Source organism: Nocardia sp. NPDC020380 (genome assembly GCF_044386975.1).
Classification (GTDB): Bacteria; Actinomycetota; Actinomycetes; order Mycobacteriales; family Mycobacteriaceae; genus Nocardia.
Map to the genome: position 1 here is coordinate 288,357 of NZ_JBIRVQ010000006.1, position 115,343 is coordinate 403,699.

Genomic DNA, 115,343 nt, shown 5'->3' on the forward strand with positions numbered 1-115,343 from the left:
AGGTCTGCGTAACCCGCCCGGTCCGCTGATTTTTGACCAAGTCCTGAATGACCTCGGCGGTCGCGTATCGGACCGTGCGAAGTCCGTTCCGGGAGAAGAAGATCAGTCCGTGCTCGAACAGCTCGAGCCGCACGCCTTCATTGCGATTACCGTAGTAGACCCCCTGAATCGTCGACATGACGATCGCCAGCCCGAGGATGATCGCGGGATACATGGCAGCCTCGATCAACTCGACATGAACAGCAAAGCCGACCACCGTAATCACCACCAGCACAACGAAAGCAAGCGACATCCGCTGAATCGCCCGCCAGTTCGCCGGAGTCGGCAGATAAACCGCAACGCGTTCCCCGAGCCCCGCTCGAGCGGATGCGTCAGCGATCGGCCGGTTTTCGGCGTCCTGCACAGATGACTGGCCCACGACTCCCCCTGAGGTCGAGTGATCAAAGCCCATCCACCGTAGCCGCACCGATGCCCTGCCGCCGCATGTGCGATGATCGCGATACGCCGGTGATAGGGGCCCGGCGAACGTTGTAGACGGAAGGCTGGGGGCTTGGCGCACAAACAATCTGGTGGAAAAGGCATCCTCAGCGTCCTGGGCGTCATCGTTTTCGGCGCTGTGATGCTCGCCATAGGTTTCGGCTCCGCCAACCAAGGGCCAGTATGCGCCGGCAGCGCAATGAAGTCCGGCGACGTATGCGTCCACTCAGGCGGCAAACAAAACAGCGCCAACGACGAAGAAGCCTCCGCCAAACGAACCGGCTACATCTGCGGCGGAGTAGGCGCCCTCTGCCTCCTGGGCGGCCTAGCAACCCTGATCGCCACCATCAGCACACGCTCAACCGAGTCCGCCAAACCCCAACCAGACCCAACCCTCCCACCCTGGCTCACCCAAGACAGCTGACCCTCACGAATGTCGATAGTCGCCTGGCAGTGGCCCCTGATCCTGGCCCTGATCCTCATCCGCCTGCTGGCCCCCGGCTGGCTGATCCTCATCACCCTAGGCACCCTCGGCCTCCCCATCGCCATAGTCTGCGGCCCACTCCTTCTAGCCGCGTCGCTCTCGACTCCCGAACAACATCCGCTGATCGAACTGGCCGACATCCTCCTCATAATTGCGGTCTTCACCCTCCCGGATGGCGGCGACGGCTCCGACCGCCACGTCCCCCTACTCACCCTGATCAAGTTCAGCCCTCGCATCGACGAGGACAACCCGATCTACAAGGCCCTGAAGGCCATTGGCCTGACGAGCATGCTGGCCTACGGGGGAGTGCTCCTACTCCTTTGGGCCGGAGTCTCAGAGGCTCACAACTGGTGATGTCCACTGAACTCGGGAGAGACACGCCATCACCGACGAGTCCGGCTGTCTTCGGCGCGATCGAGAGGCAAGAGTCATGTGTAATGCTGAGGGTCGGTTCGATCGAGGAGGTGACCGGGTATGCGGCGTGGCTATCCCACCAGGGAACAGTTGCAGAGCAGCTTCGAACGCGTTTTGTCGCAGGTTTTGGCCGGGGATGGACTTTCCAGCGAAACTGGGCTCGACGATGAAACCCAGGATGCGCTGCTAGCGATCGCTCGCGCCTACCCCAATGCTTCCGAGGAACTCGTCGAAGCTGCTCGTCACGCATTCGCTGGGCAGTTGGACGGCAGCAATACCAAGCGTTGGCGAGCGGAGTGGGAACGTGACATCAAAGAGCGTGAAGAGCGATCGAAGCGCACACAGTAGGCGTGCACGAACGAGTGGCTGAAGACGAGACACATCGGTATCGAAACGCACTACTGGCCGAACCTCTGACGCCACTGTCAGCTAGGAAAATCCGAGATCCCGCCGAAGTTCCACCACGCGGGGCAGGAATTCTACCAACTCATTCAGCCAGCCTGTGAAGGTTACCTTACTTCGCTGTGGTGGTTTGTCGCCCTCGTAGATCCAGAAATTCGGATCATCTGCCTCGAGATCTTCGGCAGCGAAATATTGGAATATGTAACCTTGGTGGGTCTGGAAAACAAAGGAATCCGAGAACTGTTCGAAGGTTCCCTCATAATCCTCGACAACAATCTCGCGAGCAGTTTCCTTGGCCTCGAGTAGCCAGTTGAAATCCCATTCGCCATTGCGGCTGAGCCAGTACGGGTCTTTTCCGCCATAAGTTAAGAACTCGCGGTATGAACCAGGCAGGGTGGTAACACCCTGAGCTCTCATCAGCTCCTCGATCTCGGCGTCGGTGCAGCCTCGCACGGCCTGCGGTGTCACCAAGCCGGATTGAATCACAGGCTGGAAGAGCTCGTTCATCGACGCCATCTCGCAATCCTCTCCTGGTTGTTCGTTGTTGCCCTTATACCGGTCTCAGCGTAGGTCGGTCCTTGACGACGGGCGGATACGGAGTCACGTATACGACTTCGAGACCGATCCCGGGGTACATGCGGTGGAACTTGTCGATCACGGCGGCACATGAGTCACACGGCGATTGTTCGGAGAACAGGAGGATTTTCCCGCTCGCTGTGCTGACACCCTCCGAGTTGAGGGGATGGTCTCGCAGAACTGTGTCGATGAGGTGTTCGAGCATGTTGTTCTCTGCGTCGTTCGATCGGAAGCTGCTCGAGGGCAAGCCGTCTGGAGTGAGTCGGTTCTCCTGGACCGGTGGGGCAATCGGCGGCACTTGGCTACCGCGGGGTGCGTTCGCAGCCACGTTCTTCTGGCCGCTGAACCCTGCAAATGCTCCGGATTCGCCGCCGATGTGGAATTCGAGAGCTCCGCCCATAGTTTTCCACCCCACCCCTGTGAGCTGGCGCGCGGCGCTATGCAGCTCGATCAGGTGCTGAATGTCCTGATCGCTCACATCGACTTGGCGGACGATCACTTCCGGATTGTGGGGATGTTCATCCTCATGCCGGGACCGGTAGTAGTGCTCGGTATCGGGGCGAACCTCGGTCTCGTGAGTACGTGGCAGGAGGGTGTCGTGGTTCTGCCCCAGATAGTTCGCAAGCTCCGGATCGTGCGATTTCAGCAACTCCCAGGCGGCGTGGGTGGTTCTGGGGTCACGTAAGCCGGCCTGATCCAGCACATTTGCGTAACGGGTGCGGAGGTCCGGAAGCTCCGGCGCTCTGACCGGATCCGAAAGCGCGTGCGCAATTCTTGTGACGGCTTCGCGCAACATTGGCGCGTAGTGGGCTGGGGGGAGGGCGGCAACCTGTTCGTTTCGTGGGTCGGGTGCCGCAACAGCGTGGTCCTGCTCGTTCGCTCGGGTTGCGACCGGTACTGGGGGAACGTCATCGTGGGGCGCCGGCAGTAGATGACGGGCGCTGTCGTTGAGGTACTCGGCTAGGGCTGGGTCGTGTTCGTGGAGCAGTTGCCAAGTCGGGGTTGCAGTTTCGGGGTTGCGGAGGCCGAGATCATCGAATTTGTCGGCGTACTGCTGGCGCAGATCAGCCAGTTCGTCGGTTCTGGCTGGATCGCTATAGGCGTGAAAAATCTCGGTCGCTCGTGTGCGAAGGTCCTCGAATCCATCTCGCAGCTCCCGAGGCCGAGTCGTGGAGTGGGGCACGGTATCCGGATGCTCTGGCCCCGAGGTCCCAGTGTCCGGCTCTGGGCCCGAGCGGACCGAGCCCTCCTCGGTCGTTGGAAGGTGTGTGGAGTCAGCAGATTTCGTGATGGAGTGTTCCGATATGTCAGGGCCGCTGGGCCGCGCGATCATGTCGTCGGGCAGGCGGGTGAAGCCGTTCGGCCTGACGCTGTGTGCTTCGGCATTGTCGAGGAGGTGCCAATACAGCACTTTGGCGGGCTCGGTCGCGCCTTCACCGTTCAACTCGACGTCGGTGAAAGCCTCGGCCAAGGCCTCAGCAGGATTGAATCGGCCGTCTTCGCGGAAGCTGTATCCGCTGAGCTGGCGGACCCACTTCTCGAACGCATCCATGTCTACTTCGCTGCGGGTGGACGTGTAGTAGTCCAGCAAGGCTCGGCCGGCAGTTTTTCCTGCGTGTTGTTGGCCTTCGAAGTAGATGGAGTGGCCGAACTCGTGCACTAGCGTCGAATGGATCGGGCGTTCGTCAGAACCTGCTACCAGGTGCCCGCCGGCCACGTCCTCCGCCGAATCGCGGGCCATCCCCTCGGGGTCCAGGGCATGGAGTTCGTTCAAAACGAGCATCCTGGTGGATATCTGGCCATCCGGGCTGATATTCCGGACCGCTTCGGCGTAGTACTCATCCGACATCGGTTCGATGACGACGCGCGGCAGATCCACATCCGGATACCGGGTCAGCAGGTCATCGACGGCACGAGCGAACTCGCGCACGACTTCTGGGTGGAACCCAGGGTTGTCGAAACCGACTGTCTCGACCCCCCAACGGCGCAAGAGCTCCTCCGAGACCTCTCGCGCGTCCATCCGTGACCAGTCGTCGTCGGGACGCGGAGACCACTTGCTGTAGTCCGGCGAGGCATCATCGGTAGTCGGGCTCTCGAGCCGATGACCTTCGCTGTGCAACTCCGGGTGCTCGACGTCCGTCGCCGTACGATTTGCGAGATCCGGTTTGTTGGCCTCTTCGTTGTGAGGCGTGACCGGAAGGTTCTCCTGCTCATAGGTGCTCGTGCGGACAGGAGCCGATTCGTCTGCCGGCCAGACCGCCTTCTCGGTTGCGTTTTCCGAATCAGATCGTTCTAATACTCGCTCGTCAGGTGTTCCGGCCAGATTCCGTTCTGCCGGCCGATCTTCACCGCGCGTATCGCCTGGGTGGCCTGTTCCGGGAGTCCGGTCAGGCTCGTGCGGGCGCGCAGGGTTTCCTTGGCCATGGTCAGTTGGAATTCCGTGGTCGGTTCCGGTGGGTCGGTCAGGGAGGTCGGGGTTACGAGGTACTCGACCTCTGTTGGGCTCTGGCTGGTCTGCTGGATGTTCAGCTTCCACCGATGCGGGTAGATCTGTGGGCCGGGGATCGGCTTGCCGGTCCGAATCGCCGCGTCGTACATCTCGCCCCAGGTCAGAGGGTGCATCGCGCTGCCGTGGCTCGTGACCACTCCGGTCGTGGAGTTCACTATCAGGCAGCCTCCCGTCCCCGGTGTCGTGGCTGCTCGGGCCGACTCGTCCGGTGTCAGGATCGTCCAGCAGACCCAGGCGTGTTCGGTCTGCTTCAGGCCGATCTCTCGATTCTGCGGAATGATCCGGGCCTGCCGTAGGTACTGTTCCACCTGTTCCCTGGTGTGCAACTCCTGCACCGTTGATGCCTCCGTTCGGGTCGACTTCTATGAAAGACAGCGAAGCCGACTCATCGACCATCCACGCCGGTGGCGTGTCCGACATCAGCTTCGCCTGCGGATCCCACCACACCGGACCTGACGCGCCGCGCGGATAGACGACTACCGTCGCGTGTGACCCGTTGATGACCGGATTTCCGTAGGCGTCGAACTGTTGTGTTCCGTCTGCGTTGAGAGCTTTCCATGTGTTGTGGACAAGCGCGGCAGAGAGCTCGCCCTGTTGGCTGAGATGGTTGTGTAGCCAGGCAAACTGGTCGGATACGGTCACTCCGCTGTTTGGGTGCCAGCTCAGTTCTTGGCTTCCCAGCCAGGACTCCGCTCGTTGTATACCGCCTGCTTCGCCTTGATTATTGAATGATCCGTCGGGGAGCAAGTCCTCGAAGCGCGGGAGGCCAACTCGAGGATCGCCGTAGAAGGACGACAAAGCGGAGAGACTCAGGTCCAGACAGTTGAAACTGCGCACATCCGTATGTGCGCCACCGTCGTTGATGAGCTCGCCGTAGGGATTTGTCCGCGGATCAGCGCCGACCAGGAAGCGATCGCCGTCGCGCAATGCGTCCTCGACATCCCACTGGTATTGCTCCAGTTCCAGGTCGCCCAATCGATCAGGGCCGATTGTTCGTGTCCCGGGGAGACCGGTCAGGCGATTGTCTGTGTTGGCGAGGGCAATGTCATTGCTGATGTGACGGAGGTCGATGTCCGTCAGCGGGTGGTCGTCCTTTGGCAGACCCAAGTGTTCGCGCAGCTTCTCGGCGAGGGCATCCGATGGTGTGTCACGGTTCCAGACGTGCGGATCCGTCGCCTCGTGTGGCGCGCTCACGGACACCTTCAAATGCGCGGCTGCCGGATCGTCGACGAATTCGAGCTCGACCCTGAGGTGGTCTCCGCTCAGCAGCCGATCGCCGTTGTTGAAGATGCGATCCGTGGTGTTGTGGAGTCTGTCGGTGATCTCGTGCAGGTCGGCGGTCGGGGCGCTCCCGACCTCGTCGAGGTGCACCTTGACGGTGAGTGTGGTGAGCTTCTCGTCGGGCTCGTAGCTGAAGCGGCGGGCCTCGTAAAGTGTTGGTGCAGTGTTCGATCCATCGTCGCGCGGGGTGACGTCAGTGGGCTTGGCGCCTTCTGCGTTCTGATCCCGGTAGAAGTCTTCGAACTCGGCTTTCGACTTGGCGAGCGCGGGGTCGGACTCGACACCCGTTGCCCGGTCGATGCGGTGTCGAATCTCCAACGGATGTGCGGCTGCTGGGTCCAACGGTGTGGTGAAGACCGGCACCGGTCCGTCCGGAGTGGAATTGTCGTGCTCGGACGGCCGATTCGGACCGTCGGCATTCGGATCGGTTCCGTGCGAGTGATTTTCGTTGCCGAGGGGATGGGTGCCGGGATCCTGATCCGACTTCCTCATGGCGTCGGCCGGGCCCGCCCGATCAGGGACCGATGTGGTCTTGGGCAGGTCTGCCCGCGGCTTGGCGTCGTCCAGGTTCTGCCGAGTGGGGGTGCCGCCGTCCGGTATCGGCGCTGTGCGCGCGGGTGCATTGTCCGGCTGCGGAGTATCTGTCAGAGCTGGGTTGGCCTCCGCAAGGCGTGCCGCCGGCTGCAGCGTCGTCGGCTCGGCGCTGGTGGGTCGAACCTCAGGCCCCGTTGTAACAGTTGGTGTTTCGGGTGCTCGCACTGCGAGGTCGGGGACACGTTCTGTCAGATGTGGCGGCTCGGCGTTGACCGGCCGGACCTCCGGTGCGGTGCGGACCTCGGGCGCCCGCGCTGCTGGGCCGGGGGCGGGCTTGTCCTGGGTGCTTGCAACCAGATTCGCCCGCTGCTCACTGGGTGCGCCGGCAGCCGCACGCGACGGACTGTCGATTGTCGGGCGTGCCGGCCCGCCGTCCTTGAGAGCAGCCGGCGCGGCGGCGCGGTCGACCGGCGTCGCCGGTCTTGTCTGGGTGTCCGGGGCCCTGCCGGTTTCAGCGGGTTTCGCGGTGTCCGCTGCCGGTCGGGCTGCGTCGCCGACGCGGGTATCGGCGTTCGGCTGATGGGTCTGCGCAGCCGGCGCGGTTGTCGCGCCGTTATTCGAAAGGTGCGTCTCGGCAGGAGGATCCGAGTGCACATCGGTTTGGTGGACGGCATTCTGCAGCTGCGGAACGCCGGGCCTCTCCACCGTTGCAGGGCCGCTGTTGACCACTTCCTTGGGTGCCGAGTCGAGGGTTGCGGCCTGGGTCGCAGCGGGATGTTCGGTCAGTCCGTGGTCGGCACCGCCCATGGTGCCCATCGCGAGCCCGCCGATGAGCAACTGCGGGCTGAAGCTCTTGTTGACCTTGTTCCAGTCGCCCTTGTTGTCGTAGAGCTGGGTTCCGAGGCCGGCGCCGTACATACCGAGCGCACCCGTGATGCCGCCTGTTCCACCGGTCAGGGTGCCGCCCAACCACTTCGGGAGAGTGCTGTCCTTTAGCTTCGCGGCCATGAGGTCGTGCCCGGGTCCGCCGAGCCCGCCGCCGACGCCCCACTGAATGGCGGTTTGGAAGGTCTGCTTCAGGTCGAAGCCGTCATCGCGGTGGCCCTCCATGATCTGGGCTAGCTGAGTGCCGGCGTCGAGCCCGGCACCCATTGCTCCGCCTTTGAGGGCGGCGACTGTGTAGCGAACCAGTGGTCCGCGCTCGAGTATGGATTGGTTCAGCGCCCCCCATTTATCGCCGGCCGCAGTGAGCTTCTCACCGAGGGGAGCGAGCCTCTCGCCAAGAGGAGCGATTCGCTCGCCCAGTGGGACGATGATCTCGCGAATCAGCGGTGACGCCAGGGTTTTCAGCCCTGATTCTGCCACGATTGCGCTGATCCGCTCGAGGACCTCCGCCGCGAACTTGGCGAGCGCTGCCCGCGCCGTCGCGAGAACGGCGGGGACCGCGGCCGACCCCCACAGAGACGACATCAGCGAAACAACCGTCCACAGCGTCATGACTGCGAAGATCTCCGACTGGATCTTTGCGTACTCGATTTCCGTTGCGGTGGAACGGGCGTCGTGACCGAGACTTTGCAAGCTCTCGATGAGCTTCGGGATGGAATGAACGTCGTTGGCGTCGAAGAGCGTGGAGAACTCTTTGGACACGGCGACCCCGCCATCGCCGACGTAGTACTGGGGGACCTGGTTGGTGACACTCTTCAACGCCGGTTCGAGTTTCTCGAGTTCGGCTGCCGCATGTTTCCACGCGTCACCGAGCGCGAACAGGTCGTCCGCATTGCCCTTCGGGTATGCCGCCCCGAAGTTGAGTCCCTGCATCAGCCAGCCGGGTAAAGCGTCTCCGGCCGCGGTTGTCCACCCCATACGTGGTCCTGTGCGCCGCTAGCTCACCACTTCGGGGCAGCGATCGAGGATCGGCCGGGATCGTCGTGGTTCCATTCCTCGACGTTGGTGAAGCGCACTGCTCCCTCATGTTCTGGTGCTGTGCGCTCAGGGGAACCCGGCGGTGTAGTCGACACCGCCGGCGGTGTCGGCATCATGGCCTGAATATCCGGCATGACTGGAAAGAACTCCGACAGAGCTGGGATGCGCGACTGCTCTTCCTGAGCTGCGTCCAGGATCTTCTGCGCCTTCTGCTGGACCTGGGCCGCGGCATCCTGCGTTGCCGCGGTGACGGCCGCGGCGATCTCGGAGTACGTGAGATCGTTGATGTCATCGGAGAATTCGGTCTTGATCACAATGCAGTCGGCATTCACCGTAATAGTGACTCGTCGCCCAGCCGCCTGCGCGGTCGCGGTGAGCTGTGCCCGTTCCTGCTGCGCGCGGGCAATGGATGCGATGCCGCCCTGCACCAGCTCGACCAATTCGGCCAGCTGCCCTTTGGCTGCTTCGTTCGCCATGTGATTCTCCTCCCCAGCCCACGAGGCGACCGCGACGGGCACTGCGCGCGTGGGCCCTTAAGTCTGGTCAGTTGGTCTTGAACCCGTCAGCGTTGTCCTTCTCGGTCTGCTCGAGCTTGGTCGCGCCGTCGTTCAGACCCTTCGAATACGAGCGCAACCGCGCTGTCACCGAGGTGATCGTGTTCTCCAGGATGGGCTGACGCTTGTCGTAACCGTTGTCTCCACCGGAGAACCGGTCGCCATACTCGTCGTTGCCCCACGAGCCTTTTCCGGCTTCCACTGCCGCGTCGAGCGCGTTCTTGATGACGTCGAGCGCGGCTGCCTGGTCGTCGAGACCAGTTGCCACTGAACGCATTCCAGCGACCTCGACTTTTACGACTTCTGCCATGGTCAACCCCCCGGTAACGATGATCGGAGCAAATTCTCGATGATCATATACGGGGCGCGGCATCGATGACGATGACAGCCGGGCCAATAGCCTTGCACCTATTCGGGTGTGACAAGGCCTGCCAACATCAACTGGTAGTAGGCATCGTCGAAATCGGCCTCCGCGCCGCCGAGTATCGGCGCGGTGAACGACCGGGTCAGGGTGCCTGCTTCGGCTGAGGCAACCAAGGCTGTCGCCGCGTCCTCGCGAACCTGCACATTCAGTTGGGTGATCGCGTCGACGGCGCTTCTGCTGGTCCAGACGCCCGGCAGCGCGGGATGCAGTTCGGTGGCAGCGGGCGACTCCCCACAGCGCCATGACGCACCATCCCACCAATAGCAAAATGACAGCAAGCCGTTCGCCGCACGCGGATTCAGTACAGGATCGGCAACCCAGTCCGGTGCGCCCCGATACAGCTGCGGCAGGTCGACGTGGTCGTTGTAAGCGGCGTCGAGCCTCGGGTCGTTCCACAGGCCACCGGACAGGACGGCGCGCCCGTGCGAGAGCAGGTGAAGCGTGCATCCACTACGCGAGGATCCCTCGAACCAGCCGAGGGCGGTCGTGACGCGGGGGCCCAACGGTGATCGGGCGGCCACGAATCCGGCCGCGATTGCAGCCCAGCGGGCCCACATCAAAGGTAGTGGAGGAAGACCGGTCTCGACCCGTGACCCAAATGCGCCAATGCTCGCGCCGGAAGCGGCGGCAACCCTGGGCGTGCGTGTCTGCCGATTGGCATGGCCCATGTAGGCCGCCAACCAAACCGGCACCCGTTTGCGCGGGTACGCCTGGAGATCCGCCAGATACGCTTCCGCCGGAAACAAATGCTGTTCGGGGAACGGATCCGAGCCGTAGTCGTATTCGATCCGTGCCGGCTCGGACCGGGATACCGAGGCAAGAACTCGCCACCACGGACCGTCCTCGGATTCGGCCGCCGAATGCCGAAGTTCCCGAAGCAACTCGACCGCTCGGGCCGACAGCGGCATCGGAACGGCATGCTGCCCATCCGACACTATGACTCGAGCTGCCTCGTCGCTCACCGTCATGGCGATGGCCGCATCCAGCCGATTCCAGCCCACCGGCAACATAGCGACAAGCTCATCGGAGACCAGTTCGATCAATGAACTTGACTCAGTTGCGCTCTCGGGCGAGGGCTGCGCGGCCGGCTCGGCCATCGCGAAGGCCATGTCCGGCGATTCGGTGATCGAATTGTCCTGATTCACGTCGTCCTCGTATCCGAACTCATCGAGCTTCCGGCCCGCCCGAATCTAGCCGACTTTCGCACCCCCTGTGCTCCACGCCTTCTCGGGTGGACACTCTTACGAGTTCGACTCGCGGCCGGTCGGACGCCGGGCGGCGTCCGCGAGTAGTCAAGACCTGGCGATCTAGGTCGTCTCACCGCGTAGCAACTCGAGAGGTAGGAGGTTTACCGATGGCTGAAGACGCGATGCCTCCGCGTTATCACTCTTGGACGCGTCAACCGGTGATGTATCTGCAGGTCACCCTCGATGACGACCTTGTTGGTTACCTGTGGGGCTCGCGGGACGGAAACGCAGCTGGGTTCTTCCCGCATCTGGCAGTAGAGATCAATCGGGTGAAGTCGTCGATCTATTGGCACGACAGGCTCGAGGAGACGTATCGGATGGGGCTTTCCCCGGCGGAAGCGGTCGCGTATTGGGCGGGGAAACCCGGTGATTCTCGCTTCGGGGGGATTGCGAGCGATGCCGAGCAGGGGGAGGCGCGGACGATCCAGGAGTTGGCGTCGCGGCTGAACCCCGGCCAGCCGCTCGGCGAAGGTCCTTGGGTGCAGGACGGCACGTTCCCGAGTGGGACTCCCGATGATCGCTCCTGCGGATTCAGTGCGATTGCGCCGAGGCCGACGACCACTTATTCCGAGGAGACTGCGGCGGCAGTTGTCTTTTCGACGATTACGCTGAGCGGTACCGTCGTCGGGTACGTATGGGCATCCACCGGGACCGACAATGCTGCTGGCTATATTCCTCGAATTGCCGCTGGCGCAACCGGATTGGTGGCCGGAGGTTTGTGGCGGTCACGGTTTATCGATGCGCACATGGCAGGCAGGCCTGCGCTCGAAGCGCTGCGGAGCCTTCGATCGCTTCCCGCCAACGCCCCCGGCACATTCGGCTTGATCAGTGAGGGGCCGGAACGACAGGCGAGCAACCTTGCCGAGCTCCGACAGTTAGCCGCTCGGGACTGATCTGGCTCCGGCGGGGTCCGTGGAGCGACGGTGAATCCTCCTGGCGGAGCCGGGCTTGGATTTCCGCGACTGTCCGGCCTGTGGCATGACTTGGTTGTGGGTGCGTGAGCGCGATCGACCAGGTGAGCAGGATGCCCAACATAGTGCCGAGGGCGAGGAAGGCAAGATCAGTGGTCATGATCGGACTCCTCGGTATGGGGCGCCAGCAAAAGGGATTTCGGCTTGTCGGTCAGGCATGCCAGGGCTTGATCGCCTACTCGCAGTAGGTTCCGGAGGGCTGTGGCGCTGACGAAGAGCTCCAAAACCCTCGGTCTCTCCGAAGACGAGGGTGACGGCTCCGTCTTCTGCGTGGATGACGGGCCGGATGAGGCATTCGTCGCCGACACAGGCCCAGGTGCCGACCTTCAACTGCTCGAACATGGACGTCCCCCTTGCGATTTGGGCTGTCGTGCGTCGCATTTGAGTGAGATGTGACCTACGACACGTAGACTACGTCACTTAAGTTAAGTGTTCAATATGCTTGTTCGGTGGCGGTGAACTGTGTTGTACGGTGAATCGATGCCCAGGGCAACGACTTTCGTCGAGGGAGAGTCCGCGATGGCACGTACATCTCCAACCGTTGCTGGTTGGGAGCTCATGCTCCGAATCCGCGAGCAGAGCAAGGCTGTCGGCGTGAAGGCGACGGCCATTCAGAAGGCGCTCGACATCAGTGCGGCCTACTGGTCGCAGGTCGCCAACTACCGTGGTGTGTTCACCGACGACAAGCTTCGGATCCTGATGGATCTGCTCGAGTTCGAGCCGGATGAGCAGGCCGAACTGCTCGAACTCAGAGCTGTCGCGCGTCAACGAGGCTGGTGGACCGAATATTCGGCGCTGTTCGACACCGACCAGACACGCTTCTACGGTCTCGAGGACGGTGCGCAACGCATCAGAAGTGTCGAAGGAGGCGTAATTCCTGGGCTTTTGCAGACCGAGGATTACATCCGCGGCTTGATGTCATCGGTTGTCTATACCGCCAGGCCAACGGAGGTTCACCAGCGCGTCCGAGCCCGATTGCGCCGTCAGGCGAGGCTCAGTGGAGCTCACGCTCTGCAGCTGTCGGTCATCATCGGTCAGGCCGCGCTGATGCAGGAGGTTGGCGGTCCCGCGGTGCAGCAGAACCAACTTCGGCATCTGATTGAGTTGGCGGGCAAGCACGCGGACAACCTCGAGATACGTGTAGTGCCCTTCAATGCCCGAGGTTCGATTGCTGGTCTCAACGCTGCGACGTATCACCTGCTCGACTTCGACAGTGCCAGACTGCCGCCACTCGGCTGGATCGAGACCGCGATCTACGGCGAGGTCATCGACGACCCGAAGAAGGTCGAAGCGCTCGATTACCTGTTCAGCCAACTTCAGACCATCGCCCTCGGCCCCGAGGACTCCTTGAGCCTGATCGACGACATCGCAAGTCGGATAGGCTAATTCCCATGGTCACGGGCTGGTTCAAATCTAGTTTCAGCGGCGCGGAGAAGACTTGCGTCGAAGTCGCGTATCGGGGCGATGTGATACAGGTGCGTGACAGCAAGTACCTCGGCTCCGCCGTCGACCAGCCCATCATTTCAGTTCCGTTCGTGCTCTGGCCGATGGTTCTCGACCTCGTTCTGTCAAGTTCCAAAGGAGATGTCAGCGGTGAGCTGACGATCAGCCTGAACGCCGACGGTGGCGCAACGATCCGCGATCGCCAAGGAGTTGAGCTCCTGTTCACTGTCGAGGAGTGGCAAGCCTTCGCGAAAGGCATTGCGGCAGGCGAGTTCAGTGGTGATGGTGGACGATCACTATCGCTCGAGACTGCACTTTGAGACGCCGAGAATGCTCTATCACCACGCGATCTGTAAGGCGCCCTGAGCATCTGCCTCGCTGAAGTCGAGCTCACCGACATCCAGATCGCCAGTCTCGCCTCGTGCAACCATTCGCACAACGTGCAGCTGCGTCTTGGGCAGGTGGAAGCATGCGAGGTGCCCAATTGGCGTGGGTATCAGCTGACCCACAGCCCATTGGAGCGCCTCATCTATGCTGGTCCGGCATTGCAGTAATGAAGAGTTCGGGGGATTGTGGTTCAGCTGGGCGTAGGCCAGGTCTTTGCCGAGTACACGATCGAGGGCGTGCTCGGCCGGGGCGGAATGGGAAGTGTTTACCTTGCTCGGCATCCGAGGCTGCCCAGGCAGGTAGCGCTCAAACTGCTTGCGCCCGAGGTCTCCGGGGATGTGGAGTTGCGTCGGCGCTTCGAGCAGGAGGCCAATGCGATTGCCCGCCTGGACCATCCGAATATCGTGGGCATTCACGACCGTGGGGTGTATGACGGACGTCTGTGGATCGCAATGCAGTACATCGAGGGCACCGATGCCTCTCGACTGAACCCGCTGAGTCTGTCCGTGGCCCGTGCTGTTCGCATCATCAACGAGACTGCGGCGGCTTTGGACTATGCGCACAGTCGCGGAGTCCTGCATCGCGACGTCAAGCCCGCGAATATCCTGCTTGCAGCGCCGGCCGCTGCCCGCGAGGAGCGCGCGATTCTCACCGATTTCGGCATCGCCCGAGTTCTCGACGCCAACACGCAGCTCACGTCCACGGGAGCCTTCGCAGCAACCCTGGGATTCGCCTCGCCCGAACAATTGTCGGGCAGGCGCGTGGATCATCTTTCTGATCAGTACTCGCTCGGCTGCACACTTTTCGCCCTTCTGTCGGGTGAATCGCCCTTTGCGGCAACCAACCCAGGACAAGTTGTCGCCGGCCATCTGGCTCAGGCAACCCCAGCGCTCAGCAGCGAACGAATCGATGTGCCGCCCGCGCTCGATGCGGTGCTTGCGCGTGCAACTGCCAAGGCTGCTGCCGACCGATTCATGAGCTGTACAGAATTCGCGGCAGCGGCAGCGGCAGCGGTCGACCAGCCATCGATGTTGTCTCGTCGAACGGCGCCAACCGTGATTTCATCCGGGCCGAATCCTGCGGGCAACATGGTTGTCGGTAGTGGCTGGCCCACGCCGCAGATATCGACAGCGCAAGTGGTGCAAGGTCTTGTGCCCGTGAACGAGTCATCCGAGCGTGTCGCCGGGCAGCATGGCATCAGCAGGCGGAAACTTCTCATCGCTGGATCGGCGGCAGTGTCGACTGCGGTGGGCATCGGACTAGCGCTGTCCCTGACGCAGGGTAACGACTCGGTGAGATCGAGCGCGGCACCTACAGCGTCGAGCGGTAACGGAAACAAGACCTTGAACGCTGGCGACGAGGTCAAGAAGCTGGCCTTCAGCCAGGATGGTGCGCTACTTGCAGCGACCATCGGTGTCGGCGGAATTCAAGTGTGGGACAGACCTACTCTCGCGCCTATGAGTCGAATGAGCGGGCACGATGACGTGACCGGACTCGTCTTCGGACCCGAAGGGAAGTCGTTGGTGACGTGCTGCTGGAATCCGACCGTCCAATACTGGGATCCGCGGACTGGCCAGCCACTGGGTGATGCGTTTCGAGCAGGTACTCAGGCTCTTACAGCCGTGGCGGTTAGTCCGGACAACGCATCGTTGGTAACGGCCGGCGACGGGGGAATCGGATTCTGGGACCTGCAAAGTCGACAACCGCTGGGTGATGCGATCGACATGGGTGATGATCGTGTCTGGGGTATCGCTTTCACACCCGACAGTTCAACGGTCGCGATCTCCGGGCAACTCCGTGTACCTGGAGTTCTTCTGTACGACATGCACTCCCACGCGCAGACTGGGGAGCTGGCTGGGCCCGACAAGATGTATTACTTCTCTGTAGCCATCAGTCCGGACGGCCGAACGCTGGCTGCAGGCGACGGTCACGGAGTGATCAGAGTATGGGATACCTCGACGCAGCAGCTGCTCGGTGAGCTGAACTGCGAAGCGAAGGTGGATATTTCCACGTTGGCTTTCAGCCTCGATGGCCGCACGTTAGCGGCAGGCAGTGGCGGACTGGTTACGCGCGGTGATACCCGGATCTGGCTGTGGGATGTGGTAAGCCGTAACAAAATTCGGGACCCGCTGACGGGGCACGGCGATAAGGTGCGAGCTGTCGTCTTCGCTCCTGATGGTTCGACTCTCGTTTCCGGCAGCGCGGACAGCACTATTCGGTTCTGGGACTTGAATCACATGAAATGATCTCCGGTTATGGTGACGAATCGTCCTGGGCGATAGCAGATGTAGGCGTGATACGGTCGGTGAATGTCTACGCCGGGGGCCGAGCAGAACAACAGCGCGATGTTGTCGGGTGCGACTCAATCAGGATGGACGGGCGGTCACCCGCAGCCGAACCACCCGGCCCATTCCAACTGGTCCCCGCAGCACACCCAGGCCCTGCAAAATCCCGTCGGGGGCTTTCACCAGCCGCTACCGAGCGGGTCGGGTCGGCGGGTTGGGCGGCTGATCGGAGCGATCCTTGGTGGTCTGGTCGGGGCAGGGTTGATCGTGGGTGGGGGTATCAGCTTGTCGCGCAGCGCGCCGGCGATTTTCACGAACGATGAGATACGAAATCAACTGGCGGAGCGCCAGCTCAGCAGTGCTGTGTTCCCAGATCTTGTGTTGACTGTTCAGTCAAGCAGCGAAACCGTCGACTCACCGGCAGGCGCTGCTGCCGTGGCTCCGATCCTTGCCCAAATACGTGCGATGCCGAAGGTGACGTTGGTCGAATCCGATGGCAAGCTCATGGTCAGTGCGGACAAGCACACGCGCATGATTCTGGTGACGGTAGGGGGCGACGGTACGGACCATGCGTCGGCGAGGGCAACAGTCGCTGCCGCGGTGAACAACATGCCTGTGCCGAGTGGAATGACAGTTCAGGTGCTCGGACCCGCAACCAAGCCATCTTGGTACGGGCCGGTTGGTTGGGGAGCACTCGGTGGAGGCGTGGTGCTGGTTTTCGCAGCAGGCGCAATGGCTTTCGGGGGTTCGCGCCGCGTTCAGCAGGCACCGATCGGTAATGTGAACCCGACGCAAACAGTCTCGTACTGAGGCACTCGCCTCTACCGCGGGTCCTGTATCAGCGATGCAGGGTCCCGCGCTCGTCTTTGATTGCCTGAACGACGGCCGCCACATATATGTTGATGGCGGTGGTGAACCGACTCGAATCGGCCCCTGTTGCTGTGTACGGCTGCTGGTCGCGGATGATGTATCTGCCGTCGTCCTCGAGGTCCCGCCACTGCAATCGGTGTGCGATGATTCCGCGCGGGCCAAAAGTGGAGTGGCCCTGGATTACTTCCACGGTGCCCATACATGCAGGTTTCTCCGCAAGGAATTTCTTCGAGCGGTGACTCATCGAATCTTCGAAGGTATCCGCAATCACGGTTCGCTCGAACGCATGATCCAGGGCGCCGTCTCGGGTGCTGCCCAGTTGCATATCGGCCTGATGGCCGGCCTCGACTTCAGGTAGCGCGCCGACCACCCCATCGGCGAGTCGAAGTGGATCGCACTCTCGCACTTCGAATCCGCTGCTGTGCACGTATGTCTCGCCAGGAACCTGCCTGATCAAATACCCCAGGTCGCCGCGCCTGAATGCGATCATCCGGATGCGTCCCTGAGCTCGGCGGGGATCACGGCCATCGAAACCAGTCACGACGATACGAAGGTCGGGCTGGCCGACAACTCTGGCCAGCGAATCGAAAGTCCAATTCCAGTTGGACCTCAAATGCTCTGCTACCTCATGCTTCTCGCGCAGGTAGTCGTAGAGCAACGGTGTCCGACTCGTGAAGATGAATGGTCGGGGCAGCCCCTCGCCCGTGATCAGCTCCCACAGGACGAGGAACTCGAGGTCTCCGAAGTTCCGCTTCGAGCTCATTTCTCAGCCACCGGTGTCACAGCTTCCGGAGCACTCTGGAACACTTCGTCAAGATGAGTGCCGGCCTTCAGATACTCGGGCCGCTTGTGTTCCTTTCCGCTTCCCTGCTGTCCGCCCGCGGCGCCCATGGGAGATCCGCCCATAGGCGTGCTCGAAGTGCCGGAAGAGGTGCTGGTGGAGGCCAGGCCGGCGCGGCTTTCGATCGCGGTATCGCTGGTTCCCTGTGTGCTGTCCGGCGCGCTGGCGCGGGGGAACAGGCGAGTTTGCGGATTGTCGCGCACCGGCGTTATCGGTGTTCCGCTAGGTGTTCCGCCGGTCGGTAGTGTCGGCTGACCGCCGGGAGAATTCGGTATCTGCGATTGCAAATTCTGCAGGATGTCTTGCACTTGCTTCGTTTGGGTGTCGTCTGGCGTTGTTTGCTTCGTCTGCTGAACAGATTGCTCAATCGACTGTATGCCTTGCGTCAGCAACTGAGCCCCCTGCTGCGCCAAGGTCTGAACAACTGAAGCACCTTGCTGGGCCAGGCTTTGCGCCAAAGATGTCAGCTGTGAAGTCGGGTCGTTGGTAGTGGTCTTTGTCGGATCGGTCTTTGTCGGATCATCCTTGGTGGGATCATCCTTTGTCGGATTGTCCTTCGACGGGTCTTGATTAGACGGGTCTTGCGGGCTGTCGGGGATACCTGCAGTCATTTTCGGAGATCCGGGCGAGCTTGGCGAGGGGCCATCCTGAGACGGCACATCGCTAGGTGATTTCTTGCTAGGATCATCCGGTTGTTTCGGTGTCAGATCAAAATTGGCAAAGGGGAAGGGGTCGAAATTGACAAGAGACCCGTTGTAGTCTTCAATTCCATTGACATACAGTTGATCGAATGCGGTTCTGTAGTACCGAAGCATTTCTTCGAGGCATTCATCTTCGGTATTGCCCATCGCAAATCTGTCGCCGTCCTGGGAGTAGTAACCGGAACCGGGGACCGACTTTCCATCCTTGGTCGTATATCCTTGACCTGCCAGGATTGCCGGATGATCGGCGCTGGTCGGCATCGCATTTTCGGTTGCAGTCAGGTAGCCTGCAACGGTATAGAGTTTGTCGCCGACAGCACCCAGCTTCGTGGCAAATTTCCTGGCCTCGGTTACATAGTCTGAAGCCGCCTTCGCGGCGCTTCCGGCTGATACACCGGTCCAGCCGTTATTGAACAGGGAATTGTCGCAGACGTCTCTTTGGAAGTTGTCCAGCGACTGATTCATCTGATCCTGCATCCAATGCCAGTCCGTGCCGAGATCCTTGACATTGAGATCGATATTTTGCTTCAGATTCCAGAAATCTCCCCAGTGGAGGCTCATGGAGTTCTCTGGAGATACCGAACGATCATCGGTGGGCGCCTTGTAGCTGGTGCTGGCTGCCTGGTGATCGCCAGGTTCGAATCGGCGAATGGTGTCGTAGTCGAAGTTGGGCTTCTTTATTTTGTCGCCGATTTGCTGATCATTCAGTCTGGGTGCTAATCCATCAGTGCTCGCCTCGGTGGCGACCTTGATCTTCTGAAAAGCCGTAGTAGAATCGTCTTCCGCGTTTGCAAATGATTTTGCAGCCTCTTTGAAGAGATTCTCGAAATTCGTAAGTGTTTGGACGTTCTGATTGAGAATCGAATGAGCTTGGTTCAGGAGCTGGCGAAACCCGTCAGCCCATTTACGTCCGGACGCGAAGGGTTCGTGAGGTCCTGAGAAGTCTTTTGTGTTGCCAGCGGTTTGGTCCATCTGCTTGCCGACGGCCAGCAGCTTTCCGATCAAGTCATTGCACGCGTTCATGGCGTTCGCGGCGGCCTTTGGATCGAATTTGAGCTGTTCGCCCGAAGCCAGGCCGTACAGATCGCTCATCGTCGGATCGGCCACTGGTCACCCTCCCCGTTTTCGATGGCCGGGTGCTGAATCGTGTTGTCGATCCCCCGGTCTGGACACCGTCGGACGCTATCACGAGGAGAGGAGACGTACCTCGTGCGCATGGACGATGCAAGCCATTCTAAGTAGCGGGTGGTTGTCCACGTGTGATACTGCTACGTGTGGTCGTAATGGGAGGGAGTCGTTCATGACTGACACAGGGGCGGTGAATCCGGGTGGTGCTGAGGACGAATGGGCCTCGGTTGCTGAGGCGAACTTCACCGGGTCTATTCGGGTGCGGACGACCGCACAGGGGCTTCCGCTTGCTGTGAAGGTTGAAGCGGCTGAGTTGCATCGGGATCCGGCGCAGTTGGCTGGGGAGTTGCTGCGGCTTTGTCAGAAGGCTGCTAATCGGGCTGGGCTGGCGTTGCGGAAGCAGTTGGAGGAGGCGGGGCTTGATGCTGCCGGCCTTGCTCGGACTGGCCTCCCTACGGAAGCTGATGTTGCTCGGCAGGAGATTGTCGCCGAGCAGGACTACGATACTGAGCCGCAGAGTTGGCTCAGGACGGTTTGAGAGGGGGAGCTGTGGTCTCGTCCATGGATGAGCTGCAGGAGCGGGTTCGGCGGCAGCTGTACCGGTTTCAGGATCTGGCCGATCAGATGGCTGCCGTCAGGGGGCGGGAGACTTCCGAGGACGGGGCCGTGACGGCGGAGGTCGACGGGAACGGGGCGCTGAAGGACTTGCAGTTCAGCAGTGCTGTTTCGCGGATGACGCCGGCGGAGTTCGAGCGGGTCGTGGTGACGACCGCGGCGCAGGCGGCACGGCGGGCGTTCGAGCGGCGAGCCGAGGTTGTGAATCGGTTCAATGAGGAGATAGCCGGTTAGGCCGGATTGTTTACAGAACTTTGCGCCAGAGTTTGCACCTAACCAGCTGGCACAAGGTATTTCGGGCTTGTAGTCTGTGCAAGATCATAGGTAGTGGGAGGGACACTCATGGCTGATCATGTGGCGGCGGAATTCGCGCCCATCTTGGCGTACGGAACCCAGAAGGCGGGCATTGCCGCACAGGTCGCGGGGACGGCCGCGGTGGATGTGGGTACCGCGCTCGCGCAGGCTGTTCCGGTGTTCGGGCTGATCGGGCAGGAATTCCTGGCGGCATTCGCGGTCGCTCAGGGCAACTTCCTGATGTCCTCGACGGAAATCGCGGCGGTGCACGCGGATACCGCGACCACCGCGTACGCGGCCGTCGGCGCCTACGGCAGCAATGAAGTCACCTCTGCCGCAAGCTTCCTCTCGACGGTGCTGTGACGACTCCGTCGACTCCGACCGTTCTGGACGAACTTCGCAAGAGCGCGGTCGGCCCGTACCTCGATACGCCGGTTCCGGATGTATTGAGGAACTTGGGGTTGCCGCAATTGCCGCAGCTGCCGAACATGACGATGCCGGACCTGTCGGGGATACAGCTACCCGCGCTGCCGAGCATCGATCCGACGGCGCTGATCCAGCCGGTCGTCTCACTGCTGCAGTCGTTCGGCACCGGGAGCCTGGGCAACAGCAGTTTCAATCCGGCGAGCATTCTGACCTCGCTGGTCAGCGCGCTGACTTCCGCTGTGTCGCAAAGCCAGGCAGCCACCAGCACGGTCATGAACACCTGGACCGGCGACGCCGCGCACCACGCGGAGGACAAGAGCAAGACGGTCGAGGGCGACAGCCTCAAGGTGGCCGCGCAAGGTGCGCAGCAGCACGGAATCCTGCTCAGCGCCGAGGCCATCGTCGCCGAGGGTTACGCCGAAATCAGCGCTGTCATCGCGAAATTCGTCGCAGCGGTGTCCGCGGGTATCGCCATGCTGGCGACGCCCGCCGGCATCCCGTGGCTGATCGCCACCGCGACCGATGCCATCAGCGAAGGCACGGCCATCGCCGCCAAGACCAGCGTGCAGCTGGCCGGCAGCACCGCCGAGATCACCGCGGCCGGAACGAAGATCCTGATCGCGGGCGCGCCCATCGCCTCCAATATCGCGGACCTCGCGAACATGGTGGGCACCGCGCTGCAGCCCATCGCCAGTGTGGCGCCCACGGTGGCGACCAACCTGGTCGAGAAGGGTGCATCGGTGGTGTCCGGTGGGACGGACGCGGCCAGCCAGATCGGCCAGAACCTGGTCAGCACCCTGACCGGTGGCAACAACAACCCCACCACGAATACGAACACCAAGACCACCACACCGACGACCACGGTCAGTCCCACCACCAAGACCGACGACAAGACGACCGGAATTCCGGACACCACCAAGACCGATGGCGGCGGCACTCCGCCCGGCACCATCCTCGGCGGCGTCCCCACCACCCCCACGACTCCGGCCACCACCCTGGCCAGCGGTCGCGTCCCGACCGGAGAGATCAGTCCCTCCGGGGCGGGCACGCCCAAGACCGCCGTCGAGCCGGTCGGCCGCACCACCACCTCGCCGAACATGTCGCCGACCGGCGGCGCCGCGGGCCGGGCCGGGGCCGCCGACGAGGAATCCACCTCGGATCGCTCCAACCTGGTCACCGCCGCGCACGGTGACGAGGTCGTCGGCGTGATCGAGGGCGTCGTCCTCCCGGTCGTCGGGGCCATCGAAGCCATCGAAGAACCGCCGGACAAGGCGCTCACACTCTGACATCGCTCGGACTATGAAACTGCACAGCCAGGGGTAAACAGGAGGAATGGCATGAGCACCAACGCATTCGACGGTCTGCGTTTCGACGCGTCGACCGCCCGCGATGCCGCGAGCCAGCTGGACGCGCTCGCGGACCGGCTCGAGAGCGGCCTGCAGGTCGAACAGGTCAAGCTGGATCTGACGCCGGCCGGCGCCGACGAGGTGTCGGTGCGCGCCGCGCAGACCCTCACCGCGGTGGCCGCCTCGTTCGTCTCCTCCGGCGGCGACGGCGTCATCGAACTGCGCACTCTCGCAGCGACCCTGCGCAACCAGTTCGACACTCTCGGGCAGGTCGAGGACCAGAGCGTCCTCGGCTTCGCGGTCTGAGCGGATACCCTCCCCGATGCTGGAACCGACGAAACCCGGCTTCACCGACACGGTTTGGGAATCCAAACCGGCCGAACAGCTGGCGCGCGACCTGGTGTCGGGCGCCGGTGCGGTACCCGCCGCCGAGGCGGGCACCGCATGGGCGCGATTGAGCGCGGGTTTCGCGGCTGCGGCCATCGAATACGAGCGGATTCTCTCGGTGCTGGACAGCGCCTGGGAATCCCAGCACAGCGGTCCCTTCATCGAACGCATCAAGGCACTGCGGGACTGGATGGGCGAGTCCGCCGCCGCGGCCGCCGGCAATGCCGCACAGGCCGAATCCCACGCTGCCGCATATGAACTCGCCCGCCTGACCATGCCCGACGTGGACGAGGTGCAGCGGCTGAAGGACCTGCAACAGCTGATGCAGAACGTCGGCCTCGCCTTCGGCATGCCCTTGCTGGGCGGCCTGGCCACCACCGACACCGACGCCGATCAGGCGAAAGCCGCTGCGGCGCGGGTCATGCGGACCTACGAGGCCGCCACCGAGAACCTCGCCAAGCCCTGGGAGCACCAGGCGCCGCCGCAGGTCACCGCCGGAATCGAGCCCGCCGCACCGGCGGCCGCGCCCGCGGCGCCGGTGGAGACGCCGGTCGACATGCCGCTGTCGCTGCCGACGCTCTCCTTCGCGCCGGTGAACCTGCCGCCGATGCCGCTGACCCAGCTGCGCACCACGGCCGTCGAGGCCGACAAGACCACCACGACGCAACGTGTTGTGACGCAGCCGGTTACGGTCCAGCAGAGCGGCGTCACCGCTGCGCCCGCCGCCATGGGCGGCGCGGGCCAGTCCGGCGACGACGAACACATGCCGCGCGCCGGACTGGTGGGCGCGCCCGCCGGCGACGCCGAGCTCGGACTCACCTCCGGCCTGCAGGTCGCGCCCGCCGTCCTCGGCGGCCTCGACCCGAGCGCACAACGCGCCCCTGTCGACATCGCCTTCAACGCAGGCAGCACCGGCAGCGAAAGCGCCGCCGCCACAGTCGCTCCCGGCGTCGCCGAAGAGGCGGCCTCATGACGACCCTCACCAACGACGGCGTGATCGCGCTAGCCGGGCATCTCGGCGTCCAGACGCTCCCGCTGGTCCTGTCCATCGGATCGCGGCAGGAGACCTACCGGGAACTGGCGCAGGCACAGGAACGCGCCCGCGCCGACCTACGCGCCCAGCGCATCGTCGACGCCCATGGCGATGTCGACACCGACATCGCCACAGCGCTTTTCACGCTCGCCCAGCCCGACCGCGAACTGGCCATGCGCATCCAGACCGCCACCGGCACCGTGCGCGTCTGCGTCACCCGCCGCGCCGAGGACCACGCGGTGGCCATCCGCCGCGGCGACAGCCTCGAAATCCACACCCTGTGGTCCGACGGCTCCGGCGACTCCCTGGCCCGCCCCCTGCTCGGCGCACTGGGCCACTGCCCGCCCGCGGAACTCGCCGCCTTCAGCGCCGAATCCGCCGACCTGGCCGAACGCCTCGACGCCGCAACGACTTCCGGCGACTACGCGAACACCGTCTACAACCTGGGCGTCCCCGACACCGAGGCCACCATCTACGGCATGGCCCTCGCGTCCACCCACGCCTACGCCGAAATCGTGGCCTACGCCTACGCGGATGGCCTCACAGACCGATCACCCGGAGCCGTCGCGGTGTACGACACCGCACGGGGCCGCATCGTGGCCGCACCGGGGGTCGCATCGGACCAGCAGCTCTGGTCCACGCTGACACCGGGCAGTGATCACCGTATCGCGCAGTCGATCTCAGCTCTGATCGACTCGCTGCCTGGGGGGAGGTGGCTGGCGTGAGTCGAGCATGACCCATACAGCTGATCAACCCGATCCGGTGATGCACAGCGCATCGCCTCTCTATCCCGAAGAAAAGGCAAGGTACAGACGATGGTTGCAGTAGATAAGGACATCGCCGTAAAGGCGCAGACTCACATGGCTGATGTGGTCGCGTCTGTTAAGGGCATCCTCGGCAAGATCACCGACCGGGTGGACTCGTCCAAGGGCAGCTTCGCGGGTGAGGCGGCGGCCGCCTTCCAGCAGGCCGCACAGGCGTGGGATGACGAAGCTCAGCAGCTGAACAAGGCGCTGGACGAGTTCCAGGACAAGGTCGGTCAGGGCACGAACGTGTTCGAGCACACGGACATCGGCAGCAAGGACCTGTTCACCAAGGCCCTCACCAACCTCGGCTGATTGCTGTAAGCCCTCTCCAACTTTTCAACACTTTTCGAAGGAGTACACATGCTTTACGACAAGGGTGGGATGACCTCGCTTGTGGCCGACCTCCGGCAGTTCCACGCCGATCTGGTCGCTGTCGCCGGTGACGGTTCGTCCGCGAACGACACCTCCAGTGACCTCGGCCAGGCATACCAGAACCTGAAGACCGCGTGGACTGACCCGAACACCGGCCAGGAGAACGGTTCGCTGCAGGCCGCTGCCCAGGCGAAGTCCGCCTGGGACACCGCGTACCACGACAAGGCTCTGCAGACTCTGGACGCTGTCGCCACCGCGGTCGAGAATGCCCTGAACAACGCCCTCTCCGCGGACGCGAAGGTCGGCGGCGCCTTCGAGCACTAGAGATACATTGGTGCTCTATACGACGGCGCACTTCTCCAGAGAGGAGGGGTGCGCTGTCGTGCTGGCACCCAGTAATCTACGTGCCCGTAGTTCCCGGTTCGACGGAGGAATTGGTTAGTGCCAGCCCAATTGACCACCCGTGCCCAGGTCAATGGGTACCGCTTCCTGCTGCGCAGGCTGGACCATGCGTTGGTTCGTCGCGATGTGCGGATGCTGCACGATCCGATGCGGGCGCAGTTCCGATCTTTGATATCCGGTGCGATTATCGCGATGCTCGTCGTCGCGGGCGCGGCAATCATGGCGTTCATTCGCCCACAGGGCTCCATCGGCGACGCGAACATCATCATGGGCAAAGACAGTGGTGCCCTCTATGTTGTTGTGCGGGACAAGAACGACAAAAACAAGATGACGCTGTACCCGACTCTGAATCTCGCGTCGGCGCGGTTGATCTCGGGCACCAGTGAAGATCCGAAGTCGGTCAAGGACAGCAAACTCAACTCCATCCCGCGCGGCCCGATCCGCGGAATCCCAGGTGTACCGGCCGCTTTGCCCGGCTCTGGCCAAGGCGGACGATCCCAGTGGACACTGTGTGACAAGATTCCGCTCTCCGCATCCGGCGGTTCGGCTTCGTCGACGGGGGCGGAGACCACCATCATCGCGGGAAGTCTGCAGCTCAATGAGCACATCAAGCCCGCCGATGCCGGCACGGCTGTGCTCGCGAAGAAGCAGGACCACACGTATCTGCTCTACGACGGCAAGATTGCCGAGGTCAATCCGCAGCATGACGGCATAACGCAAGATGCCGTGGCGCGGGTGCTCGATCTGTCCAACAAGAGGCCGATTTCGGAGAATCTACTGGGCGCCGCGCGGCATGTGGCACCGCTGGTCGCTCCCACCATCCCGCACGCAGGCGAAAACGGCCCGGGACGACTGAACGGTGTGAAGATCGGCGGCATCATCAAGGTTGCGGCACTGGACGGTTCGGGTCGGTCCGATCTGTATGTCGTGTTGCAGAACGGCCGGCAGCTCATTTCCACCTTCACGGCCCAGATCATCAGCTCCGCGAACTCGCAGGGCATGGATGACTTCCAGACCGTCACGCCTGACCAGGTTGCGGGCGTCCCCGTCATACATGCGACCGACGACGGCGGGCTACCGGTCGATGACTTCCCGAGCGTTGCACCGAAGATCATTTCCGCATCCGACAACCCCGTTTCCTGCATCACCTGGGCGAAGAAGAACGGTCTCGGTAAGGATCAGGTGGATGCGACCGAGGGTCCCGCGGACTGGGCGAGCGTGCAGTTGCTCGTCGGTACCCGCTGGCCACTCAGCGATTCGCAGACTCCGGTTCCTTTGGCCACCGCCGACGGACCCGGCGGTGATCGGGTCGACAGCGTGTTCGTCCCGCCCTCCACCGGAGAATTCGTGCGTACCACCGGCATCGAACCTGGAAGCCCGGTGCGCGGCAATCTGTTCTACATCGCCGACAACGGTATTCGGTACGGCATCCCCGATCTCGATACGGCTCAGAAGCTCGGACTGGGTGTCCAACCCCATCTGGCGCCGACGGAGATCGTGAACAGGCTGGTGCCAGGACCCACTCTGTCCCAGCAAGATGCATTGAAGAGCTGGGATACGCTGCCGCCGCGCTGTGACACGCCGTGCGGTCAGGATCCGAAGAGCGGAACCTAGTTGACGCCCTTGCGCAGGATCGGCAGCAGCTTGTCGCGCAAGATCTGCTCGGAGTTGTCCGACCACTGACGTATCGCGGTGACCGCGGCCGGATCGTCGAGGACGATGACCGACGCCTTGGTCGCGGTGACGGATGAGGGCAGGTTCACCAAACCGCCGCCGCCGGCATCGGTGTCGCTCCGAACGGCAAGCAGATAGCCGGAGCTGACACTCTGCAGTGCGTTGAATTGGGTGTCCGCACCCGATGCGATGGGCCGAGGGTTCGGTTCATTTCCATTACGCAGGAAGTTGGGATTGTAGGTAAAGCCCAAGTCCTCGAGGAACTTCGATTGAGGTCCCGGTTTGAGCTGGATATCCATGTTCGCGGAATAGCCGCTGGTTCCCGAGATATCCATGATGACAATGTATTTGCCGCTGAAGGCGGGGTTCTGCGCGCGAGCGTCGGCTGTCGAGTTTCCCGTCGGGGAGGCCGTGGAGCCCTGCTGCGTCGCCCAGATACCCACACCCGCGGCCAAGGCGATAACCGTCGCGGCGACCCCGCCGATGAGCCAGGTGCGTTTGCGTGCACGGGATTTCGTGGGTGCGGCAGATGCCGGCGAGAGCGGCGAAGTGGTCGGAGCCTGCCTGTTGTGCGGCACGGTCTGCATGGACAGGCCGGATACCCCATATTCGAGAGCGGATTTCAGAGCCGTTGTGAACTCGTGGCAAGTATCGAACCGCTCCGCGGGGTTCTTCGCCAGAGCGACGGCGAGTACCTCGTCCACTGCGGTCGGCAGCGTGGAATCGATCGCGGTCGCGCGCGGGGGCGGCTCGTTGAGATGGCCCATCATCACGACCGCCGGTTGCGTTCCCGGATAAGGATTCTGACCGGTAAGCAATCGGAAGAACGAGCACGCGAGGCTGTAGATGTCGGCACGATGATCGAGCCGGTATCCGCTCAACTGCTCGGGCGAAGCGTAGGCGATCGTTGCTACGAAGCCACCGGCCTGGGTGAGCTCGCTGGCGTCCTCGGTGGACTTCGCCACGCCGAAGTCGGTCAGCAGCACCCGTTCCTCGCCGTTATCATCCATGGACAGCAGGAAATTCGCGGGTTTGATGTCCCGATGCAGTAGACCCCTGCGGTGTGCGTGGTCCAGACCCCGTCCGACCTCAGTGACGATATGGAGTGCGCGCCATGGCGTGATCGAGCGTGGATCCCGTTCGGCTGCAGCGGCCGCGTCGATGCCGTTGACGTACTGCATGGCAATCCACAGCTGACCGTTGTCCTCGCCGCGATTGTAGATCGAGACGATGTTCGGATGGTCCAGAGCCGAAGCGAGATTCGCCTCGCGCTCGAATCGCGCTCGATACTCAGCGTCCTGGCTGAACTGCGGGCTGAGCACCTTGAGTGCGTCCCAGCGCGGCAGTTCCGGATGCCTGGCCAGATACACCGTACCCATGCCGCCGGCTCCGAGTTCGCGCTCGATACGATAGCCGCGGATGATGGTGCCCGGTCCGATGTTCATCCCAAATCCTCACATGTACTGACTTTTCGCCAGCAGGGCATATTGGGCTGCGGCCCTCTGCTGCGCGTCGATTAGTTGCGGGCTGGCCACGCGGGCGACATAGCGGTCGTAGTGAAGGGTGCAGAGGTAGGCGGTGTCCGTTTCCGGGATGTCGTACTGAAAACGTAAGACTCCGACGTCATCTGTGGGCACGACAGCGCACGAGACGTCCGGGACATTGGCGGGTGCATCTACTGACTCGGTCGTGGTGCCGTTTATTCCGGACCACAACTGGGCTGCCGCTTTAGCGTCGCGCGCACGGAACAGCAGGCCGCCGTAGCTCGCCGTGGATGTGCGATCGACGCCGCTGTCATCCAGAAGGCGTTTCCAGGTCGTCTGATCATCCACGTAGTGGAGGTAGCCCCTCGACGTGCGGGTTCCTTCGCTTATCGTGTTGGGTATCGGTACGTCCCTTGGGTGCAGCGTCCGGCGCAGCATGTTGTCCGGGTCGTAGTCCAGCCGGAAGATCTCGTGCGGTGACAATGCGGGCGCTTGGTCGAGGAGGGGCAATTGTGCCGCGAAGACCTGCTCTTCGAGGCTGCGCAACCCATCAAGATCAGGTTTCGGTTGTGCCACATAGACATTCACTACGTATTGTCCGTGTGCCAGTGTGGCTGCCATCGACGGAACGCCGGGCCGCCAATGGGCCTTCGCGTTCGGTTGTTTATCGAGATTGACACGGACGTTCTGATCAGCAGCTACCGCGAAGTCGGCGGCCTCCATTTGATCGGCGGCGGATTGTGCTCGCGGCTGATCTGGAAATTGCAGCACGGTTACGTTGAAAGCAGTTGCTCCGGGGTCGGTTTCGGCACCGTCGAACGGGTTGAAGTTGCCGGATCTATCGCGGACGGTCGACTTGGGCAGCTCTCGGGTGCTCGAGGCGGAGGAAAAGCCGAACATCATGCCGTTGCTGTCCAACACTGGTCGAACTGCACCGGCCAGCACCTTGGAAAACTCTGCGTTCCTCGAGTCCAGCCAGCTCGCAAGAACATTGTGGCTGAACTTCGGATCGACATCAGCGCCGATGACTACATTGTCGGCGAGTCGTGTCAGCGCCAGGACCTTGCCGGTGGAACCGTCATGCTGGTAGGTCTCCCGGAGATCGAACGGATCCGTCGGGTAGTTGCCAACGGCGAGTTTTCGCAGATCGGCTTCACCCGCGGACGGGCCACCGGTTGGGCCTCCACATCCGGCAACAGGGGCCACGACCAGGAGAACGGTGAGTGAGCCGAGAACCGTTCTGCGTACTGAGCGGCGAGTATCGAACCTCATCACAAGCCCCCTATTTGTTGTTCGCGAGGATGGCGTATTGCGCGGAGATCCGTTGATACGCGTCCTGTAGTTGTTGAGACCACACCGTTGCGGCGTAGCGGCCGAATGCCACGTAGCAGTGGAAGGGCGCCGCGTGAGGGTCCGGGCCGTGAGACTTTTCGCAACGAGCGATCGGGAGTTCGGCGGGTGGATCGATCGGATGTTGGGTCCGAGTAACGGATACGTTGTCGAGAAAGGCCTGGGCCGAGGCGGAATCCCTGGCTCGAACCAGGAATCCTGCGCCATCACTGACGCGGTCCACACCTGTCTGGTCGAAAACGGTGCGGTAATAGGTCAGGTTCTCCACCATGTGTAACATGCCATGCTGGTTGAGAGTCCCCGGGAACCCTCCGGTGGTCTGGTCGCCCGTCGGTCGTTGCAGGGTCAGCCGGAGCATGCCGTCGGGATCGAGGGGAAGGCCGGTGAGCTTGTCCGGTGGCGTCGTCTGAAAGTCCTTCAAGCGGTCGGCGGTTACATCGATCGCCTTGTCGGCCAACGTCAGTGGCATCGGTTCGGGTGCGAGGCCGAATTCTTGTTCCACCGAGTAGTTCTCGGCCTGGTCGATCATGGTGAATAGTACGAATTTACCAATGGGCGTCCACGACGCGAGCCTCTGTTGTGAGGGTGCCCAAAGAATCTGGGAGGCTGGGTGTTTGGTCGACTGCACCGGGTCGACCTCTGTGCCGCTTTTCAATTTGAGCCCGCTGCGGGCGAGTGCGGTGGCTGCCGAGCCTGCATCGGCGTCGGTATCGAAAACCATCGCAGCGTTAGTGAGCGTATAGCCCAGGTCTGGATCCTGTGCGGGACGTGCACTGGTAGCGAAGCCCGCGATGAACCCCTTGGCGTCATCGGTGAAGTGATCGACATTGACATAGTCGTTGAACGAGTTCGCTTCAGTGAAGACGTTCGTGCCAGCAGTGTTGTAGATGAGCGCTGGGTCGATTTCGGAGCCGAGGGGAAAGATATTGGCGAGCCGCACAGCCTCGAGCTCGCGCCCGGTCGTCATCGGATCCGAGGTGGTCGCGTCCGTCGGTTTGGTCGCGTAGCTACCGGTGTCGAGCTTGCTCAGATCGATCGTTTGGTCCTTCGCCGCATGGGATTCGGACCCGCACCCCGCACTCGCGAGCACCGAAACCGCCAGCACTGCCGCGCCTGCCGCGCGCAGCCGGATGCGGGCCGACCGTAGTCGGCCATAGCTGTAACGCATGACGAACATCCCCCCGCCGATACCGAATTGCCTGCTATGCCTTGCTTCTGGTGTGCAGAGTGTACTGGGCGGTCGATGAAGCAGCCGCACCTGCCGATCGCCTGCGGTGCTTCTCACAGCGCCTGGCTGTTGGCGAGTACCGCATACTGTGCCGCCGCCTTCTGCTGTACGTCGATCAGCTGGTCGCTCGCGACGCGGGCGACGTAGCGGTCATAGTGCACGGTGCAGAGGTACCTGTTGTCCGTACTCCAGGAGTCGTAGTCCTCGGTATCGAAGTTCAGGTCGGACTTGGGATTCGGGTTCTGCACGCAGGCTGCGTCGGGAACACCGGCAGGCGGTTCGACCGATCCAGGGATGAGCTTGTTGATCGCAGTGGCCAGGGCGGTGGCGGCCTTGGCATCTCGGGCGCGCAAGAGCAATCCGCCGTGCTTGGCGGTGGACGTCATGTCGACGCCGTTGTCGTCCAGGAGACGCTTCACGGTCGGTTGATCCTCCACGTAGTGCAGGTAACCGCGTGGGGCATGGCTGATTTCGGAGTACGCGTCGAGGCTCAGGTACGGGTTGGGGTGCAGGGTGCGGCGCAACATGGTGTCGGGCTGGTACTGCATGCGGAAGATCTCGCGCGGTGACAGGGCCGGTGCCTGGTCGAGCAGTGGTAGCTGTGCCGCGAGGACCTGATCGGCGAGTTTCCGTAGTCCGTCGATGTCCGGGCTGGGCTGCGCGACATAGACATTCACCACGTAGGCGCCGTGCGCGAGCGTGGCCGCCATCGATGGAATGCCCGGTCGCCAGTGCGCCTTCGCATCGGGCTGCTTGTCGAGGGTGATGTGCACGTTCTGGTCGGCAGCGACCGCGAAGTCGGCCGCTTCCATCTGACCGGCGGCCGCCTGTGCCTTCTGCGGATCCGGAAATTGCAGCACAGTGACATTGAACGAGGTCGCGTTCGGGTCGCCCTGGGCGCCGGCGAAAGGGTTGAAGTTGTCGTTGTCAGGGAAACCGGCGCCCTTGACCAGCGCGTGGGTGCTCGCCGCGGCGGAATACCCGAACATCATTCCGTTGCCGTCCAATACGGGCTGCACCGCACCCGCCAATACCGCGGCGTACTTCGTCGAACCCGATGACTTCAGGTACAGCGAGAGGACATTGTGGGCGAACTTGGGATCGACGTCCGGCCCCGCGACGACATTGTCGGCCAGCCGCGCGAGGGCGCCCGCCTCGCCGTCGTCGGAACCGAAGGTGTTCTGCATCCGGACGTCGAGCGGATCGGTCGGGTAGTTACCGACGGGGAGTTTCCTGACGTCGATCTCACCAGCCGCCGGAGTTCCGGATACCGCACCACAGCCGGTGAGAGCGGCCGCGGCCAGTACGAGCGCAAGTGCGCCCAATACGGTTTTGCCGGCGGAACGCCGAGCGCCGAGACTCTTCACGATTCCCCCTACCTGCTGTTCGCGAGGATGGCGTACTGCGCGGAGATCCGCTGGTACACATCCTGTTGCTGCTGAGACCACACCGACGCGACGTACCGCCCGAAGGTCACATGACAATCGAAGGGGAACTTGTGGGTGTCGGGACCGTGATATTGGGTGCATTGAGCGCTCGGCAGCCCTGGCGGCGACGCAATCGGATGCCGGACCTGGTCGATGTAAGCCGTGTCCAGGTAGGTCCGCGCCGCCGCGGCATCGCGGGCCCGGAGCAGCTGTCCCGCACCGTAACTCACCCTGTCGATGCCTGACTTGTCGAACAGTGCGCGAGTGACGTTCGGATCGTCCTCATCATGTATCGCGCCGTGCGCGTCGAGCGTCCCGGTGAACGCATTGGCGGTCTGATCACCGTCGGGGCGAGGCAGAGTGCGCCGGAGCATGCCGTCGGGATCGATCGGCAGACCGGCGAGCTTGTCGGGTGGCGTCGCCTGGAAGGACTTCAGTCGGTCCGTAGTGACGTCGATGGCCTTGTCCGCCAATGCCAGAGGTGCAGGGTCGGCCGCGACATTCCAGTAGTTCTGCAGATAGAAACTCTCGGTCTGGTGGATCAGTGTGAAGACGATGAATCTTCCCGTGGGGTACCAGGAAGCGAGGACCTGTTCCTGTGGGGACCACACCATCTGCGCGTTCGGATGCTCACTTGACTGCAGCGGCATCGATACCGCCGGATTGGTTCCGGACTGCAGCGGGGTCAGATCGAGACCGCTGTGTGCGAGCGCGGTGGCCGCATTCGCCGCCGCGGTGTCGGTGTCGAAGATCATGACCGCATCGCCGAACGTGTAGAACCCGGAGGTCGGTGCCGTCTCCGCGGCCGTGGCGAAACCGGCGACGAAACCCGTTGCGTCGGTGTCGAAGTGATCGATATTGAGATAGCCGCCGTACGATTCGCCGGTCAGGAGCACGTGGGTGCCGTACGAATTGATTGTCAGCTTCGGGTCGATCTCCACGGGTAGCGGCATGATGTCGCCCAACCGCAGCGCCTCGGTCGTGCGCGCCATGACCGCCGCATCCTTGGGGACGAAGTCCTGCGGTTTGGTCTGGTAGTTGCCGGTATCCAGCTTGGTCAAGTCGACCGGCTGGTCACCGGCCGAATGGGAATCGGATCCGCAGCCGGTCGCGGCCAAGGCCGAGAACAGCAAAATGGCCGCGGCTGCTGCGCGCAGCCCGGAGCGGGCCGATGGTAATCGGCCTGTGTGGTGACGCATATGTGCGGATCCCCCCTTGTAAATCAATAAATCAGCGCCGGGCCGTGGCCCCGCTCAGGTAGTGCTGCTCGGCCGGTGTGGTGACCAGCTGGGCGGTGGTGGTGGTCGCGGGGGTGTGCACGGTGACGGTGTGCGGAGCGTTCGGATGCTGGACGATGGTGACGTCGGCATCGGGCTCGTAGTCGGGGGAGAGGGCCTCGTGCACCGTGACGACGGTGGCCGAACCGGGGGGAGCGCTGGCCGGGACGCCGTCGAAGACGATGACGGTGGCGGCCGGATGCGGGAGGCGGCCGGTCACCGTGGTGCCGCGGGAACTGTGCGTCACGGAGGAGGCCAGTGAAAGCGCGTGCGGGGCGGCGACATTCGTCACCATGCCTTGCCAGGCGCCGGGCCGGGCGGTATGCACGACCGCGCCCGCGCCGAGGGCGATGGCGCGCAGGATGACCTGTTGCACCAGTTCGAGATCGGCGATGATGTCGATGCGCCGCGAGCCGACACCGATGAGCGGCACCGCGATACCGCTGCCGGTGGCATCCGCGCCGATGAGCTGACCGCAACCCGCGGTGGGCATGGCGATATCGGTGAGCACGTCCACCGGGCCGCGATAGCCGCTGGGCCGAATCTCCTGCGCGCCGTACACCAGAATGTCCATGAGCGCCCACATCTGGCGGCGCGGCAGCTCCTTGAGACCCGCCACGGGCGGCTCGCCGAGCTCATACGGAGTGTCGTAGCGGACCCGGGCATCCACCTCGATGATGCCCGCGGGCTGCCCCGGCTTCGCACCCGGTTCCGCGACCGGCTGCAGCCGTACGGTCACCGTGGTGGCGAGACTGCGCACCGCCCAGATCTTCGCCAGGCCATCGGAATTGAACAGCTGTGGGTCGATCTGGTAGCTCGTCAGGTGAATCCCGTTGTGCTCCAGGTTGTCCGGGTGCTCGGTGAGCTCGCCCACCGGAATACCGCGGGTGAGCTCACGCAGCGCGGCCGTCATCTCCGACGTGGTGAGCACCGACGCCGTAATGCCGTGCCCCGCCAGCCGATTGGCGACGCGACGGGTGGCGACCAGCGCCGAGCGCAGCGCGCCCTCCGGACCGCCGCCGCGATTGTCGACCGCCTTCGCATTGTCGAGCGGGTTCAATCGCAGGATCAGCCACATGGTGCGATGCGCGATGGCCGGCAGCGGGCCGAGGATCTCGTTGTAGAGGCGGCCCAGCGGCGCGATGCTGGCGGCGTAGCCGGAGATCACGGCCTCGGTGCTGGCCGTGCGGGTGCCGCTGCTGATCACGTCCGCCGAATGCAGTTCGACATCGTATTGCCGCAGGCAGGCGGCGATCTCGTCGAGCGGCAGCAGCTGGTCGGTGCTCAGCGAGCCGCGGCGCAGTAGGGTCAGCGTGTCCGGCGGCGGGTCGATGCGCAGCATGGTGGTCAGCAGCGTGCCGTCCCAGCGCAATCCACAGCTGCCGCCGTCCGGCATCGGCACGTCGACCACGGCGTTCTCGTCGAAAGTCTTGCGCCGGGCCTGCTTCCAGCGATACGCCACCCAGCGGCCGATGCGCAGTCCCACCGGAACGCGGCCGATCGGGGCCAAGCCGATGAGCACCGGCACCAGCCCGGCCACCAGCGCCGCCCACCACTGCGTGTGCAGGCCGACCGCCACCAGCGAAGCCGCCACACCGACCAGCGCCACCGGAACCACCAGCCGCAGCGGCAGATTCCGGAGCAGCCAGAGATCATCCGCGCGTAGCTCGATGCCCGCAGCCGGCTCGGCAGGGGGCAAATCGGCGGTGTGCGCACCGGCGGCGCGATGCGCACCCGACTCCCGGCGGACGGCTTCCATCGGCTGTGCAAGCGATTCCGGCGGCGCGGGACGCGGCGGCGCGAGCGTCACACCACCCTGGTCGTCCGGGCGCGAGTGCTCAGCACCACGCGAGAAGTCGGGCTGCCCGCCTTGCGGGAAACCACGCGGCCCCTCGTGCGGGAAGCCCTGTGGCCCGTCCGGCCGATAACCGCGCTGCCCCTCGTCCGGGAAGCCGTGCTGCCCACCCTGCGGGTAACCGCGTTGCCCGTCCTCCGGAAAGCCGTGCTGCCCACCACCTTGCGCGTAACCACGCTGCCGGTCCTCCGGGAAGCCCTGTGGCCTGTCGCCCGGGACACCGTGCTGCCCACCACCTTGCGGGAAGCCGTGCCGCCCACCCTGCGGACGGCCCGGGCCCCCGGCATAGGGATCCGCACCATTTCCGCCCGGCCTGTTGTCGCCGGCTCCACCCCGCGGAAAGTCGTTCACAGTTCAGTAGCCTCTCAGCCGGCGGCCGACGACAGGCCCAGGGAAGTGAGCAGGCTGCTCAGCGCGGCCTTCATATCGGGGCCCTCGATCCGCATGAGTACCGACTCGTCCACTGCGCTCAGATCGATGGATTCATCATTGGCCAGCCGGAATTCCCGCTCTTCCTCGGCGGCCTCGATCAGGTTGCGGATGAAGCGGCCGTTGCCGGCCAGGTCGACGCCGCGGCGCGGCTGCCCGCTCTGGTCGGTGCTCTCCAGCTCGTACAGTCGCGAGCACGTCTCGACCAGCGCTGCCAGCGCGCCCTCGGACAGCTCCGAATCCCGCTTGGTGGCAACCACCTTGCCGATCTGACCGAGTTCTTCGGCGGTGTACGAAGGGAACTGCAGCCGCTTGGCGAAACGCGAGGACAGACCGTCATTGGCGGCCAGGAAGCGGTCGATCTCACCGTCGTAACCGGCGATGATCACGACCAGGCGATCGCGGTCGTTCTCCATGCGGGCCAGCAGGGTGTCCACGGCCTCGCGGCCGAAGGCATCGCCACCCGAAAGACCGGTCTGGATCAGCGTGTACGCCTCATCGATGAACAGCACACCATCCATGGCGGTATCGATCAGCGCCTCGGTCTTGATGGCCGTCGACCCCAGATGCTGGCCGACGAAATCCGAGCGCTTCGCCTCGACCACCTTGTCGGTCTTGAGAATGCCCAGACCGCAATAGATCTTGGCGACCACCCGCGCGATGGTGGTCTTACCGGTTCCGGGCGGACCCGTGAACGCCAGGTGCTGACCGCGCGCGGAACTGGAAAGTCCCTTCTCCGCCCGGATCTTCGCCAGCTGCGCACTCGACTGCAGCTTCGCCACCTGGGTCTTCACCGCCGTCAAGCCGATCTGCTTGTCCAGCTCGGCGCGCGCCTGCGCGAGCACCTCTTTGGCGCGGTCCTCGTGCTCGGCGGCCTGCTTCTCCTCCAGCGAGGGCGCGGACGCCGGATCCCACTTGTCGGTGCGGGCCTCGATCACCTCTTTGGAAGTGAGCGTGATCCGGTAGGTGCGGTCGCGCATGGCCGCGGTGTTGGCGTCGAAATTGGGCGCCTGCGAATACACGTTCTCGAAGAGCGCCTGCGCCTCCTCGGCCTGGCCGTTCTCGCGCAGGCACAGACCGCGGCAGAACATGGCCGCGGTGCGCGCCGCCGGAATCGGGCCCGCCTCGGCCGCTTCCATGCGGCGGATCGCCTCACCGAACAGACCCAGCTGCGCACAAGATGTGCCGACCATCACATGCGCACCTGCGGCGAGATAGGGGTCTTCCCACTCCGCGGAGCCCGCCAGCACGGTCATCACATCCGGCCAGCGCTGGGTGTTGTAGTGCAGGATGCCGCGCACGTACTTGATGATGCGGCCGTCGATTTCGAAATCCGGATCCGAAGCCCGCGCCCGGCGGTGCTTTTCGAGCTCGTCGAGGACGTGCTCGGCATCGTCGTAGTGCTTCTCGGCGATCAGATGCGCGGCCCACGCCAGGTGAATCTCGGTGAAACTCGCCAGCGGATAGTCGATGTACAGACCCGGCAGGAAACGTCCAGCAAGCATCCGCGAAGACAGCCCCAACCGGCGCTGTTCCCGCCCCAGCGAGACCGTGCTGCACTTGTAGAGGTTGGACAGAACATCCGTGGTGACCTCACCGGCGGCGGCCCGGCCGAGCCAGGCGTCGGCCATGGTCGGGTCCCACTCGGTGGCGCGCTGAAAGGCGAGTTTCGCGTAGTCGAGGTCCCGGTTCGATTCCTGGCCCTCGATGCTCAACCCCAGTGACAGCACTCCGGCATCGAAGGCGCGTTGTGCCTGGCGAGTGTCGATCATCCTAGTCGAACCCCGAATTCGTCGAACCTGGCTGGTCTTTCGTTCACAATCCCCACCCACACCGGTGTGATCGCACAGCTGCGGACAGTCGGATACATTATGGTTAACCGCCCTGGGCGGGCAACTGTTGAGAGCTACAGGGGAGCAGTTCAGCAAGTGACAGCACAGTCGATCAGCGGCTCGCGGGCCGCTGAGCCCGAGTTGTGCCGAGTGTCCGTCATCGGGGGGAATACCCAGCTCGACGTCGGGCTGCCGGCCAACGTGCCGATCGCCGCGTTCATCGGTGATCTGGTGCGTCTCATCGAATCCCGCAACCCGGATCCCATAGGCGGCGAGGAGGGCGGAACGCCACTCCAGTCGCAGCATTGGACACTGGCCAAATTGGGACGCGACATGATCGCGCCCAGCCAGACCCTCAATGACGCCGAGATCTACGACGGCGAATTGCTGGTGCTGCGATCGGTTTCCGCCAAGGAAGCCCCGGCCCTCTTCGACGACGTCATCGACGCCGTCTCCCGGCTCACCGCCGAAGAGTTCCGCAGCTGGTCGGCGAGCGCCGCCCGCTGGACCGGACTGGTGGCCGGCGTGGTCGCCGTCGTCTTCGCGGTACTGCTGGGCCTGCTCTCCCGGTCCGGCGGAGACAAATACGTGGCGCCGCCGCTACTGCTGGCCGGCGCGCTCGCCGCACTGGTCGCCGCCGCCATCGCCATGCGCAAATACGCGGACGAACTCACCGCGACCGTACTGACCCTGTGCATGCTGCTGCTCACCTTCGGCGGCGCGGCACTCGCCGTGCCCGGATCACTGGGCAGCCCGCACCTCATGCTCGGCGCCGCCGCGACCCTGCTGCTCGCGGTGGTCGGATATCGCATCATCGGCGCCGGCGCCGCGGTGATCTCCGCCATCGTCACCGTCGTACTGCTATCCGGCGTCGGCGCGGCCGTCCGCATGATCTGGGACGCCGGACTGCCGAAAGTGGCTGCCGGAGTAATGGTCGCCTCGATCATCGTGCTCTCCATGGTGCCGCGGCTCGCCGCCATGCTGGCCCGGCTGCCGGTGCCGCCGGTACCCACCGCCGGTGAGGCCATCGACCCGGCCGACCACGAACCCCGGCCCACCATCGAAGGCATCGGCGCCATCGGCGCGACCGTACTGCCGTCCGCGCACGGACTCGGGCAGCGCGCCCGCACGGCCAATCAATTCCAGGCCGGCATCGTGTTCGGCAGTGCCATCGGGGCCGCTGTCGGCGCGATCGGCGCGGCGGACCCGCTGCACTCGCATCGCTGGCAGGGCATCGCGCTCGCGGTCGTGATCTCCATCATCCTGTGCCTGCGCGGACGCTCGTTCGCCGATCTCACCCAGGCCGCCACGCTGATCGTCAGCGGCTGCGTCACTTTCGTCGCGCTCGCGGTACTGCTCGCACTCGGCGATGACGGCATGCTGCTGGTCTCGGCCGGCATGCTGCTCGCATTCGCGGTGGGCGCCATCGGATTCGGCGTGATCGGACCACACATCCAGGCCACCCCGGTGACCCGGCGCTTCAACGAGATCTTCGAATACGGCCTCATCGTGTCGATCATCCCGCTGGTGCTGTGGATCATGGACGTCTACTCGACGGCCCGGAACATATGAGCGCGCGTCCCGGAAACTGGGCGCGAACACTGTGTGCGGCAGCGGTACTCGGTGGGGCACTGCTGGGTCCGCAGGCCACCGCGGACGCCCGGCCGATGGCGACCGTCATCAAGCCCGACCCGGATTACAAGCATCTCGGGGACGCCCAGGCCATCGCCGGTAAACCCGCACCGCTGGGCCCCACCGACAAGAAGATCGAATGCGGCAGCACGTGGTTCCTGAAGAACAATGTGGTGCCGCGCGATCCGGCCATGGCACAGAAGGTCCTCGATCTGCCCGCGGTCTGGCAGGCCAACCCGCTGCCCAACAACAAGGGTGCGGGGCAGAAGATCGCGGTCATCGACACCGGCGTGGGCCTCAATCCCCGGCTCGACATCCAGCCCGGCGGCGACTTCGTCTCCGGCAGTGACGGAACCGAGGACTGCGACGGCCACGGCACCGCCGTCGCCGGCATCATCGCCGCCAAACCGAGCCCCGACGACGGACTGGTGGGCGTCGCGCCGGACGCGCAGATCCTGGCCATTCGCCAGTTCAGCGATCACTACCAGGCCAAGGACCAGAACGGCGACAAGCCGCCGGGCAGCATGAGCCAGCAGGGCTACGGCCCCAGCCTGACCCTCGCCGCGGCCGTGGTGCGCGCGACCGATATGGGCGCCCAGACCATCAATATCTCCGAAGCGGCCTGCACCGAAGTAGATTCCGGCAGCGGGACCGGAGACGACGCGCTCGGCGACGCCGTGCGCTACGCCTTCGACCACAATGTGGTCGTGGTCGTCGCCGCGGGCAACCTGGACCAGAGTACGGGCTGCGGCACCCAGAACGGTTCGTACAGCAATGTGAAGGCCAGCTGGGAGAACGTGAAAACGATCTCCAGCCCGGCCTGGTTCAGCAAATACGTGCTGTCCGTGGGCTGGATCGACCCCTACGGCAACCCGTCCGGCAATTCGCTCTACGGCCCGTGGGTGGGCGTCGCGGCCATCGGCCAGGACCTCGTCTCCCTCGACGTCAACAAGCCTGGCGGGCTGATCAACGCCACCGGGGTCGACAAAGAGGGAAAACCGATCGGCCTCAACGGAACCAGCTTCGCGGCGCCCCAGGTCGCCGGACTGGCAGCCCTGTTGCGGGCGAAGAATCCGGACTGGTCCGCGCGCCAGATCATGAACCAGATCATCCTCACCGCGCATCAGCCCGGTACCGGGCGTGACGACCGCATCGGCGCGGGCCTGATCGATCCGGTCGCCGCGCTGACCGCACAGCTGCCTGCCGACACGCTCAACGCGGAAAGCCCCGAGCTGCCGATCCATGTCGGTGCCGATAAGCCGGCTGCCTTTCCCCTGCCCGAAAAGCCCGCAGGCCCACCGCGATTCCCGCGACTGATCGCCACCGTCGGCACCCTCGTCTGTCTGTCCGCGCTGGGAATCGGTCTCGCGATATCGATTCCGTTCCGGCGTCGCCGCCGCGACGACGACCTGCCCGACCTCGATTCCTGACAACCCGGAGAGATACCCATGGCTACCGAAGGTTTCGTGCGTCGGCCCCGTATCGCCCCGCCACGCGCCCCCGGCGGTGAGATGGCGCTGACCGCACCGCCGGAAATCCCGCGCGCGGTCTCCGCGCCGCTCATGCAGAAGCTCATGCCGGTCGTGATGATCGTCGCCATGATCGGCATGATGGCGATGATGGCCATGATGGGCCGGTCCATACTGACCAACCCGTACATGATGATGATGCCGCTGATGATGCTCATGGGCATGGGCGGCATGCTGATGGGCCAGCGCGGCGGCGGCAAGAGCTCCGCCGAGCTCAACGAGGAACGCAAGGACTACTTCCGCTACCTCGACCAGACCCGCCGCGAGGTCCGGCGCATCGGGCAGAAGCAGCTGGAAGCGCTGGTCTGGAGCCACCCGGAACCGTCCGATCTGCCGTCCATCGTCGGCAGCCGGCGCATGTGGGAACGCCGCCCCAACGACCCCGACTTCGGGCACGTCCGCGTCGGTATCGGCACGCACCGGCTCGCCGCCAAGCTGGCGCGGCCGGAAACCGGGCCGCTGGAAGACCTGGAACCGGTGTCCACGGTGGCGTTGCGCCGTTTCGTGCGAACACATTCCGTGGTCCACCACCTGCCGACCGCGGTGTCGCTGCGCGCCTTCCCGGCCATCAATGTCGAGGGACCGGCCGCCGACGCACACGGACTGGTGCGGTCGATGCTGATGGAACTCACGGCGTTCCACGGACCCGACTATGTCGGGGTCGCCATCGTCACCGCCGAACCTGACCGCGAAGCCTGGGCTTGGGCGAAATGGCTGCCGCACGTACAGCATCCGAGCCAGCGCGACGGCATGGGCGCGGCTCGCATGATCTACCGCTCGCTGGGCGAGCTGGAGACCGCGCTCTCCGACGACCTGCTCGAGCGCGGGCGGTTCATGCGCAATCCGCAACCGACACAGGGGCGTCAGCACCTGGTCGTCATCATCGACGACGGATACGTCAGCGGCAGTGAGCGTTTGATCAGCGAATCCGGTCTGGACGCGGTCACCGTCATCGACCTCAGCGCCGCCGAGAACAGCCTCGCCGCCAGGCGCGGGCTGCAGCTGGTCGCCGCCGCCGGCGAGGTGTTCGCCAAGAGCGCGGCGGGCGCCGAGAAATTCGCCGATGCCGACCAGGTGATGCTCGCCGAGGCGGAAGCGTTCTCGCGCAGTCTCGCCCGCTACCGGATCGCCACCGCGGCGCAGATCGTCAGCCTCGGCGACAACACCACGGTGAGCGACCCGGGCCTGATGAACCTGCTCAAGATTCCGGACGCGGCGCAGATCGACCCCGCCAAGGTGTGGCGGCCGCGCGCCGGACGCGAACGCCTGCGCGTGCCGATCGGCATCACCCCCGACGGCACGCCCGTCGAGATCGACATCAAGGAATCCGCCGAGAACGGCATGGGCCCGCACGGCCTCTGCATCGGCGCCACCGGCTCCGGCAAGTCGGAATTCCTGCGCACACTGATCCTTTCGATGGTCACCACGCACTCGCCCGACCAGCTCAACCTGGTCCTGGTCGACTTCAAGGGTGGCGCCACCTTCCTCGGTATGGACCCGCTGCCGCACGTCGCGGCGGTCATCACCAACCTCGAGGAAGAGCTCTCGCTCGTCGACCGTATGCGCGACGCGCTCGCCGGTGAGATGAACCGGCGGCAGGAACTGCTGCGCTCGGCCGGCAACTTCGCCAATGTCGTGGAGTACGAGAAGGCCCGTGCGGCCGGTGTGCCACTGGATCCGCTGCCGGCGCTGTTCGTCGTCATCGACGAGTTCTCCGAATTGCTCTCGCAGAAGCCGGATTTCGCGGACCTGTTCGTCATGATCGGCCGCCTCGGCCGGTCGCTGCACGTGCACCTGCTGCTCGCCTCGCAGCGCCTGGAAGAGAACAAGATGCGCGGCCTGGACGCGCACCTGTCCTACCGGATCGGCCTGCGTACGTTCTCCGCCAACGAATCCCGCGCCGTACTGGGTATCACCGACGCGTACCACCTGCCCGGCATCCCCGGCTCCGGCTACCTGAAGAGTGACGCGTCGGATCCATTGCGGTTCAACGCGACCTACGTCTCCGGCTCCTATGTGGCCCCGCGCACCGTCCGGCAGAGCGCCGACGGGCGCTCCGTGGCCGAAGCGCCGCCGCGCGAATTCACCGCCGCGCCAGTGGAAATGCTGGAGCTTCCCGAAGCGGCGAACCCGCTGGATCCACTGGATCTGCTGCCGCCGCCCCCGCCCGCCGACGAAGGCGTCCCCGACAGCCTGCTCCAGGTGGTCGTGAAACGCCTGACCGGACACGGCCGCCCGGCCCACGAGGTCTGGCTGCCGCCGCTCGAGGAATCGCCCACCGTCGACATGCTGCTGCCGGATCCGGACTGGCGTTCGCCGGTCAACCGGCACGGGCAGCTGTGGATGCCGATCGGCATCATCGACAAGCCCTACGAGCAGCGCCGCGATGTGCTCACCATCAATCTCGCGGGCGCGCAAGGCAATGTGGCCGTGGTCGGCGGTCCGCAGTCCGGTAAGTCCACCGCGCTGCGCACCATCATCATGGCCGCGGCGGCCACCCACACGCCCGAGCAGGTGCAGTTCTACTGCCTCGACTTCGGTGGTGGCTCCATGGCCGGCCTGGTCGGCCTGCCGCACGTCGGTTCGGTGGCGAGCAAGCTCGACGTCGACCGGGTGCGCCGCACCGTCGCCGAACTCGCCACCCTGCTGCGGGAACGCGAGGAGCGCTTCGCCCAGCAGGGCATCGAATCCATGGCCGAGTTCCGGCGGCGCAAGCACGCCGCGCTGGCCGCCGGGCAGGCCGACGATCCGGTGCTCGCCGACCGCTTCGGCGACGTGTTCCTGGTCATCGACAACTGGCAGGTCGTCCGCGAGGAATTCGACTCGCTGGAGCCGACCGTCGGACAGCTTGCCGCCCAGGGTCTTTCGTACGGGATCCACGTGGTGCTGGGCTGCAACCGCTGGGGTGAGCTGCGCGCGTCGATCAAGGACATGATCGGCACCCGCATCGAGCTGCGCCTCGGTGACCCCTCCGACTCCGAGATGGGCCGCCGCGTCGCCGTCAACGTCCCGCTCAACCGCCCGGGCCGCGGTCTCACCGTGGACCAGCTGCACATGCTCATCGCCATGCCGCGCCTGGACTCCGACACCGACGCCCAGAACCTGGCCACCGGCGTGGCCGCGGCGCGCACCGAGATGCAGGCCCTCTACGGCAACCGCCGGGCGCCCGAGGTCCGCACCCTGCCCGCCACCCTGCCGCGCGAGCAGGTGCTGGAACTGGCTCGCCGCCACGGCATTCAGCAGAGCCCCACCAAGGTGGTCGTCGGCATCGGCGAATCCGAACTGCAGCCGATCGTGCTGGACTTCGGCACCGACCCGCACTTCATGGTGTTCTCCGAGGTCGAGTCCGGCAAGACGACGGTGCTGCGCAACATCATTCGCGGCCTCGCCGAGAGCTCCAATGCCGACCAGGCCCGCGTCATCCTCATCGACTACCGCCGCAGCCTGCTGGGCGTCCTGGAAGGCGACCAGCTCGCCGGCTACTCGACGTCCTCGCAGACCTGTGGCGGCATGGTCAAGGAGGTCGTCAACTACCTGGCCAAGCGCATCCCCGGGTCCGACATCACGCCGCAGCAGCTGCGCGATCGGGACTGGTGGTCGGGTCCGGAGATCTATGTCGTCGTCGACGACTACGACATGGTCGTCGCCGGCGGAAACCCGTTGGGGCCCTTGGTGGAACTGCTCCCGCAGGCCCGCGACATCGGCCTGCACGTGGTCATCTCCCGCAATATGGGCGGCATCTCCCGGGCCCTCTACGACCAGGTGCTCGGCTCGATGAAGAACCTGTCCGTCCCCGCGCTGCTGATGAGCGGCTCCCGGGACGAGGGCAAGGTCATCGGCGATATCCGCCCGATGCGCCTGCCCCCGGGCCGCGGCATCCTCTGGTCCCGCGGCAGCGACGACGAGATGATCCAGATCGCCGACGTTCCCGCGCTGTAGCGGAGCGCACCGGGATGTCGGTCAGCCGACGACATCCCGGTGCGTGGTCAGGGCGGACGGCAATTGCGCTCGGCGAGCATGCAATTGGATGAGGCCCTGGTAAGCGGTGGGGAGAATCGTGGCGGGCTGGGGCAGCCAGCTGGCGGTGCGACGCTCGAACAGGGCCCTGGAGGGCCCCGTGGCCTCCGGACCCGCGATACGGGCCAGGGTGAAGCCGTTGCGGAGGTAGTAGTCGTGCAGGCCCTCGTTGGTGGTCCAGGCGTCGAGGCGGACCCAGCCGCGATGCGCGGTGCGGGCCAGGTGGGCCGCGTGCGCCAGTAGCGCCTCGCCGATGTGGTTCCCGGCGAAGCGGAGGTCCACGATCATGTAGTGGACGATCACCGCGTCGGCGAGTTCACCGGGGGACCAGAGACCTTCGTCCGCGCGATTGTTCACCGTGATGGTGCCCGCGGATTCGCCGTCGATCTCCGCTATCCAGGTTTCGCCGGCGCGCACGGCCCGGGCCACGGACCGGGCGAAGAGCTCGATGGGGAGTCCACGTCCGGCCCGGGTCCATTGATCACTGCCGCGAGCCGCCAGCCAATTGGTGCGTTGCAACCGCAATCGAGTGACGGTTCCTAGATCGCTTATGTCGGCGCGGCGCAGGTGCGGGTTCATGGTGAGCCGGGTAAAAGGGAATTACCGAATGAATGGGAATTGCCGGGCGGACACGGCGCGCCCAGGGTTTTACGAATAATGTCCGTTCCATCGTCATCGCCCAATTCATAAGCCAGTCGGTTGCGGGCTGCGGTGGAACGGTGCCGTGTCACTCTGGTGATGCGCTCGTGATTTGCTCCGATACGTAAATGATCGAGGAGAACGGTGCCCGCGCCGATGCCGAGCACGGCCGCTTCTTCCGCCGTCGCGGGCCGCGCGACAATGGTGTCGCGATGCGCCGTCTCGGCGAAACCCCGGTCCGAGAGCCGGCGCGTGGTGCCCTCCGGAATATCGTGCGGACAGTCGATTCCGGTGGCCTCGGCCAGATCTCGCGGATAGAAGCTCACCTCCCACGACCAGGGCTCGTTGTCCAGATACTGCATGACCGTGCGGGAAACCACCCATGCGTCCTGGTCGACGCCCAGCCAGTGCGCGACCTCCGAACTGGCCGGTTCCATTCGCGCACTGAACTGTTTGGACGGCTCCCGGCCGGCGGTCCGGGCGATCTCGACGAAGATGTCGTGCGCCGCCCGCGGCCGGTCCGGGCGAATATGGTTGGTGACAACGGATTCCAGGACTTCCTGACTGCGCACAATCGTGCCGCGGGAAGTCGCTGTGTAGACCAGATTTTCGGCGACCAGGAGCTGAATGGCATTGCGGGCCGTCGTGATCGAGACCTGCATCTGAATGGCCAGCTCATTGTGACTCGGTAGTCGATCGCCCGGTTCCCACTTGCCGGCGCGGATCTCCTCGCGGAGGAGGTCTGCGATCCGTTGATATCTCGGACCGTCCGCCATCTCGCTCCTCGGTTGTTGCTTCAAGGCACCGAAGTCTACTCCGGCTGTCCTACTGCCGTGTAAGGCTTGACATACGCATTCCGAGGTTTATTGTAATGAACGTCCTGAATGCGGTGTTGTTATACGTCGATGAACGCGAGGCAACGTGGCAGGTTCGGAGACATCAAACACGGTCGTTGTGGCATTGCCCGACGTGTCCCCTGAGTATGCGGTCATGGAGGCACAGCCGTTCGCGGCGGGCCTCTTACCCACTTCCGACCTACTCTTGCGCGCTTGTCGCGGACACCGGGTGATCGGCGGACCTCTGCTGTGGTTCGCCAGCGATCTAGCGGTGTTGCACGAGCGCAGAGTGGTCGGCCGGGGCGGCGTCGGGCCGGAGACGGATCCCACCTCGATCATCGAAAACAAGCGCCGCCGAATCGAATTGGTCATGGCCATTGACGACTGGATCGTGCGCTCCGTGCCCCAGCACCGGCTGGGCGCCACGCTGCACACCGAAACCGTCGGGTCGGTCATCGACCGATTGGCCGAGGCCTCGGTGCGCGCCCATCACGCGTTGATGACCCTTGACGCGAATGATGAAGTGCTACACGGCGCTTGGCACCATTTGGCCGAATTGTCGGACGCCTACGACGATCTCGTGCGCGACGTGCTCGCGGGACGCCGGCGGCTCCCCGCCTGGTAGCCGAAACCCCAATGTGCGGTCCGGGCGCAAGGGCGGCCCGGACCGCCATTCGTCATGGCCTCGGCATCCGCGAAATCACGTCGGCCAGTACCTTTTCCGCCTTGTCACACGCGCCCGGCGTCAGGCCGCGATTGTGGGCGACCACCGCGACCTGCTCGGCGCGGTCGTCGGTGGTCGGGCGCACGACGTAGGTGACCTCGCAGTGCGGGCTGTCCGGGGGGCTCAACGTGTAGGCGGTCAAGGAGCCGACCGGTACGGCGGTCGGGTGATCCGCCGACTTGTCCACGCGCTCGGCTTCGAAGAGGGCCACCTCGATCGAGGCGTCCGCACCGTCGACCGTGCAGGTGTGCGGAGTCGACGTGCGCAGGCCCGGATCGCCGGAGACCGCCTTGGCGGAGGTCGGGTCCAGGACCGTGCAGGGATCCAGGCGCAGTATCGAGCCGGCGGGCGGGTTCGACTGCGGGACAGCGTGTGCCAGCTGCTCACCGATCAGGGTCAGGGCCTGTTCGGCGATCGGGCAGGCATCGCCGTTGTCGATTCCCGCCGACAGCTGGAGGGTCACCGGGTCATCGCTCTGGGTGGTCACCGCGCGGGCACAGGTGGGGGAGGGGCCGGCGGCGCCGACGATCGGGGCCCAGGCCACGGTCTTGCCCGTCGGGGTCGAATTCGACGGCGGCACACCGACCGACAAGGAGAACGACGCGGCCGGTTTGCCGGAATCGGCGAAGGTACCGCTGCAACCGAAGCCCTCCGGTTGCAGCGGATCGGCGGCGGTGCCGAGCTTGCCCGACAGGGACAGGTCGAGGAGCTTGCAGGCATCCAGCAGGCGCAGATCCGAGGCGCCCTGCGCGAGTGCGGGATCGGCCACCGGCTGCGCCGCCTGCGCGGGCCGGCCCGAATCGTCCGTCCAGCGGGTCACGCCGAACACGGCCGCGCCGACCGCCACCACGGCCACCGCGCCCAGGCCCGCCCAGCGCAGCATGCGGCGGCGGCGAGTCTCGATGTGCTCCAGCTGATCCCGGTAGGAGCTCTCGCGCTCGGTGGTCTGCACCCACCATTCGGCGTCGGTGCGGTGGGCGACGATGAAGTCCTGCACCTCCTGCGACCAGATCGGCTCGGCGGGGATACGGGCGGCCGCCTTCACGAGCTGGTCGGCGGTCGGGCGCTCCGCCGGGTCCTTGGTCATGCAGGAATCGACCAGGTCGCGCAGGCCCTGCGGGACACGGGCGGTCAGCGGCGTCGTGTGCGCGACGCTGTAGAGGATCTGCTGGGTGGACTTGCCGGCGAAGGGGCTCTCACCGGTCGAGGCCATGGTGAGGATCGAGCCGACCGAGAAGACATCCGCCGCGGAGGTCGGGCCGCGGCCCTCGGCCTGCTCCGGGGATGTATAGGCGGGTGAACCGATTACCGCGCCCGCGGACGTCGCCGGGGCGTCACCGTCCAGGGCGCGCGCGATCCCGAAACCGACCACGCGCGGACCCTCCGGGGTCAGCAGCACACTGCTCGGGCCGAGATCACGATGCACCAGACCGGCGCGATGGATCTCCGCCAGGGCGGCGGCGAGGCCGGTCGCCAGCAGGCGCAGGCCACCCAGATCCAGCGGACCGCATTCCGCGATCACCGTGCCCAGATCCGGGCCGGAAATGTATTCCGTGGCCAGCCACGGGCTTTCGGTCTCGGTATCGCTGTCGACCACCGTGGCCGTATAGGCGCCCGTCAGCTGCCGGCCCGCGTCGATCTCCCGCTGGAAGCGCTCCCGGAACTCCGGGGAGCCGGCCAGATGCCGATGAATCTGGGTGACCGACACCAGCTTCCCGGCCGGCGAACGACCGAGTAGCACCTGACCCATCTCGCCGCGGCCCATCACCGTGATCATGCGATTGCGGCCGAGCCACTTCGGGTCCTGCGGCGCCAGCGCCTTCATGCCGTACCTTTCACCAAATAGTCACTGCCGCCACGGATCTCGTCCGTCGAACGGTTCACCGGCGATCCGCCAGCACCGCGGACTCCGCCGCGGCCAGCTGCCGGACATCGGACTCCGTATCGCTGTACACCCGCGCCACGAATTCGCCGTGCGTCACGAAACAGCGGTAGCGGTAGGGGGTCAGCTGGGTGGGAACCTGCTGGGTCGCCTGCGCACACGCGGTCGCACCCGAAACACCGGACAGGGGTGCGTAATTCGCATCCGAACCCCGGCTCGTCAGATAGGCGGTGAAATCGTGGGCCGTCGCCGCGTCACGGAGACGGAAAAGCTGATTGTTGCGGGACATGGCCATCGAGACCAGCCCGGCGCCGGACGTAGCCGCGAAATCGCCCGCGGGATCGGCGCCCAGCTGCGCGTAGGCGCGGACACCGTAGACGGCGAAATTCTGCCGGTCCGGAGTATTGTCGCCGGTCTTCACCAACCGGGGCAGCAAACCATCCGGATCCAGGCGCAGCGCCGCCAGCTCGGACGCCGCCGTCGGCGTGAACGAATCCAGCAGGGCCAGCTGCTTCTGATAGGCGGCGGTCACCATGTTCACCAGCGCGGCCGGATCCGGATCCGGTAACTGCGCGGAAACTCTGATCACCAACGACTTCCAGGCGAAGGTGCTCGACAGCGCCGGAATACCCGGCCGCCAATGCGCCCACGCCGTGGGGAAGGCATCCACCAGGACCGGGGCATTGTCGGGAGCCTGATAGAAATCGGCGCGCTCCATATCCACCGCTGCCGCCGCGGCGGCCTGATCGTCGGGGAATTCGAGCAGCGAAACGCTCAACTGCTTCTTCGCGTCCGCACCCGCCTTATCCGCGGCCGCGACACCGAAAGCTCCCTGCACACCATGGGCATTCGCCGCCGCGACCTGCGCACCAGGGATCAGCGAGTAATTCAGCCCGGTGTAGTCGGCCAGCACACCACCGCCCCGGCCCGCTTTCAGATCGGGATCGACATCCGAAGCGAAGACCAGACGCTCACCGAGCCGCACCGACTCCGCCAGAATTCCGCGCGCCCGACTCGGTTGCGAGTCATAGTCACCCGCTATTCGCTGCGCTGGGTACTTACCGTAATCCGGTGCGCTTTCACTACCACAGGCTGCCGAAACCGCCATCACTGCGAGCCCGACCACGATCGCGGCGAACCTGTTGACTCCGAAAGACATACGCCCCTTTCCGAGCCAAGAACCTAACACCGCCCCGGCCGGAGGACCATTCGATCGGAAGAGCTCGTGCAGAACAGCGACTCCGCCGGCACCCTAGCCGCGGTGCCGGCGGTGGTCGGTGGCGAAATCATCGGCGACCGTCGCCGCCAGTTCCACATAAGAGCGCTTGGTCTGTTTATGCAGCCGGTGCAGATCGATTTCCGCGCCCTCACCCAGATGCGGGTCGTACGGGATGATGTGCACGGCCCGGCACCGCGACAGGAAGTAATCCCGGAGCTGATTGATACCCACATTCGGCGCACCCGGCCGCGGCAGGTTGATCACCACCACCGCATTCCGCACCAGATGATCGTGACCGTGCAGCGACAACCAGTCCAGCGTGGCCGCCGCACTACGCGCGCCATCGATGGCCGACGACGAAATCAGCACCAGCGAATGCGCCAGATCCAGCACACCCGCCATCGCCGAATGCATCAGTCCCGTACCGCAATCGGTCAGAATGATGTTGTAGAAGCGCTGCAGGATCCGCGCGACCGCACGGTACTCCTCCTCGCTGAACGCCTCCGACGCCGCCGGATCCCGCTCACTCGCAAGAATTTCCAGACGGCTCGTGCCCTGCGAGGTATGCCGGCGCACATCCGAATAACGCTGAATATGCTCGTCCAGCAACAGATCCCGCACCGTAGAACGCGTCTGCAGACTGACTCGCTGCGACAAGGTACCGAAGTCCGGATTCGCATCCACCGCGATCACCCGGTCACCCCGGATGGACGAGAAGATCGACCCCAGACCCATGGTCGTGGTCGTCTTCCCCACACCACCCTTCAGCGACAACACCGCAATCCGGTAATCACCCCGAACCGGCTGCCGAATCCGAGCCACCAACTCCTGCAGCCGCCGCTCCTCCGCGGACATCCCCGGATTGATCGACCCACCCGACATGTGATGCACGGCCCGCCGCCACCCCGACCCCGCCGGCGCCTTCTTCGCCCGCCGCAACGGCACATCATCCAACGACGGCCCCGGCATCCCCGGCGCCCCATGAGCTCCCGGCTGCCCCGGCACATACCCACCGGGCTGCCCCTGCGCATAACCACCTTGCGCTCCGGGCCCGTACCCGCCCGACTGACCCTGCGCGTACCCGCCCGACTGCCCCTGCGCGTACCCGCCCGGATATCCCTGCCCGTATCCACCGGGCTGCCCCGGCGCAGGCGCTCCACCACCCGGCTGCTCCGACCCGGGCGCATAACCCTCCGGCCGACCCGGTGCCTGCGCGTAACTATCCGACTGTCCCGGCGCAGGCGCATAGCCTTCAGGATGGCCAGGCACGGGCGCATAACCACCGGCCTGTCCCGGGGCGGGTGCATAGCCCTCCAGCTGGCCTGGTGCGGGCGCATAACCATCAGGCTGTCCCGCCGCGGGCGCGTACCCGTCCGGCTGTCCCGGTGTGGACGCGAAGCTATCCGGCTGCCCCGGTGCGTATCCGTAGTTCGGTTGTCCGGGGGCGTAGCCGCCCGGCTGTGCGGAGTGCGGTCCGTATCCGCCGGACTGCGGCTGCCCGGGAGCCGGTGCGTAACCGGACGGGTCGCTCGTGGGGCGCGGATCTGCCTGCGGCCCATCCGCGGCCGGCATGGGCGCCGTCATCGGAAGGCCGAGAACCGTCTCATCGGTCGGGCGTGACTGCGGTGCGGGCGGCACGCCGGGCTGAGCGGGCGCATTCCAATCGGGTTGCGAGACAGGACCGCCCGGCTGGGCGAATCCGCCCGAGGGTGGCTGCCCCGGCACACCGTACGACTGGCCGGGCCAGGGCTGAGACCCCGGCTGCGAGCCGGGGAAGCCGGCACCCGCACCTGCCGTGCCGGGCGCCTGCGGCGCACCGGCACTGCTCGGCATATCGGTCACCGTCAGATCCGACGGAAGCGAACGCCGCACACCATCATTCGCGCCGTCCGGTCCGAACGCTTGCGGATTCGCCTGCCCCGGAGCTTGACCCACCGGGGGATAAGGCGGCTGCGCGAACTGCGGAGTACCCGGCAGCGGACCCGCCTGCTGCGGCAGAGCACCCCCGCGCGGCCCATACCCATTGAGCCCGGAACCCTGATGCGGCGCACCGGAAGCCGAAGGATCGGGCCGCAGCTGCGGCGCCGACGGCAGCGGAGCATCCAGCGCCCGATGCCGCCCCCGCGCCGAATCCTCGCCCGGCAGCAGTTCGCCAGCCTGCGCATCCGCACCGGCAGAATCATCCGACCCGGCCGTACCCGACCCGGCCGTACCCGACCCGGCCGTACCCGACCCGGCCGTACCCGACCCGGCCGTACCCGACCCGGCCGTACCCGACCCGGCCGCACCGGACCCGGCCGTACCCGACCCGGCCGCACCGGACCCGGCCGTGTTGTTCTGCCCGCCTGCGTTGCTCGGCCCGGCTGTATTGCCCAGCCCGGCCGCGTCGTACGGTCCAGCCGCGTTGCCGGGCTCAGTCGCATTGCGGGACCCGGTGGCGTTGCCAGAGCCGGCTGCGCCGACCGACTCAGCAGCGCTATTGCCGTGTCCGGAGGCGGGGCCAAGCAACGATCCGGCGGAGGAGGAAGTCTCGGGGGCGAGCGGGTCGACTGCCTTCAGCGGGCCGCTCTGGGTGAGGGCGTCGAGCAGTGCGTTCGCCGTGGCGAGCGGATCTGCATCGGTGAAAGCGCGGCTCGCGGGGATCTCCGGTGGCGTGAACGGCGGCGTCTCGCGGGGTGCGGACGGCACGGCACCGGCGGCCGCTCCTCCGGAGAGGTCGGGGCTCGCCGATTCGTGGGTGGGAGAACCCTTTTCAGCGGCTGCCAGCTCGGACGGTGAAGGTGGGAGCGGCATCCGAGTCGTCAGATCGGACACCCCTGGGCCGGCATTGCCCGGCAACGCCGGACCCGCGCCCGGCATGGCCGCTCCGGCCGGGTTCGGCCGCATATGGACCGTCATATCCGACGGACCGACGGATTGCGGTGCGGGCGGCAGGGTCTCGGCCCTGGTCTCCGATGTATCGGCAGGCGAAGGCGCCCCGCGCCCGACCGCCGGAGATGGCGGCAGCGCGGGCGGAGTGAAGCCCGGGCTGCCCTGCTGCGGCAAATGCCCCTGGCTACCTTCGGCCGGCGGCGCATCGAACCGCGGCCCGCCTGCCTGCCGGGCCGGAGGGACCTGCGCGCCTTCCGGTTTCGGCTGACCCGGCAGATGGAAGTGCGTCCCCGGATCCCGCTGCGGCATCTGGGGCGACTGTGGAATCGGCGGCTGCTGCCCGGCCGGGGCCTGCTGCCCCGGCGGAACCTGCTGCGCCGCCCAGCCATCGGCCCCTTGCTGCGGCATCCGGCCATCGAGACCGGGCTGCGGCAGTCGGCTACCGAGCCCCTGCTGCGGCATCCGGCCATCGAAACCGGGTTGTGGCCGTTGGCCTTCGAGGCCCGGTTGTGGCAGGCGGTTGTCGGGACCCTGCTGCGGCAGTCGGCTATCCGGATTTTGCTGGGGCAAGCTGCCTTCGTGGCCCGGTTGCGGGAGGCGGCTGTCCGGACCTTGCTGCGGCGCGGCGGGCAGAGGCGGTCGCCCGGCCAGGCCTTGTTGCGGCAGTTGACCTTCGGGACTTCGCTGCGGCGCCCCGCCGTCGAGACCTGGCTGAGGCAGTCGGCTGCCGGGACCTTGCTGTGGCAGGCGGTTGTCGGGTTCCTGCTGTGGCAGGCGGTTGTCGGGTCCCTGCTGCGAAATCGGGGTGTCGGGGCCCTGCTGGGGTGTGGTGGGACGGGGTGGGCGGCCGAGCAGGCTCTGCTTGGGCCGGGCTTCGGAGGGGGCGTCGCCGTTCCGGGGAGGGGTGGGTTCCGGCGGGGACTGCCAGCGGGAGGCGGGGGCGTTGGCGCCCTGCGGGCCGGCCGGGCCTTGGGGGGAACCGTTGGGTCCGGCGGGGCTCTGGGGGCCGGGGCCGGGGGACTGGGGGTCGGGGGTCTGCTGGGGGGTGCGGTCGGCCGCGGCTGGTTGGTCGGGGTCGTTGTCTTTGCGGGGTTTGCGCTTGCCGAAGAGGCTGCGGGGCGACTTCTTCTCGGGGATGAGGTCGTCGTGGGGCAGGTTCTCGACGGGGGCTTCGTAACCCGTGTTGGACTGGCTGACCTCGGACTCGGAGAGCCATGGCGGGAGCATGGGGAGCCCGTCGTTGTTGCGGCTCACGTCTACCCCCGACTGCTCGATCGATCTTGCAGGACAAGGCCGTAGTTTAGCGATTCCCGGCAAGTGCGTGCCCGGCAAGTTGGAGGCCGCCCGGCCGGAGTGTTCCGTCCCACGTCAGAGGGCCCGTATTTGGCCGCATCTGGGGAAACGGGTAAGCTTGGTCGGCGGTGCACCTACATAGTGGTTGTGGCATGTCCTCATGTCACCGCAGCTGAGTATCGCACCGGGTCGACTGGAGTGCACGACTAACTGCAGGTGACCGAGAAGCCGTAATGAGCATGAACCAACCAGGTTCAGCCTAACCGGGATCGCGGAGGATATGGCGAAGAAGGAAGGGGCCATCGAGGTCGAGGGCCGGGTTATCGAACCATTGCCCAACGCGATGTTCCGGATCGAGCTGGAGAATGGCCACAAGGTTCTCGCTCACATCAGCGGCAAGATGCGGCAGCACTACATCCGCATCCTGCCCGAGGACCGTGTCGTCGTGGAGCTGTCGCCTTACGACTTGACGCGCGGCCGTATCGTCTACCGCTACAAGTAGGCCCGACGGGGTGAAACCCCAAGGGCGCCAAAGATTTCCGGGGCTACGCGCCCCGGGTTTCCCCGGCCATTTCCGGTCGGGGAAAAACTGTGTTCACGGCCAGTGAACACCACAACCCAGATTGGATCTGACGTGAAGGTTCAGCCGTCCGTCAAGCCGATCTGCGAGAAGTGCAAGGTGATCCGCCGTCACGGTCGGGTCATGGTGATCTGCGAGAACCTGCGCCACAAGCAGCGCCAGGGCTGATCTCGGCCTCGTGCCGGGTTCGGATCCCGGCCTCGTGCCGGGCTCGACGCTCACCAGCCAAGCACCGAACGCGGTTCGGATTGGCTAGCAACAAGAAGAAACTCCCAGCGCCAGTCGCCGTCGCCGAGCCCCGCACGGGGCGGATGGCGGCTCACCCCCGGTTACGGAGGCCGGGGCCCCAATTACGCGGGGACGGACAGGGAGCAGACCTCCGCAACAGTTAAGGAATGCCAACCATGGCACGTCTGATGGGCGTCGACCTCCCGCGCGAAAAGCGCATGGAGATCGCGCTGACCTACATCTTCGGCATCGGCAAGACCCGCGCCAAGGAGATCCTGGTGGAGACCGGCGTCAGCCCGGACCTCCGCTCGAAGGACCTCTCCGACGACGACCTGACCAAGCTTCGCGATTACATCGAGGCTTCGGACATGAAGGTCGAGGGTGACCTGCGCCGCGAGGTGCAGGCCGACATTCGTCGCAAGATCGAGATCGGCTGCTACCAGGGTCTGCGCCACCGGCGCGGTCTCCCCGTGCGCGGCCAGCGGACGAAGACCAACGCCCGCACGCGTAAGGGTCCGAAGAAGACCGTCGCCGGCAAGAAGAAGTAGGGATAGCGCATGCCTCCGAAGAGCCGGGCCGCTGGCCCGAAGAAGACACAGAAGGCCCGTCGCCGGGATAAGAAGAACATCCCGCACGGCCACGCACACATCAAGAGCACGTTCAACAACACGATCGTGTCCATCACCGACCCGGAAGGCAACGTCATCTCCTGGGCGTCCTCGGGTCACGTCGGCTTCAAGGGTTCGCGTAAGTCGACCCCGTTCGCCGCGCAGCTCGCCGCCGAGAACGCTGCCCGCAAGGCGCAGGAGAACGGCGTCAAGAAGGTCGATGTCTTCGTGAAGGGCCCGGGTTCGGGCCGCGAGACCGCGATCCGTTCGCTGCAGGCCGCCGGCCTGGAAGTGGGCTCGATCTCTGATGTCACCCCGCAGCCGCACAACGGCTGCCGTCCGCCCAAGCGGCGTCGCGTCTAGCGGGAAAGGATTTAGCGAAAAATGGCTCGTTATACAGGCCCCATCACCCGCAAGTCGCGTCGTCTGCGTGTCGACCTCGTCGGAGGCGACCAGGCGTTCGAACGTCGTCCTTACCCGCCCGGCCAGCACGGCCGCGCGCGGATCAAGGAATCCGAGTACCTGATGCAGCTCCAGGAGAAGCAGAAGGCTCGCTTCTCCTACGGCGTCATGGAGAAGCAGTTCCGCCGCTACTACGAAGAGGCGAACCGCCAGAAGGGCAAGACCGGCGACAACATGCTGCGTCTGCTGGAGACCCGTCTGGATAACGTCGTGTACCGCGCCGGTCTGGCCCGGACCCGTCGTCAGGCTCGTCAGCTCGTGTCGCACGGCCACTTCGTCGTCAACGGCGTGAAGGTCGACGTCCCCAGCTACCGCGTGGCGCAGTGGGACATCATCGACGTCAAGGACAAGTCGCTTCCGACGCTGCCGTTCCAGGTCGCTCGTGAGACCGTCGGCGACCGTCCCGTCCCGGGCTGGCTCCAGGTTGTTCCGGGCCGTCTGCGGATCCTGGTTCACCAGCTGCCCGAGCGCGCTCAGATCGATGTTCCGATCAACGAGCAGCTCATCGTCGAGTACTACTCCAAGTAGCTCGAACCTATAGGTGCGCTGGCGCACCGCTGGTGGGAGAAGGCTTTTACTTGCCTCCGGGCCGAAAAGTCTTCTCCCGCAATCCAAGTCGTGAGCGTCAAATGGTGGGCGCTCTTGAAGGAGGAATAGTCCATGCTGATTTCACAGCGACCGACGCTGACCGAAGAGGTCGTGTCCGAGAACCGGTCGCGGTTCACCATCGAACCGCTGGAGCCGGGTTTCGGTTACACCCTCGGCAACTCGCTGCGGCGCACCCTGCTCTCGAGCATCCCGGGTGCCGCTGTCACGAGCATCCGCATCGACGGCGTGCTGCACGAGTTCACCACGGTTCCCGGCGTGAAGGAAGATGTCACCGACATCATCCTGAACCTCAAGGGCCTGGTCGTGTCGTCCGAAGAGGACGAGCCGGTCACCATGTACGTGCGCAAGCAGGGCCCGGGCACCGTCACCGCCGGTGACATCGTCCCCCCGGCGGGCGTGACCGTGCACAACCCGGACATGCACATCGCCACCCTGAACGACAAGGGCAAGCTGGAGATCGAGCTCGTGGTCGAGCGCGGTCGCGGTTACGTCCCGGCCGTTCAGAACAAGGCGTCGGGTGCGGAAATCGGCCGGATCCCGGTGGACTCGATCTACTCGCCGGTTCTGAAGGTGACCTACAAGGTCGAGGCCACCCGTGTCGAGCAGCGCACCGACTTCGACCGGCTCATCCTGGATGTCGAGACCAAGAACTCGATCTCCGCGCGGGATGCGCTGGCGTCGGCGGGCAAGACCCTGGTCGAACTGTTCGGTCTCGCGCGCGAGCTGAACGTCGAGGCCGAGGGCATCGAGATCGGCCCGAGCCCGGCCGAGGCGGACCACATCGCCTCGTTCGGCCTGCCGATCGAGGACCTGGATCTCACCGTTCGGTCGTACAACTGCCTCAAGCGTGAGGGTGTGCACACCGTCGGCGAGCTGGTCGCCCGCACCGAGTCGGATCTGCTGGACATCCGGAACTTCGGCCAGAAGTCCATCGACGAGGTCAAGGTCAAGCTGCACTCGCTCGGCCTGTCCCTCAAGGATTCCCCGGCTTCCTTCGACCCGTCCTCCGTCGTCGGCTACGACGCGGCGAGCGGTACTTGGAGCGACAGTGGTTCGTTCAGCGACACCGACAGCGGCGAGCAGGACTACGCCGAGACCGAACAGCTTTAGGCCGTCCGGGGCGCAGACCCCGAATCGGCCTTAGACACAGGAGATTCAAACAATGCCCAAGCCCAAGAAGGGTGCCCGCTTCGGCGGGACGGCGTCGCACCAGAAGGCGATCTTCGCCAATCTGGCGACGGCGCTCTTCGAGCACGGTCGTATCACGACCACCGAGGCCAAGGCCAAGGCGCTGCGCCCCTACGCCGAGAAGCTCGTCACCAAGGCGAAGGCCGGCTCCCTTGCCGACCGTCGCGAGGTCATGAAGGTGATCCGCTCCAAGGACGTCGTGCACGCCCTGTTCGCGGAGATCGGTCCCTCGTTCGAGGGTCGTGAGGGTGGCTACACCCGCATCATCAAGACCGTCCCCCGCAAGGGTGACAACGCTCCGATGGCGATCATCGAGCTGGTCCGTGAGAAGACCGTGACCAACGAGGCCGATCGGGCCCGTCGCGTCGCGGCTTCGCAGAAGGCCACCGAGGCTCCGGCCGAGGCCAAGGTCGAGGATGCCCCCGCGGCCGCCGAGACCGAGGTCCTCGCCGACGCCCCGGCCGCCGAGGACAAGAAGGAAGACTGAGTCTTCCATCCGGACTCTTGTGGGGTCTCAGGGGCGAGCCCCTGAAACCCCGAAGAGTAGGGAAGCCATGAGTTAGCCCGCCGTCCCCTCCGGGTCGGCGGGCTTTCTCCATGTTAACCAGGAGATCGCTGTGACCGTGGAGGATCAGGAGCCGGAAGCGGTTTCGATTCGGGTACGACTGGACATCGGCTACGACGGCACCGATTTCACCGGCTGGGCCCGGCAGCCCGGCCTGCGCACCGTGCAGGGCGTCCTGGAGGACGCGCTGAGCAAGGTGCAGCGCGAGCCGATCCAGCTGACCGTGGCCGGGCGCACCGATGCGGGCGTGCATGCCGAAGGTCAGGTCGCGCACTTCGATACGCACACCGAAGTGGACGGGCCGAAGCTCGTGCACCGGCTGGCGCGGTTTCTCCCGAAGGACGTGCGCGTCAAGGACGTTCGGCTGGTGCCCGCGGAATTCGATGCGCGGTTCTCGGCGATCCGGCGACACTACGCGTATCACCTGACCACCGCCCCCTACGGCGCGGAACCGTTGCAGGCGCGGCACATTGTGCCGTGCCGCGATGTGGATCTGGACGCCATGCGAGAGGCGTCCCGGAACCTCTTGGGGCTGCACGATTTCGCGGCCTTCTGCCGCCGCCGTGAAGGCGCCACCACCATTCGCGAATTGCAGCGCTTCGATTGGGAGCGCGACGGCGATATTCTCACCGCTTATGTCAGCGCCGACGCCTTCTGCTGGTCCATGGTGCGCAGCCTGGTCGGCGGGGTGCTCGCGGTCGGTGAGGGCCGGCGCACGCCCGCCTGGATCGCGAGTTTGCTGGACGAGCGCCAGCGCTCCAGCTCTATTACCGTTGCGCCCGCGCACGGTCTTTCTCTGATCGCCGTCGACTATCCGGCGGATTCGGAATTGGCCGCCCGCAATGCCCAGACCCGTGAGGTGCGGACCGTTCCGGACCCCGAGGGGTGCTGCGGCGACTGATCGACCGCCCACGCCGACTGTCTGCCCGAATTCGGAGGAGCATCCGTGCACGCATTCTTCTATGCCGTTCCGGTCGTCATCTACACGATCGTCGGCGCGGCCGTGATCTCCATAACCCTGCGCCGCACCGCCGATTCCGATCCGGCCACCCGGCGCGCCGAGATCTGGCGCGCGTTCACGGTCATTCTGATTCCGGTCCTGGTGGGGCCCATCCTGATCGGCGGCATCACCGGTCGGCACCTGCTGCAATTCGTAGTCACCGAAGTGGTTCTGGCGGCCTTGGTGGTGCTCGCCGGGATCATCACGGTCCGTCGGGCCACCAGGCCGCTGACCACGCATTCCGGCGCCGAGCACGACGCGTAATCGCGCGTTCGGCGCGACGCGCCGAGGCCGTGGGGTGCGAGGTTTCGCCAGGGGGTGTGTTCCGGGAACGGGCTGGCGACACTCGATTCATGACTCAGGGGAGGCGAAGCCGCAAGCGGCACAAGCGGAACAACCGGCGCGCACGGAATGCGCGGGGGATGGAACGGCGGGGCCGGGCCGAACGGTGTGACTGCCCGGTTTGCGGGGGTTTCGATCTCGACGCCACGGTGGCCGAGATAGATCTGGCGGCAGCCGAATTCGGGGCGGCGACCGACGCATTCGATGCCGAGCTACTGGTGGCCTCGTTTCTGTCGATCGGGGTCGAGCTGAGTCCCGGGGTCGGCAGGGCCTTTGCCGAATCGCTCGTCGCGCGATTCGAGACGCGAGGGGATGCGGCCGGCCTGGGGATGTTGCGGGCATTGGGTGTGCTGACCGCGGGACCGGTCGCCCGTGCATGTGCACGGGCCGCCGATCGGCTCACGGCGCTGGGGGTATCGGCGCCGGACTGGGCCGGGGAGCTGACGGAACCCGTGGCGGCGGGGGATTTTCTGGTGCTGACCGACTCGCAGGCGCCACGGTGCCTGCTGTACGGGACATTCCGGCGGGCGGGACGGGAGCACGGCTTCCTGCTGTCGGTGGACGATCTCGATTGCGGTGCGGTGCAGGAAATCCTGCCGCTGGGCGAGGAGGAGCTGGCGGGCGCCCTCGGTATGGCGCACGAACTCTGCCCGTCGTCGTCCGAGGCTATTGCGCCGGATGATTTCCGATTGCGTGCGGTGCGGGCGCTGTATGCGCGGGCACTGCATGATGCGCAACTGGCGGCGCTCGGGCTCGAGGACGACGACTACGGCGATTCGGCGGACGGCATGCCGCCCTATGGCGCCGCGGCTTTGGTGCTACAGACACGATTGTCGGGTTTGTCTGCCTCGAAGTTGCCCATGCTGCCGCACGGGCGGCACTGCGAAATCCTCGGAAAGGTTGTCGCCCCCTTGCTCGGGTGTGTGGCCGGTTCGTAGGTGCGGGTGTCACATTCGGCTCTCGACCTGGTGTTACGTCAATTATGGTGCGGTGGAGTGGAATTCGGTCCCGCGTTCGAAGGGGCCTCGATCGCGTCGTGTTGTGCGTTCGCATGATGTCGCAAATGCGCGTGCGAATGAATGACACAGGCCGGAATGAGGATTCGCCGCGCAAGTTACGGGCAATGGCCTAATTCGGACAGTGGCTATGAAAGTTGGAAGATATGAAGGGATTTCGGATTTTCCGGGCTGCGGTGGTGCGACAATCGGGCCATGAGGGGCGGCTCTGAGCCCGCAGTGGTGGAGGTTCGGTCGATGCCGGAGGTTTCCGTACAGGAGACGTTCGAGCAGTGGGAGGCCGCGGTCGCGCAGGCCTATGTGCCGCTGGTGGTGACACCGGTGCGGCCGGGGGACTTCCAGGCGCGCATCGTGCAGTCCCGGTTCGAGGACATCGACGTATCGACCGTCACCGCTTCGGGACAGCACATCAGCAGGATTCCGCGGTTGATCCACGAACCGGATGAACCGATCCTTTTCGCGACGGTCACCACGCACGGGCACGGGTGGCTGGAGCAGGACGGCCGGGTCGGGGAGATGGCCGACGGCGGGCTCATGCTGTACGTGAGCTCGCGGCCGTTCACCGCGCACTTCGAGTCGAGTTGGGGCGTGGTGGCGGTGCAGGTGCCGCTGGCACAGGTGGTCGGCGCCTCCGGGGTGCCGGCCGACCGGATGCCCACCGCGGTGCGCTTTCCGCCGGAGGGTGCGGCCGGCATCGTGGGCCGGTTCTTCTGCGGCCTCGCGCATTTGCAGCACACCGCACCGGATCAGGCGGCGGTGCTGGCCCGGCACGGCACCGGATTGCTGGCCTCGGTGGTGCAATTGGCGGCCGGGGATCTGCCGCGCGACGAGCCCGGTCACGCGCTGACCAAGCAGCGGGCGCTCATGTACATCCAAAGGCACTATGCCGATCCGGAACTCACCGTGGACCGGGTGGCGGCGGCCTGCGCGATCTCGCGGCGCACGCTGTACCGCCTGTTCGAGAACGGCGAGGACGGGATGGCCTCGATGCTGCGGCGCATGCGGGTCGAACGCGCGCTGTCGCTCATCCGCACCGACGCCACCCGGCCGTTGCAGTCGGTCGCGCGCGCATCGGGTTTCGTGTCCGAGCGGCAGTTCTATCGGGCCTTCAAACGCGAGATGGGCATGACGCCTGGCGAATTCCGTACAACCAATGCCTGATCAGGGGTTTATGGGCCCTGACGTGAAATGGCAGTGATCTGGCACGAGGGGACAGTCACAGCGCGGCAACCGATGTGAATACTGGGTAGGAATTCGCCCCGCGCTGCCAGTCCTCGACGAAGCCGACGGGCCAGGTCCTGCGATGAGGAGGCGCCGCCCGGTCGTCGCTTCGAGCCGCCGACGACCGGGCAGGCGGACTGGTCTTGATGAATTCACCACGGAACTGGTCCGTTTCGCCGGATTCGAACCGCCCCAATCCCGGTTTGCCGTGCTCCGCCGGGTGGGATGATGCACCAGTGGGTAACGCGGCAACTGCCAGCGCCGAGGTCTGTTCGACGTCGGATGTATCTGCGCGCCAGGCCTTCGAGCAGTGGGAGTCCATCGTCGCGGATGCGGTCGTGCCGTCGTCCATCGAGCCGCTGGCCAAGGGGCATTGGCACGGCCGGATCACCAGCACCCAATTCGATCGGTCCAGCCTCACCCTGATGACCTCCAGCGCACTGCGCCTGACCCGCACCAAACGTCAGGTCGAGCAGGCCACCGGCGAATTCCTGCTGGTGAATATCGTGGTGGAGGGCGCGAACTGGACCGAACAGAACGGTCGCACGGCCGACAGCCCGGCCGGTTCCATTGCCTTCTTCGACAGCGCCCGGCCGATCGAGAGCCGCACCACCGAGAATTCCTCGTCCACGATTGTTCGCGCCCCGATGACTCTGGTACTGGAACATGCCGGCCTGATTCGCGATGAACTCCCGATTGCCACGCCGATGCCGACCACCGGTGCGCTGGGCGTGGTAGCCGGTTTCTTCCGAGGGCTGGCGGAATTGCCGTCGGACGAAACCGATAAGGCCGCAAACATTCTGGAATCGGAAATTGCCGGGATGCTCTCGTCGGCGGTGCTGCTGGCCACCGGGCAGAGTTCGCCCGCGCCCTCCGATTCGCTGTACACGCGCCAGCAGGTCCTGTCCTACCTGCGAAAACGCTATACCGATCCGGAGTTGACGGTCGACGAGGTGGCGCACGCCTGCCTCGTCTCGCGGCGCACGCTCTATCGCGTCTGCGAGGACATCGGCGGCCCGGCGGCGCTGGTGCGGCGCATGCGGGTCGAGCATGCGCGGCGGTTGTTGCGCGCCGATCCGACGCGCCCGCTTTCCGCGATTGCGGCGGCTTCCGGATTTGCTACCGACCGGCATTTCTATCGAGCATTCCGCGAGGAAACCGGTCTTACCCCCGGACAATTCCGAGTTCAATTGGACGCAGGCACGCGCGGTCGGTAGCTCGGCACGGGATGTCGCTGCACCCAGCACTCGTTCGGCGAAGGGTGATGGCACAGATCAATCCGATCCGTGTCGAAGGAGCCGAGGTGCCGACCAAGGTGCGCGTTGCAGCCGTACAAGCCGAGCCGCGGTGGTTGGATTTGCGGTCCGGCGTCCAGCAGGCAATCGAGCTGATCGAAAAGGCCGCAACCGGGGGAGCGCAATTGGTCGCCTTTCCGGAAACCTTTCTACCGGGCTATCCCTGGTGGCTGTGGCTGGATTCGCTGAGTTGGGGCCAGGGCTTCTTCGCGCGCTATCGGACGAATTCGATGACGGTGGGCCGCACCGAATTCCGGCGCATTGCGGATGCGGCGCGGCGGCATCGGATTCACGTGCTGCTGGGGTTCAGCGAGCGTTGCGGCGCCGCGCTGTATATGTCGCAATGTTTGATCGACGATCGTGGGGTGCTGCTCGGAGTCCGTCGTAAGCCCGAGCTGACGCCGTTGGAACACAGGATCTTCCGTGCCGGTGAAGCCGCGGAACCGTCCGTCTTCCGCACCGGCATCGGCCGTATCGGGGTGCAAGGCGGCTCCGAGCAGCTGCACCTGCCCGCACGCCGGGAGCTGGAGCGCTCAGGTGCGCAGGTGCACATCGTGTCCTGGCCGGGCTTCATCGTGGCGCGGGACGTGGAATGGGGTGTGCGGGTGAACAATGCGGCCACGCTCTGGTACGCGGTGGTTGGCCATCTGAACGTGATCGCGGCCTGCGCGATCATGGATGTGGCGGGCAGCGAGAGCCGTCGTGGTGCCGAACCGGCAAAGCAGCTGGTTCGTGGACCGGGTGGGCATGCGCGCATCTTCGCGCCCGGCGGGGAGGAGCTGGCCTCCCCGCTGGGTGGGCATGAGGAGGGTTTGCTGTACGCCGATCTCGAGCTGGATTTGAGCTGCGAATCCGCTGCGTAGCACCGGTATGTCCATCCTCGATCGGTATGGCCGTATTGGTCGGAGCCGTGGAAATCTGAGAAACTGCCCCGTATTCGGTCGGATGCTGGCCGTTGATGGTCATCGAGGTTGCGGAGTGGAGCAGTCAGAGGCGGTCAATCGGATCGAAGTGCGGTCCGGGCCGGAAACATCGGCGTCGGAGGCCTTCGAACGCTGGGAAGCTCAGGTGAGCGAAGCCTATGTCCCACTCGCCGTTTCGCCCAAACCGAGCGGTCGTTTTCTTGGCTATATCGAGCATGCCGGCTACGGCGATCTCGAACTCTCGATAGCCGGATCCACCGAACAGAAGATCCGCCGGACCGAACGACTGATCGGGCGGACGAATGGCGAGTACCTGCTCGCCAGCATCCCGACCATCGGCAATGCGCGCCTGTTCCAGGACGGCCGGGAAGCCGATATCGGTCCGGGCGGAATCGTGTTCTACGACAGCACGCGTCCCTATCGATGGGATTTCTACGAACAGTTCGAACAGGTCGTCGTGCAGGTTCCGCTGAGCCGGCTCCGTGATCGATACGGCGTTTCCAATCTCGATATACCTACGGCCACAACGTTTTCCAGGGACACCACACCGGGCGTGGTCGGACGGTTCTTCCGGAATGTGGCGCTATTGCAGAGCTCCGATCCCGTCGGCGCGGCGCTGCTGGCCGAACCCGGAATGGATCTGCTCGCGGCGGCGGTAGTGGCGGCCGCGGGCGGTATTCCGCGTGACCAATCAGCGGATGTGCTCAACCGGCAACGGGTACTGGCCTTCATGCGCAGCCACTGCGCCGATCCCGACCTCGGCGTGGACCGGATCGCGGAGGGGTGCCGCATGTCACGGCGCACCCTGTACCGGGTGTTCGGCGAGTTCGAGGGCGGTCCGGGAACGGTGTTGCGCCGCATGCGGATCGAACGCGCCTGCGATCTGCTGCGCAATGCGCCGCAGTTGCCGCTCTCCGCGGTGGCCAAAGCGGCGGGGTTCCTGACCGAACGGAGTTTCTATCGATCCTTCCGATTGGAAATGGGTACCACACCGGGAGCTTTTCGAGCATTGGCATGATCAGTCGGTCGAACGGCACGGTCGGCCATTGCAACGCCGGAAAGTGTTGGCGAGCATCACGACCCATGAGGGAAACGCGATGAAGAATACGGTACGGGTCGCCGCCGTCCAGGCCGAGCCGAAATGGTTGCGGCTGGCGGAGGGTGTCGCACAGGTCATCGACCTGATCGGCGCCGCCGCGGGTGCGGGCGCCCGGCTGATCGCATTTCCGGAGACGTTTCTCCCCGGATATCCCTGGTGGTGCTGGGTCGATTCCAACCAGTGGAACGTCGAGTATTCGACTCGTGCCCGCGAGAATTCGATGACCCGGGACGGCGCTGAAATCGATGCCATTGCCGATGCCGCACGTGCGCACGGCATTCACGTCGTACTGGGATTCGGTGAACGGCAGGAACGGCGAATCTATATGGCGCAGGCCGTCATCGACGATTACGGCGAGATCGTCTCGGTGCGGCGCAAGGCCGGGCTGAACAGTGTGGAACGCAAGGTATTCGCCTCCGGCACCCCGAATCTGCCTGCCGTGCACCACACTCCGATCGGCAAATACGGCGCCCTGTCCGGGCAGGAGAATCAGCGCCCGCTGCTCACCCGGGCCCTACGCGCCGACGAGGAACAACTACACATCGCCGCCTGGCCCGGCAGCCCGGACGGTGATGCGGCAGGGCCGGAATCGAGTACCACGGTGAGCCGCATGTACGCCCTCGAGGCCGGCGCCTTCGTGCTCGCGCCCTGTGTCGTGGTGGGGGAAGCGGCCTGGGATGGTCGCCGGGGGCTCGCCGGGCCGCGCACCGGGCGGGCGCACATCTACGCCGCCGACGGGGAAGAAGTGGTGGCACCGCTCGAAGAAGGCGCCGACGGCATCCTCCTGGCGGATCTCGAACTCGGCGCCTCCGGTATCGATGCCCAGCACCTCGATACCGATCGGCAGTTGCGCACCCGCAAGGCGGCGGCGCCCGCGCGCCGCGGGACGCGCCGGGCCGTGTCCGGCTGGCAGTCGGGCCCCGACCGGTGGGCCCTCCCGCTCTCGCTCGGCAGCTATCCGGGCGGCATCGCCGCCTGCTAGGCGCTAGGAGCGGACCAGGCGGGCGATGGCGTCGGTGGCTTCCTTGATCTTGGCCTCGGCCTCGGGGCCGCCGGCGACGGCGGCGTCGACCACACAGTGGCTGATGTGGTCCTCGAGCAGGCCCATGGCCACGGCCTGTAGGGCCTTGGTCATGGCGGAGACCTGGGTGAGGATGTCGATGCAGTACTTTTCCTCTTCGACCATGCGCTGCAGGCCGCGGGCCTGGCCCTCGATTCGGCGCAGGCGCTTGAGGTAGTCGTCCTTGGAGGTGATGTAGCCGTGGCCGGCATGGTCGTGGCCGGGCTGCTCGGCGGTTTTCGCGGTGGTCTCGGTGGGCTGCTGGTCGGTCACCGGATTCGTCCTCATTCCGTCGTCGATACCCCCCTAGGGTACAGTGTTCGCCCTGGTGCCGCCATCCATGCACGAGTGCGCAAGAATCAGCGCATGAGTTCGGATCCTCGGGCCTCGCTGGCCATCATCGGCGGCAGCGGGTTCTATGACTTCTTCGGAGACGACGCGACGACCGTCGAGCTCGACACTCCGTACGGCGCGCCGAGCGCGCCCATCACCATCGGCCAGGTCGAGGGCCGCTCGGTGGCGTTCCTGCCGCGGCACGGGCGCAAGCACGAGTACTCGCCGCACACCGTGCCGTACCGCGCCAATATGTGGGCGCTGCGGACGCTCGGCGTGCGCCGCGTCTTCGGTCCCTGTGCCGTCGGCAGCCTGCGCGCCGACTGGGGGCCGGGCACCGTCGCCGTTCCGGACCAGCTGGTCGACCGCACCTCCGGCCGCGACCAGACCTTCTACGACGCCGGCGGCGTGCACGTCTCCTTCGCCGATCCCTACTGCGGCGATCTGCGGGCCGCCGCCATCGCCTCCGCGGGCACCGAACTGCCGATGAAGGATCACGGCACCATGGTCGTGGTGCAGGGACCGCGCTTCTCCACCCGCGCCGAGAGCCGCTGGTTCGCCGGGCAGGGCTGGGAGCTGGTCAATATGACCGGGCACCCGGAGGCCGTGCTCGCCCGCGAACTCGAAATGTGCTACTCCGCAATCGCTCTCGTCACCGACCTGGATGCCGGACTGGAATCCGGTGAGGGCGTCAGCGCCGCGAACGTGTTCGCCGAATTCGAGCGCAATCTGGTGCCGTTCAAGGCGCTGGTCCGCCGCGCCGTGGCCGCCGTCGACGGCGACGACACCTGCGACAAGTGCCGGGTTCTCACCGGCACCGGCGTGCAGCTGCCCTTCGAGCTGCCGCGGTAACCACCACCAGCCGAACTGCTTTCGGCCCGGTCCCGGCCCACACGGCCGTGACCGGGCCGATTGCGTTGCACGGCCACCCGTTGGCACCCCGAAGCGGGGGCTTAGGCTGAGGACATGAGCGCCGGCGGAAGACCCCAGGCCGACCGACTACGCGTGCTGCTGACCGGCGCCGCGGGCTACATAGGCTCCCACGTCCACCAGGCCCTCCGCGCCGCCGGCCACGAGGTGGTGGCCATCGACGCCCTCCTCGACTCCGCCCACGACCTGAATACGACCCTCCCGCACGACGTTTCCCTCGTCGACATCCGCAACCCCGAGGCCCTGGACGCCCTCCTGCCCGGCATCGACGTCGTCTGCCACCTCGCCGCCGCCGTCCCCCTCCCCGACCTCCCCGAACCCCCTGCCCGCCCCATCCGCCGCGCCGCCCCGCACACGCACACCCCCGTATCGCGGGGCGACGGCGAGGGCCCGGCGACCGGATCGAATCTCGCTGCCCGAAAAGATCATTCGGCCGATGCCGGTGACGGAGATGGGTCGGGCGACCCGGCGAGCGCCGACCGGCATGTGCGGGAGGGCGCGAGCAGCGGTGAGGCTCGGGAGGTGCGGCGGGATGATCCGGTGCACGGGGTTGGGCCGTGCGTGCGTGGGCCGGCCGGAGAGGCTGAACGACCGGCGGGTGCCGGGGTGACTCCGGCGGGGGAGGTGGGGATGCGGCGGGCGGCGTTGTATGCGTCGCACAATGATGCGGGGACCGCGGTGCTGTTGGCTGCCATGGAGAAGGCGGGGGTGGGGCGGCTGGTGCTGGCTTCCTCGGTGGCGGTTTATGGGGAGGGGCGGTATCGGGGGGTGCGGAGTGGGCCGTTCTTTCCCGGGTTGAGACGGCGGGGGGATTTGGATCGGGGGTTGTTCGATCATCGGGCGCCGCGGACGGGGGAGCTGCTGACCTGGGAGCCGCTGGGGGAGGATGCGCCGTTGCGGCCCCGGAGCGCTTATGCGGCAAGCAAAGTGGCGCAGGAGCACTATGCGCTGGCCTGGGCGACGGGGACCGGGTCCGCGGTGACGGCGTTGCGGTACCACCATGTGTACGGGGATCCGGCTTCCGGGATTCGTTCTCGCTCGGCCGCTTCCGGGCTGGTGGCGCGATTCCGGGCCGAATCGACGGCGGGGCGGGCGCCGCGGTTGTTCGAGGACGGCGGTCAGATGCGGGATTTCGTGCATGTGCGGGATATCGCCTCGGCGACGCTGGCCGCGGTCGAGCGGGCCTTGCCCGGATTCGTGCCGTTGAATATCGCGTCGGGGCGGCCGCTGACCCTGTGGGAGGTGGCGTCCATCATGTCGAAGGCCCTGGGTGCGCCCGAACCGGTGGTGACCGGGCAGTATCGGATCACCGACATCCGGCATCTGGTGGCGAATCCCGAACGGGCCAGGGGCGCACTGGATTTCACGCCCCGGATCGCACCGGCGCGCGGGTTGGCCGATTATGCGGTCCACGCCCGATAGGCTCGCGGTATGGCTGCTCCATTACGGCTCGAAGTGATCGTCGCCAGCGTGCGCCCGCAGCGGTTCGCGCCGGTGGTGGCGGACTGGTTCCTGCGCGCGGCGAACGCGGACGAGGCGTTCGAGGTGGGCGTCATCGACCTCGCCCAGACGCCGCTGCCGGTGGATCTCACCGAAGACGCGGAGGTGCGCGCGTTTCAGGAGCGGGTCGGCGCCGCGGATGCCTTCGTGGCGGTGACGTCCGAATACAACCACGGGTATCCGGCCTCGCTGAAGACCGCGCTGGACAGCGCCAAACGGGAATGGCGGGCCAAGCCGATCGGATTCGTCAGCTACGGCGGGCTGTCGGGCGGGCTGCGGGCGGTCGAGCAATTGCGGCAGGTGGTCGCCGAGATCCATATGGTCTCGATCCGGGAGACCGTGAGCTTCCACGAGGCCAAGCGCAAATTCGATGCCGACGGCAATACCCAGGACGGCGCCGCCATCGATGCGGCGGATCGGCTGCTGCGGCAACTGGCCTGGTGGGGAAAGGCTTTGCGGTCCGCGCGGGCGACAGATCCGTATCCGGGCTGAGCCTTCGCCATTTTGTACTAATCGTTTCAAAACGTGCTACGGTGGGCCCATGGCACGGCCGAAGCAGTTCGACGAGGACCGCGCGGTGGACGCCGCCATGCGAGCGTTCTGGACCGCCGGCTACGAGGGCACCTCGACACAGGACCTCTGCACCGCTACGGGGCTGGGGCGCAGCAGCATCTACAACACCTTCAGTAGCAAGCGTGATCTGTTCGAGCGCGCACTGCGGCGGTACATGACCGAGAAGAACTCGGGCACCTTCGCCGTGCTCGACGGGCCGGGCTCGGCGAAAGACAAGGTGCACGCGCTGTTTCGGCAGGTCATCGACGCACCGGACGAAGATCCGCTGGGGTGCCTGGTGGTGAATGCGACCGTCGAAATGGGCCCGCGGGATACCGAGATCGCCGGACTGCTGAAGCTTGATCAAGAGCGGCGGGCGAATGCCCTCACCGCCATGATCACCGCGGGGCAGCGCGCCGGGGAACTCGACAAGAACAGGGACGCAACCGATCTGGCGCAGTTCGTGATCGCGGCCATCGGCGGGATGCGGGTCGCGGCGCGCGGGGGTGCGGGGAAGGAAACCCTCGAAGGCATCGCGAAGACCGCGTTGAGCTGCCTGTAAACAGTGCTGCCGCACAGGCATTTTCACATGCCCAAGTTTTGAACCAATCGATCCAAAAAGATGAGATCCGAGATCGAAGGAAACACCTATGCCATTGGCCGTCTACATCCTGGGGCTGTCCATCTTCGCCCAGGGCACCTCGGAGCTCATGCTCGCGGGATTGCTCACCGGCATCTCGAATGATCTACACGTCTCCATACCGCAAGCGGGACTGCTGATCTCGGCCTTCGCCATCGGCATGCTGCTCGGCGCGCCCGTACTGGCGATCACCACCCAACGCTGGTCGCGGCGCACCGCACTGCTCGCCTTCCTGGCGGTCTTCGCGGTCACCCACGTGGTCGCGGCTTCGACCTCCAGCTACTGGCTGGTGTTCGCCACCCGCATCGTGGGGGCGTTCGTCTACGCCGGGTTCTGGTCGGTCGGCGCGGCCACCGCCATCGCCCTGGTGCCCGAGACCGCGCGTGGGCGGGCCATGAGCATCGTGGCGGGCGGATTGACCGTCGCCACCATCATCGGCCTGCCCGCCGGGACGTTCATCGGCGATCATCTCGGCTGGCGCGGCGCGTTCTGGACCGTCGCGGGACTCTCACTTGCGGCCATGGTCGCCGTCTTCGCCAAAGTTCCGGACACTCGCCCCGCCGAACCACCGCGGGTACGGGAAGAGCTGCGGGCCTTGGCAATCCGGCCGGTGTGGCTGTTGTTCGGCACGACAGTGCTGGCCACCGCCGCGCAGCTGGTCACCTTCGGCTACCTGGGCGCACTGCTCACCGAGACCACGGGGCTGGCGCAGAACTGGGTGCCGGTGGTGCTGGCGGTGTACGGCGCGGGCAGCCTGCTCGGTATCGGCGTGGGTGGCCGGACGGCGGACACCCACCCCCTCTCGACCCTGGTTGTCGGCATCACGGGCGTGATCGCCACCTCGGTGCTGCTGGCGTTGACCGCACACCACCTCGCGCCCGTGGTGGTGCTGGTATTCCTGTTGGGCGCCTTTGGCTTCGGTGTCAACCCCGTGCTGAACAGCCGGGTATTCGCGCTGGCCCCATCCGCGACGACGCTGGGTCCCGCAGGCAATGTGGCTGCCTTCAACGTCGGCATCACGGCCGGGCCGTGGCTGGGCGGCGTCGCTATCAGCGCCGGACTCGGCTACCCATCCGTGGCCTGGATCGGCGCGGTCCTCGGCGCGGGAGCGCTGGCGCTCACCGGCTGGTCCCGGACGCTGCGCCCGCTCGCCGCGACTCCCATCCATCAACCCGCATCCGCCCGCAACTGACGCGTCGGCCGCGTCCTTCGCGCCGAGGAGGATGGGCGCTGCGCTGCCGAATGCGAGGAATCGTCGCCGGAACCCGCACCGTCGCTGGGGTCGGTTATTGCGGGACGGTATGTGCGGCGCGGGGTTTGCCTATGTAGGTGGACTCGCGGGGGATGGAGACCAGCGTGAGATCGACCTGAGTCGTGCCGGTGCGGAGCGTGATCCGGTTGCCCGCCGCGTCGGGCTGGTGGATCGAGAGGTCCGGGCGGGTCGCGGGCCAGCCGAGGGGAGTACCGGTGAGGTAGAGCGTGGTGACACCGGCGTGCGGGGCCGGGGCCAGGACACCGTCCACGACCGCGGCGGTGAAATCCGCGTCGGATTGGTGGGTTTCGACCGCGATGGTGAGGCGTTCCGGATTGCCGATGGTGGTGACCAGTTGCTGCCAGGTCTGCGGACGGTCGGTGCGGATGAGAATCCGCTCACCGACCGCCAGGGCCCGGAAGATCAACTGCTGCGCCAGATACAGTTCACCGGACACGTAGACGCTCGAAATGCCTTGGCCGATAAGTCGTATCGCGACGCCATTGCCCTCGTCATCGGAACCGAGGAGCTGGCCGCAGCCGGCGGACGGCAGCCACAGGGCGTCGGTGTCCTCGATCTCGCGTTCGGCCGTCGGCACGGTGGCATCGAGGCCGGGCACCGCGAAGGGCAGGTGCGCGAGCAGGCCCTCGCGGTGACGGCCGTTCATGGAGATCATGTGCTGCTGCACGGGTTCCAGCGGCAGTTCGCGCATGGTGAGCCGCCAGGCCGCGCCGATGCGCACGGTGCGGCCCTCGCGGCCGGGGCGCAGTCGCACGGCCACCGTGGTGCCGCGAGAAGCCGGAACCCACAGCTGGGACAAGTGATCCGAGTCGATATCGCGGGAATCGACTGCCGCGCCGATGTTCACGCTGTTGTTCAGGTCGACGCCACGCCAATGCTGTTTCAGCGCGGCGGGATCCACGCCCGCGGTCACCTGCAGGGCCGCCTGCACGATCTCGGGTGCGGTGAGCAGGCGGGCGGTGCAGTCGGCGTCCTCCAGGGCGCGCACGATGCGCTGCGTGGCAATGGTGACCGCACGGCAGGCCCCGTCGAGGCCGCCGCCGCGCCGCTCGGCGGCTTCCGGGCAGGTGAGCGGGTCGAAGGCGATGGCCAGCCAGACCGTGCGATGGGCGGTCGCAGGCAGTGGGCCCAGCAATGATTCGTAGATCGCGCCGGCGGGTGTGCCGGAGCGACTGCGGTATCCGTGCGAGACGATGTCGATGCCCGCGAGCCGGATATCGTGCTGGCTCAGGCATTTCGCGAGTTCCGCGAGGGGCAGCAGGTGGGAGGCCCGGACCGTCGATCGCCCGAGGCGGGTGAGCCCGCCGCGGGGCGGCAGTACTTCGACCACCGCCACCACGCGGCTGCCGTCGCGGTAGAGCCCGAGGGAGCGGCCGTCCGCGGCGCGGAAGTCGATGATGTCCGCGGGCCCGCGTCCGCGCTGGGAGCGATAGCGGAGGCGGGTCGCGATCCAAGAAGAAACTGTTCGTTTGCCCAACTCGACGAGAAGTAGCCCGCCGAGCACCGCACCCACCCCCAGCGCCCACCAGAACGGCAGCCCGCACAGGCACGCGATCGCCAGCACCACCAGCGCGACCAGCTGTGCCACCAGCACATCGGTGAGCGACGCGTGCCCGGAAATCCGGTGCCGCCGCCCGCGCCGAGCGCTCATCGTCAACCTCCAACTGCCGTGCCGGCCCGCCTCGGCGGGACCGCGCGCGAATCAAGGTCCTGGGGAAATGTACTGTATTCGGCGAATGTGTTCCCTGCTCGGGGGAGTTTTCGATGCCGTCCAGACCCACCACGCGATCGCAGGTGAGCGGTTACCGCTTCCTGGTCCGCCGCATGGAGCACGCCCTGGTCCGCCGGGATGTGCGAATGCTGCACGACCCGATGCGCTCCCAATCGCGGGCATTCATGGCCGGATTGATCCTGGCGTGCGTCGCCCTGGCTGGTTGCGGTGTGTTAGCTCTACTGCGGCCACAGGACAAACTGGGCAGCAATAAGATCCTGCTGGGCAAGGACACCGGCGCGGTCTACGTGGTCATCGACAATGTCGTGCACCCCGCCCTCAACCTCGCCTCCGCACGGCTCGCCGCCGGGGAGGCCGCCAAACCCGCCACCGTCAAGGAATCCGAGCTGGCCAAGAAGCCGCGCGGACAACTCATCGGCATTCCGGGCGCACCCGCCTCACTGAACTTCGACAGCAGCGGCAACGGCCGCGCCTGGACCGTCTGCGACATGCTCGCCAACGACGGCAGCCGCAACCTCACCACCTCCGTCCTCGCCGGAACCCCCGACCTCGGCGACAAGGCGTCGGCGCTGCCGTCCGGGAAGGCGCTGCTCGTGCAGGGGCGGGACCACACCTACCTCGTCTACGACAATCAGCGCGCCCAGCTCGATCTGAACGATCGCGCGGTCGTCGACGCCCTCGACCTGCGCGGCCAGGCGCCGCGGCCCATCAGCGAGGGCCTGCTGAACGCCATCCCCGAGGTACTGCCGCTGGTGCCGCCGCGCATCGACAATGCCGGTGCGCCACCGAACTATTCGATCGGCGACCACCGCATCGGCGATGTGGTGCAGGTGCGCACCGACGACAAGTACTACGTGGTGCTCGGCGACGGCCTGCAGCAGGTGTCGCCGCTGACCGCCGACATCATCCGCAATGCCTACAAATCCACGGCCGGCGACGACCACATCGCGCAGGCCGACCGCACCGGCGCACCCGTCTCCGCGGCGCTGCCGGTCTCCCGATACCCCGATCACGCACCCGAATTGGTGGACGGCAAGGACCAGCCCGCCGACTGCCTGTCCTGGAAACCGGTACAGGCCGCCGACAAATCCGACGGCTCCACCCACGCCGAGCTGACCGTGCTCACCGGGCATGCCGTGCCGATTCCCGATCGCGCCGCGCTGGTTCCGCTGGCGCAGGCCGACGGCAGTGGGATCAAAGCGGATTCGTTCTACATGAAGCCCGGCGCGGGCGCGTATGTGCAGACCACCGGGATCGAACCGGACAGTCAGCGGCACGACAGCCTGTACTTCGTCTCCGATTACGGTGTCCGATACGGCATTCAGAACCTGGAGGCGGCCAAGGCGCTGGGGATGGACCCGCAGAGCGTGCGGCCCGAACCCGCGCCGTGGCAGATCGTGGGACTGCTCGCGCCGGGGCCGACGCTCAGCCGGGAAGCGGCCATGGTCGCGCACGACGGAGTGGCCCCGGATCCGAGTCCGGCGAAAGATCCGGTGAAGACCCAGAATTAAGTGTCGTCCTCGTGCAGGCCGAAGCGGCGGCGCAGCGGGAAGGACGCCAGGTAGCCGAGGACCAGCAGGAGCACGATGCCCCCGCTGCCGATCAGGGCCACATTGCGGGCGGTGTGATCGGGTGCCGGGGGCGGCACGGGGATCGGTAATTGCTTGTCCGCGGCGGGATTCGGTCGTTTGGGTGGGAGATCATTCGGCACCTCGGCGGTGAGGGCGGCGACGGGATCGACTGTGCCGTAACCGATATAGGGATTCCAGCCCTCGCCCGGCGCATGGGCGGTGGCCTCGATCCGTTTGACGACATCGGCCGCTCGCAGGTCCGGGAAGCGCGACCGGACCAGCGCCGCGACACCCGACACGTACGGGGCCGCGAAACTCGTTCCGCTGTACGGGGTCACCTGCCCCTGATTGGTGATCTTGGCGGTGGTCAGGCCATTGCTGCGCGGGTCCAGGGAGATGATGTTCTCGCCCGGTGCGGCCACGCCGAGCCACGGGCCGGGCACGGTGAACTTCGAGGGCTGGCCGAACGCGTCCACCGAGCCCACCGACAGTACGTAGTCATCCCACCATGCCGGGGCCACATACGACGACACGTGATTCCACAGATCCTCATTGGGCTGCAAGGGATTCCAGCCCGGATTGCTCGCCTTGCAAGTGTCGTTATTGCCCGCCGAAGTGACGATGACGGCGTCCTTCTCCACCGCCGCGTACTGCACGGCCGCGCCCAGCGCACCCATTTCGGGACCGTCGGGCTCGCTGGTCGGGCAGGCCACCAGCGAGATATTGATGACCCGCGCCCCCGCATCGGCCGCCCGGCGCACCGCCGAGGCGAGCGCGGAGATCTTGCCGTAGCCGTCCGGCATATCGTCGGGGCCCTTGCCCTGGCCGGCGCCTTTCGCCTGGTAGAGCGCGCTGGTCTGGCGAATGGTCATGATCCGCGCGTCGGGTGCGACACCCGAGAACCCCTGCCCGTCCACCTGTGTCGCCGCGATCAGCCCGGCCACGAGCGTGCCGTGCGCATCGCAGTCCTCGGTGCCGTCACCGCCCGCCGCCACATAATCGCCGCCCGGAATGAGACCCGGCAGCCGCGGATGCGGCGAGACGCCGGTGTCGATCACCGCGACCAATTGCCCTGCCCCACGCGAGAATTGCCATGCCTGCGGCAGATCCAGGGTGCGCTGGGTGGCGGGAATCGTCGGGCCGTCGCCACCGGACTGTGTGCTGATGCACGGCGAGTTCGCGGGATGCTCGGTCTCGCCGGGCGGTGCCGCCGGTCCGCCCGCAGGCAGCAGACCGGGATCGATGGCCGGTGGGCGGGCGAGGTGGGCCAGGCCCGGTACCGCCTGGGCGGCAGCCGGTTCCAGGCCGCCGATCGAGACACTCAGCGCGAGTATCGAGGTGGCTCCGGCAGCGCGGAGAGCTCTCACGGTGTGACGTGCCATCGGACCGGTCGGCTCACAGCCCACGGACCAGCGAGTACAGGCCCGTCACCCAGAACACCAGCGGCACGATCGCGGCCACGAAGGTGTACTCCAGCAGCTCTACCGCCCGGCGCATGGGCGGGGTGGCCTGGCGGCGCGGAACAACGATGCCCAGGACCAGTGCGGCGATCAGGAGGACCAGCGCGGCGGCGAAGATGGCGAGCGGCTGATGGGCGGTGAAGGAGGCGAACATCAAGAGCGTCAACAGGATTGCGGCGCCACCGGCGATGAGGACCACCGCTTGCTCGGCGCCGGCGTAGGTGCGGCTGCGGAACATCAGGACCACCGCGCACACCAGAGCGAGGGCCAGGCCCGGCCAGTACGGGGTGTGGGCACGGGGCTCGACCGCGGCGACCGCGCCCACGGCCGCCACCACGGTGGTCGCGGCCACCAGACCGGCGAGGTATTTGCGGGCGCGTTCGGACTTGATGCGCAGCGCCTCCAGGGTCGGCAGGGCGCGGTGATCGTCCGGGTCGTCCTCGGTCGGGTCGATGGGGGTGCCGGGAGCCGGGACCGGGGGCAGGGGGAGTTTGGCGAGCAGCATGGAAAGCCTTGGCGCGAGCGACAATCCGGCCAGCCCGAGTGCGGCGGCGCCCGCGCCGATGGCCCTGTCGGGTACATCCGTGAGCAACCCGACCAGTGCGGCCGGCGCGGTGTACAGCGCCAGGACGGCCGCGCCGATGAACAATCCGAGCCCCACGCCGCTCACCCGCCACGCCAGAATCGCTGTGGCGCCGGTCAATACGGCGCCGAGCAGGATGTTCGCCCAGCCGTAGGAACCGGGCACGAAGAGCATGCCCGCGCTGAAAGCCGGTGGCAGCGCGCAGCCGCCGAGCACGAGGGCGCTGGCGGTGTCCGCGTACATGCGGCTCAGCACCATGCTCGCGATCACCAGCAGCACGGTGACGAAGGCGGCGACGATGCCGCTCACCCAGCCGGGCAGCGCATCCGGGGTGGCGAGCAGGCCGAGGCAGCCGGTCAGCATGGTCAGGACCGCGAGGATCGAGCCGGTGCGGCGGGCGGTGCGCGGGGTCCAGCCGCGGAAGCGGTCGGCGTCGGCATTGGCGACGTTGTACATGATGTCGTCGAACAGTGGTGCGGGCGCGGTGTGTTCGGCGCTCTCCAGCATGAGCAGCTCGCCGTCGCGGACCTGCTGTTCGGCGAGGCTGAGCGAATTGGAGAACGGGGGCTGCCCGATGCGGGCGAGGACCCACTCGTGCGGCTCGAATTGCTCGCCGTCATTGTCGAAGTCATTGGCGCGGCCGTGCTGGGCGACCATGTCGACGACGCTGGGGATGACGAGGGCGACCGGGACGTCGACCGGGATGGCCATATCGACCTGGGTGTGCTTGGCCAGGATGGTGACCCGCGCGAGATCGGGGGCGCGGACGGTGCCGCGGAGGTCCTCGAGCTGATCCGGTCGAGCCTGTGTCACACGTCCCCCAACGTTTGTCGTCGTGTCGTGCAGCCGCGCCGCTCTGAAATGCGGAAATGCTGCCAGCACTCTAATCCATCGAGGATGCTGGCAGTACACTGAGCCCGCAGTCAGCCACTCGATGGGGGATTGATCAGTTCGATGAGCACAGTCGATCCATGAGCACTGTCCGGTTTCAGCGCCGTCCACGCCGGGAGACGCCACGTTCACCGGGCGGTGAAGTGACCCTGCAGCCGCCGCCCGAGATCCCGCGCGCGGTCCCCGCGAACCTCTTCACCAAACTCATGCCGCTCGTCATGGTGGTCGCCATGCTCGGCATGGTCGTGCTCATGTTCACCTCGGGTAGCGGCATCGCCACCAACCCGATGAGCCTCATGTTCCCGGTCATGATGGTCTTCTCCATGATCGGCATGTACGCAGGTCAAGGCGGCAAAGGGCAGAAGGCCGGGGAGGCCGACGAGGACCGCAAGGACTACCTGCGCTACCTCGACCAGGTCCGCCGCGACGTCGAGGTGACCGCCCAGCAGCAGCGCGCAGCCATCGAATGGAGCCACCCCGAACCAGGCCTGGTGTGGATGCTCGCCGGCACCTCCCGCATGTGGGAACGCCGACCCGGCGACAAGGACTTCTGCCACGCCCGCATCGGCCTCGGCAGCCAGCGGCTCGCCACCCGATTGGTGGCCCCGGAGACCGGTCCCGTGGAGGAACTGGAACCGATAGCTGCGGTGTCGCTGCGACGCTTCGTGCGCACCCATTCGACCGTCCCGGAACTGCCCACCGCCATCGCCGTGAAGGGCTTCGCGAGCATTCAGCTCACCGGCGACCGCGCTCAAGCCCGCGAGATGACCCGCGCCATGCTGCTGCAGCTGGCCATGTTCCAGGGACCCGATCAGGTCCTCGTCGCCGTCGTCTGCGGACCCGACACCGCCCGCGAATGGGAATGGGTCAAATGGCTGCCACACACCCAGCATCCGGAATCCCAGGACGGCGTCGGCACCGAACGCATGGTGTACGGATCCATCCGGCAGGCGCACGCCGGCCTGCAACCGCTGCTGTACAACCGGGTCCGCTACTCCCGCAACCAGCCACCCGACCCGAACCTGGTGCAGATCGTGCTGGTGGTGGACGGCGGACTCCTCGAAGCCGAGGAAGATCCCTTGCGGGAGACCGGATTCGAAGGCGTCACCGTCGTCGACCTGTGCGGGTACGCGCCGCGACTGGCCGCCTCCCGCGGGATCCAGATGGTGGTGGAGGACGGCGAATGCTCGGGGCGCGGCGCCACCGGGGTCATGGAACGGTTCGCCGGGATCGACCGGATCAGCGTCGGCGAGGCGGAACAGGCCGCGCGGCGGCTCGCGCCCTACCGGGCCGCCACCCAGCGCGCCGCCGAGGCCACCGGCGAAGCGGGCGAAGTGATCTCGACCTGGAACCAGCTGCTCGGACTCGGCGATATCGGATCCTTCACACCGGAGACGGCCTGGCAGCCGCGCTACGGGCGGGAGCGGCTGCGCGTCCCGTTCGGGGTCGGCGCGGACGGGCTGCCGGTGGTGCTGGACATCAAGGAGGCCGCCGAGGGCGGTATGGGGCCGCACGGTCTGTGCATCGGCGCGACCGGCTCGGGTAAGTCGGAATTCCTGCGCACGCTGGTGCTTTCGCTCATCGCCACGCACTCGCCGGATCAGTTGAACTTCGTGCTCGTCGACTTCAAGGGCGGTGCGACCTTCCTGGGGCTGGAGGGTGTCGCGCATGTCGCGGCCATCATCACCAACCTGGAAGAGGAAGCCGACCTCGTCGACCGCATGCGCGACGCGCTCGCCGGTGAGATGAACCGGCGGCAGGAACTGCTGCGCGCGGCAGGCAATTTCGCGAATGTCTCCGAATACGAGAAGGCGCGCGCGGCCGGTGCGGATCTCGATCCCATGCCCGCGCTGTTCGTGGTGCTGGACGAGTTCTCCGAACTACTCTCGCAGCATCCGGATTTCGCGGAACTGTTCACCATGATCGGGCGGTTGGGGCGGTCACTGCATGTGCATCTGCTGCTGGCCTCGCAGCGGCTGGAGGAGGGGCGGCTCAAGGGGCTGGAGAGTCACCTGTCCTATCGGATCGGGTTGAAGACCTTCTCGGCCAATGAATCCCGGCAGGTACTAGGGGTGCCGGACGCTTACAACCTGCCTGGTAACCCCGGCGGCGGGTACCTCAAGTCCGATTCGGGGGAGATCCAGCGCTTCCAGTCCGCGTACGTGTCCGGGCCTTACATCGGCGGGGGATCGCAGGGGGACACCGCTGTCTCTACTCGGCGCGGCGATATCGATGCCACGGCGCGGCCCTTCACCGCCAACCATGTGGGATTTCGTGCCAGTGACCATATTCCGGCTCCCGAGCTGCCGGAACTCGTCGAGGCGCAGCCCGATACCGATCAGATCTCCAACCTGCAGATGCTGGTGTCACGGGTGCGCGGCCACGGCCGGCCCGCGCACGAGATATGGCTGCCGCCATTGGACGAGGCGCCCACCCTGGATCAGCTGATTCCGCGCTCGGTGCTCACGGGGGACTGGAATCCCGTTGCCACCCTGCGGGCTCCGATCGGCATTGTGGACCGGCCCTACGATCAGCGGCGCGATCCGTTGATCGTGGACCTGTCCGGGTCGCGCGGCAATGTGGCGGTGGTCGGGGGTCCGCAGTCCGGTAAGTCCACGGCCTTGCGGACGCTGGTGATGGCAATGTCGTTGACGCACACCGCCGAACAGGTGCAGTTCTACTGCCTCGATTTCGGTGGCGGCACCATGGTCGGGCTCGAGGGGTTGCCGCAGGTCGGCGCCGTCGCCGGGCGGATGGAGGGGGACAAGGTCCGGCGCACGGTGGCCGAGACGGTCAGCATCGTGCGGCAGCGCGAGGCGCGGTTCCGGCAGCTCGGCGTCGAATCCATGCCGGAGTTCCGGCGCTTGCGGGCCGCCGACCCGGCCACCGCGCCCGCGGTCATGGGGGTGCACGAGGATCCGTTCGGTGACGTGTTCCTGGTGATCGACGGGTACGGGATCTTCCGGCAGGAATTCGAACTGCTGGAGCAGACCGTCATGAACCTTGCGGTGCAAGGGCTTTCGTACGGGGTGCACGTGGTGATCGCGCTCAACCGGTGGGCGGAGGCGCGGCCCGCGCTCAAGGATCAGATCGGGACGCGCGTCGAACTGCGGCTGGGCGATCCCATGGACTCCGACCTCGGGCGCAAGTTCGCGGCGCAGGTGCCGATGGGGCGGCCCGGGCGCGGTATGACCGCCGAGTGCTTGCACCTGCTCACCGCGGTGCCGCGCATCGACTCCGATCCGGACCCGGCGACGTTGGGTATCGGTGTGGCGCAGGCTGTTTCGGCCATCGCACAGGCCGTGCCGGGGCGGCCCGCGCCGCGGGTGCGGATGCTGCCGGAGCGGCTGCCTCGCGAGGAACTGCTGCGGTTGTGCGATGACTGGCCCACTCATCTGGAGGCGGGCAAGTGCCTGCGGTTCCCGCTCGGCATCAATGAATCCGAGCTGGCGCCGGTGTTCCTGGACTTCGCGTCGAGCCCGCACTGCGTGGTGATCGGCGATTCGGAGAGCGGGAAGACCACGCTGCTGCGGTCGCTGGTGGAATCGATCTGCGCGGCGAATACGCCGGATCAGGCGCGGATCATCCTGGGTGACTATCGGCGGACCATGCTCGGCACGGTGCCCGAGGGATACCTCGCCGGATACGGCACGACGGCGCCGCAATTCACCCAGCAGATGGCCGACCTGGCCGCCTATGTCACGCAGCGGCTGCCGGGACCGGATGTGACGCCGCAGCAGCTGAAGGATCGTTCCTGGTGGAGCGGGCCGGAGATCTACGTGATCGTCGACGACTACGACCTGGTGGCGACCGCCAGCGGCAATCCCATGCACGCTCTGGTCGACCACCTGGCCCACGCCCGCGACCTCGGTTTCCACGTGATCATCGCGCGCCGCTCCGGCGGCGCCGGCCGCGCCATGTACGAGGCCACCCTCAACCGCATGAAGGAACTCAACGCCGCCTCCCTGGTGATGAGCTGCAGCCGCGACGAAGGCATCCTCTTCGGCACCACCCGCCCCTCCCTCATGCCCCCGGGCCGCGGCACCTACGGCACCCGCGCCGGCGAGGACCTCATCCAGCTCGGCTGGCTACCCACCGCTTGATACAAGTGCACCCCGGCATACCTGCCGGGGTGCACATAATTCTGCTGCCGCTGGGCAGCTCAGAAGAGGCCTGCGAGGGCGGTGTCCTTGGCCTGGAGTTCGGCATTGCCGGTGCGGACCAAGGTGGCCGCGCCGCCGAGGGTGCTGTTGAGCTGGCCGACGTGGACGTTCCACGTGCGCTGCAGGTCGGCGAACGCGTCGTTGGCGTCGCCCTTCCAGTTGTTGGCCACGAACTCCTCCACCCGGCGGTGGAAGGCCTCCAACTGGTCGCGGATGCCTTCCGCGCGCCGCAGGATGGAGTTCGCGCCGTCCTCGACGCCCGCGAAATGCGCCGAGATGACCTGACCGTTTGCTGCCGACATGGTTTGTTTCCTTTGCCGAGTTATCGAAAAGAGAAGGATTCGAACCGGGTTAGACCGGCGGCAGATCCAGACTGGAAATCTGCGCATTGACCTGGGATGCGTAGTTCTGGTCGTGCTCTTCGTAGTTCGAACCGACCTTGACGAGGTTCTCGGCCGTGTTCATGAGCTTGTCGTTGAGTTTCTCGGCCTGGTAGTAGTAGCGCTGCATGAAGGCATCGAAGGCCTGGCGCGCGCCACCTTCCCACTTGGAGCCGACGGTGGTGGCCTCCTCGTCGCGCTTCAGGTCGCTGATCAATTGCATCAGTTCCTGATGGGTCTGCTTGAACTCCTGGGCCTTGGCCTGGATGAGCTCATTACTGGCTTCGAATGCACCGGCCACGGTGCCTCCTTTCGATACGCGGGCTGACGACCTCTTTGCAGTGATTGGACGTGGGTCGCGGCCCGGCGGTTCCACCCCTGCTACAGCAATTCGTCAGCACACTATCGAAGTATCGGTACCTCTGACCAGCCCTTACCGGTCAGGCGTGACATCCTCCACGCGAGACGGACCTCACATTCGGGCTACCACGTGCTGTTCGCCATCAAGGCATATTGCGCCGCGGCCCGCTGCTGCACATCGGCCAACTGGTCGGATTCCACGGTGGCGACGTACCGGCGATACACGACCGCACAGCGATACCGTTTGATTGTCAGATCATCCTTGGTGGCCGACTCGCCGCATTTCGCATCGGGAACCACCGGCGGCGCGTCGGCGGCGCCCGGATAGGCCGGATCCAGAATTGCGGACCAGAGTTGTTTCGCCGCTTGCGGATCGCGCGCCCGGAACAACATGGTGATACCCGCGGTGTTGTATCCGGACAGCGAGAAACGATCCACTCCACTCGCGGTCAGCAGATGCTGCCAGTAACTCTGATCCTTCACGCGCTGAATGAATCCGCGCGGTTCGTAAACGGCTTCGGACGTCAAATCCGGCATGCCCAAGCCGTCGACGCTGAGAGTTTGCCGGAGCATGCCGTCGGGATCGTAGTCCAGACGCAGAATGGCTTCACGGTCAAGCGGTTTCAGCGAATCCAGCAGCGGCACCTGCGCGTCGAGGACCTGCTGCGTGAGCGCGGACAGCTGATCCAGATTCGGATCCTTCACCCCCGCGAAGACATGGATGACATAGCTGCCGTGCGCCATATAGGTGCCGATGGAAGCGATGCCGGGCCGCCAGTGCGTATGCGCCGCCGCGTATTTCGGCAGCGAGACGCGCTGATTGACATCCGCGGCGACCGCGAAATCGGCATCGTCCAGCTCGGTCGCCGCCTTGGCCGCGGACGCGTCGTCCGGGAACTGCATGACGACCACGGAGGTCCACATGCCCTCCTTGACCCGCTTGCCCGCGTCGCCGAGGGAGTCGGCGGCGCTCGCGGCGACGCCGAACATCATCCCGTTACCGGTGAGCGCCGGCGCCGCATTGGCGGCCAGCACCTGGGTGGCCCCGTCGGTATCGCTGAAACCGGCTGTGCCGGTACCGTATTTCAGCTTCGGATCGACATCCGGCCCGACCACCACCTGCCCGGCCAGGCGCATGGTCGCCAGCGTGGTGCCGTTGTCCAGGGCGTGGAAGTAGTGATAGCGGAGGTCCAGCGGATCGGTGTTGTAGCTGCCGACATCCAGTTTCCGGACGTCGATCTCGCCGGGCAGGGCGGTGCCGTTGCGCGTGCTGCCGCAGCCGGTCAAGGCCAGCGCGGCAATGCTGATGGCGGCCCACCGAATTCGTCGTGAATGCATCGAATGTTCCCTCGGCACTTCGTCAGTGGGCGTTGACCAGCATGGCGTACTGCGCGGCAATGCGCTGCTGCACGTCGAGCAACTGGTTCGCCGAGAGTTCGGCGACGTAGCGATCGTGGGCGACCCAGCAGTAGTACGAGATCGCGGCGAAGGCGGGGCCGACGTACTGCCGGCACACGGCATTGGGCAGGTTCGGCGGCGGATCGATGGCCTTGAAGGTCCGCGAGGTCTCGGCGCGCTCGTCGATCAGCTTCGCCGCCGACTGATAGTCCCGGGTGCGGAACACGTATCCGCCCTTCCAGGCGACCCGGTCCACGCCGGCCTCGGTGAGCGATCGGGTGTCGTCGTCGCCCTGGATCAGCTGCAATCCGCCGTGCAGTTCATAGATTCCGGGGATACCCGCCTGCGAGGCGTCGTCCAGGATCGTCGGCAGGGTGCGGCCGAGTACGCCGTCCATATCGATCGGCAGGTCCGCCAGCTTGTCGCCGGGTGTGGCGGGGAATTTCGCCAGTGCCGGCGGGATGACATCCAGGCTGCGCTGTACATGCGCGGCGAGTTTCGCCTGATCCTGGTTTTTCAACGCACCCATGACATTGTCGAAGACCCGGGTGAAGACGACGAATTTGCCGGTGGCGTACCAGGATCGGATGAGACCGGGCATGGTGTCGTCGGTGTAGGCGAAGGCGGCCGGGTACTTGTCGATCGAAACCCGCTGCTTCGGATGGTCGGCGGCGAGATCGGTCTGTCCCAGGGCCTGCGCGGCGGCGGTGGCGGAGGCTTCGTCCGAGAAGATCAGCACGATGTTCTCAAGCTCGTAGGACAGCTCGTCGGCCTCGTCCGACTTGCCGGTGGTGACGAATCCGGAGACGAAGCCCTTGGCGGCCGCGTTCATGGCGCCCGCGTCGGCGTCGATGCGCTGCTTCATGGCCCCGGACCCGAAGTCGATGAAGGGGCGGATCGCCGCGGCCATGGGCTGGCCGGCGTACTTCACGGCCGGATCCACCTCGACGGGCAGCGGAATGTAATCGGCCAGTCGCTCCGCCTCGAGCGCCCGCGCCTGATCCAGATTGACCGCCTTGCCATACAGCTTGGGCTGCGTCGCCAGATTGCCGGTATCCAGTTTCGACAGGTCGATGGCCGGTTCCGGCGGATACGCCGGTTTCGCGGGTCCGGCATCGGATCCGCAGGCGGCGGTCATGACGACCGCCAGCGCCGTCCCCGCGGTCACCGCCGCGCGCACGAATTTCCGCATGTTCTCCCCCTCGAAATGGCCGATCGGCCACACCCTACTTCACGCGGTTGTGCAGTACCGGGACCAACTTGTTGATCAAGGTCTGCTGCGAATCGGGTGTCCAATTGCGCATGGCCGCGACCGCGGAAGCATCGTCGAGCGGAATCACCACGGCCCGTGAGCTGGTGATTTCACTGGGCAGGCCGAGTAGTCCACCGCCACCGGCCTTCTCATCGCTGCGCACGGCGATGATGTACGAATTGTCCGGCACGGTCAGGGATCCCCAGTCCCCGGACGGCCGCGGCGAGGGCTCGTTGCCATTGGGCGTGTAGTTGAGGTTGTAGACGAAACCGAGGCTCTCCAGGAACTTCGCCTGCGGGGTGCCGTCCAGGTAGATGCTGAATTTCGTGTCGTACTGCGTGCCGGTGACATCGACCATGGTGACGGTCTTGCCTTGGAAGGCCGGATTGTCCTGCTTGGCCTGATCCAGGGTCGCCGGCACCGCAGCCGCGGTCGTGGTGGCCGGCGCGGTGGAGCTGGCGACCGCGACATTCTTGCTGTCACCGCCGCCCATGGTCACGATGCCGATGCCCACCGCCAGCGCGACCACCACGGCCGCGGCGCCCGCACCGAGGTACAGGCGTAGTCGCTTCTTCGACGGCGCGGCCGGCTGCTGCGTACCGGTCAGCGTGGCGGAAGCGGCCGGGTAGCTGCCGGTTTCGCCGCGGTTCAGCAGACCCGGCGGGGCGACCTGAATCGGATAGGTGGGTGAGGTGTTGTTGCCCAGCGGATTCCAGCCGGGCGTCAGCACATTGGCGACCGCATCGGTGAACTCGCGGCACGAGTTGTAACGTTCCGCCGGGTTCTTCGCCATGGCGCGCGCGATGACGCCGTCGATCGCCTCCGGCAGATGCGGGTTGACGGCCGTCGCGCGCGGCGGCGGCTCGTGCAGATGACCCATCATCACCAGCGCGGGCTGCGTTGCGGGAAAAGGATTCTGGCCGGTCAGCATCTTGTAGAAGGAGCAGGCCAGGCTGTACAGATCGGAGCGGTGGTCCAGGTGGCCGCCCGCCAGCTGCTCCGGCGGCGCATACGCGATGGTGGCCACGAAACTGCCGGTCTGGGTGAGCTCGGTGGTGTCCTCGGTGGACTTGGCCACCCCGAAATCGGCCAGCAGCGCGCGTTCCTCTTCCCCGTCCACCGTGGTGAGCAGGAAGTTCGCGGGCTTCACATCGCGGTGCAGCAGATTGCGGCGATGCGCGTAATCCAGGCCGCGGCCGATCTGCGCGGTGATGCCCAGCGCGCGCAGCGGAGTCATGGCGGTGGCGTCGCGCTTCATCTCCGCGGACGCGTCGGTGCCGTCCACGTACTGCATGGCGATCCAGAGCCGGCCGTTCTCCTCACCGCGATTGTGCACCGCGACGATATTCGGGTGATCCAGCCCGGCAACGACATTGGCCTCGCGCTCGAAACGGCCACGGAACTCGTCATTGCTGGTGAGATCCACCGACAGCACCTTCAGCGCGTCCATACGCGGCAACTGCGGATGCTTGGCGAGATAGACCGTGCCCATCCCGCCCGCGCCCAGGACCCGCACGATCCGGTAGCCGCCGACGATGGTGCCGGGACTCATCGCCATGCTCGGAACTCCTGGGTCGACTCGGTAGGTGCTAGCCGGAGCTTACTGGAGGGCTGACCAGGTGTCCGGGCCGATAACCCGCCGCCCGGTGTGTGGCGCCGCCCGGACGCGACGGCACGTAACCTGGTCCATGTGCTGCACATGCCCTGCCCTGCCCAGTCCGGGGGCCGGTTCCATTGATGGATCGGCAGGTCGAGGTTGTCGCGGGCAATCATGTCGTCAGCAGAGTGGCGGGGGCGCTGATCGTGGTCGCGCACCGCGAACGCGGGCGATTGACCGTGGAATCCCGGGCCGCGATAGCCGCCCGCGCACTCGCCGAACTGGTCGCGGCGGCCAGCGAACAGGCACCGGACGGGCCGGGGCGACTCGTGGCGCGGCAGGCGACCCGATGGCTCATGAAGGACGCCGAGCGCATTTCACCCGGGGAGGCCATCGAGTTCGGCATCCTGTCCGCGGCGGACACCGGGGGAGTGGCCGTCTTCCTGCACGGCTCGGTCACCGCGGTACTGGCCGGGAAGGCCGTCGAGTACTACCGCGGCAGTGACGCCGCCTTCACCGTGGATCGGGTCGCCGAACATCCGGCGCGGGCCGCCGCGCTCTTCATCGACGAGGGCGGGCGCCGCCCACCCGAACTCCCGGACCGCGGCATCGGCTCACTGATCGAAGGCGTCGCACAGGCCACGGGTGCGGTCGTCTGGTTCGACGGTGCATCGATACCGCCCCCGCCGTCGGCGCGCACCGGCGAAGGACGGCACCGAGCCGAAATCCCGCCCCCGACCGCCGCCTTCGACGCACAACCGGAGCGGGACCGGATTCCCCTGGACCCCAACCTGGTTCCCACCCGCACTTCCAACCGACTACCCGCCGACCTCTACCTGGAGACGGAAACGCCGGCGGCCCCGAAGGAATCGATCCCACCCACCGACCGCGCGGTCGGTCCGGAGAACGACGCCGACTTGTCGATGGACGCGGGAACGAGCGACGGCTCGACAACGACCCCGATCGGCCCGGAAAGCAACGCCGAAGTATCTGTCGCCCCGGTCGATCCGGTGACGGAGGCCGATATTCCCGCCACCGATCCAGCCACCGAGGCTGTCGGCGCCGGCGGGGTGGATCTGCACCATGCGCCCACGGAGATGGGCGGAGCGCCCGAGACCGTGGGAACCAATCCCGCGCCGCAGCCGGATCCGGATCTGCAGCGGCGGCTGGAGGCCACCGCCAAGGCCAGTGCGCTCACCGTGAAGGTGCTCGGATTCAAATGTGCGCGAGCGCATCCCAGTGATCCGCGGTCGGCGTTCTGCACGGTGTGCGGGATGCCGGTGGATCAGACCCAGCAGGTCGCCGAGGTGATCCGGCCGCCGCTGGGGATGCTGGTGCTCGACGACGGTCTCACCTATATGTTGTCCGCCGATGCGGTGGTGGGGCGTGATCCGGAGCAGTCCGAGGCGGCGCGGGCGGGGCTGTCGCCCTTGCGGATCGAGGACTCCTCGGGCGGCATGTCCCGCGCGCACGCCGAAATCCGGCTGGTGAACTGGGATGTCAGCGTGGTGGATCGGGGGTCGACCAACGGTACCCGGGTGCGATTGCCGGGTTATCGGGATTGGGTTCGGCTGCAACCGAATCAGCCGTTGATCCTGATGGCGGGCGCGGAGATCATGCTCGGGAATCGGATGCTGCGGCTGGAACCGGTCGCGCCACCGCCGTTCGGATAATCACTACCGCCGTCCGGATCGACCGCCGCCGTTCGGACAGTCGTTCCGGCGGTTACGAATACCGGGCGGCGCAGGTCTGCTGGTTGCCCAGGACGCCCGCGCGGAAGGCGTCCACGCGGGAGAAACCGCTCGGCACCGTCTTGCCGTCGGTATCGCTGGCGGCCAGTCCGTCCGATAGCAGGCCCGATATCGCCTCGTCGATATCGGCCGAGGACAAGGTGATCCCGCCCGCGGCGCCGGATCGGCTGGGGTCGGCCAGTTTCGCGGTGATCACCCCGGACAGGCAGGCTGCCCGCAGCCCGGTCTTGGCCCCGGTCAGCTCTTGTCCGGCAGCGTGTTGCACGGCCAGCGCGTATCGGGAGATGAAGACGATGTACGCGGTGTAGACGCCGGTCACCCTGATCGGCAGGCCATCCTGCTCGTCGGTGTCGGCGGCGCCGCGCTGGCGCAGGGCGGTCAGATCCGTGCCGATGGTGCCGGTGGCGGGGCAGTAGGTCACCGGTTCGGTGTCGGCGCCGTTGCGGCAGTTCATCTTCGCGGTGCCGTAGGTGAATTTCGGCTGCTTGTCCATCGGCATGATCACGGCCATGGCCCGGGCCAGGTTTTCCAGCGCGGCCTGGTCGATATTGCCCTCGCCGTGCGCCGGATCGCCGTTGTTGGTCTGCGGGAGATTGCCGCGCCGGTGCTCGATCTCGTGCATGTCGATGGCCTTGCAGCCCTTGGGCCCGTCGGTGAAACCGATCTGCACGGCCGTCACCCGCTCGAACGCCGAACCGTGCACCGACTCCGGATCCTCCGGGTTGCGGTCGCGGATGGCGACCGTGGTGGCCAGTACCGCGTTCAAGCCGTCGGACGTATTGATCCGGAAATGCTTCGAATTGCCTTGCGCGACAGAACGCATGAACGCGCCCGCGAAACAATCGGCCTGCTGCTCCTTGACGATGGTCGGCGTCTTGCGGTTGACGAGCTTGGCGATGCTCTGAATGGCGTGCCCGTATTCGTGAGCGAGGACCATCACCACCGACATCTTCCCGAAGGTGTCCTGCACCGACGGCAGCAGCATGGTGCGATCCCAGCCGATGGAATGGTCCAGGCCGCAGTACGCGGCATTGTCCAGCCGATAGGTGGTGTCCGCGCAGAACTCCACATCCTGCGAATGCGGCGCGCGCGAACTCCACGACACCAGTTTGGTGACCGGAACGAAATCCCCCTGGAAATCCGCCGGATACTCACCCCGCCAGAAGGTCTCGATGTCCTCGATGGCATTCATGGCCAGGTGATCGATCTCGCCGCCATCGGTATTCGACGGCCGCAGCAGCGCATCGGGGACATCCGGCCGCGGACCGCTGAGACCGCTGGTGGTGGGCAATCCGGCCACCTTGAACGGGTCGTCGTAGATGGACACGGCCCGGCCGTGAACACTTCGTATACAACCGGTCAACAGCGTCGCCACCACCGTCAGAATGCCGAGCGTCACCACCGCCCGCCACAGTCCACCCCACCGGCGCGGAGGTACCGCCACCCCCTGGCGTCCAGCCACGTCCACTCCTCGACGACCGTTCCTGCTCCACCCCGGTATCGGCCATACCGCCGATAAACGCAACACCATAGTCCGGGCGTCCGCATACTATGCTGCGCCCATGTCTTCACCGGGGGCGCAGCAGATCACCGTGCGTCATGCAGGAACCGATCGGGTCTTCGACGCGAGCCAGCAGATCACCATGGGGCGGGCCCCCGAGGTACTCCTGTTCGTCGACAGCCCGCTGGTTTCCCGGGTGCACGCCATCCTGTCCTACGAGGGCGGATCGTGGAAGCTCACCGACAACGGCAGCACCAACGGCGTTTTCGTGGACGCGCGGCGGATCACCACCCCGATCGTCATCAACCGGCCCACCCAGGTGCGGCTCGGCGACGCCATCACCGGACCACTGCTGCATCTGCTGCCGGCGCCCGCCCGCGGCGGCTTCGCGCCCGAGCAGCGGCCCGCGCCGCAGCAACAGCGGCCGCCGGTGCGGCCGCAGCCGCCCGCCCAGCAATCGCCGGGGCAACCGTACGCACAGCGGCAGCCGTCCAGTCCGATTCCGGCGCAGCCGGCGAATCCGGCGCAGGCGCGGCCCAATCCGCAGGGCTCGCACCCGCAGCCGGTGGTACCGAACCCGCAGCACCGCCCGCCCGTCACGCCGTGGCAGAACCAGCCGGTCCAGAATCAGCCGGTCTCCAATGTGCAACCGGCCGTGCCGAACTTCCAGCGGCCACCGGTGCAGCAGCCGCCGAGCCGGCCGCAGCCGCCCGTGCAGCAACCGCCGGGCCAGCAGCCGGTGAGCCGACCTCAGCATCAGGTACCGCCGCAGAGTGGGCAGCAGCCGCAGGCGCCGCAGAGCGCCGCGCAACCGGTGCAGTCCGCGCCGAAGCAGGACGCGGCCGTCAATATCAATATGACCACCAAGGCCGACACCTCGATGCTGCCGCCGGTGCGCGCCCGCGCCGCCACCGCCGCCATCGCGCGGGCCGACCGGATTCCGCAGGGCGGCTTGAATATCGGCCGCACCAGCGACAACCAGATCGTGGTCAACGATCCGCTGGCCTCGCGCAAGCACGCGCGGCTGGTCCGGGACCGTGAGGGTCTCGCGATCGAGGATCTGGGTTCGGCCAACGGCACGTTCGTCAACGGGCGCCGGGAACAGCGCACCGTGCTGCGCGAACGCGACATCATCACCATCGGTAACGTCGACTTCGTCGTGCAAGAGGGCACGCTGGTGCGCCGGCAGCGGCCGGTCGCCGAGCAGGGACTGCACGTGCACGGCGTCGGGTTCACCGTCGAGGGCAACAAGCAGCTGCTGGTCGATGTGAACATGCAGGCCGGGCGTGGTTCGCTGACCGCGCTCATCGGGCCGTCCGGCGCGGGTAAGTCGACGTTGTCGAAAGTCATTGCGGGAACGACACATCCGTCCTCGGGTGTGGTCACGTTCGAAGGCCGCAACCTGCACGCCGAATACGAGGCGCTGCGCTCCCGCATCGGCATGGTGCCGCAGGACGATGTGCTGCACCGGCAGCTCACCGTCAAGCAGGCGCTGAACTTCGCCGCGCAACTGCGGCTGCCACCGGACACCAGCAAGGCGGACCGCAAGGCCGTCATCGAGGGTGTGCTGGACGAACTTTCGCTCACCCAGCACGCGGACACGCGCGTGGATCGGCTCTCGGGCGGTCAGCGCAAGCGGGCCTCGGTGGCCATGGAGCTGCTCACCGGTCCCTCGCTGCTGATCCTGGACGAGCCCACCTCGGGTCTGGATCCGGCGCTGGACCGCCAGGTCATGACCATGCTGCGCGAGCTCGCCGACGCGGGCCGCACCGTCATCGTGGTCACGCATTCCGTTGCGTGCCTGGACATGTGCGATCAGGTGCTGTTGCTCGCACCGGGCGGTAAGACCGCCTACGCCGGGCATCCGGGCCGGGTGCGGGAGTTCCTCGGCACCAGCGACTGGGCGGAGATCTTCTCCCGGGTCGCGGCCGATCCGGATCGGGCCTTCGCGGATTTCCGTTCCCGCCAGGCGTTCACACCGCCACCGCCGCCGGCGAAACCGGCCGAGAAGGCGAAGGCGCCGAAATCGAGTCCGCTCAAACAGTTCTCGACGCTGTCGCGGCGGCAGGTGCGGCTCATCTTCGCGGACCGCGGTTATCTGGCGTTCCTGGTGGTGCTGCCGTTCGTGCTCGGCGCACTGTCGCTGGTGGTGCAGGGCAAGGCCGGCTTCCAGAAGGGCGCGCTCACGCAGATGCCGGACGGTACGTTCGTGCCAAGCGGCGGTAGTGAGGCCCAGCAGTTGTTGGTGGTGCTGATCCTGGGCGCGTGCTTCATGGGTTCCACGCTGACCGTGCGTGATCTGGTGGGTGAGCGGGCGATCTACTTCCGGGAGCGGGCCGTCGGGCTGCGGTCCGGTTCGTATCTGATGTCGAAGATCATCGTGTTCAGCTTTGCGGCGCTGTTGCAGGCGGCCGTGATGATCGGCATCGTGCTGGCGTTCAAGAAGGGACCCGGGCCGGGTGTGGTGATCCCGCCGGGCAGTGTCGAGTTGTACGTCGATATCGCGATGACGGCGGTGACCTGCGTGGTGCTGGGACTGGCGCTGTCCAGTCTGGCCAGGTCCAGCGAGCAGGTGATGCCGCTGCTGGTGGTCGTGATCATGGGTCAGCTGGTGATGGCGGGCGGCATGATCCCGGTGACCAACCGGATCGTGCTGAACCAGGTCTCCTGGCTGTTCCCGGCGCGCTGGGGTTACTCGGCGGGTGGATCGACGGTGAACATCCGGAAGCTGTCGGCGTCCGCGCAGCCGGACACGCTGTGGCAGCACGAGCCGGTCTACTGGGCCCTGGACATCGGGATGCTGGCCGTGATCCTGATCGTGCTGGCGCTGTTCACCTGGTCGCGACTGCGGTTGAAGAAGTCCGCGGCATGAGCGGGGGGTGCGAAGTATCGGTTCGGGTACGCGCCCTGCGGGTTCAGCAGGCAGACTGATGAACGTGACAGCGCGAGTTGGAGCAGTGCATCTCGGCTGGGACGTGGTGTCGGTGGCCGCCGGTGGCGGCGGCACGCCGATCCGCCCGGTCGAGGTCGAAGGCACGTATACACCGCCCGCCTACCTGCTGGCGGATTCGTCCGGCCGGCTGCACACGGCCGGCGTGGACCGGCGACCCGATGTCGGCATCGCCATTTCCGATGTGCGCGACATCATCGGCCACCCGCAGATCGTGGTGGCCGGGGCGACCTGGCCCGCCGAACTGGTGTTCCGGGCCCGCATGCACAACCCGCTGGCGTCGCTCAACGAACGCCTCGGCGGGCCGCCCGACGTGATCGCCCTGCCGTTCCCGGACGACTGGCCGGATCCGAAGGTCGACGAATACATCCGCCTGGTCGAACAGCTCGGCGTGCCCGCCGAGGCCTTGCCCGAATCCGTGGCGTTGTCCGGGTACGTGCGCGCCCTCGGCCTGGTCCGGCGGCCCGGCCGCGGGCCCGGGGTGGGTGCCGTGGGCGTCTACTCCGACGGTCGCGAATGCCTGGTGGTCGCCGTCCACGGCGATGACGACGAGCCCACCGAATCGGTCAGCGTCGGCATCACCCAGGAGGCCCTGCACGAGGCCCGGGCCGCCGACAATGTGGTCATCGAAGTGATGGCCGCCGCGCGCGCCATCAATGCCGACACCTCGACCATCCTGCTGACCGGCAATGTGTGCTTCAACGACGCCCTGCGCCTGGCCTTCCAGAACCACCTCGGCCACCGCTTCCAGGTCGCCGACCACCCGATGCACGCGCTCGTCCTCGGCGCGGCCCACCTCATGGTCACCGACGCCGAAACCGACGAGACCTACGGCACGGCCGGCGCGCACCGGGCTCCGAGCGGATCGGCGTCCGAGGATGCGCGCCCGATCGAGCAGGGGCCGCGGCATCTCTCGCAGTCCGCGGGCATGGAGGCCATGCAGCGGCAGCCCGAGCCATTGGCGCAGCAGCCGGAACTGATTCCGCGGCATATGGATTCGCCGCCGACCAGTGATCAGCGCGCGCAGGGCGGGGCCGAAGACGTGACGCAGAAGGTGAGTGCCGAGGAAGCGGCGCGGCTCGCGGCGGCGGCAGGCCGACCGCCGGTCGGCTCGGGGCACACGGGCGAAACAGGTTCACGGACAGGGGAACCCGTCTCGGGAGCAGAGCCGGCGGATGCCGGATTCACCCGGCGTATGACGACCGATGACCTGTCGTCGTTCGCCGACACATCGGGGCCTGCCGGTCCGACCCGGCGACTGACCGCCGAGGAAGCCGCGAAGGCCGGCGCCGGTCAGCAGCCCGTCGATCCGGCCGGTGCCCAGAGCGCCGGGACGGAAGATCCTGCTGCCGGTCGAGGCGGGCTGCCGCCCGGTCTGGCCGGGGTGGGCGGACGCTTCACCCGGCCGCCGGCGGGTTCGCCCGCCGATGATCAGATGACTGCCATCGTCGGCCGCACCCCGCAGGGGGATGCGGCCCAGGCCGGATACGGCGCTGCCGGTGGGCAGTCCGCGCCCGGTCAGTCCGCGGCCGGTGGCGGCGCTAATCAAGCCGGTGCACAGCAGGGCTCGCCCGCGGCAGGGTACGGCCAGGGCTACGGGCCTGCCGGTGCGCCGGGTTCGGCTGGTGCGCAACAGGGTTCGGCGGGCGCGCAGCAGGGCGCGGCCCAAGGACAATACGGCGCCGGAAATTACGGCGGCCAGCCCGGCGCGGCGAGCGGTTACGGCGGATCGGGCTATTCCGGTGGCGCGCAACAAGGTCCTGGCGGGGTGCCGGGACCCGGTGGCGCGCAGCAGGTTCAGGGCGGTGCGCAGCAGGTTCCTGGTGGTGCACAGCAGGGACAAGGTGGCGGATACGGTCCAGGTGGGGCGCCGCAGGGGTACAACACTGGGCAGTACGGGCCGGGTGCCGGTGGTTACGGTGCGCAGAATCCCTATGGCCAGGGTGGGTACGGCCAGGGTGGTTATGGCGGTGAGCAAGGTGGGTACGGGGCCGAGGGACGCGGGGGGTTTGCCGGGGGTTCCGGAAACGCTCCTGGTCAGGGCGGGGCGGGGTACGGTGGATCGATGCCGTCCAGCGGGTCTCGACAAGATCGGTCAGCGGAAAACGCCGCCGGTCAGGAGAATTCGGAATCCGGGTCCGAGCGGGATCGTAAACGCAAGGGCAAGCTCTGGAACAAGATGAAGGGCACCTTCGGTGCGCCGATCGTGATCGGCGCGACCGCCCTCGCCGCCATGGGCATGCACACCGACGGGCGGCCAGTGCAGGTCGCGAGCCCCGCGGACGCCACGGTTCAGGTATTCGGTCCCGCGCTGTCGGCGCGGCCGGTCGCGAACTCGTGCCCCGTGACCCCGTTCGCCTCGGGTGACGCCCGGCCGGGCATCAGCACGGTCGGCGATACCCAGCGGCCGGACTGCCTACGCCTGGGCATCGACACGCTGCGGTACACCATCCCGGGTCCGGCTCGCGGTATCGATCCCGGTCCGCCCGTTCGCATCTGACGAGTCACCGGCCGCGGCGTCATCCGGCGCGGCCGTGGTGGCGTTGAATTCGTACAGCCAGGCCGCCGTGGCCAGCAGCCCGATCCGGGAAACCTTGGGCGCCGGCCCGGTGTGCCCGGTCAGCGCCCACGCCATATCGAGGTTGATCCGGAACAGCCGTCGGGCGGCGAAGAACAGCAGCGCGGCCAGCGGCAGTTCGCCGACGGCCGCGGTGAGCACCGAGAACCACAGCCCCGGCGTATTCCAATCCATCACGATGTCGAACCAGGCATCGCAGGTCAGCAGCGTGCCGGTGATGATCGCCCACGGGATGAAGATCTGCCGCTTGCGCCACGCGCACCAGGCCGTGATGCCGACCGCGACCACGAGCAGGCAGTCGAATCCGACCCAGGCGATATCCCACTGATGGACCTTGTACTGCGCGGGCAGACTCACCGACAGGTAGCCGATCCAGGGGAACAGGAAGATGAAGCTCGCCGTCATCACGCCCAGGAACAGTCGCCGCATGGACTGTGCGCGGGGATGGCTCGGCGGAATTGTGATCGCCATGGCGTCCTCCGGTCTTTCAGTGACGATGCAAGCGACAGAGAGTGCAACGCCGCCGGTGGCACCGGCCATTTCCGCCCGCCGGTATGCCGGATGTCACAATCCGGTCGCCGCCTGCCCTGCTCGAGCCCGATTTCGGGTGGGCGATACCGCGCTGGTATCGTGGTCCGCTGGTGTGCGGTACGGCCGGGTTCTCCCGGTTGTCGCACGAGCCCCGGGTCTCCACCGGCCGCCGGGATCAGCTCGACCACGCACTGGCTGGCAAAACCTACGACAGACAGGGATGCACTGTGCCTACGTACAGCCCCAAGGGCGGTGACGTTACCCGCCAGTGGTACGTCATCGACGCCACTGACGTAGTGCTCGGTCGTCTTTCCGTGCAGGCTGCGAACCTGCTGCGCGGCAAGACCAAGCCGACCTACGCTCCGAACGTCGACGGTGGCGATTTCGTCATCATCATCAACGCCGAGAAGGTTGCCGTCTCCGGTAACAAGCGCGACGACAAGGTCCTCTACACCCACTCCGGTCACCCGGGTGGTCTGAAGGGCCGTACCGTGGGCCAGATCCTGGACACCCGCCCCGACCGTCTGGTCGAGCGTGCCGTCAAGGGCATGATCCCGAAGAACAAGCTGGGCAACCAGATCATTCGCAAGCTGAAGGTCTACGCGGGCCCGAACCACCCGCACGCCGCCCAGCAGCCCATCCCCTTCGAGATCAAGCAGGTGGCCCAGTGACCGCTCCCGAAGAATTCAACGACGACGAGTTCGTTGTCGAGGACACCGCTGTGGAGGTCGTCGACGAGGCCGGCTACGAGGCCGAGGGTGAGACCGAGGGTGAGTTCGCTTCCTTCGCCGCCACCGCGGTCGTGATCGACCGTCCGATCCAGACCGTCGGCCGCCGTAAGGAGGCCGTCGTTCGCGTGCGCATGGTGCCGGGTACCGGCAACTTCGTGCTGAACGGCCGCACCATCGAGAACTACTTCCCGAACAAGGTGCACCAGCAGCTGGTCAAGTCCCCGCTGGTCACGGTCGAGCGCGTCGAGTCCTTCGACATCTTCGCCCGCCTGGTCGGCGGCGGCCCGTCGGGTCAGGCCGGCGCTCTGCGCCTCGCCATCGCCCGCGCGCTGATCGAGGTCACCCCGGACGACCGTCCCGCCCTCAAGCGTGCCGGCTTCCTGACTCGTGACCCGCGTGCCACCGAGCGTAAGAAGTACGGCCTCAAGAAGGCCCGTAAGGCGCCTCAGTACTCGAAGCGCTGATATTGCGCCGTACGGCTCTACCGTGCGCGTCCCTCTCGTGGGCCGGGCACGGTACGGTCTATACGGCAACCTGTACGAGAGCAGGCTCCCGGCAACGGTTTTCGTTGCTCCTCTTCCGCAGAGGGTCGGGTGCCTGCTCTCGTGCTGTAACGACCGACCAGCAGGGGTGTTGAGGTAGGTATGGGACGTTTGTTCGGCACCGACGGAGTCCGCGGACTCGCCAACGACTCACTGAGTCCGGAGCTGGCGCTGCAGGTTTCGGCCGCGGCAGCGCAAGTGTTGAGCCGGGGGAAGAAGCGCGCGGTGGCCGTGGTCGGCCGGGATCCGCGCGCCAGCGGTGAAATGCTGGAGGCCGCGGTCACCGCGGGCCTCACCGCCGCGGGCGTGGACGTGCTGTCGGTGGGGGTGCTGCCGACGCCGGCCGTCGCCTACCTGACCGGCGTGTACGACGCCTGCCTGGGCGTGATGATCTCCGCCTCGCACAATCCCATGCCCGACAACGGCATCAAGATCTTCGCCGCGGGCGGCCACAAGCTGGACGACGCCATCGAGGACCGCATCGAGGCCCTGGTCACCGCGGGCACCTTCGCCCGGCCGACCGGCGCTGCCATCGGCCGCGTGCTGGGCCGGACCGGACTGGGCGGTCACGTCTTCGACGCCAATGACCGGTACAGCCTGGAAGGCACCCACGAACGCTATGTGGAGCACCTGGTGGAGGCCACCGGGCGCGACCTGAGCGGGCTCACCGTGGTGGTCGACTGCGCCAACGGCGCCGCCTCCGAGGTCGGCCCGGCCGCCTACCGCGAGGCCGGTGCGACCGTCATCGCCATCAATGCCGAACCCGACGGCCTCAATATCAACGAGGGCTGCGGCTCCACGCATCTGAACCAGGTCCAGCACGCGGTGCGCGAGCACGGCGCGGACCTCGGCCTCGCCCACGACGGCGACGCCGACCGCTGCCTGGCCGTGGACGGCAACGGCGCGGTGGTCGACGGCGACGCCATCATGGCGATTCTGGCTCTCGCCATGCGGGATTCGGGTGAGCTGGCCGCGAACACGCTGGTCGCCACCGTCATGAGCAATCTCGGCCTGCACATCGCCATGCGCGGCGCGGGGATCGAGGTGCGCACCACCGCCGTCGGCGACCGCTATGTTCTGGAGGATCTCCGCAATGGCGGCTTCACCCTCGGCGGCGAGCAGTCCGGGCATGTGGTGTTCCCCAAGTTCGGCACCACCGGCGACGGCATCCTCACCGGCCTGCGCCTGATGGCCCGCATGGCCGAAACCGGAAGCAGCCTCGCGGAATTGGCCGCAGTGGTGCAGACGGTGCCGCAGATCCTGATCAATGTCCCGGTCTCCGACAAGGCGGCGGTGGCTTCCGCGCCTTCGGTCCGCGAGGCCGTGGCGGATGCCGAACGCAGTCTCGGCGACACCGGGCGAGTGCTCCTGCGGCCCAGCGGTACCGAGCAGTTGGTCCGCGTCATGGTCGAGGCCACCGACCCGCAGGCGGCCCAGCGCCTGGCCGATGACCTCGCCAAACTCGTAGCGGCGGTATAGGTTTCGCAGCGCCTCGCCGCCGGACCGGCGACGGGGCGCTGACCCCTCAGGCGATGCGCTGGAGGTTGCGGTCGCGGCGGGCGGCGACGCTGGAACCGGATTCGCGTCTTGCCATGCGGCGCAGCACGATCGGGGTGCAGATCATGCCGATGATCGCCCACGCGCCGAGGACGGCGGCCGTTTCCAGGTGTCGCCAGGAATCGTGCAGTTCGGCGGCCATCGCGGATGGTGGCAGCATGGCCGAACGGACGCCCAGGCCCAGCCAGTACACGGGGAAGAGCTGGGCCACGGCCTGCAGCCAGCCGGGCATCGCGGTGATGGGGTAGAAGATGCCGGAGATGGAGATCAGGCCGACGATCGGCACGGAGATATAGCCCGCGCCGCGCGCGCCCTCGATCAGGGATCCCAGCATGGCGCCGATGGATTGGGTGGCAACGAATCCCAGTGGAATCACCCAGGCGAGAATGAGCCAGCAGGAGGCGGAACCCAGTCGCAGGCCGTGTACCAGGAATACACCCGGTATCAGCAGTAGGGCGAGGTAGAAGAGCACGGTCGCGGAGACCGTCACGATCTTGCCCGCGTAATAGCCGGTGATGCCGCCGGGAATTATCCTGGCGCGCAACAGGGTTCCGTCCTCGCGTTCCGCGGCCAGGTATTGGACTTCCAGCATCATGCCCAGTGCCACGTACATGCCGAGCACGCTGGGCAGGATGAAGGCGTCCAGGGAGGTGCCGCCCGGCACGGTCTTGTGGCGGAGGAAGAAGACGGCGACCAAAGTGGCGGTGGGCCAGAATATCTGGCCGATCAGGGTGCCGCCGGTGAAGGCCTGCCGCAGTTCGACCAGGCCGCGGGAGATGCCCGATCGCAGGGCCGTCGAGTGGCCGCGCAGTGCGGGTGCGAATCCCGATTCCGATGCTGCCGTGTTCATGACGCCACCTCCAGCGTTGTCTCCTCGGTTCTCCGCACCAGGTCGAGGTAGGCGTCCTCGAGGGTGGCGCGGTGGATCTCCAGGTGTGTGATCTCGCGGCCGTATCGGGTGAACAGGTCGAACGCGAATGCGGTGGAGTCCGTGGTGGTTTCGGTGAACGCGCGGCCGTCGTATCGCCAGCGGACTTCGTCGTGGCCGGCTATGCGGGTGGTCAGTTCGTGGGTGGTGCCCTCGGCGATGATGCGGCCGTGGTCCAGGACGGCGATGCGGTCGGCCAGTCGTTCGGCCTCCTGCAGGTCGTGGGTGGTGAGCAGGACGGTGGTGGCGCGATCGCGGGCCAATCGCCGGATGAGGTCGTGGAATTCGTGCCGGGCGTGCGGGTCGAAGCCGGTGGTGGGTTCGTCCAGGAACAGCACCTCGGGGCGGCCCACCAGGCCGACGGCGACATCGAGGCGGCGGCGCTGGCCGCCCGACAGTCTGGCGATCCGGGTGTTCGCCTGTTCGGTGAGACCGACCGCGGCTATCAGATCGTCTGTGTCCCAAGGCCGTTGGATGGCATGGGTGCTGTAATCGGCGTAGTAGGAGCCCAGTTGGGTGAGCAGTTCTCGCACCCGCCATTTGGCGTGGTCGCGCCAGGATTGCAGGACGACGCCGATCCGTGCGCGCCAGGCGTCGCCGCCGTGCGCCGGGTCGATGCCGAGCACGGTGACCCGGCCCGCGGATCGGAGGCGGAAGCCCTCCAGGATTTCGATGGTGGTGGTTTTGCCGGCGCCGTTCGGGCCGAGCAGTGCCAGGACTTCGCCGCGGTGGGCGGTCAGGTTCACCTCGTGCAGTACGTCTTCGGCTCCGTAGCGCATGCGGAGTCCTTCGATTTCGATCGTTCGGTCCGCGTCGGGCATGGCTGGTCCTCTTCGATTCGGTGTCGACAGCGTTAAGCAACCGTAGTTGACTAACTTCGATTTAGTCAACCAAGGTTGCTACGCGAGGATCGGAATCGGGACTACAGCGATTCGGTGAGCTTGCCCGCGTCCATGTGCCAGCGGCGGGTCGCGCGCACGGTGTCGAGCATGCGGCGGTCGTGAGTGACGAGCAGGACTGTGCCGTCGAAGGATTCGACGGCCTGCTCGAGCTGTTCGATGGCGGGCAGGTCCAGGTGGTTGGTCGGCTCGTCCAGGACCAGCAGGTTCACGCCGCGTGCTTGCAGGAGGGCCAGGGCGGCGCGGGTGCGTTCACCGGGGGAGAGAGTGTCGTTGGGACGCAACACGTGCGGGCCGCGCAGGCCGAACTTGGCCAGCAGGGTGCGGACCTCGGATTCGGGCTGGTCCGGGACTTCGGCGCTGAAGGTGTCAGCGAGACCGGCGGTGCCGCGGAACAGTCCGCGCGCCTGATCCACCTCGCCGATGGCGACGCCCGAGCCGATGGAGGCGGAACCGCTGTCCGGCTTCGTCTTTCCGAGCAGCAGGGACAGCAGGGTGGACTTGCCGGAACCGTTCGCGCCGGTGAGCACGATGCGGTCACCGGCATCCACCTGGATGGTCACCGGGCCGAGGGTGAAATCGCCGCGGGTGAGCGTCGCGCCGGAGAGGGTCGCCACCACGGTTCCGCTGCGGGGCGCGGCGGCGATGGTCATGCGCAGCTCCCACTCCTTGCGGGGTTCCTCCACCTGGTCCAGGCGTTCGATGCGCTTGATCGTCTGCTTGATCTTGGAGGCCTGCTTCTCGGTGGATTCGGCGCGCATCTTGCGGCCGGCCTTGTCGGAGTCCACCTTTCGCGGGTCGCGGGCCTTGCGACGGGCATTGCGGACACCGTGTTCCATCCAGTTGCGCTGCATGACGGCGCGGGCCTCCAGGCCGGCCTTGGTGTCGGCGAACTCCTCGTAGGCCTCGCGGGCGTGGCGGCGGGCGATATCGCGTTCCACCAGGTAGGACTCGTAACTGCCGTCGTAGATGTCGACCTGCTGCTGGGCCAGGTCCAGTTCGACGATGCGGTTCACGGTGCGGGCCAGGAACTCCCGATCGTGGCTGATCACCATGAGGGGGACGCGGACCTCGTTCACGAACTGTTCCAGGCGTTCCAGGCCGTCCAGGTCCAGGTCGTTGGTGGGCTCGTCGAGCAGCAGGATGTCGAAGCGGGACAACAGGACCGAGGCCAGGCCGGCGCGGGCGGCCTGGCCGCCGGACAGCACGGTCATCGGGGTGTCGAGGCCGTGTGGGAGGCTGGCGGTGAGGCCGAGGTCGGCGGCGATCTCGTCGGCGCGCTGTTCCAGATCCGCGCCGCCGAGGGCGAGCCAGCGTTCCAGGGCGGGGGAGTATTCGTCCTCGCCGCCGTCGGCGAGGCGTTCGGCGGCGTCGTCCATGGTCTGCTGGGCGGTGGCTACGCCGGTGCGGCGGCGCAGGAATTCGAGCACGGTCTCACCGGCGAGGCGCTCGGGTTCCTGGGCCAGGTAGCCGACAGTGGAATCCGGTGGGCTGAGGGTGATCTCGCCCTCGGGGGCGTGGCCGTCGGCGAGCATGCGCAGCAGCGTGGATTTACCGGCGCCGTTCACACCGACCAGTCCGATCACATCGCCCGGGGCGAGGACGAGATCCAGGTCGGAGAAAAGGGTCCGCTCGCCGTGTCCGGCGGCGAGTCCGCGCGCATGCAGAGTGGTGCTCACCAGGGCAATTCTGCCGTGCTCAGGGTGGCACCCTGACTTCGGGCCCGCCGAAGTTCAGGGTCGGAATGGGTCAGGGGACCGATGTCGCGGGCGTTTCCGATCGGCAGAGTGGAGTCATGACCACACCGACCAAGCGATTCACCCGTTCGACCACCGACAAATGGTTCGGCGGTGTCTGTGGCGGCATCGCCGAATACTTCGGCTGGAGCGCGACCGTCGTGCGCGCCCTGTTCGTCCTGTCCTGCCTGCTGCCCGGACCGCAGTTCCTGCTCTACATCGCGCTGTGGATCGTCATTCCCAAGTACTGAATTCATCCACAGCCGGGAGTTATCCACAATCGGTATCAAGGGGCTGCGGGGGTCCACTGCGAGTGACAGGATGATAGCCACGTCACTGCGGAGGAGCGCACATGGTCACATCGGGTGATCTGCCAGGACTTGATCTGCCGAATCTCGACGCGCATTCGGAACTGGGTGCGCTGGGCGCCGTGGAGCTACAGCACCCCACCCAGGACATCGACGGCGACGGGCTAGCCGACACCGTGACCACCACCAGCGACAACGCCATGCAGGTGTGGACCGACCTGGATCACGACGGCTACGCCGACCACGTGACCGTCGTCGACAGCGGCGGCGACTACGCGGCATGGGAGTTCCACCACAACCCGGACGGCACCACCGCCTGGGTGCGCACCGATGAGGGCCGCCTCGGGCACTGACGCGGCCACCCCGGCATACGGCCGGGGACAGGGGGATTCGAGCTAGGGGGGACAGATGGGTGGATCCGATGTGCTCGGCGTCGACACCGGCGCCCTGCACGCGGCGGCGTCGGCCCTGCGGGGGTCTGCGGCCGCACTCGAAGAGCAGTCACGCCGTGTCGGCACGCACGGGCCCGCGGGTAATGCGGCGGGCCGCAACTACGGCCGACAAGGGCTGGCCTTGCACCACGGCTTCGAACGGATCGCGTCCTGCCTGCACAACTGGGGCACGGCCGCGGGTATCACCGCCGACGTATTCGATCGCGCGGCAACGGAATACGAGCGACTCGACCAGCAGAGCGCCGCCGCCGTCACGGGGGTAGGGCGATGAGCTTCGACATCGCGGGCAAATCCATCGACCAGATCCTGGACCATGGCGCGCCCGGATTGCAGTACTGGGAGCGGTTCCTGCCCCTGTACGAGAAGGCTTTCGGGATCCCGCGCCCGGGAACCGGTGAACTCCAGGCTCGCTACGACGAGCAACGCGGCACCAATCTCGACGAACTCGACACGGCCCGAACCGAATTGGCAAAGGTATTGGCGGAGGCCGAAACCCAACTGGCGGCCCACCGCGATGTGGCCGCCGGTCTGCCCGGCATCTGGTCCGGCGGCGCCGGCATCCAGGCAATCGGCATTGCCGAGGCCCAAGTACGTCAAGCGCGTGGCGATCTCGACGCAGCACAAGCCGCCGCCAAGGTCTTGGAAGCGATGCTTCAACCCTTGCGTCAAGCCGCGCTCACCAAAGCCGAGCACACCCTCGCCCTGCTCGAGGAAAACGCCGATGGCACAAGGACTGTCGCAATCGGCGGTAAAACCCCCGACGAGATCGACGCCATGCTCGCCGATCACTCTGATCCCTGGCTGACGAATACCTTCAAGCCCGACGTCGAGAGCAAGCTCGACGCGTTCAACGCCGCCTGCAAAACCACCGACCAGTTCTTCGAATCCCAATACGAATCCGTCATAGCCACCCTGGGTGCGGTCGTCGATGCCCCCTACCCGCATCCCATAGACCTCCCCATACCGAACATCCCCCAGCCCCCACCCCGCCCGATACCATCCGCTCCGCAGCCGATTCCGCAATACTCGGTCGCGCCCCAAACCCAGCCTGCCCCGACCTACGTCCCGGCGCAGCCGCAATCCGCTCCGCCACAAGACAATCCGCCGAAATCCATTCCGGCATCGACCCATCCAGACCCGATGCCGGTCCAAGGCAACTCCCCAGGCGGAGCCGCCGCGCCCGAGGCGGCGTTCCAATCCCAGCCACAGTCCTCATCGATCGCGCCGACGGAAAACCCACCCACCTCGATGGAACGCGCCCTGCCGCAACCCGAGAGCATCCCGCAACTCGAAAACGTGGGCCGCGCGATCATCGACACCCTGAGCCAACTCGCACCCACCGTGGGTGAGGGCCTCACCGGAGCCGCGGACAAGATCCGCACCCTCATCGAGTCCGCTACCTCGAAACCATCGGATCCTGCGAACCCCGACCCCGCCACCACTGACCCCGGTCATGCCACCGACAAGGCCGAACTCGATATCGCCGGAAAGCATTTCGCCCTCGAACGAACCCCCACAGGTGAACTCCAACTCACCCTCACCGACGAATCCGGCGCCACCCACACCTACACCCTCGGGCTCGACAACCACGGCCTCCCCACCGTCACCGAATCCACCACCCCCGCCAAACCCGAAGCCCCACAGCCCGACCACCGTCCCTCACCATCGGTGAACAGCGATCCCACCCCCGATTCCGCGGCCCCACCATCGATTCCGGCCTGCCCAGGCAGCCTGCAGCCCCCGGCCAGCGATTCCCCGCCACCCAGCGCGGACAGCACCCAAAAGCCCTGCCCGCCGGTTCAGCCGCCGTGCGTTGATGATTCGCCCCCGAGCCACGACGCCCCCTCGAATCCAGAGGCAGGCGCCCCACAACCTGCCTGCCCCACACCGCCCGAACCCGAGAATGACAATGCCCCAATGCCTCCCGCCGGCAAGGGCGCGCTGCCGCCTGCACAGAACGATCCCTCGCCCCTCGGCAATGACTGGCCGTCGCAACCTGATGAGGGCGGTCCGTCAGAACCGAATCCGCCACCGGCACTGGGTGATACCGACCCATCGGTCGAAATCCCTGACGACGGCGTAGAAATCCCCGAACCACCCCAGCCGACGGCGTCCTGAGGCGCCGCCCGGGGTGGGTTACTTGCGGAGGGCTTGGATGAGTTGGAGGACGGGGAGTTTCTGGGGCTGTTCGGGTTCTTCGTCGATGGCTTCGGGGTCTACGAGGTCGGTGTGGGGGATTACGGCCTCGGGATCGGCGAAGGGTTTGTACTTCTTGTCGCCCAGGACTGCGTAGTTGAGGAAGCCTACGAGGAGGGCTCGGGTGAGGCGTTCGGTGCGGGGCTCGTGCTTGCCGGCGCCCAGGGCGGCGAGGGCGCGGCGGCCTTCGACCATGCCGTTGTGGGTGGCCTTGTCGACGGAGCGGAAGACTGCGTCGTCGCCCCAGGCGGCGGCCAGGGGGATGGCGTTGGAGCTGACCGAGTCGATGTCGGCGGCGCCCGCGAGGATCAGGGCGGGGGCGTCGATCTTGGGGGCGAGGGCCTCGGCGGAGGGGGCGGTGGGGGCGGGGAACAGGGCCGCTACGGCTGCTACCTCGCGCTGGGAGGCGGCGATTACGGCGGCGCCGGCGCCCATGCCGTGGCCGGCCAGGGCGAGTTTGTCGGGGTGCACGCTGATCTCGCCGGTGCCGAGGCGGACACCGGTGCAGATATCCAGGGTGGTCAGCAGGTCGGTGGCCAGGTTCAGGTGGGAGGGGATCGGGCCGCGTTCGGTGTCCGGTGCGGCGGCCACATATCCCCAGGAGGCCAGGTGTTCCAGCAGTCGGCGGTAGTTGCCCGCGCCGGTGAGCCAGCCGTGCCCGAATGCCACCGCGGGCAGGTTCAGGCCCTTCGCGGGCGTGTACACCACCCCGGGCTGCCCGGCGATGCCGAGGTTCCCGCGCAGCACCTCTTGCGGGCCACGCGCGGTCAGGGTGCTCAGGAGCGATTTCACAGACGCCGACACGCTGTTGAACTTAGCCGGTCTCCGGCTCGAACGCCGCAGCCGCCGCAGCACGAATTCAGCCAACCCGCCCAGTCGTGAACCGAATCCCGCAATTCGCGGCCCGCCCTGGTTCTGGACTGCGGCTGGAATAGACCTCCGCCTTGGAGCGGGGGAGCGCAGCGGAGGAGCGGAGGGAGGGAAGAATCGGGGTTACGAGGGCCGCGAACCGCCGGAGCGAAGCGGAGGCAGAAGATACAGCCCGTAAGCTGTGGGCCCATGTGCGGAATCGTCGGGTATGTGGGGTACCGGGATGCCCTCGGTGTGGTGGTGGACGCGTTGCGCCGCATGGAATATCGAGGTTACGACTCCGCGGGAGTCGCCATTCTGGACGGCGCGGGCGGGCTCGCGGTCGAGCGGAAGGCGGGCCGGCTCGCCAATCTAGAGGCCGAACTCGCGGACACCGGCGCCGCCCGCTTCACCGGCGGCACCGGCATGGGTCACACCCGCTGGGCCACGCACGGCGCCCCGACCGACCGCAATGCGCACCCGCATCGCGATCACACCGGCCGGGTCGCGGTGGTGCACAACGGCATCATCGAGAACTTCGCACCCCTGCGCCGCGAACTCGAGGAAGCCGGAATCGAACTCGGCAGCGACACCGACACCGAGGTAGCGGTGCACCTGGTGTCCCGCGCCTACACCGAAGGCCACACCGCCGGCGATTTCGTGGCCGCCGCACTGTCGGTGGTCCGGCGCCTGGAGGGCGCGTTCACCCTCGTCTTCACGCACGCCGATCACCCCGGCACCATCATCGCGGCCCGCCGCTCCACCCCGCTGGTGGTGGGTGTCGGCAAGGGCGAGATGTTCCTCGCCTCCGATGTCACCGCCTTCATCGAACACACCCGCGAGGCCGTGGAACTCGGCCAGGACCAGGCCGTGGTCATCACCGCCGACAGCTACCGCGTCACCGACTTCGACGGCAATACCGACGGCGTCCGCACCCGCCCCTTCACCATCGACTGGGACCTGGCCGCCGCCGAGAAGGGCGGCCACGACTACTTCATGCTGAAGGAGATCGAAGAGCAGCCGCAGGGCGTCGCCGACACGCTGATCGGGCATTTCCAGGGCGGCAAGATCGTGCTCGACGAGCAGCGGCTGGCCGATTCGGAACTCCGCGAATTCGACAAGGTCTTCGTGGTCGCCTGCGGCAGTTCGTATCACGCCGGCCTGCTGGCCAAATACGCCATCGAACACTGGACGCGGCTGCCCGTCGAGGTGGAACTGGCCAGCGAATTCCGTTACCGCGACCCGGTTCTGGACCGGTCCACGCTGGTGGTCGCCATCTCGCAGTCCGGCGAGACCGCGGACACGTTGGAGGCCGTGCGGCACGCCAAGGAGCAGAAGGCGCGAGTCCTGGCCATCTGCAACACCAATGGCGCGCAGATCCCGCGCGAATCCGATGCCGTCGTCTACACCCGGACCGGGCCGGAGATCGGGGTCGCCTCCACCAAGGCGTTCCTGGCGCAGATCACCGCCAACTACCTGGTGGGTCTCGCGCTGGCGCAGGCGCGCGGCACCAAGTACCCCGACGAGGTGGCGCGTGAGTTCGAGGAACTCGAGGCCATGCCGAAACTCGTTGCGCGCGTGCTGGAGTCGGGCCCGCAGGTGCGGGAGATCGCCCGCTCACTGGCGCATGTACCGACCGTCCTGTTCCTCGGCCGGCATGTCGGCTACCCGGTCGCGCTGGAAGGCGCGCTGAAACTCAAGGAACTCGCCTACATGCACGCCGAAGGCTTCGCGGCGGGCGAACTCAAGCACGGCCCCATCGCCTTGATCGAGGACGGCCTCCCCGTCTTCATCGTCATGCCGTCCCCGAAGGGACGCGCGCAGCTGCATTCCAAGCTGCTGAGCAATATTCGCGAGATCCAGGCCCGCGGCGCCCGCACCATCGTGATCGCCGAGGAGGGCGACGACACCGTGCGCCCCTACGCCGACCATCTCATCGAAATCCCCATCGCCCCAACCCTCTACCAGCCCCTGCTGTCGACGGTGCCGCTGCAGATCTTCGCCGCCGAGGTGGCGCAGACCCGCGGCTACGACGTCGACAAGCCCCGCAACCTGGCGAAATCGGTCACGGTCGAATAGGACCCGCCTACTTGACGGTGACGGTGCCCTTCATCTCCGGATGCAAAGGGCACAGGTAGCGGTAGGTGCCCGGAGTCGTGAACTGGTGACTCCACTCGCCCTTGTGGATGATCGGCGAATTGATGCCCAGCGCGGAATCGCCGATCCCCTGCACCGCGTGCGGGAAACGATCGTCGAACTTCCAGGTGACCGTATCGCCGGCCTTGATGGTGATGTCGGCGGGCGAGAACGCCATGTCCTTCACCTCGACGGTCACCGCGGCCGCGACGGCCGGAGCGGACGAGGTGGCTCCGGCGGAGGTCGACGCCGCCGCCGTCGTGGAGCCGGCCGCCGACTTCGAATTATCCGAACCGCAGCCGCTCACGATCAGCGCCCCCGCCACCACGGTTGCGAGGAGCAGGGCACGGGTCGGTGTGCAGCGGCGGATCGACATGTCAGTCAGGGTAACCCTCGCAGGTAGCAGGCAATTCGCAGGCATCACCGAACACGCCGCGGCGTAGGCTCTGAGGTCGCAGGCGAGCGGGGCACGCGCCCCGCGACCGACTCCCGGGAGGCGAAGCATGACCGCACCGGCGGTACGCGGGTACTACACGGCCGCCGAAGTGCGCGCCGCCGAAGCCGAACTCTTCACCCGGGTCCCCGACGGAATGCCCATGCGCCGCGCCGCCTTCGGCCTCGCCGACATCGTCGCCCGCGAACTCCGCACCCGCACCGGCGCCACCGCGGGCCGCACCGTCACCCTCCTGGTCGGCTCCGGCGACAATGGCGGCGACGTCCTCTGGGCCGGCTCCTTTCTCCGCCGTCGCGGCATAGCCGTCACCGCCGTTCTACTGTCCCCGGACCGAGCCCACCCCCAAGGCCTCGCCGCTCTTCGCCGCAGCGGCGGCCGCGTGATCGACGGCTCCGCAACGCCGGATTCGTCGACCACGCGGCAGGATACGCAGACTTCGGCGGATCCTGCGGTGGCGGCGCTCAGGGCCGCCGATCTGGTTGTCGATGGGATTGTCGGGATATCCGGGCGCGGGGCATTGCGGCCGCGGGCGGCGGAACTTGTTGCGGCGGTGACGGCGCCGATCATCGCCGCTGATCTGCCGAGTGGGGTGGATACCGATACGGGGGCTGTCTCCGGGCCGGTGGTGCGAGCCGCGGTGACGGTTGCGTTCGGGGCTTACAAGCCGGTGCATGCGCTGGCCGCGCCTTATTGCGGGCGGATCGAGTTGGTGCCCATCGGGTTACGGCTGCCCGAGGCGAATCTGGCGGCGCTGGAACCGGAGTCGATCGGGGCGGACTGGCCGGTCCCGGGGGCGGCCGATGACAAGTACACGCAGGGTGTGACGGGGGTTTGCGCGGGGAGTGCCACTTATCCGGGGGCGGCCGTGCTGTGCACGGGAGGCGCGATCTCGGCGACCTCCGGCATGGTGCGATATGCCGGGACCGGGGCGGCGCAGGTGCTCGCGCATTTTCCGGAAGTGATTGCTGCCGAGACTGTTTCGGCTACCGGCCGCGTTCAAGCGTGGGTGTTCGGGCCCGGTGCGGGCACCGATGCGGCGGCCCGCGAGCGGCTGGTCGAGATCCTGGCCACCGATCTTCCCGTCGTGGTGGATGCCGACGGCCTCACGCTCCTGGCCGCCGACCCGAGCCTGCTCACCGGCCGGGCGGCGCCCACGGTATTGACCCCGCACGCAGGTGAATTCGCCCGGCTCACCGGCGCTGATCCCAGTCCGGACCGGGTGGCCGCCGTGCGCAAGCTCGCCGAATCCTGGAATGTGACAGTGCTGTTGAAGGGCCGCGCCACGCTGGTGGCGACGCCGGGCCGGCCGGTGCTGGTGAACGAGGCCGGTGGATCCTGGGCTGCCACAGCCGGTTCCGGTGATGTGCTGTCGGGCGTGATCGCAGCGCTGCTCGCCGCCGGGCGGGATCCAGCGTGGGCGGCGGCCGCGGCGGCTCGCGTGCATGCGCTCGCGGCCAACCTCGCCGCGCATGCGGCCACCGCCGCGGGCGCCCCGATCTCCGCGTCTCCCTTGCTGTCCCACCTGCGTGCCGCTATCGGCACGCTGCGTGAGCTCGCCGCCGGCTGAGGTCCGGAATCTGTCGTACCTCCGGGCAATACTTGTCGTAGAGCGGTAAGTGTCTGTGTTACTCATCAACCCGGCTGACGAGGAGCATCGTGCTTGACACCGTGACCATCCGATCGGTGGAGCCGTACGCGGATCTGCCCTACGAATGGGTGACCGCGACGGCGGATTTCGCCGTCGACCCCGAGTCGGCGGCAAATGCCAGGATCGCCGATCTCGGCCTGGCCCCGCGCGGCGCCGACGGGCTGGTCCGATTCGACGCCGACGTGCGGCTACTGCGGCCGATGACGGGAGGTAACGGACGAGTTCTGCTCGTGCTGCCGAATCGCGGTATGACACTGGGGCTTCCGTTCAACGCGACACAAGCCGCGCTGTCGTTCGATCCGGCCGCGGTACCGCCCGCCGGGGATGCCTTTCTACTGCAGCAGGGTTGGACTATCGCGTGGTGCGGATGGCAGTGGGACATCGTGCGTTCCACCGGAGCATTGGGGCTGACCGCACCGGTCGCGGAGGTAGAGCCGGGGTGGATGCGGGTCGAGTTCAGGCCGGATGTCTTCCAGCGCACGCACGCGCTGAGCGATTCGGGGGCGCTGGCGCGGTTCGCCGACTACCCGACCGCCGACGTGAACGATCGGGAGGCGACCCTGCGCGTCCGCGGCTTACCGATGGCAGTGGGCGCGATCGTGCCCCGATCGGCATGGCGGTTCACCGGTCCGGCCACCTTCGAAGTCAACGGCGGCTTCCAGCCGTTCCACTGGTACGAGCTGGTGTACCGGTCCGCGTTCGCGCCCGTCGTCGGAACCGGTCTGCTCGCACTGCGGGACTTCGGCGCGTACCTGCGGCGCGATCACGAATATGTATTCGCGCAGGGGGTTTCGCAGTGCGGTCGGGCATTGCGGCAGCTGCTGTTCGAAGGTCTCAATGTCGACGAGTCCGGCACACAGGTGTTCGACGGGATGTTCGCCCAGATCGCCAGCGCGCGAAGGGGCGAGTTCAACCAGCGGTTCGGGCAGCCCGCACTGACCCATCCCCTGACGCCCGCCTACGGCGAGCCCCTCGACACCACTGCGCTGCTGGCGCGCCAGCGTGCGGTCGGCGGGACCCCGAAGATCATGTTCGTCAACAGTTCCTGGGAGTACTGGCGCGGCGATGCCGCGCTGATCCACCAGGACGCGCACACCGGAGACGATCTGCCCGAGGATCCCGATGCGCGGGCTCACCTCGTCTCCGGGACCGATCACATCGGCCGGGTTCCGGAACTGAAGAAGCTCATGCCGCTGGCGAATCCCGGCACCGACGTGGACCCCGCGCTCGCGCTGCGCGCGCTGTTCGTCCAACTCGAAGAGTGGGTGTGCGACGGCCGGGAGCCGGAGCCCAGCCAGGTTCCCCGCCGGGCGGATGGAACCGCCGTCACCCGCGATCAGGTGCTCGAAATCCTCCGCGTCACATACCCGGATGCGGCATTCCCCGATGTGGATGCGCTGCCCTGGACCCCGGTCATCGACCCGGACGACCTCCAATTGCCGTTGAAACTCGGTGACCCGCTCGTCGCGCTGGTGTCGGCGGTGGACGAGCGCGGTAACGAGATCGCCGGTATCCGAATGCCCGATCTTGCCGCGGGCACGGCCGCCTACACCGGCTGGAACCCGCGTGTCCACATCGACGGCCTCCCCGACGTGCTCTACGAAATGCTCGGCAGCCGACTGGCTCCGGCAACACCGGTCGAACCGGATCTCGCCGCGATCCGCGCCGCGGCGCAGTCGTTGGTCGACCGCCGTTTCCTGCTACCTCGAGACCTGGACCAGGCCATCGCCGCCGCAACCGATCACCCGCCGAGCCGCCCGCGCACCGAGTGATCAACCGACGCTCGATGATCGCCGCGCCCGAGGACAGTTGTCCGCTGGGCCAGCGCCGCACAGGGACTCGGCGATCGGCGCGGTTGACTCGCCGGACCTGGTCATTGCCTCGGTGACTGGTCGGTCCCGATGGTTGCTGCGGTGATTCAGTGGTTGGCTGCGGCGAGGCGGGTGGAGTGGTTGGTGGTGGCGGCGGTGTGGAGGGCGGCGCGGGCGGCGGTGATCACCGGGTGGTGGGCGGTGCCGCGGCGGTAGGCGAGGTGGGTGCGGCGGCGGGTGGGGAGGGGGACGAGGGTCACTTCGGCTGGGACGGAGAGGGTTCCGAGTTCGGGGACGAGTGCTACCCCCTGGCCGGCGGCCACGAGTGCCAGGACGGTGTCGAAGTCGTCGGCGTGGTGGCGGATGCGCGGGGTGAAACCGGCTGCGCGGCAGGCGCGGACGGTTACGGCATGGCAGAGGGTGCCCGGGGTGCCCGCTATCCATGGCGAGATGCGGTGTGCGGCAAGGGGGTCGGTGTGTGGCCCGTGGTGCAGGGTGGCGAGGTAGACCGTTTCCTCCAGGAGGGGTTCGGTATCCAGCGCTGTGTCGGGGTCGACGGGGACGTAGTCGTATTCCTGGACCAGAGCGATATCGAGGGCGTCGGCGCGCAGGGCGGCGGGCGCCAGGGCCGGATCCAGTTCCGTGACAAGCAGTTCCAGGTGTGGATGCTCGCGGCTGAGGGAGACCAGTGCGGGGGAGAGGATGGTGCGGACGGCGCTGGGGAAGGCGCCGATGCGCAGGGCGCCGTTGAGTTCGGTGCGGGCGGTGGCCAATTCGGCGGTGGCCTGCTCGAGGACGGCGAGGATGGTTTCGGCGTGCGCCACGAGTCGCTGGGCCGCCGGTGTCAGGACGACGCTGCGGCCGGTGCGCTCCAGCAGGGTGACGCCGGCCTCTCGTTCCAGTGCCGTCAACTGCTGCGATACCGCCGACGGCGTGTAGGAGAGCGCCTCGGCGACCGCGGTGATGGTGCCGCGGTGCGCGAGTTCACGCAGCAGCCGCAGGCGGCGTACATCGAGCATCAGCTGAGCTTACGCTCGGCGGCAGAAACGTGAAATGGACCTGAAGCCGCATGCCGACAATTCTGGTGGCATGACTTTCACAGGGCTGTATGTACCGCTCGTCACGCCGTTCACCGCCACCGGAGAAGTCGCGCTCGAGGCCCTGTCCGGCCTCGCGCACCAGTCCCTCGACGCGGGCGCGGCCGGGCTCGTCGTGCTCGGCACCACCGGCGAACCCGCCACCCTCACCGCCGCCGAACAGCGTCAGGTGATCGACGTCTGCGCGAGCGCCTGCCAGGAGCGCGGCGCGCAGCTGATCCTCGGCGCGGGCACCAACACCACCGCCGGTTCGGTGGATGCCGTCGCCGCCCTCGATGCCCGGGCCGCGGCCGCGCTCACCGTCGTCCCCTACTACACCCGCCCCTCCGAGGAGGGCGTGATCGAGCATTTCCGCCGGGTCGCGGCGGCCAGCCCGGTGCCGGTCGTGATCTACCACATTCCGTATCGCACGGGTCGCACGCTGAGCGCCGAAACCCTGTGCCGCCTGGCCGAATTGCCGAATGTCGCCGGTTTCAAATACGCCGGCGGCGGCATCGACGACACGGCGATCAACTTCCTGAGCCGGGTTTCGCCCGGCACGTCGGTCCTGGCCGGAGATGACATCTACACCGCGCCGCTGCTCGCGCTGGGCGCCTCGGGCGGAATTCTGGCCTGTGCCAATGTCGCTCCCGCCGCGTATGTGGAACTCGTCGCCGCCTGGCGGAGTGGTGAGATCGAGCACGGTCGCCGGCTCGGCAACAGCCTCGTTCCGCTGGCCTCGGCGCTGTTCGTCGAACCCAATCCGACGGTGGTGAAGGGGGTGCTGGCCGCGCAGGGCCGCATCCCCAGCGCCGCGGTGCGGCTCCCGTTGCTCCCGGCCGCCGAATCCTCGGTTTCCGCTGCACTGGCCGCCCTCGAGGGGGTGTCGGCGCAACTCGTTCCGGCCGCTCGCTAGCCCGGCCGGGCTCGGCGTGCGCGACCGCGATGCCCGCGCGGTCGCGGTCGTGCGCGCCCGGGCCGCACCCCGTTCCCATTTGAGTCACAACCATTTCTCATTCGCGCCAAGCCACTCCCGCCCCCGGGTGTGATCCGTGCCGCCCCGCCGCGGATGGCAGGATCGGTAATTGTGAACAACCCCGAACCGCAGGTCGAGACGCTCGTGAATCTCGATGCCATCGCGCACAACGTTCGGATTCTGACCGAGCACGCCGGTGACGCGGCAGTGATGGCAGTGGTCAAGGCGGACGGGTACAACCACGGCGCCGCCGAAGTGGCCCGGGCGGCCCTCGCCGCGGGCGCCCGCGAACTCGGCGTCACCACCGTCTCCGAGGCCGTCGCACTCCGGACCGCGGGCATCACCGCACCGATCCTGTGCTGGCTCAACACTTCCGACGCCGACTTCGCGCCTGCCGTCGCCGCGGACGTCGAACTCGCCGTGTCCTCGCTCGCGCACCTGGAAGCCGTGGCCGCCGCCGCCCGGCGGACCGGCCGCACCGCCACCGTCTCGCTCAAGGTCGACACCGGGCTCAACCGCAACGGCGTGCCGCAGGACGAATACCCGCAGGTCCTGCAGCGGCTGAACCAGCTGATCGCCGAGGAAGCGGTGC

95 protein-coding genes (2 of these 95 cut by a window edge) are annotated in these 115,343 nt (G+C 66.5%); 58 read left to right on the forward strand and 37 right to left on the reverse strand.

Annotated features, from left to right (window positions below; genetic code table 11):
* Positions 1 to 703, reverse strand: the 5' portion of a protein-coding gene (locus ACH438_RS18045) for a DUF6585 family protein (RefSeq protein WP_397006486.1). 359 nt of this gene lie to the left of the window's left edge; 703 of the gene's 1,062 nt are visible here — the first part of the coding sequence; its start codon is at positions 701 to 703; the stop codon falls past the left edge of the window.
* A gap of 207 nt (positions 704 to 910) precedes the next feature.
* On the opposite strand from ACH438_RS18045, the gene ACH438_RS18050 reads away from it, so the two are divergent.
* Positions 911 to 1,315 carry a hypothetical protein gene (locus ACH438_RS18050; RefSeq protein ID WP_397006488.1) on the forward strand — a complete coding sequence of 135 codons (405 nt, stop codon included), beginning with the start codon at positions 911 to 913 and terminating at the stop codon, positions 1,313 to 1,315.
* Positions 1,316 to 1,435: 120 nt separating this feature from the next.
* Positions 1,436 to 1,723 carry a hypothetical protein gene (locus tag ACH438_RS18055; protein ID WP_397006490.1) on the forward strand — a complete coding sequence of 96 codons (288 nt, stop codon included), beginning with the start codon at positions 1,436 to 1,438 and terminating at the stop codon, positions 1,721 to 1,723.
* An 81-nt stretch (positions 1,724 to 1,804) separates the two neighbouring features.
* On the opposite strand, the gene ACH438_RS18060 is transcribed toward ACH438_RS18055, so the two are convergent.
* The 5 genes from ACH438_RS18060 to ACH438_RS18080 all read right to left on the reverse strand — a co-directional run bounded on the left by ACH438_RS18060 (position 1,805) and on the right by ACH438_RS18080 (position 10,723).
* On the reverse strand, positions 1,805 to 2,293 hold the full coding sequence (locus tag ACH438_RS18060) for an SMI1/KNR4 family protein (protein WP_397006492.1): 489 nt from the start codon (positions 2,291 to 2,293) through the stop codon (positions 1,805 to 1,807).
* 34 nt (positions 2,294 to 2,327) lie between these two features.
* On the reverse strand, positions 2,328 to 8,540 hold the full coding sequence (locus ACH438_RS18065) for a toxin glutamine deamidase domain-containing protein (protein WP_397006494.1): 6,213 nt from the start codon (positions 8,538 to 8,540) through the stop codon (positions 2,328 to 2,330).
* Positions 8,541 to 8,563: 23 nt separating this feature from the next.
* Entirely contained in the window at positions 8,564 to 9,076 is a 513-nt protein-coding gene (locus ACH438_RS18070) for a YbaB/EbfC family nucleoid-associated protein (RefSeq protein WP_397006496.1), read from the reverse strand.
* 67 nt (positions 9,077 to 9,143) lie between these two features.
* Positions 9,144 to 9,422: a hypothetical protein gene (locus tag ACH438_RS18075; protein WP_397006498.1), complete on the reverse strand. Its 279-nt coding sequence runs from the start codon at positions 9,420 to 9,422 to the stop codon at positions 9,144 to 9,146.
* 140 nt (positions 9,423 to 9,562) lie between these two features.
* On the reverse strand, positions 9,563 to 10,723 hold the full coding sequence (locus ACH438_RS18080; protein ID WP_397006500.1) for a hypothetical protein: 1,161 nt from the start codon (positions 10,721 to 10,723) through the stop codon (positions 9,563 to 9,565).
* Positions 10,724 to 10,932: 209 nt separating this feature from the next.
* Here ACH438_RS18080 and ACH438_RS18085 point away from each other — a divergent pair, with 209 nt between their 5' ends.
* The 5 genes from ACH438_RS18085 (at position 10,933) to ACH438_RS18105 (ending at position 16,721) form a co-directional block, all read left to right on the forward strand.
* Positions 10,933 to 11,718, forward strand: coding sequence for a hypothetical protein (locus ACH438_RS18085; RefSeq protein WP_397006502.1), 786 nt, complete (start codon positions 10,933 to 10,935; stop codon positions 11,716 to 11,718).
* 558 nt (positions 11,719 to 12,276) lie between these two features.
* The gene (locus ACH438_RS18090; RefSeq protein ID WP_397006504.1) at positions 12,277 to 13,182 is read left to right on the forward strand and encodes a DUF5753 domain-containing protein; all 906 of its coding nucleotides are present in this window, start codon (positions 12,277 to 12,279) and stop codon (positions 13,180 to 13,182) included.
* A 5-nt stretch (positions 13,183 to 13,187) separates the two neighbouring features.
* A complete protein-coding gene (locus ACH438_RS18095; RefSeq protein ID WP_397006506.1) occupies positions 13,188 to 13,559 on the forward strand; it encodes a DUF397 domain-containing protein in 372 nt (123 codons plus the stop codon).
* Positions 13,560 to 13,811: 252 nt separating this feature from the next.
* Complete coding sequence (locus tag ACH438_RS18100) at positions 13,812 to 15,872, forward strand: WD40 repeat domain-containing serine/threonine protein kinase (protein ID WP_397006508.1); 2,061 nt, start codon at positions 13,812 to 13,814, stop codon at positions 15,870 to 15,872.
* A gap of 63 nt (positions 15,873 to 15,935) precedes the next feature.
* Positions 15,936 to 16,721 carry an MMPL family transporter gene (locus ACH438_RS18105; protein ID WP_397006510.1) on the forward strand — a complete coding sequence of 262 codons (786 nt, stop codon included), beginning with the start codon at positions 15,936 to 15,938 and terminating at the stop codon, positions 16,719 to 16,721.
* 28 nt (positions 16,722 to 16,749) lie between these two features.
* Here the strand turns inward: ACH438_RS18105 and ACH438_RS18110 are convergent, their stop codons facing one another.
* Both ACH438_RS18110 and ACH438_RS18115 read right to left on the reverse strand, forming a co-directional pair.
* Positions 16,750 to 17,544, reverse strand: a complete 795-nt coding sequence (locus ACH438_RS18110; protein ID WP_397006512.1) for an ESX secretion-associated protein EspG — start codon at positions 17,542 to 17,544, stop codon at positions 16,750 to 16,752.
* A complete protein-coding gene (locus tag ACH438_RS18115; protein ID WP_397006514.1) occupies positions 17,541 to 19,430 on the reverse strand; it encodes a hypothetical protein in 1,890 nt (629 codons plus the stop codon). The genes ACH438_RS18110 and ACH438_RS18115 overlap by 4 nt, the downstream gene beginning before the upstream one ends.
* A 193-nt stretch (positions 19,431 to 19,623) precedes the next feature.
* On the opposite strand from ACH438_RS18115, the gene ACH438_RS18120 reads away from it, so the two are divergent.
* From ACH438_RS18120 to eccB (ACH438_RS18165), 10 genes are all read left to right on the forward strand, one after another.
* Entirely contained in the window at positions 19,624 to 19,989 is a 366-nt protein-coding gene (locus ACH438_RS18120; protein WP_397006516.1) for a hypothetical protein, read from the forward strand.
* 23 nt (positions 19,990 to 20,012) lie between these two features.
* A complete protein-coding gene (locus ACH438_RS18125) occupies positions 20,013 to 20,300 on the forward strand; it encodes a YbaB/EbfC family nucleoid-associated protein (protein WP_397006518.1) in 288 nt (95 codons plus the stop codon).
* 108 nt (positions 20,301 to 20,408) lie between these two features.
* On the forward strand, positions 20,409 to 20,723 hold the full coding sequence (locus ACH438_RS18130) for a hypothetical protein (RefSeq protein ID WP_397006520.1): 315 nt from the start codon (positions 20,409 to 20,411) through the stop codon (positions 20,721 to 20,723).
* Complete coding sequence (locus ACH438_RS18135) at positions 20,720 to 22,072, forward strand: hypothetical protein (RefSeq protein ID WP_397006522.1); 1,353 nt, start codon at positions 20,720 to 20,722, stop codon at positions 22,070 to 22,072. The genes ACH438_RS18130 and ACH438_RS18135 overlap by 4 nt, the downstream gene beginning before the upstream one ends.
* A gap of 51 nt (positions 22,073 to 22,123) precedes the next feature.
* On the forward strand, positions 22,124 to 22,438 hold the full coding sequence (locus ACH438_RS18140; protein ID WP_397006524.1) for a PE domain-containing protein: 315 nt from the start codon (positions 22,124 to 22,126) through the stop codon (positions 22,436 to 22,438).
* 16 nt (positions 22,439 to 22,454) lie between these two features.
* Positions 22,455 to 23,492, forward strand: coding sequence for a PPE domain-containing protein (locus ACH438_RS18145; RefSeq protein WP_397006526.1), 1,038 nt, complete (start codon positions 22,455 to 22,457; stop codon positions 23,490 to 23,492).
* Positions 23,489 to 24,277 carry an ESX secretion-associated protein EspG gene (locus tag ACH438_RS18150; RefSeq protein WP_397006528.1) on the forward strand — a complete coding sequence of 263 codons (789 nt, stop codon included), beginning with the start codon at positions 23,489 to 23,491 and terminating at the stop codon, positions 24,275 to 24,277. The genes ACH438_RS18145 and ACH438_RS18150 overlap by 4 nt, the downstream gene beginning before the upstream one ends.
* A 90-nt stretch (positions 24,278 to 24,367) precedes the next feature.
* Positions 24,368 to 24,670 carry a WXG100 family type VII secretion target gene (locus tag ACH438_RS18155; protein WP_397006530.1) on the forward strand — a complete coding sequence of 101 codons (303 nt, stop codon included), beginning with the start codon at positions 24,368 to 24,370 and terminating at the stop codon, positions 24,668 to 24,670.
* Positions 24,671 to 24,718: 48 nt separating this feature from the next.
* Complete coding sequence (locus ACH438_RS18160; protein ID WP_397006532.1) at positions 24,719 to 25,054, forward strand: hypothetical protein; 336 nt, start codon at positions 24,719 to 24,721, stop codon at positions 25,052 to 25,054.
* Positions 25,055 to 25,183: 129 nt separating this feature from the next.
* A complete protein-coding gene (gene eccB / locus ACH438_RS18165; RefSeq protein WP_397006534.1) occupies positions 25,184 to 26,746 on the forward strand; it encodes a type VII secretion protein EccB in 1,563 nt (520 codons plus the stop codon).
* Here eccB (ACH438_RS18165) and ACH438_RS18170 read toward each other — a convergent pair.
* The 7 genes from ACH438_RS18170 to eccA all read right to left on the reverse strand — a co-directional run bounded on the left by ACH438_RS18170 (position 26,743) and on the right by eccA (position 37,628).
* The gene (locus tag ACH438_RS18170; RefSeq protein WP_397006536.1) at positions 26,743 to 28,251 is read right to left on the reverse strand and encodes a serine/threonine-protein kinase; all 1,509 of its coding nucleotides are present in this window, start codon (positions 28,249 to 28,251) and stop codon (positions 26,743 to 26,745) included. The two genes, eccB (ACH438_RS18165) and ACH438_RS18170, sit on opposite strands and share 4 nt — an antisense overlap.
* A 9-nt stretch (positions 28,252 to 28,260) precedes the next feature.
* Entirely contained in the window at positions 28,261 to 29,562 is a 1,302-nt protein-coding gene (locus tag ACH438_RS18175) for a hypothetical protein (RefSeq protein WP_397006538.1), read from the reverse strand.
* Between the two features lie 10 nt (positions 29,563 to 29,572).
* Positions 29,573 to 30,808 carry a hypothetical protein gene (locus ACH438_RS18180; protein ID WP_397006540.1) on the reverse strand — a complete coding sequence of 412 codons (1,236 nt, stop codon included), beginning with the start codon at positions 30,806 to 30,808 and terminating at the stop codon, positions 29,573 to 29,575.
* A 113-nt stretch (positions 30,809 to 30,921) separates the two neighbouring features.
* Positions 30,922 to 32,235 (reverse strand): hypothetical protein, encoded by a 1,314-nt coding sequence (locus tag ACH438_RS18185; protein ID WP_397006542.1) that lies wholly within the window; start codon positions 32,233 to 32,235, stop codon positions 30,922 to 30,924.
* 8 nt (positions 32,236 to 32,243) lie between these two features.
* On the reverse strand, positions 32,244 to 33,494 hold the full coding sequence (locus ACH438_RS18190) for a hypothetical protein (RefSeq protein WP_397006544.1): 1,251 nt from the start codon (positions 33,492 to 33,494) through the stop codon (positions 32,244 to 32,246).
* A 31-nt stretch (positions 33,495 to 33,525) separates the two neighbouring features.
* Entirely contained in the window at positions 33,526 to 35,778 is a 2,253-nt protein-coding gene (gene eccE, locus ACH438_RS18195; protein WP_397006546.1) for a type VII secretion protein EccE, read from the reverse strand.
* Between the two features lie 14 nt (positions 35,779 to 35,792).
* Positions 35,793 to 37,628 (reverse strand): type VII secretion AAA-ATPase EccA, encoded by a 1,836-nt coding sequence (gene eccA / locus ACH438_RS18200; RefSeq protein ID WP_397006548.1) that lies wholly within the window; start codon positions 37,626 to 37,628, stop codon positions 35,793 to 35,795.
* Positions 37,629 to 37,784: 156 nt separating this feature from the next.
* Here eccA and eccD (ACH438_RS18205) point away from each other — a divergent pair, with 156 nt between their 5' ends.
* Genes eccD (ACH438_RS18205) through eccCa (ACH438_RS18215) form a run of 3 tightly spaced genes read left to right on the forward strand, consistent with a single transcriptional unit; the run spans position 37,785 to position 44,788 of the window.
* Positions 37,785 to 39,260 carry a type VII secretion integral membrane protein EccD gene (gene eccD, locus ACH438_RS18205; protein ID WP_397006550.1) on the forward strand — a complete coding sequence of 492 codons (1,476 nt, stop codon included), beginning with the start codon at positions 37,785 to 37,787 and terminating at the stop codon, positions 39,258 to 39,260.
* Complete coding sequence (gene mycP, locus ACH438_RS18210; RefSeq protein WP_397006552.1) at positions 39,257 to 40,750, forward strand: type VII secretion-associated serine protease mycosin; 1,494 nt, start codon at positions 39,257 to 39,259, stop codon at positions 40,748 to 40,750. The genes eccD (ACH438_RS18205) and mycP (ACH438_RS18210) overlap by 4 nt, the downstream gene beginning before the upstream one ends.
* 18 nt (positions 40,751 to 40,768) lie before the next feature.
* Entirely contained in the window at positions 40,769 to 44,788 is a 4,020-nt protein-coding gene (eccCa, locus tag ACH438_RS18215) for a type VII secretion protein EccCa (RefSeq protein ID WP_397006554.1), read from the forward strand.
* A 21-nt stretch (positions 44,789 to 44,809) separates the two neighbouring features.
* On the opposite strand, the gene ACH438_RS18220 is transcribed toward eccCa (ACH438_RS18215), so the two are convergent.
* Both ACH438_RS18220 and ACH438_RS18225 read right to left on the reverse strand, forming a co-directional pair.
* Positions 44,810 to 45,445, reverse strand: a complete 636-nt coding sequence (locus tag ACH438_RS18220; RefSeq protein WP_397006556.1) for a GNAT family N-acetyltransferase — start codon at positions 45,443 to 45,445, stop codon at positions 44,810 to 44,812.
* Entirely contained in the window at positions 45,442 to 46,281 is an 840-nt protein-coding gene (locus tag ACH438_RS18225; protein WP_397006558.1) for a GntR family transcriptional regulator, read from the reverse strand. Before ACH438_RS18225 ends, ACH438_RS18220 begins: the two co-directional genes overlap by 4 nt.
* A gap of 178 nt (positions 46,282 to 46,459) precedes the next feature.
* On the opposite strand from ACH438_RS18225, the gene ACH438_RS18230 reads away from it, so the two are divergent.
* Complete coding sequence (locus ACH438_RS18230) at positions 46,460 to 46,966, forward strand: DUF4254 domain-containing protein (protein WP_397006560.1); 507 nt, start codon at positions 46,460 to 46,462, stop codon at positions 46,964 to 46,966.
* A 52-nt stretch (positions 46,967 to 47,018) separates the two neighbouring features.
* Here ACH438_RS18230 and ACH438_RS18235 read toward each other — a convergent pair whose 3' ends face one another.
* The 3 genes from ACH438_RS18235 to ACH438_RS18245 all read right to left on the reverse strand — a co-directional run bounded on the left by ACH438_RS18235 (position 47,019) and on the right by ACH438_RS18245 (position 54,291).
* Positions 47,019 to 48,890, reverse strand: coding sequence for a serine/threonine-protein kinase (locus ACH438_RS18235; protein WP_397006562.1), 1,872 nt, complete (start codon positions 48,888 to 48,890; stop codon positions 47,019 to 47,021).
* A 55-nt stretch (positions 48,891 to 48,945) separates the two neighbouring features.
* Entirely contained in the window at positions 48,946 to 50,106 is a 1,161-nt protein-coding gene (locus ACH438_RS18240) for a hypothetical protein (protein WP_397006564.1), read from the reverse strand.
* A gap of 93 nt (positions 50,107 to 50,199) precedes the next feature.
* Positions 50,200 to 54,291: an AAA family ATPase gene (locus tag ACH438_RS18245; RefSeq protein WP_397006566.1), complete on the reverse strand. Its 4,092-nt coding sequence runs from the start codon at positions 54,289 to 54,291 to the stop codon at positions 50,200 to 50,202.
* Positions 54,292 to 54,610: 319 nt separating this feature from the next.
* On the opposite strand from ACH438_RS18245, the gene infA reads away from it, so the two are divergent.
* The 15 genes from infA (at position 54,611) to ACH438_RS18320 (ending at position 66,448) form a co-directional block, all read left to right on the forward strand.
* Positions 54,611 to 54,832, forward strand: coding sequence for a translation initiation factor IF-1 (gene infA, locus ACH438_RS18250; RefSeq protein WP_040804562.1), 222 nt, complete (start codon positions 54,611 to 54,613; stop codon positions 54,830 to 54,832).
* Between the two features lie 132 nt (positions 54,833 to 54,964).
* On the forward strand, positions 54,965 to 55,078 hold the full coding sequence (gene rpmJ, locus ACH438_RS18255) for a 50S ribosomal protein L36 (RefSeq protein ID WP_033085975.1): 114 nt from the start codon (positions 54,965 to 54,967) through the stop codon (positions 55,076 to 55,078).
* A gap of 236 nt (positions 55,079 to 55,314) precedes the next feature.
* Positions 55,315 to 55,686, forward strand: a complete 372-nt coding sequence (gene rpsM, locus ACH438_RS18260; protein WP_397006569.1) for a 30S ribosomal protein S13 — start codon at positions 55,315 to 55,317, stop codon at positions 55,684 to 55,686.
* A gap of 9 nt (positions 55,687 to 55,695) precedes the next feature.
* Positions 55,696 to 56,109 carry a 30S ribosomal protein S11 gene (gene rpsK / locus ACH438_RS18265; RefSeq protein ID WP_397006571.1) on the forward strand — a complete coding sequence of 138 codons (414 nt, stop codon included), beginning with the start codon at positions 55,696 to 55,698 and terminating at the stop codon, positions 56,107 to 56,109.
* 21 nt (positions 56,110 to 56,130) lie between these two features.
* Positions 56,131 to 56,736: a 30S ribosomal protein S4 gene (rpsD, locus tag ACH438_RS18270; protein WP_397006573.1), complete on the forward strand. Its 606-nt coding sequence runs from the start codon at positions 56,131 to 56,133 to the stop codon at positions 56,734 to 56,736.
* A gap of 132 nt (positions 56,737 to 56,868) precedes the next feature.
* Complete coding sequence (locus tag ACH438_RS18275; RefSeq protein ID WP_029923719.1) at positions 56,869 to 57,927, forward strand: DNA-directed RNA polymerase subunit alpha; 1,059 nt, start codon at positions 56,869 to 56,871, stop codon at positions 57,925 to 57,927.
* A 52-nt stretch (positions 57,928 to 57,979) separates the two neighbouring features.
* Positions 57,980 to 58,492 (forward strand): 50S ribosomal protein L17, encoded by a 513-nt coding sequence (gene rplQ / locus ACH438_RS18280; RefSeq protein WP_397006575.1) that lies wholly within the window; start codon positions 57,980 to 57,982, stop codon positions 58,490 to 58,492.
* Positions 58,493 to 58,616: 124 nt separating this feature from the next.
* The gene (gene truA / locus ACH438_RS18285; protein WP_397007129.1) at positions 58,617 to 59,471 is read left to right on the forward strand and encodes a tRNA pseudouridine(38-40) synthase TruA; all 855 of its coding nucleotides are present in this window, start codon (positions 58,617 to 58,619) and stop codon (positions 59,469 to 59,471) included.
* 45 nt (positions 59,472 to 59,516) lie between these two features.
* Positions 59,517 to 59,834, forward strand: a complete 318-nt coding sequence (locus tag ACH438_RS18290; protein WP_397006577.1) for a hypothetical protein — start codon at positions 59,517 to 59,519, stop codon at positions 59,832 to 59,834.
* Positions 59,835 to 59,992: 158 nt separating this feature from the next.
* Entirely contained in the window at positions 59,993 to 60,850 is an 858-nt protein-coding gene (locus ACH438_RS18295) for a hypothetical protein (protein ID WP_397006579.1), read from the forward strand.
* Positions 60,851 to 61,165: 315 nt separating this feature from the next.
* On the forward strand, positions 61,166 to 62,089 hold the full coding sequence (locus ACH438_RS18300; RefSeq protein ID WP_397006581.1) for a helix-turn-helix domain-containing protein: 924 nt from the start codon (positions 61,166 to 61,168) through the stop codon (positions 62,087 to 62,089).
* 296 nt (positions 62,090 to 62,385) lie between these two features.
* The gene (locus ACH438_RS18305; RefSeq protein ID WP_397006583.1) at positions 62,386 to 63,366 is read left to right on the forward strand and encodes an AraC family transcriptional regulator; all 981 of its coding nucleotides are present in this window, start codon (positions 62,386 to 62,388) and stop codon (positions 63,364 to 63,366) included.
* Positions 63,367 to 63,452: 86 nt separating this feature from the next.
* Positions 63,453 to 64,307: a nitrilase-related carbon-nitrogen hydrolase gene (locus tag ACH438_RS18310; RefSeq protein ID WP_397006585.1), complete on the forward strand. Its 855-nt coding sequence runs from the start codon at positions 63,453 to 63,455 to the stop codon at positions 64,305 to 64,307.
* Between the two features lie 115 nt (positions 64,308 to 64,422).
* Positions 64,423 to 65,385, forward strand: a complete 963-nt coding sequence (locus tag ACH438_RS18315) for a helix-turn-helix domain-containing protein (protein WP_397006587.1) — start codon at positions 64,423 to 64,425, stop codon at positions 65,383 to 65,385.
* Between the two features lie 79 nt (positions 65,386 to 65,464).
* Positions 65,465 to 66,448 (forward strand): nitrilase-related carbon-nitrogen hydrolase, encoded by a 984-nt coding sequence (locus ACH438_RS18320; RefSeq protein WP_397006589.1) that lies wholly within the window; start codon positions 65,465 to 65,467, stop codon positions 66,446 to 66,448.
* Positions 66,449 to 66,451: 3 nt separating this feature from the next.
* On the opposite strand, the gene ACH438_RS18325 is transcribed toward ACH438_RS18320, so the two are convergent.
* Positions 66,452 to 66,814: a metal-sensitive transcriptional regulator gene (locus ACH438_RS18325; protein ID WP_397006591.1), complete on the reverse strand. Its 363-nt coding sequence runs from the start codon at positions 66,812 to 66,814 to the stop codon at positions 66,452 to 66,454.
* 78 nt (positions 66,815 to 66,892) lie between these two features.
* On the opposite strand from ACH438_RS18325, the gene ACH438_RS18330 reads away from it, so the two are divergent.
* From ACH438_RS18330 to ACH438_RS18350, 5 genes are all read left to right on the forward strand, one after another.
* On the forward strand, positions 66,893 to 67,711 hold the full coding sequence (locus ACH438_RS18330; RefSeq protein ID WP_397006593.1) for an S-methyl-5'-thioadenosine phosphorylase: 819 nt from the start codon (positions 66,893 to 66,895) through the stop codon (positions 67,709 to 67,711).
* Between the two features lie 114 nt (positions 67,712 to 67,825).
* Positions 67,826 to 69,211 (forward strand): NAD-dependent epimerase/dehydratase family protein, encoded by a 1,386-nt coding sequence (locus ACH438_RS18335; RefSeq protein WP_397006595.1) that lies wholly within the window; start codon positions 67,826 to 67,828, stop codon positions 69,209 to 69,211.
* A 9-nt stretch (positions 69,212 to 69,220) separates the two neighbouring features.
* Entirely contained in the window at positions 69,221 to 69,781 is a 561-nt protein-coding gene (locus ACH438_RS18340) for an NADPH-dependent FMN reductase (RefSeq protein WP_397006597.1), read from the forward strand.
* Positions 69,782 to 69,830: 49 nt separating this feature from the next.
* The gene (locus ACH438_RS18345; protein ID WP_397006599.1) at positions 69,831 to 70,403 is read left to right on the forward strand and encodes a TetR/AcrR family transcriptional regulator; all 573 of its coding nucleotides are present in this window, start codon (positions 69,831 to 69,833) and stop codon (positions 70,401 to 70,403) included.
* Positions 70,404 to 70,491: 88 nt separating this feature from the next.
* Positions 70,492 to 71,673 (forward strand): Cmx/CmrA family chloramphenicol efflux MFS transporter, encoded by a 1,182-nt coding sequence (locus tag ACH438_RS18350; RefSeq protein WP_397006601.1) that lies wholly within the window; start codon positions 70,492 to 70,494, stop codon positions 71,671 to 71,673.
* A gap of 94 nt (positions 71,674 to 71,767) precedes the next feature.
* On the opposite strand, the gene eccE (ACH438_RS18355) is transcribed toward ACH438_RS18350, so the two are convergent.
* Positions 71,768 to 73,405, reverse strand: a complete 1,638-nt coding sequence (gene eccE / locus ACH438_RS18355) for a type VII secretion protein EccE (protein ID WP_397006603.1) — start codon at positions 73,403 to 73,405, stop codon at positions 71,768 to 71,770.
* 113 nt (positions 73,406 to 73,518) lie between these two features.
* Here eccE (ACH438_RS18355) and eccB (ACH438_RS18360) point away from each other — a divergent pair, with 113 nt between their 5' ends.
* Positions 73,519 to 74,997, forward strand: a complete 1,479-nt coding sequence (gene eccB / locus ACH438_RS18360) for a type VII secretion protein EccB (RefSeq protein WP_397006605.1) — start codon at positions 73,519 to 73,521, stop codon at positions 74,995 to 74,997.
* Here eccB (ACH438_RS18360) and mycP (ACH438_RS18365) read toward each other — a convergent pair.
* Together mycP (ACH438_RS18365) and eccD (ACH438_RS18370) are read right to left on the reverse strand one after the other, a co-directional pair.
* A complete protein-coding gene (gene mycP / locus ACH438_RS18365) occupies positions 74,994 to 76,439 on the reverse strand; it encodes a type VII secretion-associated serine protease mycosin (RefSeq protein WP_397006607.1) in 1,446 nt (481 codons plus the stop codon). The two genes, eccB (ACH438_RS18360) and mycP (ACH438_RS18365), sit on opposite strands and share 4 nt — an antisense overlap.
* A gap of 13 nt (positions 76,440 to 76,452) precedes the next feature.
* The gene (gene eccD, locus ACH438_RS18370; protein ID WP_397006609.1) at positions 76,453 to 77,913 is read right to left on the reverse strand and encodes a type VII secretion integral membrane protein EccD; all 1,461 of its coding nucleotides are present in this window, start codon (positions 77,911 to 77,913) and stop codon (positions 76,453 to 76,455) included.
* A gap of 158 nt (positions 77,914 to 78,071) precedes the next feature.
* On the opposite strand from eccD (ACH438_RS18370), the gene eccCa (ACH438_RS18375) reads away from it, so the two are divergent.
* The gene (eccCa, locus tag ACH438_RS18375; protein WP_397006611.1) at positions 78,072 to 82,094 is read left to right on the forward strand and encodes a type VII secretion protein EccCa; all 4,023 of its coding nucleotides are present in this window, start codon (positions 78,072 to 78,074) and stop codon (positions 82,092 to 82,094) included.
* Between the two features lie 59 nt (positions 82,095 to 82,153).
* Here the strand turns inward: eccCa (ACH438_RS18375) and ACH438_RS18380 are convergent, their stop codons facing one another.
* From ACH438_RS18380 to ACH438_RS18400, 5 genes are all read right to left on the reverse strand, one after another.
* Complete coding sequence (locus ACH438_RS18380; RefSeq protein ID WP_397006613.1) at positions 82,154 to 82,456, reverse strand: WXG100 family type VII secretion target; 303 nt, start codon at positions 82,454 to 82,456, stop codon at positions 82,154 to 82,156.
* A 49-nt stretch (positions 82,457 to 82,505) separates the two neighbouring features.
* Positions 82,506 to 82,835, reverse strand: a complete 330-nt coding sequence (locus tag ACH438_RS18385; RefSeq protein ID WP_397006615.1) for a WXG100 family type VII secretion target — start codon at positions 82,833 to 82,835, stop codon at positions 82,506 to 82,508.
* A 182-nt stretch (positions 82,836 to 83,017) separates the two neighbouring features.
* Positions 83,018 to 84,232 carry a hypothetical protein gene (locus tag ACH438_RS18390; protein WP_397006617.1) on the reverse strand — a complete coding sequence of 405 codons (1,215 nt, stop codon included), beginning with the start codon at positions 84,230 to 84,232 and terminating at the stop codon, positions 83,018 to 83,020.
* 22 nt (positions 84,233 to 84,254) lie between these two features.
* Positions 84,255 to 85,484: a hypothetical protein gene (locus tag ACH438_RS18395; protein WP_397006619.1), complete on the reverse strand. Its 1,230-nt coding sequence runs from the start codon at positions 85,482 to 85,484 to the stop codon at positions 84,255 to 84,257.
* Between the two features lie 34 nt (positions 85,485 to 85,518).
* Positions 85,519 to 87,102, reverse strand: coding sequence for a serine/threonine-protein kinase (locus ACH438_RS18400; protein WP_397006621.1), 1,584 nt, complete (start codon positions 87,100 to 87,102; stop codon positions 85,519 to 85,521).
* A 179-nt stretch (positions 87,103 to 87,281) separates the two neighbouring features.
* Here ACH438_RS18400 and ACH438_RS18405 point away from each other — a divergent pair, with 179 nt between their 5' ends.
* Positions 87,282 to 88,814, forward strand: coding sequence for an FHA domain-containing protein (locus ACH438_RS18405; protein ID WP_397006623.1), 1,533 nt, complete (start codon positions 87,282 to 87,284; stop codon positions 88,812 to 88,814).
* Positions 88,815 to 88,866: 52 nt separating this feature from the next.
* On the opposite strand, the gene ACH438_RS18410 is transcribed toward ACH438_RS18405, so the two are convergent.
* Entirely contained in the window at positions 88,867 to 90,354 is a 1,488-nt protein-coding gene (locus tag ACH438_RS18410) for a metallopeptidase (RefSeq protein WP_397006625.1), read from the reverse strand.
* A 100-nt stretch (positions 90,355 to 90,454) separates the two neighbouring features.
* Between ACH438_RS18410 and ACH438_RS18415 the strand changes: the two genes are divergently transcribed.
* Together ACH438_RS18415 and ACH438_RS18420 are read left to right on the forward strand one after the other, a co-directional pair.
* Positions 90,455 to 93,265, forward strand: coding sequence for an FHA domain-containing protein (locus ACH438_RS18415; RefSeq protein ID WP_397006627.1), 2,811 nt, complete (start codon positions 90,455 to 90,457; stop codon positions 93,263 to 93,265).
* Positions 93,266 to 93,329: 64 nt separating this feature from the next.
* The gene (locus tag ACH438_RS18420; protein WP_397006629.1) at positions 93,330 to 95,843 is read left to right on the forward strand and encodes a hypothetical protein; all 2,514 of its coding nucleotides are present in this window, start codon (positions 93,330 to 93,332) and stop codon (positions 95,841 to 95,843) included.
* Here the strand turns inward: ACH438_RS18420 and ACH438_RS18425 are convergent.
* Positions 95,760 to 96,392, reverse strand: coding sequence for a hypothetical protein (locus ACH438_RS18425; RefSeq protein WP_397006631.1), 633 nt, complete (start codon positions 96,390 to 96,392; stop codon positions 95,760 to 95,762). The two genes, ACH438_RS18420 and ACH438_RS18425, sit on opposite strands and share 84 nt — an antisense overlap.
* Before the next feature lie 287 nt (positions 96,393 to 96,679).
* On the opposite strand from ACH438_RS18425, the gene rplM reads away from it, so the two are divergent.
* The 3 genes from rplM to glmM all read left to right on the forward strand — a co-directional run bounded on the left by rplM (position 96,680) and on the right by glmM (position 99,204).
* A complete protein-coding gene (rplM, locus tag ACH438_RS18430; RefSeq protein WP_397006633.1) occupies positions 96,680 to 97,123 on the forward strand; it encodes a 50S ribosomal protein L13 in 444 nt (147 codons plus the stop codon).
* Entirely contained in the window at positions 97,120 to 97,647 is a 528-nt protein-coding gene (rpsI, locus tag ACH438_RS18435; protein ID WP_397006635.1) for a 30S ribosomal protein S9, read from the forward strand. Before rplM ends, rpsI begins: the two co-directional genes overlap by 4 nt.
* A gap of 180 nt (positions 97,648 to 97,827) precedes the next feature.
* Entirely contained in the window at positions 97,828 to 99,204 is a 1,377-nt protein-coding gene (gene glmM, locus ACH438_RS18440) for a phosphoglucosamine mutase (protein WP_397006637.1), read from the forward strand.
* Between the two features lie 46 nt (positions 99,205 to 99,250).
* Here glmM and ACH438_RS18445 read toward each other — a convergent pair whose 3' ends face one another.
* The 3 genes from ACH438_RS18445 to ACH438_RS18455 form a co-directional block, all read right to left on the reverse strand.
* A complete protein-coding gene (locus ACH438_RS18445; protein WP_397006639.1) occupies positions 99,251 to 100,132 on the reverse strand; it encodes an ABC transporter permease in 882 nt (293 codons plus the stop codon).
* Entirely contained in the window at positions 100,129 to 101,031 is a 903-nt protein-coding gene (locus tag ACH438_RS18450) for an ABC transporter ATP-binding protein (RefSeq protein WP_397006641.1), read from the reverse strand. Before ACH438_RS18450 ends, ACH438_RS18445 begins: the two co-directional genes overlap by 4 nt.
* Before the next feature lie 101 nt (positions 101,032 to 101,132).
* On the reverse strand, positions 101,133 to 102,788 hold the full coding sequence (locus ACH438_RS18455) for an ABC-F family ATP-binding cassette domain-containing protein (protein WP_397006643.1): 1,656 nt from the start codon (positions 102,786 to 102,788) through the stop codon (positions 101,133 to 101,135).
* Between the two features lie 116 nt (positions 102,789 to 102,904).
* On the opposite strand from ACH438_RS18455, the gene ACH438_RS18460 reads away from it, so the two are divergent.
* The 4 genes from ACH438_RS18460 to ACH438_RS18475 all read left to right on the forward strand — a co-directional run bounded on the left by ACH438_RS18460 (position 102,905) and on the right by ACH438_RS18475 (position 105,723).
* A complete protein-coding gene (locus tag ACH438_RS18460) occupies positions 102,905 to 103,096 on the forward strand; it encodes a PspC domain-containing protein (RefSeq protein ID WP_397006645.1) in 192 nt (63 codons plus the stop codon).
* 101 nt (positions 103,097 to 103,197) lie between these two features.
* The gene (locus ACH438_RS18465; protein WP_397006647.1) at positions 103,198 to 103,506 is read left to right on the forward strand and encodes a DUF6802 family protein; all 309 of its coding nucleotides are present in this window, start codon (positions 103,198 to 103,200) and stop codon (positions 103,504 to 103,506) included.
* A gap of 55 nt (positions 103,507 to 103,561) precedes the next feature.
* Positions 103,562 to 103,876, forward strand: coding sequence for a hypothetical protein (locus ACH438_RS18470; RefSeq protein WP_397006649.1), 315 nt, complete (start codon positions 103,562 to 103,564; stop codon positions 103,874 to 103,876).
* On the forward strand, positions 103,873 to 105,723 hold the full coding sequence (locus ACH438_RS18475; protein WP_397006651.1) for a hypothetical protein: 1,851 nt from the start codon (positions 103,873 to 103,875) through the stop codon (positions 105,721 to 105,723). The genes ACH438_RS18470 and ACH438_RS18475 overlap by 4 nt, the downstream gene beginning before the upstream one ends.
* An 18-nt stretch (positions 105,724 to 105,741) precedes the next feature.
* On the opposite strand, the gene ACH438_RS18480 is transcribed toward ACH438_RS18475, so the two are convergent.
* Entirely contained in the window at positions 105,742 to 106,605 is an 864-nt protein-coding gene (locus ACH438_RS18480) for a dienelactone hydrolase family protein (RefSeq protein WP_397006653.1), read from the reverse strand.
* Between the two features lie 255 nt (positions 106,606 to 106,860).
* On the opposite strand from ACH438_RS18480, the gene glmS reads away from it, so the two are divergent.
* Positions 106,861 to 108,729: a glutamine--fructose-6-phosphate transaminase (isomerizing) gene (gene glmS, locus ACH438_RS18485; RefSeq protein WP_397006655.1), complete on the forward strand. Its 1,869-nt coding sequence runs from the start codon at positions 106,861 to 106,863 to the stop codon at positions 108,727 to 108,729.
* Positions 108,730 to 108,736: 7 nt separating this feature from the next.
* Here glmS and ACH438_RS18490 read toward each other — a convergent pair whose 3' ends face one another.
* The gene (locus tag ACH438_RS18490) at positions 108,737 to 109,162 is read right to left on the reverse strand and encodes a plastocyanin/azurin family copper-binding protein (RefSeq protein ID WP_397006657.1); all 426 of its coding nucleotides are present in this window, start codon (positions 109,160 to 109,162) and stop codon (positions 108,737 to 108,739) included.
* 127 nt (positions 109,163 to 109,289) lie between these two features.
* On the opposite strand from ACH438_RS18490, the gene ACH438_RS18495 reads away from it, so the two are divergent.
* Positions 109,290 to 110,807 carry an NAD(P)H-hydrate dehydratase gene (locus tag ACH438_RS18495; protein WP_397006659.1) on the forward strand — a complete coding sequence of 506 codons (1,518 nt, stop codon included), beginning with the start codon at positions 109,290 to 109,292 and terminating at the stop codon, positions 110,805 to 110,807.
* Between the two features lie 89 nt (positions 110,808 to 110,896).
* On the forward strand, positions 110,897 to 112,660 hold the full coding sequence (locus tag ACH438_RS18500) for an alpha/beta hydrolase domain-containing protein (protein ID WP_397006661.1): 1,764 nt from the start codon (positions 110,897 to 110,899) through the stop codon (positions 112,658 to 112,660).
* 146 nt (positions 112,661 to 112,806) lie between these two features.
* Here ACH438_RS18500 and ACH438_RS18505 read toward each other — a convergent pair whose 3' ends face one another.
* On the reverse strand, positions 112,807 to 113,718 hold the full coding sequence (locus ACH438_RS18505) for a LysR substrate-binding domain-containing protein (RefSeq protein WP_397006663.1): 912 nt from the start codon (positions 113,716 to 113,718) through the stop codon (positions 112,807 to 112,809).
* 70 nt (positions 113,719 to 113,788) lie between these two features.
* On the opposite strand from ACH438_RS18505, the gene dapA reads away from it, so the two are divergent.
* Both dapA and alr read left to right on the forward strand, forming a co-directional pair.
* Complete coding sequence (dapA, locus tag ACH438_RS18510; protein ID WP_397006665.1) at positions 113,789 to 114,691, forward strand: 4-hydroxy-tetrahydrodipicolinate synthase; 903 nt, start codon at positions 113,789 to 113,791, stop codon at positions 114,689 to 114,691.
* A gap of 153 nt (positions 114,692 to 114,844) precedes the next feature.
* Positions 114,845 to 115,343: the 5' end (the start) of an alanine racemase gene (gene alr, locus ACH438_RS18515; protein WP_397006667.1), read on the forward strand. Its footprint extends 656 nt past the window's final position; the window shows 499 of its 1,155 coding nt (coding positions 1-499); its start codon is at positions 114,845 to 114,847; its stop codon lies off the right edge, out of view.

What these genes read in the sequence shown, in the direction of transcription:
- eccCa (WP_397006611.1), top strand. Translation starts at nt 78,072, where the DNA reads ATGAGCACTGTCCGGTTTCAGCGCCGTCCACGCCGGGAGACGCCACGT.
- ACH438_RS18105 (WP_397006510.1), top strand. Translation starts at nt 15,936, where the DNA reads ATGTCTACGCCGGGGGCCGAGCAGAACAACAGCGCGATGTTGTCGGGT.
- glmS (WP_397006655.1), top strand. Translation starts at nt 106,861, where the DNA reads ATGTGCGGAATCGTCGGGTATGTGGGGTACCGGGATGCCCTCGGTGTG.
- ACH438_RS18395 (WP_397006619.1), bottom strand. Translation starts at nt 85,484, where the DNA reads ATGCGGAAATTCGTGCGCGCGGCGGTGACCGCGGGGACGGCGCTGGCG.
- ACH438_RS18295 (WP_397006579.1), top strand. Translation starts at nt 59,993, where the DNA reads ATGGAACGGCGGGGCCGGGCCGAACGGTGTGACTGCCCGGTTTGCGGG.
- ACH438_RS18120 (WP_397006516.1), top strand. Translation starts at nt 19,624, where the DNA reads ATGACTGACACAGGGGCGGTGAATCCGGGTGGTGCTGAGGACGAATGG.
- ACH438_RS18425 (WP_397006631.1), bottom strand. Translation starts at nt 96,392, where the DNA reads ATGGCGATCACAATTCCGCCGAGCCATCCCCGCGCACAGTCCATGCGG.
- ACH438_RS18060 (WP_397006492.1), bottom strand. Translation starts at nt 2,293, where the DNA reads ATGGCGTCGATGAACGAGCTCTTCCAGCCTGTGATTCAATCCGGCTTG.
- ACH438_RS18145 (WP_397006526.1), top strand. Translation starts at nt 22,455, where the DNA reads ATGCTGGAACCGACGAAACCCGGCTTCACCGACACGGTTTGGGAATCC.
- ACH438_RS18170 (WP_397006536.1), bottom strand. Translation starts at nt 28,251, where the DNA reads ATGAACATCGGACCGGGCACCATCATCCGCGGCTATCGTATCGAGCGC.
- ACH438_RS18190 (WP_397006544.1), bottom strand. Translation starts at nt 33,494, where the DNA reads ATGCGTCACCACACAGGCCGATTACCATCGGCCCGCTCCGGGCTGCGC.
- ACH438_RS18330 (WP_397006593.1), top strand. Translation starts at nt 66,893, where the DNA reads ATGAGTTCGGATCCTCGGGCCTCGCTGGCCATCATCGGCGGCAGCGGG.
- ACH438_RS18405 (WP_397006623.1), top strand. Translation starts at nt 87,282, where the DNA reads ATGGATCGGCAGGTCGAGGTTGTCGCGGGCAATCATGTCGTCAGCAGA.
- ACH438_RS18140 (WP_397006524.1), top strand. Translation starts at nt 22,124, where the DNA reads ATGAGCACCAACGCATTCGACGGTCTGCGTTTCGACGCGTCGACCGCC.
- ACH438_RS18220 (WP_397006556.1), bottom strand. Translation starts at nt 45,445, where the DNA reads ATGAACCCGCACCTGCGCCGCGCCGACATAAGCGATCTAGGAACCGTC.
- ACH438_RS18460 (WP_397006645.1), top strand. Translation starts at nt 102,905, where the DNA reads ATGACCACACCGACCAAGCGATTCACCCGTTCGACCACCGACAAATGG.
- ACH438_RS18050 (WP_397006488.1), top strand. Translation starts at nt 911, where the DNA reads ATGTCGATAGTCGCCTGGCAGTGGCCCCTGATCCTGGCCCTGATCCTC.
- ACH438_RS18465 (WP_397006647.1), top strand. Translation starts at nt 103,198, where the DNA reads ATGGTCACATCGGGTGATCTGCCAGGACTTGATCTGCCGAATCTCGAC.
- ACH438_RS18065 (WP_397006494.1), bottom strand. Translation starts at nt 8,540, where the DNA reads ATGGGGTGGACAACCGCGGCCGGAGACGCTTTACCCGGCTGGCTGATG.
- ACH438_RS18085 (WP_397006502.1), top strand. Translation starts at nt 10,933, where the DNA reads ATGGCTGAAGACGCGATGCCTCCGCGTTATCACTCTTGGACGCGTCAA.
- infA (WP_040804562.1), top strand. Translation starts at nt 54,611, where the DNA reads ATGGCGAAGAAGGAAGGGGCCATCGAGGTCGAGGGCCGGGTTATCGAA.
- ACH438_RS18390 (WP_397006617.1), bottom strand. Translation starts at nt 84,232, where the DNA reads ATGCATTCACGACGAATTCGGTGGGCCGCCATCAGCATTGCCGCGCTG.
- eccE (WP_397006603.1), bottom strand. Translation starts at nt 73,405, where the DNA reads ATGAGCGCTCGGCGCGGGCGGCGGCACCGGATTTCCGGGCACGCGTCG.
- rplQ (WP_397006575.1), top strand. Translation starts at nt 57,980, where the DNA reads ATGCCCAAGCCCAAGAAGGGTGCCCGCTTCGGCGGGACGGCGTCGCAC.
- ACH438_RS18445 (WP_397006639.1), bottom strand. Translation starts at nt 100,132, where the DNA reads ATGAACACGGCAGCATCGGAATCGGGATTCGCACCCGCACTGCGCGGC.
- ACH438_RS18090 (WP_397006504.1), top strand. Translation starts at nt 12,277, where the DNA reads ATGCCCAGGGCAACGACTTTCGTCGAGGGAGAGTCCGCGATGGCACGT.
- dapA (WP_397006665.1), top strand. Translation starts at nt 113,789, where the DNA reads ATGACTTTCACAGGGCTGTATGTACCGCTCGTCACGCCGTTCACCGCC.
- ACH438_RS18300 (WP_397006581.1), top strand. Translation starts at nt 61,166, where the DNA reads ATGCCGGAGGTTTCCGTACAGGAGACGTTCGAGCAGTGGGAGGCCGCG.
- mycP (WP_397006607.1), bottom strand. Translation starts at nt 76,439, where the DNA reads ATGGCACGTCACACCGTGAGAGCTCTCCGCGCTGCCGGAGCCACCTCG.
- ACH438_RS18130 (WP_397006520.1), top strand. Translation starts at nt 20,409, where the DNA reads ATGGCTGATCATGTGGCGGCGGAATTCGCGCCCATCTTGGCGTACGGA.
- ACH438_RS18275 (WP_029923719.1), top strand. Translation starts at nt 56,869, where the DNA reads ATGCTGATTTCACAGCGACCGACGCTGACCGAAGAGGTCGTGTCCGAG.
- eccCa (WP_397006554.1), top strand. Translation starts at nt 40,769, where the DNA reads ATGGCTACCGAAGGTTTCGTGCGTCGGCCCCGTATCGCCCCGCCACGC.
- ACH438_RS18475 (WP_397006651.1), top strand. Translation starts at nt 103,873, where the DNA reads ATGAGCTTCGACATCGCGGGCAAATCCATCGACCAGATCCTGGACCAT.
- ACH438_RS18155 (WP_397006530.1), top strand. Translation starts at nt 24,368, where the DNA reads ATGGTTGCAGTAGATAAGGACATCGCCGTAAAGGCGCAGACTCACATG.
- ACH438_RS18235 (WP_397006562.1), bottom strand. Translation starts at nt 48,890, where the DNA reads ATGAAGGCGCTGGCGCCGCAGGACCCGAAGTGGCTCGGCCGCAATCGC.
- rpsD (WP_397006573.1), top strand. Translation starts at nt 56,131, where the DNA reads ATGGCTCGTTATACAGGCCCCATCACCCGCAAGTCGCGTCGTCTGCGT.
- glmM (WP_397006637.1), top strand. Translation starts at nt 97,828, where the DNA reads ATGGGACGTTTGTTCGGCACCGACGGAGTCCGCGGACTCGCCAACGAC.
- ACH438_RS18055 (WP_397006490.1), top strand. Translation starts at nt 1,436, where the DNA reads ATGCGGCGTGGCTATCCCACCAGGGAACAGTTGCAGAGCAGCTTCGAA.
- mycP (WP_397006552.1), top strand. Translation starts at nt 39,257, where the DNA reads ATGAGCGCGCGTCCCGGAAACTGGGCGCGAACACTGTGTGCGGCAGCG.
- ACH438_RS18225 (WP_397006558.1), bottom strand. Translation starts at nt 46,281, where the DNA reads ATGGCGGACGGTCCGAGATATCAACGGATCGCAGACCTCCTCCGCGAG.
- ACH438_RS18495 (WP_397006659.1), top strand. Translation starts at nt 109,290, where the DNA reads ATGACCGCACCGGCGGTACGCGGGTACTACACGGCCGCCGAAGTGCGC.
- ACH438_RS18450 (WP_397006641.1), bottom strand. Translation starts at nt 101,031, where the DNA reads ATGCCCGACGCGGACCGAACGATCGAAATCGAAGGACTCCGCATGCGC.
- ACH438_RS18340 (WP_397006597.1), top strand. Translation starts at nt 69,221, where the DNA reads ATGGCTGCTCCATTACGGCTCGAAGTGATCGTCGCCAGCGTGCGCCCG.
- ACH438_RS18095 (WP_397006506.1), top strand. Translation starts at nt 13,188, where the DNA reads ATGGTCACGGGCTGGTTCAAATCTAGTTTCAGCGGCGCGGAGAAGACT.
- ACH438_RS18160 (WP_397006532.1), top strand. Translation starts at nt 24,719, where the DNA reads ATGCTTTACGACAAGGGTGGGATGACCTCGCTTGTGGCCGACCTCCGG.
- ACH438_RS18415 (WP_397006627.1), top strand. Translation starts at nt 90,455, where the DNA reads ATGTCTTCACCGGGGGCGCAGCAGATCACCGTGCGTCATGCAGGAACC.
- rpsK (WP_397006571.1), top strand. Translation starts at nt 55,696, where the DNA reads ATGCCTCCGAAGAGCCGGGCCGCTGGCCCGAAGAAGACACAGAAGGCC.
- ACH438_RS18175 (WP_397006538.1), bottom strand. Translation starts at nt 29,562, where the DNA reads ATGAGGTTCGATACTCGCCGCTCAGTACGCAGAACGGTTCTCGGCTCA.
- ACH438_RS18320 (WP_397006589.1), top strand. Translation starts at nt 65,465, where the DNA reads ATGAAGAATACGGTACGGGTCGCCGCCGTCCAGGCCGAGCCGAAATGG.
- ACH438_RS18470 (WP_397006649.1), top strand. Translation starts at nt 103,562, where the DNA reads ATGGGTGGATCCGATGTGCTCGGCGTCGACACCGGCGCCCTGCACGCG.
- rpsM (WP_397006569.1), top strand. Translation starts at nt 55,315, where the DNA reads ATGGCACGTCTGATGGGCGTCGACCTCCCGCGCGAAAAGCGCATGGAG.
- ACH438_RS18350 (WP_397006601.1), top strand. Translation starts at nt 70,492, where the DNA reads ATGCCATTGGCCGTCTACATCCTGGGGCTGTCCATCTTCGCCCAGGGC.
- ACH438_RS18150 (WP_397006528.1), top strand. Translation starts at nt 23,489, where the DNA reads ATGACGACCCTCACCAACGACGGCGTGATCGCGCTAGCCGGGCATCTC.
- ACH438_RS18110 (WP_397006512.1), bottom strand. Translation starts at nt 17,544, where the DNA reads ATGAGCTCGAAGCGGAACTTCGGAGACCTCGAGTTCCTCGTCCTGTGG.
- ACH438_RS18380 (WP_397006613.1), bottom strand. Translation starts at nt 82,456, where the DNA reads ATGTCGGCAGCAAACGGTCAGGTCATCTCGGCGCATTTCGCGGGCGTC.
- ACH438_RS18505 (WP_397006663.1), bottom strand. Translation starts at nt 113,718, where the DNA reads ATGCTCGATGTACGCCGCCTGCGGCTGCTGCGTGAACTCGCGCACCGC.
- ACH438_RS18400 (WP_397006621.1), bottom strand. Translation starts at nt 87,102, where the DNA reads ATGGCGATGAGTCCCGGCACCATCGTCGGCGGCTACCGGATCGTGCGG.
- ACH438_RS18345 (WP_397006599.1), top strand. Translation starts at nt 69,831, where the DNA reads ATGGCACGGCCGAAGCAGTTCGACGAGGACCGCGCGGTGGACGCCGCC.
- ACH438_RS18490 (WP_397006657.1), bottom strand. Translation starts at nt 109,162, where the DNA reads ATGTCGATCCGCCGCTGCACACCGACCCGTGCCCTGCTCCTCGCAACC.
- eccA (WP_397006548.1), bottom strand. Translation starts at nt 37,628, where the DNA reads ATGATCGACACTCGCCAGGCACAACGCGCCTTCGATGCCGGAGTGCTG.
- eccB (WP_397006605.1), top strand. Translation starts at nt 73,519, where the DNA reads ATGCCGTCCAGACCCACCACGCGATCGCAGGTGAGCGGTTACCGCTTC.
- ACH438_RS18070 (WP_397006496.1), bottom strand. Translation starts at nt 9,076, where the DNA reads ATGGCGAACGAAGCAGCCAAAGGGCAGCTGGCCGAATTGGTCGAGCTG.
- ACH438_RS18325 (WP_397006591.1), bottom strand. Translation starts at nt 66,814, where the DNA reads ATGAGGACGAATCCGGTGACCGACCAGCAGCCCACCGAGACCACCGCG.
- ACH438_RS18125 (WP_397006518.1), top strand. Translation starts at nt 20,013, where the DNA reads ATGGATGAGCTGCAGGAGCGGGTTCGGCGGCAGCTGTACCGGTTTCAG.
- ACH438_RS18335 (WP_397006595.1), top strand. Translation starts at nt 67,826, where the DNA reads ATGAGCGCCGGCGGAAGACCCCAGGCCGACCGACTACGCGTGCTGCTG.
- ACH438_RS18180 (WP_397006540.1), bottom strand. Translation starts at nt 30,808, where the DNA reads ATGCGTTACAGCTATGGCCGACTACGGTCGGCCCGCATCCGGCTGCGC.
- ACH438_RS18240 (WP_397006564.1), bottom strand. Translation starts at nt 50,106, where the DNA reads ATGTCTTTCGGAGTCAACAGGTTCGCCGCGATCGTGGTCGGGCTCGCA.